The organism is Enterococcus sp. 9E7_DIV0242 (assembly GCF_002140975.2).
GTDB classification, from domain to species: domain Bacteria; phylum Bacillota; class Bacilli; order Lactobacillales; family Enterococcaceae; genus Enterococcus_L; species Enterococcus_L clewellii.
Window position 1 is genome coordinate 2427810 of the sequence record NZ_CP147247.1, and the last position, 115343, is coordinate 2543152.

The window sequence follows — 115343 nt, forward strand, 5'->3', positions numbered from 1 at the left end:
AGCATCCCATTCGCCTTGTTTGAAATTCTTCGTGGATTTTCCGTTGATAATCAAATCTCCACTGTCGTACTGATCCAATCCACCAACAATATTTAGTAATGTCGTTTTTCCTGAACCACTTTGTCCCAGAATCGCAACAAACTCATTTTCTCGAAAATTGATACTCACACCGTTCAATGCAACTTGTGTGAATTCACCGGTCGTATAGCTCTTTTTTATGTTCTTTACTTGAAGCATCGTACCCTCTCCTCCATCTTATCATTCGTATCCTATCAAGTCGGAGTAGCTCCCCATCCCCGATAAAATCAGTCCTGCCTGTCTTTTTCCCATAATTAGTGAGAAACAGAATAACTATGTAGGACTGTCTACATCTATCAGGCTATCACTGAATTATGTACTCAATATGAACAACAATTCTTTCTAAAAAAGAAAAAGCGTTTTCATTTCATTCTTAAAGAAAACTTAATAAGACATTTCTTGCAAATAGTTATAAAATTTTTCTTGTTTCTGCACAGATTCAGTTGTGATATAGTAAGACAAAGGAACGGAGGGATACAATGATTACAGTTCTTGTTGCCGAGGATGACCGAAACATTCGGACACTGATGACAAGCTTGTTGAAACAGGAAGGGTATCACACCGTTGAAGTCGATAACGGGATGGATGCTCTGATTGCTTTGGAAGAGCAAGCGATCGATCTGCTGATTGTAGATATCATGATGCCTAAGCTAGACGGCTATCAAGTGGTCACAGAAATCCGTAAAGAGAGTCTCCAGTTACCGATCATCATGGTTACTGCAAAAGAAACTGCCGAAGATAAGAAAAACGGTTTTTTGACTGGGGTTGATGATTATTTAGTAAAACCGATCGACTTTGATGAATTTCTACTGAGGATCAAAGCGCTGCTCCGTAGAGCTCGAATCAATCTGGAAGGCCGACTGACTGTGGGTGACACACTTCTTGATTTCAATAGTCTTTCTGTTTCTCAAGGAGACAATTACACTGAATTACCGAAAAAAGAATTTTTACTCCTTTATAAATTACTTTCTTTTCAAAATAAAATTTTTACCAGAGAACAGCTTTTAAATGACATCTGGGGAATCGATTCGCTGACAGATGAACGAACTGTAGATGTTCATATCAAAAGACTAAGAAAAAAATTCCCAGATTCCGGTGACTTTTCTATCGTTACGATCCGCGGGCTGGGGTACAAAGGAGTCGCCAATGAGACGAAATAGCCGTTCAATGTATGTCCATTTTTCACTTATTATTGCGATGATCCTACTGGTTGCTTCGATCGTTGCAGGTATCTTTCTGTTTCTCTTAATGCAGATCGGTGTCATCGATTCATTGAAGGGCTACCCAATCATTCGTCTCGTAATCACATTGCTCTCCTGTACAGTTGTTGGAACTGTGATCGCCGCTGTCTTCAGTAAGCGAATCCTGCGACCATTAAATGAAGTAGTTGAAGGAACTCGACAAATAGCTAATGGTAACTTTGACGTCCAGATTCAATCCACAGGTATGAACAACGACCTGGAAGATCTTGTTCAAAATTTCAACCTGATGTCCCGAGAGCTTAGCAATGTAGAGCTCGTTCATAAAAGCTTCATCAACGATTTTTCCCACGAGATGAAAACACCGTTAGTATCGATCAACGGCTTTGCAAAACAGCTTCAAAACCCAAACATCTCTGAAGAAGACCGTATCCACTATCTACAAATCATCGCGGAAGAAACCGAGCGATTGAGCTCATTAGCTTCTAACGTCCTCTTGCTTTCAAAAGTAGAAAATCAAGAAGGCATCACCTTAAAAAAGGAACCCTATTCGTTAGACGAGCAACTTCGTCATGCGCTGATTTTATTGCAAAAGCACTGGGAAGCGAAAAATTTGGACATTCAACTAAGCCTTCAGCCTATTACAATTACAGCAGATTCCGATTTATTTATGCAGGTCTGGCTGAACATTCTGGGCAACGCGATTCGCTACACAGAAACCGGCGGAACAATCGAAGTGAATTGCTATCAAATAGGCAAAGAGGTCAAGGTGAATATCAAAGATAACGGTATCGGTATGACCGATAAGGTGCGCCAGCACATTTTCAACAAATTTTACCAAGGAGACAGCTCCCATCAAGCCCAAGGAAATGGGTTGGGACTACCTATCGCCAAACGAATCATCAACCTCCACCAGGGTAAAATCACGGTCAAATCAAAGCTTGGCGAAGGTGCCAGCTTTGTCATTATCTTGCCACAATAAAAACTAGAAGAAAAGGCGCTCGTACGAAATGCCTTTTCTCCTAGTTTTCTATGTTTCAGTAATTATTTCTTCTAATTTCCTCAAATAATCGGCTACCTATGACATCCATGTCATTTACATTCGCAACAGGTTTCAATATAATAAACTCATCCACTCATGAGAATAAAAAATAGCCAGAAAGGACGTGAAAACCCAAGGTAAAATGGAGTAAAAATCAGTAAAATGAAAAGATAAAAATGTTGTTGAAAAGGTTGAATAGTAGAAAGCTTCAATAGATAAAAAACGAGTAGAAAAATAAACAGGCTACACATAAATAAAAGGGTCGAGCAAGCCGTGTCTTCTTGGGAGGGAAGTTACGGTTTGTTCTTTTTATTATGATTCTAACTAAAACTTTTCTAAATCCAACACCCACTCTGCCATGATTTTGTCGCTCAACACAAAATCACCAAATAACTGTGCACACTGGGCCCCATCTTCATATTTTTGTTGTGCCTTAATTTTATCCTTTTGGGCAAACAGCCAGTATTTGCCTTCAAGTAAATTAATCACAGGTTTCTTCTGAAAATCTTGACTTTTCTTCATGATATCATTAGATGCATTAACCACGCTTTTAAGTCTATCATAGTTATCATATTCCATAAAAACACTCGCTGCTAACAGTAATAATTTGTGAAGTAAAAGAAGCGTGGTATCAATAGAATGGGCTATTTGATCAATTACATGATCGAGCAGTGTCATAAATAGTGTGTCATCATAATTCTTAAAATGAATACAATGAAAATACAATTCGATAATCAATAAGTCATTATTTGTATATTCTGTCTTGTTAGTTATTTGAGAAAAATAATCGTGAAGTATCCCTTCACCAAAATCCGTCTCCTCTTTTAGATGAACCTCCATCGTTGCTTGCTGTCCATCAATTGCCAATTGCTCTTCTTCTGGTAAATCAGCATAGTAGTGCTCGTATATCTCATTAAAGTACCGTTTCCTTTTTAGTAATCGATCCTCTTCATTATATGTAACAAGTCGGTATAACTTATATTTTAGTTGTTGATATCTCTGCGGTAACTCCACATATTTCCTATCCACCAAAAACGAAACAGAAACCGATAAACGTTCCGCAATGAACTCTAACTTCGGCAAGGTTGGCAATGACTCGCCGACTTCTATTCGTGCCAGCTGTCGAACGGTTAATTCTTCTTCCCCCTCACAAAGTTCCCCTCTCGACAGCCCTCTTTCTTCTCTTAACTTCCTAATTTTCTTTCCCAACTCGACCTTGATGCTCATGTCCTATCTCCTTTAATTACTTGATGAATCCTGTTGTTTAAAAGTTGCTAAGTCCAGTTCCCACTCTTTTAGGATTTTTTGACTGATCACTGAATCTCCCTGTAGCTCCGCAAGCTTTGCGCCTTCTTCGAACTTCTGTTTTGCTGAAGTACTATCTTTTTGTGAAAAAAGATAGTACTTTCCTTCATACATATCCAAAATCGGTTTCTTTTGAAAATCTTGGTTTGATTTCATCACTCGGTCAGCAGCAGTCACCGCATCAATAATTTTATCGTAATTGCCGTATTCGATAAAAACACTAATCGACACTATCAGTACTCTAATTAGCAAAAATTGGTCAACATCTAGCGAACAGTCTATCTGCTTGACTAACTTGTTGAACAAACTTAGAAATACTACTTCATCGTATTCTCTAAGGTGTATGTAAAAAAGATATAGCTCAATAATCAGTAGGTCATTCACTGAAAATTCTTGTCTTTGCATAACTTGAGAAAAATAATCACCTAGGATTCCTTCGCCAAACTCGACATTATCTGTCATCGCTAAAACATTAGTTGCACTTTGCACATCAATGGACAGTTGCTCTTCTTCTGGCAAGTCATCATAATACGTTTCGTATATTTCTTTAAATAACTGGTTCTTTTTCGCTTTTCTTTCTTGCTCTTTATATGTATAAAATTTATATAACCTTCTTTTCAATTGTAAGTAACCCTTTGGCAGCTCCACATATTTTCTATCCACTAGCAATGACATAGAAACCGATAGGCGTCCCGCAATAAACTCCAACTTGGTGAGTGTCGGCAATGATTCACCTGCTTCTATCCGTGCCAGTTGCCGAACGGTTAATTCCTCTTCGCCTTCACAAAGCTCACCTCTCGACAACCCTCTTTCTTCCCTTAACTTCCTGATCTTCTTCCCCAACTCTGCCTTGATACTCATTTCTTATCTCCTTTGGTTACTTGATGAATCTTGTTGTTTAAAAATTGCAAAGTCCAGTTCCCACTCTTTTAGGATTTTTTGACTTATCACAGAATCTCCCTGTAGCTCCGCAAGCTTTGCGCCTTCTTCGAACTTCTGTTTTGCCGTAGGAACATCCTTCTGTGAAAACAGATAGTATTTCCCTTCATGCATATCAATAATCGGTTTTTTCTGAAAATCCTGGTTTACATTCATAATCTTATTCGCTGCAGTCACTGCATCAATAATTTTGTCATAATTTCCAAACTCAAGAAAAACACTGATTGATACTATTAATGCTTTGATAAGTAAAAATTGTTCAATATCAATAGAATAATCTATTTGATCCGTAACTCTACTAAATAAAGTTAAAAACAATGTCTCATCGTAATCCTTAAAGTGTATAGAACCAAAATATAGCTCAATAATTAACAGGTCATTAACAGAGTATTCTTTTTTTTGAAGAATTTGAGAAAAATACTCTCCTAAAATCCCCTCACTAAATGATAAGCTACCTGTTAAATACATTTCCAATGCTGCATATTGCACATCAATAGATAATTGTTCTTCTTCTGGTAATTCATCATAGTATTCTTCGTATACTTTAGTGAACAGTTGCTTTTTCTTAGCAATTCTCATTTCTTCTCTGTAAGTATAAAACTTATATATTCTTCTCTTTAATTGTAAGTAGCTCTTAGGTAACTCTACATATTTTTTATCTACCAACAGCGAAACAGAAACCGATAACCGCATCGCTATAAACTCTAGTTTTGTGATAGTTGGCAATGATTCACCTGCTTCTATCCGTGCCAGCTGGCGAACAGTTAATTCCTCTTCGCCTTCACACAACTCACTTCGGGATAACCCTCTTTCTTCCCTTAGCTTTCTGATTTTTTTCCCCAACTCAGCTTTGATGCTCATTTGCTTTCTCCTTTTGGCGGTTTCCTCTTCTATTGATTTACTTCTTCTGTACTTTCCTTCAATAAATATGTACGTTTCTGCTTGATAAGTATATCATAGGCAGAAATGAAAGCGATATACCTTTTTCGTATAAAAGTCCCTATCTAATAGGGTTTTACAAGCTAGACTTCTATAGTTCAGTTCGTAAAGCCCAAGAAAAAAACACTCGAATTGCTATGCAAACGAGTGTCTCATCATTCTTGTTTCCTTTTGTAAAATCCTTACTTAACAAAATACCTCAGGACAGTTTTCATTTTTTCTTTTTCGGTCTTTCTTGCATCCGTCAGGTAGATTTCTTTATGCGCCAATGTGCGACGAGTCAAGCCATTCTCCTCGCAGTATTGCTTCATCTGCTCAAAGGTTACGGGTTCATCATCATAAGACCCAAGATGAAGCATCTGCACACAGTGTCCATCTTCCAGCTCTTCAAACTGCACACGTTCATTCTCCGAATGTGGCTTTTTCTTGTTTACCTGCTCCTTATTCATCAACGCCAGTTCTTCTGTCACAAAATCCGGCTGTCTGATCATGATTTTATAAATCAGGTCATCTTTATTGAAGCTTCCATCTGAACGAACATCTTCTTTGTCCAAGGTCCAGATTCCTTCTAATGGATAAACAGTATATTCCATGTAGCCGTCTGGAGTAAATCCATTTTTCGGCATCATACGAATACCATAAGACATGGCATATAGCACAGCGATATGTTCGCCAAATTGTTCATCATTCGGATTTCCTTTCCCAGTAATCGTGTAAAACTTTTGTTTTGGAATTTTTAGCTCAGTTGGTGCTTGTTTAGGCAAGTAGATATCCTTTTCTTTTTTACGCCATTCATGTTTCATTTTATTCCCTCCAATACAGCTCATTTGTTTTCTTCAACCTTATTATAAACCATGACGTCAAGGAGAGAGTCAATGGGTTATCTGAAGATTATCACTAGTAAAAAAGTAGGAAAAAAGACCACCAAAAGCATCACTGCTCTTGATGATCCTCTTCTTAGAATAATGTCAGTACGATATAGGACAATATTGCCGTCAATACGGCTGCACCAACAGGATAAAGAATTCTTTGCTGCTTCAATTTTTTCTTTTCTGCTACTTTTTGCACGGGTGTCATTTCTTCATCCTGCATAAAATTCAAAATTTCTGTGTAGGTTTTGACATCATACTTCTTCTTTATTTTCTCTACCACTATAGCAGCAGCCATTGCCGCTCCCCAGCTTAAAGCAGGTGCGATGGCCCCCAACCAACCAAAGGCCTTTACTAACGGTAGAGTGGCAATCATTAGGATAAACCCTCCGATCATAATCCACGTCAAAACATTCATCTTTTTGATATCTACTGTCTTTTTCATCATTGGAACATCTCCTCTCACTAATTCGTCAAGAGAGACTTCAAAATAATCACTAAGCAGCAGCAGACTCTGCAAGTCCGGATAGCTTCTTCCTGTTTCCCAGTTTGAAACGGTTTGTCTCGAAACATGGACGACTTCGGCAAGACCTTCCTGAGAGATCTGTCTTATTTTTCGATGTTTTTTTAATTGCTCACTGATTTTCATAAAAGCTCCTTTCGACACACTCAGAATAGCTGAGGATAGTCCATCATTCTACCAAAGTCCTTTGACATTGGCAGAAAAATCGTGATAAAACATTTTGACAACCCTATTGTAACAGCCTTTTGAATCAATTGGGACAAAAATTTCTTTTTTTCTAAAATAAATAGAAGGAGGGATATTTTTTTCTGACTCTAAAAGCACCTAGCTAGTCAGTTTATAAAAATGTTATTTTATGATTCAAAAAAACTCTTACGGTTTCTCTGCAATTACCGCAATTGTTTCGCCTAACACATCATAGGTCTGTCCAACTACATCCTGATAAACAGACTGGACCGTAAAACCAGCCGCCTCCAGTTCACGGCTTAAGGTTTCTTTGGTGGAGAAATACTTCCAGATATTGTAACTCTTTTGACTATCTTCCTTCAAAATAATCGCCTGGTCAAGCACTGTATTTTTTTCATATTTTTTGGCACGATTCAATACAACATGCTCGCCCTCTGACCAAAAACTGTCTTTCTCATAAACTGTCCAAGAAGTCTCTTCTGTAAAATCAGCCATTTGTGTAACAGTAAAATTGTCCATAAGAAGTCGTCCACCACTATTCAATGCCGCATATATATTTTCCAATAAGATTTTCCGTTCATCTTCTGAAAGTGCGCCATAGTCACAATAAATCAACAAGGCTAAATCATAGGTGTCTCTTGGCTGCCACGCTAAGTAATCCCCCTGCACATAAGTAATCGATAAATCTTGTTTCACAGCAGAAGCCATAGCCGTTTTGATTGAGCGTGCTGAAAAATCGATCCCAGTTACTTCATATCCTTTTTTTGCCAAACGCTCCGTATATAGTCCCGGACCACAGCCATAGTCAATAACTTTAGCGAATTTGCTTTGTGGCAACTGTTGCTCGATCCATGATGCTGAAGCATCAATGAAGGGTTTCTTTCTACTCGCCCCATCAAACTCAGGATCAAGATGTGCCTGTAGCAATTGACTGGAAATATGCAGATCTGTCCAAATGTTATCTGTTCCCTTCTCATAAATTTTTGGTACTTGATAAAATGCAAATTCTGTCTTACTCATTTCTTTTCCTCCTATTAGACCGTTCGGTACATCGCTCACCCGTTCCTTAATGCGGACACCTTTATCGGTTGCTACTCGTTAATCTTGTGTACACAAAAAAGCCATAGAGTAATTTACTCTATGGCTTCGTTAAAAAAACGGAGTGACTAGAGTAAATAAAATCAATAAAAGTACACGTAAATAAACATTCGCATAGGAATGCCGTTGTACTTTTTCAAATTGATTTTATCTACTCGTTTCCAATTCCTCACACCCAGCTGACGAACACTGGATCGAAAGGCGTCGGATGATTCACCGTCCCTGTCTTTATTATATTGGCTTTCAGAATACCACAAATTTCCGCCAAAAAAAAGCTATTTTCGATTTGCCCTTTTTGCCCTTCGAAAACAATGAGGCAAATGATCATCCACTAATCCCATTGCTTGCATAAAGGCGTAAACAGTCGTCGTCCCTAAAAACTTGAAGCCTCTCTTTTTTAAATCTTTACTAATAGTATCAGATAACGCTGTTGATGCAGGGACTTCTGCCATTGATGACCACTGATTAACGATTGGTTTCCCATCAACAAAGGACCAAATGTAGGCATCAAAGCTGCCAAATTCCTTTTGAATTTCCATAAATTTCTTTGCATTCGTCACTGCTGCAGCTACCTTTAATCTGTTTCGAATAACTCCCGGATTCTGTAAAAGCTCAGCTTTCTTTTCGTCAGTGTATTCAGCAATCACTTTGTAGTCAAACTGGTCGTACGCTTCAGTTAAAGTCTCACGTTTTTTCAAGATTGTTGACCAGCTAAGCCCAGCCTGCATACTTTCCAAAATCAGAAATTCAAATAATTTTTGATCCTCATGAACGGGTGTCCCCCACTCCTCATCATGATAGATTTGATCAAGTTCATTGCTGTTGGCCCATTCACATCGTATTCTTTCCATTCTTAGTCTCCTTATGGCTTTTCATTAAGGATACCACGGGAACGTACGTTCGTAAAATAATTTCACTATTTTTTTATTCTTATACACCAAAGAGGAGGACAGAACACTCTTCAAAAATTGAAAGTTGTCCTCCCCTCTAATCTCAGCACACTAGAAAAACTGCCGTATTCTAGATAATTATCACTCATTAGAATTACATACGAATACTATCATTAGAAATTTCCATCTCAAATAGGTGAGTATTCTTATCGCTTTGCTTAGGCTTTCAACGTCTTGATTATTTGTAGATTGCCCAATAATTCATTGCATCAGATGTCAGTTCTTCCGCTGTATATTGTGTTCTTGAATGTCCTTTTTCTTCAGAATCGTTTGGATCATTCAACCAAAACTTACCATCACTCACACCTGTAAGAACCATGATATGACCAGTTTCAGTGAATTTTCCCGGCTGCACAGAAATAATGACCGGATGTCCTTCACTCAAATGAGCTTCGGCTGTTGTTATATCCGTCACTTCTTCAAACATATAACCCTTCACTGTTGCATAATCCCCAAAGATCGTCCAGTTGGTACCTTGCTCCTCAACGAAATAATTATTTTGTGCCCAATCCAACACAGCTTGAGGCAATACTTCCACGCCATCAAGATAAGAAGCGACCATTGCTAATGATACGATTGCACACCCATTTTTTTCAAGTGTGTTGTTTTCACCCGTTCCATAAGGCGTCGCCTTCCAGCGATCGTCCGTTTGAAGAATCAAGGGCACTTTTATCCGCCCGGCAAACTTATCTTGTTGAATGTCCTGATTAATTTGATCCACATAGCTTAACTGCGCGACCGGTTCAGGCTGTGAGGAAGACGCCGTCGTGTTTGTTGTTTGTTCAACTGGTTTATTTTCTTTAAACAGACTGGAAAAACCAGCATCCATAGGCGCAATTTTACCTAATAGCACACCTACTAGAGCCGCCGCTGCCAACAAGCCAATAATCAATTTCTTAGGGGTCGTTCCCTTAACTTGTTTCAATAGTTTCACACTCTCTTCTATAGAATAAATAGTCAGTAATTTTATCAATCAAATGTATCTCTTTTATTTTTACCTAAACATCGAAAAAAAGCAACTGTAAATATCCTTAAAAATGGGAACATATTTTCTTGAAATTTTAACGATATTTAGTTAAAATAGGGATAACTGTAGTAAATACTTGAATAAATTATCTTTACAATACTGGAGGTAGAAGAATGGATAAAGGTCATAAATCAACAATGAAAAGTATTTCGAAGCTTATTACTCAATCTTCCCACAACTTCTTCTCGTCTTTTTTAGAGGACAGTAAAGATAAAAAGACTCAGTCAAAAGACAGGGAAGAGCTTCTTAAGGAATTACAGCTAGCCGCAGCGCAGAAGGCATTAGTCGTTCTTCAATTGAAAGGAACTTCTCCAAACCAGAAATTCGAAACAATTTCCGGTTGGATCGTTTCAAAAAATATTGTTGATACAATCATGCTTCGTACTCAAAATGACACGCAACAAATTAAAATGATTCCTGTTGAACAAATCAAAAAAATGAGCATGCTTTCAATAGCCGACAAACGACATATCAAATAGATTAGTAACTACTTAGTTCGTATAAATAACAAGCGAATCTTCATCTATAAAAAGATGAAGATTCTTTTTTTGTACTAAACAAACGAGCGGTACATAGTAAAAAAATACCAAAAACCATCTCTTTTTTCCAAGTATCTATTCAAGTATAAGCTATACAACTGATCATATGGTTGACGGAAGCGCCATATCACTTCCTGTATCTCTCGATTCAAACAGTCAAGGACTTGGCAGCTGTTGTAAAAAGATACGCTATCACTGTTGAAAAAGAAAGCAAACTATTCCTGCTCATTTTTACTTGTCCCGATTACTTCAAAAATAGAAGCAGTGTATATTGAACTACCGACCAAAAACTAGAACAACTCTCCAGTTTGAGGTTCGCTCTCTATACACTGCTTGTTCACGAACTTATTTGTTTTTTATAGATCGAGTAATATATTGCGTACTTTTAGGGATAAACAGTCTTGGAGATACTTTCGCTACAATAACCAGAACAACGCTGATCATTACAGCATTAGCAACAGCACTGCCGCCATTAAAAATGAAAGAATACCAGTATGGACTCATGCCTTCCGGTGCATAGGCACCCCAGACAAAGACACCGGCCCAGTAATGCCAGAACCAACGAGAAAGAGCTGCCGTTACACTACCTAAAACAATATAACGCATCACCTTTCCAGTTTGCTCAGAGGAAATAGCTTGTTGAATTTTACCGGAAAAAAGACCACCCAATCCACCGAAAGCAAACGCAAACGGATATTCAAAAATGATCTGCGGCACTGAAACGAAATACCTCATTGCAGAACCTAATATGATACTCAGCAACCCCCAGATAAAGCCAGCTGCCAGTCCCGGAATTGCGCCTCTGCGAAATGAGTACAATACCAATGGGATCAGCCCCAACGATAGATCAAACGCTGCATTTCCAGACTCAATTGGGATAAAGGAAAGAGCCATCGCCATCGCTGCTATGACCGTCCCTTCTATCCACACACGTAAATCCATTTTTTTTGACATAAAAAATCCTCCTCTGTATTAGAACGAACCATTCAACAAAGGAGGAGTAATATCTATCTACTCCATCACAACTTCCTACGCACGTACTAACGCAACAGGTTCAAGGGTTTAGAGTGACCTCATTCTCAGCGAAAAGCTCCCCTATGTGATGGTGTTCTATTCAATTTTTGTGTCTTTTAAAGACAGGATTAGTGTAGCATAAAGAAAACATGCTGTAAATCGCCATGCTTCTTATTCAAAATAAAATCTATCTATGATAGACTTGAGGAAAAGCAGAGGAATGTCCTGACCGTATTCCCTATTGCAATACACCCTATGTCAATCTGAAAAATAATTTTACGAATCCTCCGATTCTATCAAACAATAAAGGAGCCTTACTATGAACTTAAAAATTCATGATGCAGTCGATTATTCTGTCATCAAATTTCCACCAGTAACACCGATTCCTAAAGATTTTACACAGCTGAAAACCTTCAAAAGCATCACGTATACTGAAGAGGAGTGCTCTGTGATTGTTCCCACGGATGCAATTGAACTGGCCGAGGCAACTGCTGTCGATCCAGGTTGGTTTATCATTCAAATCATTGGAGAACTAGATTTCTCTTTAGTTGGGATCCTGACACAGTTGGCCAATCCATTAGCTGAAAATGGTATTTCCATTTTTGCGTTATCGACCTACAATACGGACTACCTTCTAATAAAATCAACAGAAAAAGAAAAAACGATCCAGGTGCTAAAACAAGCGGGACATGTCTTTGACTAGCTATTTTTTCATTCGCTAAAAAGAGAATGTGGGTCAAAACTCAATTCCACGCTCTCTCTACACCGTAAGGTAAATAAACGGTGGGACGGAAGCAACTACCAGCGAGCGGTTAGCCGCTTGAAGCTTGATGCTTCTTCCCCAATCCCTTGACTGATTAGGAAGTGATATTTTGGACCATTTAGCAGAAAATATACTGAACACATTGATTCCTATTTTTGATCTCTTTATTCTCGGTTTGAATATTCTATCGATCGTCGTTTTACTTTGGGGCGTTGTCCTCGCTGCGTACGACTTTTTCAAGGCCAGCTTATCTAAAGGCAAGAAGCTAGTCACCGTAAGAAGTAACAATTTAATCAAAAATTTTTTAGGCAGCTACATCTTATTGAGTTTGGAAATTTTGATTGCTGCTGACATTATTGAATCGATCATCAAACCAACATTTCAAGATATATCAAAGCTGGCAGTACTTGTTGTGATTCGAACAGTGATTTCCTATTTTCTCCATCGAGAAATAGAAGATGCTGAGAGAGAATTAGAAAAGGATGAGGCGAACCACTAAATGGTTCACTTCATCCTTTTTTATTTACGCATGTTTCGGAAGCTGAATGCCTAATGGCTCCTCTATTTGTTCAAAATGCCACGTACGTTTCCCAGAATTATAGACTAGAGAAGCAATCACCGGGTCCTCTTTATAGGCCGCATTCTTCGTCTTCCACAAAGAGTCCTCGATTACATGAATCGGAATCCGCAGCTCTTTCCCCCGCTCTTCTACGTTATCAAAGCTGAAAACGACCCCTTCTTGCAGAATCGGCTTCATTTCTTTCAATAGCTCACCATTCATCTTATCTATAGAAATATTTCTTCGGAAAAAGCTTTTTTTATCATTCAATATTTCCAGAGTCACCGCTGAAATTTTGTCCGCTAATATACGATAAAATTCATCAATATAACGATAATATACTCTTGTCATCTGATCCGCGAACTCAAAAAAGACAAAGTTGTTTTGTAATTTATAGAAAAAAGGCGAATGAAGGCTAGTCTTTGTATGACCAAAATATAACAACTCTGAAATTTCTAATGGCGTCAACTCTTTAAGCATCGCAACATCTGAAAAATCCATCCACTTGATCTCTTCATTTTTTCTTCTGCGCGTTACACTGGAAAAAGTCTGATTCACACTCTCTTCTCCACGGATAATCTTCAATCCGCTATGGCGTTCGTATTCCCCATCTTCTGTATAAGGGTTCAGCAAAAGAAGGTTTTTAGGCTGATGCACAACTGATTTAACAAAGTCAGTATGAGCAATTCCTTTGGATAAAACAGCATTACTTGTTACATCCACATGTACATAAATTAAATCCAACAATTACCGATCACCTCTTTACAGATTTCTACTCCTTCCATTTTACATTATTTAATGTAAAAATGCTTATTTCTTTTTGTTTAAAATTCAATTACAAAATTTGGTGATTCAGTCATATTTGTTCTATTTCTCAGTTTTTTTTCTGTACCTTTTTTGTTTAAGAATCAGATAAAAATCTATAGTTTCAGATGGATATATGATAAACTATAAAAAAATAGGAGTGTGACGTATGAGTTCAAGAAAAAACACGAGGTCCAAACCTCAGAAAAAGAGAAGGAAGACCAATTGGTTCATCAATATTTTGTTATTCTTACTACTTGTTGTAGGACTAGCATTAATTTTTAATACACAAATCAGAAACTGGTTGATTCAGATGAACGGAAGATCTTATAACGTAGAATCGTTTACAAAAGATGATGTAGCCCAAAATCTGAACGCTGATACGACCTTTGACTTTGACTCAGTAGAATCCATCAGTACTGAGGCAGTCCTCAGAGCACAATTTGAGAATAAGGATTTGCCGGTCGTTGGAGCAATTGCGATTCCAAGTGTGGAAATCAACTTGCCTGTTTTCAAGGGATTGTCCAATGTTGCACTTCTAACTGGTGCAGGTACAATGAAAGAAGATCAAGTGCTGGGCGAACGAAATTACGCGTTGGCTAGCCATCGAACCTTGGATGGTGTTTCCCTGTTTTCTCCATTGGAATATGTAGAAATCGGAAAATTGATTTATGTTACTGATTTGACCAACATCTATACGTATAAAATCACCTACAAGGAAAAAGTCGATCCTAGTCGTGTCGAACTGATTGAAGATGTCGAAGGAAAGAAAATGATCACTCTGATCACCTGTGGAGACATTCAAGCAATCACTCGAATCGCTGTCCAAGGGGAGCTTGATTCAATCACACCGATCAATGAGGCCAATGACGACATGCTGAATGCCTTCCAAATGGAACAACGAACGGCTTAATAGAAAAGCTACACGGATTTCAAAGCTCTTGAGCAAAAATAAATCAAACGAAACGGACCGGAAAACAGTCATAGTTGCTGTTTTCCGGTCCGTTTCCTTTATATACGATCATTGTCTTTGATGTCCTCTTAATCTCTGGTAGCTATAGCGCAGCGCTGAAAACAATAATACAAGAGGATAAAGAAGAATACAGACCACTAACCAGTCTAACGAAAAAATCCCTGCTGCCGGCAAATGATAGGTCACTGCGTAAATCAACGGCAATCCCACTGAAAGTAACATGTAATAAAGCGTCAGTTCAAATACTATGGATTTAAATGGCTGCATTTTTCTACCCTCCGTACACAAATAGTTTTTGTTTTCTCTTCTACGAAAACTTACTCTTTTATTGTAAGGAGTTTCTTTCCTCAGCACATCATTCTTTAGTCTGAGATTCCGGAGGAAAAAAGTCTGATTTTATATTCCTTCTTGAAAAATACGAAGCCACGCGTCGGTTCCTTGATTCACCATGTCATAGGTTTGATCGAAGTCCCCTGTATAATAAGGATCGGGTACAGCCTCATCCTGATGCGCTTCAACAACTGACATGAACAAATGAATATCCCCTGTCCAATCTTGTGGTGCCATTCGTTTCAAATCAGCGACATTCGTATGATCCATGCCAATAATATAATCATAGGTATAAAAATCCTGCTCAGTAATCGGCGTAGAATACATCCCTTCAATCGAGATTTGATGCGCCTTTAATATTTTTTGTGTCCCACGATGTGGTGCATTTCCTTCTTCCCATCGGCTTGTTGCTGCCGAAGCAACAAGAATCTCTTGGTCAAGTCCTGCCTGACTGATTTTTTGCCGCATTACCGCTTCAGCCATAGGGGAACGGCAGATATTTCCTAAACATACAAAAAGAACGTTCTTCATATTTGTCTCCTCCATCCTTTTTAGTTCAGCATAGCAGATGCCCTACACCTTTGTAAAATCCAATCCCCAACGCACAGCTAGAATGAGAACGAATGATTCTTCTCTGTTAGTCTCTACCATCACTACAAAAGGAACAATTCGTTTAAAACAGAGAACCGTGAGACAAAGGCTTTGTCTCACAGTTCTCTTATTTCTTCTTTTATTTATATATTCTCAGTCTATCTAAGGAAAAATCTCCACTTACTCCACAGGTTGATTTTCTTCAAACCATTGCTTGAATTGCGGCAGATAGGCTTGATTCGCCCATAGCATATCTGTCAATACCGCCTGTGCTTTGTCACTATCATTGACTAACGGATTGATCGTCAATGCTTTCAGCGCTGCTAAATAATTCCCTGTAACCCCTGCTTCAATGACTAACTCTTCATAGGCCTTCATCAAGGAAATTTGGCCTCTGACACTCGTTTCCAGCTTACCAATAGTAACTGGTAATGCCCCCCGATGTGTGACTACACAATTGCATTCAATTGCTGTATTATCCGGCAGCTCTGGAAGTGTGCCATTGTTTCTAACATTTACATAATGAATTTTCCCGTCACCATTATAAATCGAATCGATCAAATTAACAGCTGCCTCGCTATAATGAGCACCCCCACGTTCTTCAAGCTGTTTAGGCTTCACTGCCAGCTCTTGATCCTTATATAATTCAAACAACTCTTTCTCTGTTTGAGTAACGACCTCCCCACGTGTTCCTTCTTCTGTCGCTGCACGTTTGCAATCTGCCAGCATTTTTTCTCGTGTATAGTAATACTTCAAGTAGCCTGCTGGAATCATGCCGACTGCATCCAGTATCTCATCTGGAAACGAAAAATTCGGAATATTTTTTGCTGAGATTTCCGTACCATCTTTGATTTTTTCAATGACCTCCCCGGTCACCTCTCTGCCATTGACATAGATGTTTTTCCCAAAAACAAAATGATTCAGCCCCGCAAATTCAACCGATACATTTGCTGCTTCTGTTTCATATAGCTTCGCGATTTTATTGACGATCCCAATTGGAATATTACATAATCCGACCACTTTGATCGTCGAATGCTTCAACACTGTCTCCGTGATTATACCGGACGGATTAGTAAAGTTGATCAGCCAAGCCTCCGGACACAGTTCTTCCATATCCTTACAAATATCTAAAATCACTGGGATCGTTCGTAAAGCTTTCATGGCACCTCCTGCACCATTTGTCTCTTGACCAATCAAATCGTATTTCAATGGAATTTTTTCATCTCGAATCCGCGCAGGAAGCAACCCAACCCGAAACTGTGTGGTCACAAAGTCAGCATCCTTCAATGCTGCTCTTCGATCTAACGTCAGATGGATCTGGATTTCTGCTCCTGCTTTTTCTACCATTCGCTTAGCTAAACCACCAACAATCTCTAGTTTTTCTTTTCCTTCTTCAATATCAACAAGATAGATTTCCTTAATTGGCAACAATCCATCGAGCTTCTTTTGAATAAACCCCTCAATAATTTCTGGCGTATAGCTTGAACCGCCGCCAATCGTTACAATTTTCAATGCATCTTTAGACATAGTATCTTTCTCCTTTTAAGTTTTCTCTATTCGTTAAACGAACTTACGCTTGTTGCTCCTGAACAAAAGCAATTGCTTCTGCTTGCTCCTGTTCCTGTTCTTGTTTTTCAGCTTTGACTGTCTGTTGGTCCAATACTCTAAAGAATGGATAGTAGATAGCCAGATTTAGAACAATCAAACCTAAAACAAAGATTCCAGCCCGGAAATCCATTGTTCCTAACGCTGCCCCAATAGGTGCCGGTGTCGTCCATGGTGTTTCTACGACCCCTTTGCCTATCCAGCCAAAATACATAAAGGTGTAGCCGGCAATCGCATTAATAACCGGGACAAAGATAAATGGCAGCATCATGATCGGATTCAAAACAAGCGGCGTTCCAAAAATCAGTGGTTCATTGATATTGAACAAAGAAGGAACAATCGACAATTTTCCAAGCTGTCTCATTTGAGCAGAACGTGCTCTCAGCATCAATATCGCTAAAGCTAGTGTTGAACCACCACCACCGATTGCAATAATGTATGACCAAAACGGTTGCGTGAAGTAGTGCTGCAACGGCTCACCATTTGAAAAGGCGGTAGCATTTGCAATGATATAGGCACTCATGAACGGCAGTCGAACAAACTGCGTGATGCTGGCTCCATGTAGACCAAAGAACCAAAACAGTTGAGCAAGAAATGTAATCAGACAGATGCCGGCTAACGAATCTAAGCCAGTCATAGCAGGAGCCAAAAGCTTCATAATTAGTGCGGGTATCAAATCCCCACCCGTCACATTCTGGATGGTCAGACTAATGCCATAAAATAATCCTGTACAAAGGAAGAGCGGTAGGATCGCATCAAATGATGCCGCAATTGCCGGAGGCACACCATCGGGCAATTTAAAGCGAATATTCTTTTCATTCAAAATTCTCATGATTTCTACACATACGATACTGACAATAATAGCGGTAAATATCCCTTTTGCATCCAAATACTGCATAGGCAAACTCAACAGTCCCAACTGCCCAAAGTCCTCAGCGGCCATGTTCTCCGTAAGCTTATCCAATGGTACACCTGAGAAAGCTGGGGAAGTAACAAGTAGAAAGGTAACTGTAGATACAATCGAGGCATCCAAGGCTGGAATACCATACTCCTCTGCCAAATTATGGGCAATAGAAAAGGCAATAAACAGACCCATCAAGCCCATACTCATCATAAACGGCAGCTTCAATGCCGATGCGTTTGCTTGAGCCCAGTCATACCACGCAGACAAGAATCCCGTAAAGATATTTTTCTGAGTCATCTGTTCCGGATTAAATGGTGGTGTCGCGATAATCAAGCTCATGCCTCCTAAAATCGACAAAGGGATCGACGATACCATTCCATTTCTCAATGCGGTCAAGTGACGTTGAGCGGCCAGTTTATTGGCAATTGGCAATAAACTTTTTTCGGCCAGCTGATTAAACTTATCCATGATACTCATTTTTTTCATCTCCTTCGTTTTTTGACAGAAACGAGCACCTGCTGATCAGGCTGGTACTCAATGCTTCGTTTTGTTTTTCACTACCCAGAGTATAGCGCTTCCAATACACCTGAAATCAAAATTTCCACGATTTGGAAATTTTTTCCAAATCATAAAAATCGACGTTATTTACCCACTGAAGTCCGTATATTGTAACTAACTGATTTAGAAAGGAGCAGAAAAATGAAATTAATTATCAATGCGGATGACTTTGGTCTCAGTTATGGGCAAAATTACGGCATCATCGATTGCTTTACGAATGGTGTAGTTGCTTCTACCACTCTTTTGAGTACAGGCCGTGCCTTTGACCATGCTTGTTTACTGGCAAAACAACACTCGGCTCTCGATATCGGTGTCCACCTGTCATTAGATCTTGGTACACCACTTTCTGATCCCCGCCTCATTCCTAGCCTGCTTGATGATACACATGTTTTCCGACGCTATAATCTGGAGGATTCCATCATCGACGTTTCCACGGAAGAAGTCTATATCGAATGGCGCACGCAGATAGAAAAAGTGATCGCTGCTGGATTAACACCCAGCCATATCGATTCCCATCATCATATTCATATGATGATGAATGTCTTTCCAGTTTATCTTCGTCTAGCTCGAGAATTCCAACTGGCTATTCGCTTCCATCCAAGAAAGTGGACAGAATATCAAATCCTAAAAGCGTGGCCCTTACTTGAAGGTTTGCCTCGTGCCAATCACTTTCTGAACTCCTTTTACGGTACAACGATTACGCCTGATTTTTTTGCTCACGTCGCATTAGAGCAAGGTCGTACCTATGAAATGATGTGTCATCCGGCTTATTTGGATCAATGGATCATGGAAAACAGCAGCTACAATATTCAGCGCTCTATCGAAGCCGAAACATTGCAGCTTGCCAAAACGCACCAATTGATTCAACAGCGTGGCATCGAGCTGATCAACTTTCAACAACTGTAATTCCCTTTTCTTCAATGAAAAAACACCTTAAGTTCTCAGCTTAAGGTGCTTTTTCACTAGTTCTTTTTCGTGTATAAACCTCTAAAGCAACAATTCCCTTGATTGCTTCAAATGCGTAAGGATACGCAGTAAATCCCTCTAACTCATCATAATAAATGAATTGATCGATATACTTGTTGGTACGAAAGTTTCGATTGGCTGTAATCATGACGATTTTCGGACGATTGGTTTTGCTTAGCTGAAGATCATGAATCAAAAAACGTTTCAAATGACTACCACCTCTTGAAAAGAGCAAGATCAACGTCTCATCATCAGCTTCTTCAATATACTCCAACTGCTCCTGAAAGCGTGTCCGAGTGTCCATAACGATCCCACTAGTCAAAAGATCTGTTTGCAGATTCAACACCACACTTTGAGAATGCAACGAACCAAAGGCTGCAACTTTTGGAAACGAAAGAATATCTTCAGCCAACTTCTGCAGCTCCTGTGCGTGTATACTCTGTTTCAAAAGCAAAAGATTTTCAATGATTCCATCAATATACGTATCTTTCAGCGCTTCTTCCTTACAACCGGGATAAGCAAATTTTGTACTGCCAATATCTGTCCACTGAAAAAACTGGTGCTTCAGTTCGTTAAAATCGCGAAACCCGATTTTCCGACAAAAGCGAGAAATGCTTGAATTGGAAACGTAACAAGCCTTTGCCAGCTGAGCAATGTTATACCCATGAATCTCTTTTAAATTACTCAAAATAAATCGAGAGATTCGATAATCATTCGTTCCTACCGGTTCGCTGTTCAATGTCGCCAACAAAATAATTACCATGTTAAACATTGGCTGTGCCCTCCTTCATAAATGGTTCATCGTGAGCGACTCATCTGCTCGCAGCACATATACACAGTCATTCTTTCTCTATCTCTCCACACTATTACCATATCATCTGTTCTCGTTCTGTCAAGACATATCCCAGTTACACGACTATTTTACAAAAAAATCACAAAAAACGACCTGCACTACACGCTGCATGTCGTTTTTCATAGTAGTTAACGCTAGATATATTTTATCGAAACATGGTGTGCGTCGCTTTTGCCAGTACCTTCGGATCTCTATTATGCGGAGTTACCGGCACGATATGTTTGTCCACAGCAAAGAGGGCGTATACAGCCATGCGAGCAGCACGTACGGAGTATTCTTCGGTAAAAACCATATCTTTCGGTATTTCAACGAACTGACTAATCAGCGCAAAATTAGTGCTGTTATCAGGGACCACCTTTGGACGATCCGACATTTTCCGAGGTTGAAACTGGGCATCAATGTAGGGCATATATACTGGTATCACATTGATGATATCTCTTTCGATTTCCTCCCAATCATCCTGCCAGCCCATCTGAGATACCCATTCATAAAGAATTTCTTCTCCTGTACATTCACGCATCGTCTTTTTGACATAGTCTCCGACCTTATCTGTGAAAATACCATAGCCCCAGAAAACCGTCGTATTTGCAGCCTGCTTTCCAAAATGCGGCTGTGCAGCAACCACCGTACTCATCAACCAACTAGAATCCTTCAAAGTCATCAACGCTCCTGAACCCGGAATGTTGCCCGAAAAGGCCTCGATACGCCTCAATAAGCTGTTCCCTCTGCACGTCACGGTAAAGCTTTGCCAATTTGTTTCTTGTTCATTTCCAAAAAAAGGCTCCGGATTACCCAAACCCGGCTTCTTCGCCACGATGTTTCGCCAAAGAGTTGCTGATCGAGGCTTTTCCTTGGTTTGAGGTGCCGGTCGTCCCCAGCTGCCCTCTGTTGAACAATCTGTCATCGTTCCATTGGTCATCATCACAACGTCCTGTTTCCCCAGCGGTACCTTTGTCCCGTCACCCAAAACCAGACCGGTCACAGTGATTTTTGACCCAGATTTAAAAATCAAGTCAACGACATCCACATTCAACGTAAAATCCACATTTTGCTTTTCCAGATAATCTTTCAGTGGAAGAATCAAGCTTTCATACTGATTCAACGGTGTCCTTGTTACCCCTTCAAGTGTGTTGAGCCGTGAAAATTCTAAGATCATTCGATTCATATACCGACGAAGCTCAAATAAGCTGCTCCATTTTTGAAAAGCAAACGTCGTTTGCCACATATACCAAAAATTGGTTTCAAAGAAAGCTGAACTAAACCACTCCTTAATTCGCATATTATCCAGCTTTTCTTCCGGCATCGCCAAAAGCCTCATCATGGCCAAGCGATCCTCCTTACTGAAGCCCATCGTATATGTATCGATGATTTCTTGATTTCTTGCTACCAATCGCGCCTGTGCATGTGTGGGATGTAAGTTATCAAAATTTAATATTTCTTCCGTCACACTATGGTTCGGCCAACGAAGTGAGGGAATACTACCAAAAAGCTCCCAGAAATTCTCAAACGTTTCTTCATTCAACATTCGTCCGCCACGGATAACAAACCCTTGCTCATTTGAACCAGCCCCATCATTGCTGCCACCAAGAATAGGACGTCCTTCAATCACATGAATGTTTTTTCCTTCCACGTGTGCGTCTCGAATAAGGTAAGCAGCGGCGGCAAGCATACCAATTCCTCCGCCAATCAAATAAACATGCTGCTCGTTTGACTCTTGCTGTTTATGAAAATACGATTCCTTTAATGCCCGTTTTTCTGTCTGCTCCGTCTGCATTTTCTTAGCAAGGTACATCGTTCCTAAAGCTCCCAGTATCGCCAGTGCGGTTCCTCTTTTTTTCATACAACACCGTCCTATCATTAAGATAGGTATATGTTACATCATTTCTTTATAAAAGTCTTCAATTTCATTCTAATTAATACGATAAACATCCATCAAATTGATCCATCTTCGTCCTGCTGATAGATTCGATAAGAGAAAAACTCGATATCCTTCGCCAATCGAAACAACTGTGTTGCAATCGTCAATGGGGTCTCCTGATACCCCTCCTGTATCCAGTTCAGCAGGACACCACTACACCCATAGGATAAGAAGCGAGCGTAAAATTCTTTGTCTTCCGGTAACAGCTCTTTGTCCGCATCTATTTGCTCAAAGAGCCCAAACAATAATTGTCTGGTCACTGCCGAAAAATCTTTCTGTAAAATATCCGGTCGCGCAATAACTGTATTATAGTAGAAATCCTTTTCCTCAATGATTGCTTTCAGCATCTTCAAGGCCTGTTCTTCCCAATTATCGATTTTGACATCTCTGGTACTCAAATAGATAAACGCATCCTGTTGATAGATCCAACGAAGTAAATCATATTTATCTGAGAAATGATAATAGAACGTCTGACGATTCAATCCAGCTTCCTTTGTCACATCCTGCACACTGATTTTATCGAATGACTTTATCTTGCATAATCTGATTAATGCTTCTGCTATGGTCCTTTTTGTAGCTGACGATCCGGCCATTTCTTTTCCTCCTCTGTCAGAGCCCTGTCTGGTATGCGAAATCAATCCATTTAAATTATTATACTATACGTCACACACTTCGAGGGTTTCATTTTAGCAGAGTGTTTTAAATTAGCCAATGATAGTGGAAACTATGACCCTGTCGAAAAAAAGACAACAGAAAAAGGACACCCTAGCTAAAAGTGTCCCTTCTCCCCCTATTATTTAACCAGACCCAATTAAGAACAATCTATCATTGCCCTAACTCTTTTATTATCGACAAATAGCACTTTAAAAATATTCACCGATAAGAAAAGAGGCATCCAACCACAACTAACACCATCTCCCCTTTCAAAATAAGTTGTTTATTAGAAAAATCGAATTACCATTGATTGCTACACAATCTCAGATATTTCAACTTTATCAACCATTTCACTACTTAAGGAAAGAATTTTTTTTTCCCATTTTTTTAACATGATGATCTTGAACAGCTCACCATTTAAAACGACCTTCAACAATTTTTCATTTTCCTCTTCATTATGAATGACAAGGTTTTGAACGGTTATTTGTTTAGTTTCTATAGAATAATCCACCTTATCCAAAAATTAGCCCTCCTTTTTACCCAGCTAACCAATGAGCTCCTAACTTAATAAGCATCAATAAACTAAGCAAGCTATATGAATTGAATGAGCTAAATAAATTACACATCTATACTTCCTCCTAATCAATTTTTTCTCACTTGTTGAGTACAGTATAGATAAATCTCGCCCACCTCAACAGGACATAAATGTCCTGTAAAAAGAAAATCTCCTTTAATCTTTAACATATTACATACCACATTGTTATGGATAAAAATCAAATTGACAAAAAAAGGCTTTTAGGGAATACGATACAGCTATTTTTACACTAAATTACCTAAATATAGACATACTAAAAAATTAATGGATAAGCTATTCGATGAAATAACTTACCCATTAATCTTAGTATATTGTTGTATTATTGTTTTTCATTAAATGTTTTTAAATCCATTTCCAATTCTTTTAGAATCTTTTCACTTAAAGTTACGTCACCAAATAATTTTGCACATTGTGCACCATCTAAATACTTCTGTTCAGCTCTATTAACATCCCCTTGAGAAAATAGCCAGTATTTCCCCTCGAACACATCTACTGCTGGCTTCTTTTGAAAATCTTGATTAGTCTGCATGATTAGATTTGCTACTTTAACAGCACCGATTAATCTATCGTAGTTATCATATTCAATGAAAACACTAATCGCTACTAACAATACCTTTATCAGCAAAAACAGTTCAACATCTACAGAATAATCTACTTGCTCAATCACTTTATCAGACAACGTCATAAATAATTGTTCATCGTAATCCTTAAAATGTATACAATGAAAATATAGCTCAATTATCAATAGATCATTGATAGAATACTCCTTTTTCTGCAATATTTGATAAAGATAATCATGAAGTATCCCATCACCAAAATCAGCATTTTCAGCCAAATGAACATCCATTGATGCTTGTTGTACGTCTATTGAAAGTTGTTCCTCTTCTGGCAACTGATCATAGTAATTTTCATAAATTTCATCAAATGTTTGTTCTTTCTTGGCAATCCGTTCCTCTTCTTTATAAGTATAAAGCTTATAAAGTCTCTGTTTCAATTGCAAATATCTTTTGGGCAATTCATAGTATTCTTCATCAATCAAATGATGGATCGGTATAGCCAGACGTTGAGAAATAAATGTCAGTTTAGGTAGTGTTGGAAGCGATTGACCTGCTTCGATTCTTGTTAATTGTCGTACGGTCAGTTCCAATTCATCATCACAAAAATCTTCTCTTGTCAGACCCTTCTTTTCTCTAAGCAATCGGATTTTCTTTCCTAGCTCAACCTTTATGTCCATAGCTATCCTCCCCTATCTCTTTTTCTTATATTGTAGCGCTATTCACAAACAATAAGCAACAGCAATACAGCGAAATATGACTAAAATTCCAAATCTTACGCAACCGCCATACAGCCATCATCATTTCTCAAAGTAGACTTAATTATTTTATAATAAACCCACTATTTTTCTATCATTCTACCGATGCAATTTACAAATTTTGATAGATTTATCTCTAATTGAAATAAGCCTATATGATTCTAGTAAAAGAAATAGGCTTATCATTATTATTTTTGTTCAAAATAAGGATAATCAAAATGCTCATATGCGCGGGCTGTCGCAATCCGCCCTCGTGGCGTTCGTTTGATAAAGCCGCGCTGAATCAGGTAAGGTTCATACATATCCTCAACGGTTTCGGTTTCTTCTCCGATGTTTACAGCTAGTGTGCTTAAGCCCACAGGTCCCCCACCATACAGTTCAATCAACGTACGCAGCAGCTTTTGATCCACATAATCCAGCCCTTGGTGATCTACCTGCAGTAGTGTGAGTGCCTGATCAGCAATAGGCTCATTGATCACACCATCTGATTGAACCTGGGCAAAGTCTCGGACTCGCTTTAACAGGCGATTGGCAATCCGCGGTGTCCCACGTGAACGGCGGGCAATTTCGAACGCACCTTCCTCCACGATTTCCGTCTGGAAAATATCTGCGGAGCGAAGAACGATTTCTTTTAAGTCCTTATCCTCATAATATTCCATATGAGAGACGATCCCAAAGCGGTCCCGTAAAGGGGCGGATAACATCCCTGCTCTTGTTGTTGCCCCAATCAATGTGAAGGGCGGCAACGGAAAATGAACGGGGTGGGCTGTCGTTCCTTGACCAACCATGATATCGACAAAGAAGTCCTCCATGGCAGAATATAGCATTTCTTCCACTACTCGAGGTAAACGATGGACCTCATCAATAAACAGCACATCGCCTGGTTCCAGCTCATTCAAAATCGCAACCAAATCACCAGGTCGCTCAATAGCCGGTCCGCTGGTCGTTCGAATATTAACAGCCATTTCATTGGCGATCACCATCGCCATTGTGGTTTTCCCAAGTCCCGGTGGTCCGTAAAGTAGCGTATGGTCTAACGATTCTTGTCTTCTTTTAGCAGCCTCAATATAGATACTCAACTCTTGTTTTACCTTATGCTGCCCGATGTATTGCTTCAATAATCTTGGGCGCAAAGAAACCTCCAGAATTTCTTCCTGTTCGTTTCCTTCCGCCGAAAGCAGGCGCTCTTCTTCGTTGCTCATCTCTTTGCCCCTCCCTTAACGCTTCATCATCAGCTTTAATGCTGTTCGTAAGTACTCATCTGTCTGAGCTTGCTCCAGCTCTTCCAGCGTCGGTGTGACCTTCTTGATTTCTTTGTCGCTATACCCTAATGCACCAAGAGCTTCCAGAGCCTCTGCCAGCGGTTGATTCCCGCTTGATGGTATTGCTTTTGCCATGGCCTCCACAGCCGATTCTGACCGTTCCAGATCGCCAAGCTTGCCTTTTAAGTCCAGAACCATTTGCTGCGCTGTTTTCTTACCCACTCCCGGGAATTTCGTCAGATACTTCGCATCTTCACTTTCGATGGCATTGATTAATCCGCCGTGGTCTTCTGATGCCATGATTGCCAAGGCACTTTTAGGCCCAATCCCGGAAACACTGATCAGTTTCAAAAATAATTGTTTCTCTTCCAGGTCACCAAAACCATAGAGTGTATGGGCATCTTCGCGTATCACCTGATGTAGATACACCTGTACTGCTTCTGTCTTTCCGGAATAACGATATGGATTCCCCACAGATACTTGATACCCAATACCATTCGCCTCTACGACAATGTAATACGGGCTGATATATGTAATTGTGCCAATGATGTATTCGTACATAATGTCTCCCTGTCTTTATAAGCAAAAAATTCAATGTTCACGTTTTTCTCGCTTTTATTTTTAGTTGTCAAAGGAAGTTTTTATTCTCATTAATAAGTAAGAAATATTTTCTCCTTTTCACACTAGAATTGTCTTTAGTTTATCACAAAGAAGAGCAAAGCAATAGCTTCTACAGTACGAACACTCGTTTTCTTAGCAATTCTTTAGAGTATCAAAAAAAGAAGCTGAGGCATCCGCCGCTTTGGCGATGTCCCCAGCTTCAAATTTTCGGAGTAGCCTATTTTTTCGTCTGAATACTTGTTCGCCCAGACTAGAAATCTCTTAATTATTCTTCAATATAGGTCCACTTGTAATCATATTGTGCGCCGGCTGCATGAGCAACGACACCCTTCACTTTTGCACTACGCATATGTGCTTCTGATTTTTGATACATCGGGATCACGCCCATGTCATCCATCAATACTTTTTCAGCAGCAACCATATCATCCCAACGTGCCTCTGGATCAGCTGCATGTGTTGTATTTGAAGCTGCTACTAATTTGTCATACTCTTTGTTAGAGTATCGTCCTCTGTTATACGAGTTGCCTGTAACAAACAGGTCTAGGAAGCTACTTGGGTCTGCATAATCTGCACCCCAACCGCCCATGATTGCTTCAAAGTTTCCGCTGTTCCCTCTATCCAGACGAACAGAGAATGGTACAGGGGTTACTGTTACATTGATACCATCTAAGGTGTCATTCAACGCACCTTGGATGTATTCTGTCAATTTCTTCGTTGAGTCGGTATCGTCATGAACGATATCCATATCAAATTTTTCGATGCCCAATTCTTTTTTCGCTTTTTCCCAATGTTCCTTTGCCTTATCCGCATCGTAAGAAAGGACGCTTTCATTCTCTCCTGCGAAATCTTTATTATCCGCTGGTGAGAAGGACAGATCTGAAGGAACCAAGCCTTCTGAAACAATCGAACCATCGCCTAAAATACTGTTAACTAATGCATCTCTATCGATTGCGTAAGAGATTGCTTTACGCAAGTTTTCATTGTGGTATGGAGAATCTGCATCACGTTGATTCAATTCCATATAAACGGTACGACCATCTTTTTGACTGACAAATTCAGGATCGTTGGCCATTTGCTGTGCTAGCTCTCCGTTCAGGATCACGTCATCCGCTTGTCCATCCTGGAATAGATTCAATGATGTAGGTGCTTCTTTTACTACATCAACACTGATTTTATCAAGCTTCACAGTGTCTTTGTCCCAGTATTCCTCATTCTTTGTGTAAGACCATTTTGTATCTGTTCCTGGTCCATCAAAATCAGTTAAAGTGAATGGGCCATTGTAAATCGCATTATCACTTGAGGTAGCATATTCCTTGCCATGTTCTTCTACCACTGATTGTTTTTGTGGGAAGAATGACGGGAATGCCAGTAAGTAATCAAAGTACGGTGTTGGTTTTTCCAACGTAATTTCCAACTCATGATCACTAATTGCTTTAACGCCTAATTCAGAAGCTTCTTTTTCCCCTGCACTGACTGCTGCCCCGTTTTTAACTAATTCAAACAAATAAGCATATTCTGCTGCTGTCTCAGGATTTGCGGTACGTTGCCAACCATAAACGTAATCATCCGCAACAACAGGGTCACCATTCGACCATTTTGCATCTTCACGCAGTTTGATTGTATACGTTAGGTTATCGTCACTGATTTCAGCCATTTCAGCTGCACCTGCTGGTTGAGGTTTACTGTTTTCATCTAAACGATACAGTCCTTCATATACATTGTTCAATGCTGAAAAACTGATTGTGACTGTTGCTAAGGATAAATCTGCACTCGGCATCTCTTGTTGAACAACAACTCTAAACAGCTGTTCCCCAGAAGCCTTGCTTGAGTCAGTTCCTCCACTTTTATCCGTCGAATCCGTCCCGCCACCTGTCGATCCGCAAGCTGCTAAAACCAAGGTGGACAGTAAAACGATACTGGTAAATTTCTTCACGCTATTCCTTTTCATCTTTCTCTCTCCAATACATCATATTTTTCTTACCGTTTTTTAATTTTTAGAATATTCTTATAATACTAAAAATTAGATAGCAGTGCAATCATTTTTTCTCAACTATCAAAAAAAAGTTTGTTTTTCTTAGAATAAAATGGATGGCCGCGGCCCTATTAGCTGTGATTAAATAATTATTAAAATGCGATGAACACAAATAGTACAGAGGATTTTGTTCCTGTTTTTTTATTATCTTTCATAAGCAATTACAACAAAAAAAAATAAATGGATAAAAGTTGCTTGCGCTACTCTTATCCATTTTATTTAGAGGGGATTACACTATTTTTCTATTTTTTAACCACTGTCTGATTTGGAGCTGATTCATATTCACTGATCGGCCCCATCATTTATTAGAAATCAGTGTCCATTTTTTAATAAACTCAAGCTGTCTTTTAACACAGCTTCGCCATCCAATGTTTCGTAATCTTCTTTCGAAATCAGCTTATAAGGGACTGCCTTGTAATTCAAAAAGTCCTTTAGTCGCGCAACCTCGTACTTCGATTGGGGACCAATCAATAACGCATCCACTGCCTGTGTTTGGATGGTTTGCTCGGCAACAATGGCTGGTGCGGAATACACATGAACATTGACCCCTTGCTCATCTGCCGCTTGCTGAACATTTCTCACGAGAAGCCCTGTTGTGATTCCCGCAGTACAAATCAATAAAATCGTCTTTTGCTCGTTCTCATTAGCCATAGCTTCTATCCTTTCACCTGCTCTTAAGAGATTTTTTTCTTCTTATTATAAATATCCAATACAACTGCTAACAGCAAAATCAAGCCTTTGATCGCTTGCTGCCAGTCAACCCCGACCCCTAAGATCGACATCCCATTGTTCAGCACACCCATAACCAAGCCACCGACAATTGCACCCATGATCGTTCCGATCCCACCGGAAGTAGAAGCGCCACCAAAGTAAACAGCAGCCATCGCATCCAGCTCCATTGACGTACCTGCCTGTGGTGTTGCTGCGTTCAGACGAGCGGCCAAAATCAATCCAGCCAATGCGGCCATCGCACCCATATTGACAAATACCCAGAACGTGATTTTTTTCGTCTTGATCCCGGATAATTCAGCGGCCTTTTTGTTTCCACCTGTTGCGTAAATTTGGCGACCTGCCACAGTTTTATTGGTCAGGAAACCATATGCTGCAACAATAATACCTAAGATGATCAAAATGATTGGATACCCTTGATACGCCGCAAAAATATACGTCACGCCAACCACGATCAATCCAGTGAAAATAGCTTTGATAAAGAAAGCATTCATTGATTCTACTTCAAACAGGTTTTTCTTCCGACGTTCTCTCGTGCGCCATTGCCCTAGAATCAATACGGCTGCAATGATCACACCAATGATCATTGAAAGAAAATGTAAATGATCACCACCGGCAATATCCGGTAAGTACCCTGTCGAAATTTTTTGAAAGGCACTCGGAAACGGTGCCAGTGACTGTCCGCCTAACACAACTTGCGTTAATCCACGGAACATCAATAATCCTGCCAGTGTTACGATAAATGCCGGAATACCGACATAAGCTACCCAAAATCCTTGCCACGCACCAATTAATGCACCGATCCCAATACAAAGCGGAACAGCCAGCCATGGACTGATGCCATTATTCACCATTAACATACCGGCAATCGCACCGACAAATGCCATGACCGATCCGACCGACAGATCCACATGTCCTAGCAATACAACCAGCAGCATGCCTGCCGATAGTACTAAAATATGGCTGTTTTGCAATACTAAGTTCGTGATATTCAAAGGTCTCCAGAATATTCCGTCCGTCATCAGCTGAAAAGCTATCAGCAGTGCAACCAGAATGATTACCATGCTGTATCGGCTGAAGATGTCCATTGCCTTATCCTTCAAGTTGAAGCTTTTCTTCTCTTTATCCAGTTTATCTGTATTTTCCATCTTAACTCACACCCTCTTCTTCCATGGTCATCAGGTTCATCAATATTTCTTGATTGGCGTCTTCTCTCATCACTTCTCCTGTGATCCGCCCTTCGTTCATCGTGTAGATTCGATCACACATCCCCAGAATTTCCGGAAGCTCCGAAGAAATAATGCAGATGCTTTTTCCAGAAGCAGCCATCTCTTCAATAATTGTGTAAATTTCATATTTTGCGCCTACATCGATCCCGCGGGTCGGCTCATCCAAAAAGAGGATATCCGGCTCCGTCATCAGCCATTTCGCTAAAACGACCTTCTGCTGGTTACCACCACTCAGGCTACCGACATTTTGAAAGACCGAATTGGTTTTCGTTCGCATCTTCTTGCGGTATTCTTCCGCTGCAAGGACTTCTTTTTCTTTATCAATCACGCCGCCTTGACTGATTTTCCCAAGACTGGCAACCGTTGTATTCTCGCAAATATCCATTAACAGATTCAGTCCCAATGCTTTTCTATCCTCTGACACATACGCCAAGCCGTTTCGAATCGCTGTTGGTACGTCCTTAACAGATATTTCCTTCCCTTCTTTATAGACCTTACCGCTGATGTTGCTGCCGTAAGAATGACCAAAAACACTCATGGCAAATTCTGTTCGACCGGCACCCATCAGCCCCGCAATGCCAATAATCTCACCACGCCGTATGGATACATTGATATTGCTGTTCATTGTCCGTGATCCATCGATTGGATGATGCACTGTCCAATCTTTCACCTCGAAATAGACATCACCAATGTTTGGATGACGATCTGGGTAACGGTTAGTCAAATCACGTCCAACCATCCCTTTGATGATCCGTTCTTCATTGATATCTTCTTTCTCAAGCGTTTCAATCGTCTGACCGTCACGTAGGATCGTGATACGATCTGCAACAGTTACGATTTCATTTAACTTATGAGAAATAATGATCGAAGTGATTCCCTGTACTTTAAATTCCTTGATAAGCTCCAACAAATTGGCGCTTTCCTCTTCATTTAGTGCTGCAGTCGGTTCATCTAAAATCAATAGACGAACAGATTTAGAAAATGCTTTGGCAATTTCTACAAGCTGCTGATGCCCCACACCGATTTGTGAAACTAAAGTGTTCGGATCGATTTTCAGTCCAACGGTTTTCAATAAATTATCTGTCTTTTTCTCTGTGATATCCCAATCAATAATGCCATGCTTTGCTTGCTCATTGCCTAAAAATATATTTTCTTTTATCGATAAATAGGGGCTCAATGCCAACTCTTGGTGAATAATGACAATTCCTTTATTTTCACTGTCACGTAAGTCTTTAAATTTGCAGGTTTCTCCGTCATAAACGATTTCACCCTCGTAGCTTCCGTAGGGGTATAGTCCACTGAGAACATTCATCAACGTCGACTTTCCAGCACCATTTTCGCCGCACAATGCATGGATTTCTCCACGTTCAATGCTTAGATTCACATTATCAAGCGCGCGAACGCCGGAAAATTTCTTGACGATGTTCTTCATCTCCAGAATATGATCTGACATCTTTCCCATCCTTTCTTCTTCACTTCGGTCATTTCTTAAAGCCGAATAAACGGTGTTCCAAAGGCTCTCCATGCCTCGGCTCGCAATCTATGCGAGCGCGGAGGCACAGAGAAGCTTTGTTACAACCTCTATCCATTCAAATCTGATTCTTTATAGTAGTCTGTGTCGATTAACTCTTCTTTGTAATTGTCTTTATCTACAGAAACCGGATTCGCTAGGTACGTAGGAACAACTTTTACTCCGTTGTCATACGTTTCTGTATCGTTGACTGGTACTTCTTCATCTTTACTGATTGCTTCGATCATCTCGATCGTATTTTTCGCCAAAATACGTGTATCTTTAAAGATTGTTTGGGTCTGCTCGCCAGCAATGATTGACTTCACTCCGGCAACCGTTGCATCTTGTCCGGTGATGACCGGTAATGGTTTGTCTGTCGAACCGTAGCCAACACCTTTCAAGGAAGAAATGATACCCAAACTGATTGGATCATACGGGGAAAGCACAGCATCCAATGTTTTGTCTGTATAGTTTGCACTTAGCAAGTTATCCATACGTGCCTGTGCAGTCGAACCATCCCAACGCAAAGTGGCAATCTGGTTGAAGCTGGTTTGACCGGAAGGTACTTTCAGCTGATCGCTATCCAAATAGGGTTGGAACACAGACATCACGCCATTGAAATTAATCAACGCATTGTTGTCATCCGGAGAACCACCGAATAGTTCAATGTTGTATGGCCCTTCGCCATCCTTCAAGCCAAGCTTATCTTCAATATAAGAAGCCTGTAGAACCCCTACACCAAAATTATCAAAGGTTGCATAATAATCGACATACTCAGAGTTCATCAGCAAACGATCATACGCAATGACCTTGATATCTTCCTTGTGTGCTTTTTCTAAAACATCTGTTAACGCCGAACCATCAATGGAGGCAATAACTAATGTATCAACACCTTTTGTAATCATGTTTTCGATTTGAGCGACTTGGTTTTCTACCTTATCCTCTCCATATTGCAGGTCTGTCTTATACCCAAGCTTTTCAAGCTCATCTACCATATTGTTCCCATCAGCAATCCAACGCTCTGCAGATTTTGTCGGCATAGCGATTCCAACATACCCTTTATCCCCACTGCCCCCAGAATCAGAGCCGCCACATGCAGCCAAGGTCATTCCTCCGACCAATAGTAACGCGGTAAATGCTACGGCTTTCTTAAATCCAACTTTCATCTTTATCCCTCCAGAATTTATAATTGCTTTACACTCAGAAGTATACCGCCCAAAGACACCGCTTACATTAAATGTTTTTCATCTTTTCTGGGAATTCTTTTTGCTCGACTTTGCACAAATACTTTTTTCTAGGAATTTTTTTGATTTTCTTGATTTTTTTTCGTTTCCAATAGTAGAGCACCTTAAAGAGACAATAATTTGGTAGAATAAAGATAAGAAAACGCTTCATATTATATTCTGCAAAGGATTATCTTCATGAAAAAGTATCCCTTCGACTTTTCCGATTCTACTTGCAGAAAAATAATTATCATCTGTTCGTTCTTTAGCAGGAGTGATGGATAGAAAGAGTGAGGTCTATGAAAAAACTAGTGCTGTTTCTTTTTCCGTTGTTGTTTCTTTTAAGTGCTTGTACAGCTGCGGATGATGTAGAGGAAGAAAAAAGTTTGGTGATCGGTTTCTCTCAGTCAGGGACAGAAAGTAAATGGCGCAAGCGACATACAGATTCTATCAAAACTGAGTTGGAAAAAGAAAATCAAGTATTGTATCGAAATGGCTATATGAGTCAGGAACGACAGATTCAAGATATTCGTACCTTTATCGCTTACAAAGTCGATTTGATCGTCTTTACTCCTTTGCAGGAAGATGGCTGGGAGCTCATATTGAAGGAAGCGAAGCAGGCGGAAATTCCAGTGATCGTTGTCGATCGCCATATCACCGTCAGTGATCAAAGTCTCTATATCACACATATCGGTCCCAGCTTCAAAGCAGAAGGGAATCGCGGTGGGCTCTACGTGACCAATTATTTTTCCGACAGTCCAAAAGAAGAAATCAATATTTTGGAGCTCGCCGGATTAACAGAGACATCCCCTACCACCTTAAGGACTGAAGGCTTTCAGGAAACCATTTCCCGTGACCCACGAATGAAGGTCGTCGATACACTTTCCGGCGATTATGTTCGGATGAAGGGGAAAGAACAAATGGAGGCATACATCAAAACAAAAGATATAAGCAAGATCGATGTCCTTTACAGTCATAACGATGAGATGACACATGGCGCCCTTGAAGCTCTTGAGGAGACAGACATCATCCCTGGAAAAGACCTCGTGATCGTCACGATCGATGCACAAGAGGATATGATAAAAAAACTGCGAGCCGGTATAGTCAACTGTGTCGTAGAATGCAATCCCAATGCAGGATGGTTCGTCGCTAATGCCATCAATCGCTACTTTGACGGCAAAGAGCTTTCCCATGAAATTTACATGCCCGAAACGGTCTTCTCCGAAACCAATCTTGATACGATCCCTACTAGAAATTATTGAAGGAGGCCATTATGAAGAAGAAAGCACCCAGTATCCAGCAAATTTTTTCTCAGGCAAACAAGCTGATGTTTGCCTTGGCCTTTATCCCTTTACTTATCAGTATTCTTCTTTATTCCAGACAATTGTTTATTTATCAGCGAACCGTCGCCAATATCCAAGAAGCAAACGCAATTGCTGCTAAAGTGGACGATACCGTTCTGGAGGAAATGTGGGATGTTGTAACTGGTCAGGTGCCACTGCAGCAGTACTCAAAAAACAGTATCGTGGATGAACTGCGGGGCGATATCGCTCATATCCAAGACAACATCAACACGAAAGGAGAGCGCAGTATTCTGGAGGTCTCGCTGAGAATCATTGATTCTCTCGAAGGGTATCAGGAAGATATCCTTACAAATCTTTCGAAGGAAAACTCCTACGAAAAAAACAAAGAGGTCATGGTTCAGGTCGAGTCTGTTACTCAGCTGCTTTCAGATATGCTGCAAGAGTTCGTCCGTATTGAAATCAATCTAGCCAGTCAAAAAAATAACGAAATGGTTCAGTCATTGGTAGTGCTTACTGCTATAGAGCTTTTGATCGTACTGGGAATCATCTACTTCGTTCGCAAAAATCGTCGTTTTTTAAACGAGCGCATCCAAGAACCGCTGAACGATTTGATCCATATGTCTAACGAGCTGGCTAAAGGACATCTAGGGTATCGACTAGCCCTTCCAGAAACACCAGAGCTTTCTTCTCTAACAGAGAGCCTTAATAAAATGGCCGATGATTTAACACAGTTACTAGAAGAAAATGCCTTGAAGCAATACCATCTGGCGCAAAGTGAAGTACGAGTTCTTCAAGCTCAGATCACCCCACACTTTGTCTATAACAGCTTAGATGCCATTGTTTCCTTGATCGAACAGAAACACTACGAAAAGGCGAAGGAAATGACCTTTGCCCTATCAGATTTTTTCCGTATCTCCTTAAGCAAAGGCAAGGACTGGATCAGCGTTGATACAGAGATAAAGCACATTCAAGATTACTTGGTCATTTTACAGATTCGTTATGGCGAGATGTTACAGTTCCATATTGATGTCCCCGAGACATTACGGGACTACCAGATAGTGAAAATGATTTTACAACCATTAATTGAAAATGCCGTTTACCATGGAATCAAATTCATTCGAAGGGCTGGTTTTGTACAAGTTACTTTAGAAGAACAAGGAGACAGCTTGATTTTTACTGTCTCAGATAACGGGATCGGGATTTTGCCGGAACGGCTGGTAGAGATTCAAAAAGAGCTGGCAAAAGGCGTCGATTCTGATTTCAGTACCGGCTACGGTCTTTACAATGTCAATAAACGCCTACTGCTGTATTATGGCAGTCAGGCTGGGATCACACTTGAAAGTCACTACCGAAAAGGAACAACGATTCGGGTCACTGTTCCGAAACGACAGGAGGGGCAAAAAGATGTATAAGGTTTTTATCGTGGAAGATGAGCACCTGATTCGAGATAGCTTGCGCAAGCAAATCCTACAGCTTAGCGAAAAATACCCAATCGCTTTCAGCGGAGAAGCCGGCGATGGTGAAATGGCTCTGGCTTCGATCTTGGATTTACAGCCGGATATTATTTTGACTGATATAAAAATGCCATTCATGGACGGGCTGACCTTCGCCAAGGAAGCCCGAAAGTTGCTGCCATGGACACGCATCATTTTTATAAGCGGCTTCGATGACTTCGAATATACCAAGGGAGCCATCCAAGTACAGGCGGATGAATATTTACTGAAGCCATTCAAAAACATTGAATTGGCGCACACGATCGCAAAAGTAGTAAAGCTGCTCGATCAACAGAAACAGACGGTTGAGCCTAAAGCAAACTCTGATTTCTTGTTTTCAGAGATGAAGAAAAATCACTTTCTAAATGGGCTATTTAAAGGCGAATTACCGATTGCTTCGGCTATCAAAGAAGCCGACAGTTTTCAACGGTCGATCATCGGCAAAAAATTTACGGTTCTTTTAGCAACCAATCAGTTCAACAGTGATTTTGATGACTATGCTCATTTCAGTGAATACTTGAATTTTCTTTTTGGCGAAGATGACACGCTTCTATTTTCCAGTGTTTCCTCTCGCTTCATCAAGTTTTTGATTTTTGATAATCGAAGAGATGCTGTATTGGAGAAAAGCTATCAAATCGCTCATGCGCTGATTCACGAATTGGAACAGGATTCTCAAGATGATCTTGCTGTAGCAATCGGTCCTATTGTCGATCGTCTGAGTGAAATCCCGGATTCCTTCGAAAAATCCAGGGAAATGTTAGGTACTTACGGCTATTTTCGAACGGAAAAAATCATAAGTTACGAAGACGATATGAAGGAAGGCGAATTATCTCCAACACATCCGTTCAAAATGGATCTAGCGAAAGAAATTTCTGCACTAACACAAGAGAATATCGAACCATTTATTCAAAAGCTAACACAGGAACAAGGAAACTTTGAACGTACACGTATGATCCGCTTCTTTATTTTGACCGAATTAAATGGGTTGGTGAAGAAGAAGCAACAGACTGCGGCAATTGCTTTTCCCTCACAGGATTCGTTGACAGATCTAATGGCCGTCTCCTCTGATAGCAAAAAATATGAGTCTCTGCTACAGCAGATGATCCAATACCTGATTGAAGTGAATATCCACCCGTCCATGTCAAAATATCAAAGTGTGATCCATCATGCCATTGCTTTTATTACTAACAATTATACAGATCCTGATATTTCTCTAAACATGGTTGCCGATGAACTTTCCTTGAGTCCTGCCCACTTCAGCACTATTTTTTCGCAATCTATGGGCAAAACCTTTATTGAATATCTGACGGATCAGCGAGTAAACTTGGCTAAAAACTTATTGAAGGAAACCAATCAAAAGTTGGCAGAGATTGCTTTTGAGATTGGGTACAATGACCCCAATTATTTCAGTTTCCTTTTTAAAAAGAAGCAAGGAATCTCTCCGAAAGAATACCGGCAGACCCATTGATCCTGCTTGCTTTGACTACAAAAAGAATCTGAGGCACCAGCATAGACTGTGCCTCAGATTCTTTTTATGGACTAATTAATAGATTTTACTTATGGATTTATTTATCAAAAGCAGATAAATTCCCGTATTCTTTATCTAATAGATAACTGAACCAGCGCCCATTCATCACTTTAGATAGCAATGTTTTCTTTTGATCTTCGGTAATAGAATCATCCTTCTTGATTGCGTCTAGCACTTGTTCATAGTCAAAATCTTTTTTACCCATTTCAGCAGTTGCCGTCTCTTTATCAGCATCAAGGAATAAAATATTCTCATCTGCCCCTTTTTCCCACGCTGTCCATTCAGGCAAGTCTTCGCCATTTGGCTCACCATTACTGATAAAGGCATATAAATACTTCTGGAACATCGCACTAAGCTGTTTTGCTCCTTTAGATGTATAAGAATCAGTGACTAACCCTGCGTAATTTTGGCTATCTGTATCAAGTAACGGGACAAACACACCATGGAACGAACCCAGCTTGGCCATTTCTTCACTGACTGCATCCGCATTTTCTCCAAACAGAATCTCCATACCGTAAATAGGTGCTGAATAATTCGCACTCATTTTTTGTGCAGAATCCTCCAGATTAAACAGGCTATACAATTGTCCGCCGTATTTATTCACAAAGTCATATTGGCTGGAAATATCCTTGTTTGTATCGATCGAACCATCCCCAACATACTCGCCAAAGTACGGATCAAATCGACCAAACAAGGAGAATTCCTGTTCACCTGTCAGCATCAACAAAGGGACTGAATTATAATTGATTGTATCGAAGCCTTCTTTTGGAAGTACTGTTCCGTCATTGTAAAGATGAGGAAAGACACTCATTCGAATCCCCGCATTGCCCATCAAACCTACCAAACGATCACCATCTAGCTCGTAAAGATAGTCTTTAACCTCTTCTGCCGAGGTCAACAGCCAGCTTCTTGCCTCCTCTTCATTTTTCTTCACCTTATCCTCTACTACTAACGGCGCAATCGCTTCTGCAAAAACTTCCTGGCTCTTCTCTTCGTCCGCGATCGTCATCCCACCGCTGAAAGAAACTGCTTTATCAAATTTCCCTTCAAAAATGGGAGAAATGAGCATAGCCATCACATCTCGACCACCTGCAGAAAACCCTGCAATTGTCACATTGTCGCTATCTCCGCCAAAATTACTGATATTTTCACGTACCCAGTCCAATGACTTCGCTAAGTCCAGCATCGTATAGTTCCCTGAATTTTCTTCATCACTTCCTGTTTTCAACGCTGGCAGTGGATTAAAGCCTAACGCACCTAAACGGTAATTCACAGAAACCACCACCGCGTCCTGACCAGCAACAAATGATCGGCCAGAAATTTCCTGTGCATTTCCAGTTTGATTGTTCCCTCCATGCACATAAACAAGGACAGGCAATTTTTCTTTCTCGTTATTAGGACGATAAATGTCCAAATTCAGCGCATCCTCTGAGCCTGTAACACCATCAGCACCTGCCTGTAACGCTAGGCTACCAGCTTCCGATACATCCAGCTCATCTGTCCAAGGCTCCGGATCCGTTGGCGCCTTCCAACGATTTTCACCCGAGGTATCACCGCCATAGGGAACACCTAGCCAAACCAGTGCATTCTCTTCCTCAAGTCCCTTCACCTTCCCAAATGCGGTTTCCCGAACGACGGACACGGCCTCTTCTTTAGACGTTTCAGCTGCGGTTGTCGATGACTCACTTCCTGTTTTCCCTCGCTGACTACAGCCCCCAATAAGCACTACCGTTCCTACCAAAGCTACCCACTTCATTTGCTTTAATTTCTTCATTCTAACCTCCATCTCGACTCGCTCCGCTCATCGAGTCAAATAGTAATGAAAACTGATGCGGATTTCAGTTTATAATGGAACTAGGAGAGGCACACTACAAAGCACGGTGAGGTAAGTTGTAGGAAACCTCCGGTTTAAACCAGTATTCTAACCAGTGTAAGGCCAGGGCATTCAAGCACAAATGAGTGGAACGTTAGAGTCCGCACACTAATCATTGTTTTAACAACTTCTGTTAAATGCTGCCCCGGCCAGTCACTGCCTCTCCGCTACTTATAGAAAGGGGCGAAGAATCATGAAAGTCGTTTATCCCGTTTGTTGTGGTATTGATGTGCACAAAAGCTTTTTAATAGCTACCGTCATCACCACGAAAGCTGGCGAATTAACGCCGCATTATCAGAAAAAACGATTTTCAACTTTTAACAACCAGATTCTGGCATTGAAAGACTGGCTGTTAGAATGCAAGTGCTACGATGTTTGTATGGAAAGTACCGGTAAGTACTGGGTCCCCGTTTCCAATTTGCTTGAAGACGTGATGAACGTCACGATTGCGAACCCCAAATGGGTTCGTGCAGTAAAAGGAAACAAAGATGATAAGAAGGACTCCAAATGGATTGCCGAACTATTCCGTATGGGATTGGTAAGAGGCAGTTTTATCCCTGAAAAAGATGTTCGAGTCTTGCGTGAGTTTACTCGTTATCGGACCCGATTAGTCAGTCATCGTTCTAGCGAGAAAAATCGACTTCAAAATGCCTTTACCGTTGGTAATGTTGCCATGGACTCTGTAGTTTCTGACATGTTTGGTGTCAGCTCTAAGAGAGTCCGAGATTATTTGATTTCAAGTAAAGCGTTTGATCCGAATCATGTGCTCGACTTGCTTCATGGAAGCATGAAGCCTAAAGGACAGGAGCTCATCCAATCAATTGAAGGTTACTCTTTTACAAATGAACAGATTATTCGAATTCAACTGATTGAAGAACACAAAACTTACCTTGATCACTCGATTAGCTTCCTTGATTACCTATTGGACCAAATGGTTGAACCCTACGAACCAGCTATTCAACTACTAGAGACGATTCCAGGGATTCGTCGCCAATCAGCTATCCAAATTATTTCTGAAATTGGCATTGATATGTCTCAGTTCTCACAGTCAAAAAGATTATGTTGCTGGGCAGGACTTTCTCCTAGTAGTAATGAATCTGCTGGTAAAAAGAAATCTGTCCGCATCTCTCGAGCTGGCGTTTATTTAAAACCAACACTTGTCCAGTGTGCTCACGCTGCGGTAAAAGCGAAAGAGAAGCATCCCTATTACCGTTTAAAATATGAGCGTATTTATAAACGACGAGGTAAAAAGCGCGCGATCATCGCAATCGCTCGGATGATGCTTACAGCTATTTACCATATGCTTTCGACTGGAGAAGTTTGGAATCCGACTGACTTGTATAAGATTGACATGCCAGACAATCTTATTCAAAAGCAGAAAGATAAAGCTCTTAAACAAGCAACCAAACTACTCATTTCAGAAGGTTTATTACCAGATGATTTTGTTAGAAAAGACTTAGCACCACTCATCTAAATAACTTTTTTATCGTCGGACCTGTCGTTTTTGACGTTTATTTGGTGTGCGCTTTATTTATTGGACTGCTTCTTATCCTAGATGGATTAGTTTTCACACTATTCCTCCTTAAAAAATAAAAACCTAAACACCTCCTGAAAATAATTTTCAAGAGATCTTTAGGTTATGCCCAAATGGTTACATTCCATCATATTATCATTTGTTTTCCATATTATATATCAAATTGAAAACGAATTCAATTCAAATAAAATGTATTTCAAATCAAACGCAATGTGTATTACTCAAAAAAGTCTCTCAATCATAAAAAAATGATGATGAGAGACTCGTTTTATTGCTCTATAGCTTATTTAAAACGATCCTTCAAGCCACCAGATAAATCTTTAAACTGTTTTCCGACTTCTTTCCCTTTTTCCTTGTACTCATTGCCGATATTCTTTCCTTCTTCAGCATATTTATCCCCTAAGGCTTTTCCTTTGTCCTTTGTTTGCTGAAAGGTTTCTTTTAGTTGCTCGATTTCTTCTTTAAAAGACATATTATTTCCTCCTATTGTCATCAATAACTGATTTCCAATCGATCTGTAAATACTTGCCATTGTCGTCTTTCGGCAGGATTTCTATAAGCTTATACCCTGCCAACGCATCTCTGTAGGCTTGCTCCGCAGCCAAATGAATGTGTATCACATCGATTGATTTTTCTTTTACTAACTCTTGATCGATAAACATCGTTTGGATTGGATCAAGGTTGATGTTATGAAGAAAGGGATTTTCTCCCTCAATAGCTTCAAAAACATCTAGAAAAGTGATTGTTTCCAATTCCTTTTTCAGCCTGTACCCACCTTGCTTCGATGCCTGTGATTCAATCAACTGCTGCTTCCTTAATTTAGTGGCGATCTTCTGTAAGTAAGAGTGTGAAACATTCATTCGCTCACTGATTTCTACTGATTTCAACGATTCTTGTTCAGGTAATTCCGCCAACATGACCATTAACCCTATAGCTTGAACATATGCTGATGATAGCTTCAGTAATCCCACCTCCTTGTATATCTATAGATATTATACATCCGCGGATATAGTTTGTCTATAGATTGATAAAATAATGGCTCTATAATAAATGGGACTGATGAAAGTAGAAATACTTTTTTCAGTCCCATGTTTATTTTTATCTAAAAAAACATATCGTTCTCTGATAGGATTAAGTCACCACAACCAAATCTAATCGGAAGGAACGATATGCTATGACTAATACTATCAAAAAAATGCTACGAATAATAGACAAAAACCTAACTATTTCAGAAGTCTCAGAACAAAAAATCAAAGGAACGCAGACACTTATCGTTCACGCCAAGCTTTCTCCCTGTATGGCTCATTGTCCCTACTGCTCTTCTTCAAAAGTTCCCCTCACGGGGAAACAAGCAGTGGTTAAAAATGGAACAAAAGCGACAATGATTCGTTTTGATTCCTATCAATACTTGCCCCTAGCCATGAAATTAGCGAAACAACGCTACTTTTGTCGTTCCTGTTCTCGCCACTGGACGGCTCAGTCTTATTTCGTTGCACCACATTGCTTTATTGCCAAACAGTTACAGATTAAAATTCTTGCACTACTAAAAGAGAAGATATCTCTTCGCCTGATTGCCTCTCTGTGCCATGTCTCTATTACGACAGTCATTCGTGTACTTAAGACAACAGAAGCCTATCTTCCTACACGAAAACGAACCTATCTGCCTTCTGTTTTAATGGTTGATGAATTCCGTTCTCATACGTCTATTGAAGATAAGATGAGTTTTATTTGTGCTGATGGAGAAACAGGTGAACTGATTGATATTCTTCCTTCTAGAAAATTGAACCATTTGGTTCATTACTTTCAAAAATGTTCAAATCCGGAGAAGGTACAATTTCTAGTCACAGATATGAATGCCGCTTATTTTCAATTGATTCCCCGTGTATTCCCTCAAGCAAAGTTGGTCGTTGACCGATTTCATGTTGTTCAACACCTTAATCGGGCCTTTAATGCCTTTCGTATCAAAGAGGTTGCGCGATTGAGACAGGAAAATAAACATCCTTTAGCGAATAAATTAAAAAGTAATTGGCGCTTTTTATTGAAAAATCGAGCCCATGTTAATCATTCGACCTACAAAACTTGGCGCAGCTTTAGAGCCCCTAAGTTTCCTTATCTGACAGAAGCCATGATGATTGATCGACTCCTTGAGTTTTCTCCGGCACTGCGTTTTACGTATCAAGTATTTCATGAATTAACCGAGGCTTTCCGAAGGAAAGATCATGAACAATTCTTTGAACAACTACGGACCCTTCCAGAAGAATTAGATGAAGTATTTCGTCAATCAATCACCAACTTATTAACCTATGAAGAAGGAATCCGAAACGCCATGATTTATCCTTATTCGAATGGAAAAATAGAAGCAATGAATACTCATATAAAAGCACTAAAGCGTGTCTCTTATGGGTTTAAATCCTTTCAAAATATGAAAACACGAATTTTTCTTATGAACGATCTGATAAAAATGACATAACAAAGAAGTTGGTTATCAAAAGATTTTCTCTTTCAATAACCAACCTCCTTATTTCTACTCATCAGTCCAATTTGACAATGAGCCAAAATAATTTGAAAATACAAAAAAAGAGTGGGGACATAACTTGATCCCGCACTCCTCTATACATATAAAACTGAATAAACGGTGTTCCCAAAGCAACTACTAGCAGCGAGCTGCGTCGATGTCCGCTCAACATCAGTGGTAAACCACTGTGTTTCAAGGCTCTTCGACAATACGTCGAAAATTCACAAAAATTTGTGGAACACCAAGTAGGAATCAATCAACATCGGAATGGTACATTCCGTGTTTCTTGTCATTTTCGGAATTTCCGCCTTATTGCTTAGAATCACTGTGAGTGCTCTTTTGAGCAGAACAGATGATGAAAAGTACCTACTTGGTAACATCGTCAACTTAAGAGAAACTCTGAAAAATAGCAGAGTTTCTCTTTTCTTTTTCCTCAGAACCTTTTATAGTAAAAGAAAAGAGGTGATTCGAATGGCTGCTCCTTATCACAAACGATTCGATCTGATTTCTAACTCACTCACTTCTTCTCATTTCCATTCAATTGCTCGATTCCCAGATTCTCCTAACAGTTTTACTCGTACTCGTAAATTCCCCTTAAATGAAGTCATTTATTCGTTTCTTTTCAAACGTGGCCTTACGGCCACCATGGAAGTCTATCACTACTTAAAGCGAAAGGGGTCCTCTGTAATGACATTATCCAAACAAGCATTTCTTTCACAACGAAAGAAAGTAAACCCTGAAGCGTTTCGATTTTTAAACTTACAGTATCTTTCTCATTTTTACACACAAGATACACCAAAAACTTGGCATAATTATCTTGTTTTCGCCATTGACGGTAGTCGAATGGAAGTGCCAAATTCGAAAGAAAATCGCCTGTTTTTCAGTCAAAATGGCAATCGATTTGGTGAAACATCTGTACGAGCACAAACGAGTGGCTTAATGGATGTGTTCAATGCCTTCCTGATTGATCTCCAGATTGATTCGCTTCATGTCGGTGAAAAAAATTTAGCGAAAAAGAATCTTCTTTCCTCAGAGTCAATTCCTTTTCAAGCTCCGCGGCTCGTACTTTTTGATCGCGGATACCCCTCACTGGATCTCATTCATTTTATTGAGAAACAGAAACTTAGCTACTTGATTCGAATCCCTTCGACGATTTATCAAAAGGAACGGGCACAACTGACCTCTCTTGATTCATCCGTTTTTTTGTCCTGTACGTATTCACGTTTAAGAACAATGAAACGAGTAGAGCCTGAACTCGCAAAAGACTTTGAGGCGAATAAGGGGATAATGACCCGTATGATTCAACTACCATTGGAAAATGGTCAAATGAATGTATTTATGACGAATCTCCCAGCAACAATTACGAGAGAAGAAATTCTTGAACTTTATAAAAAACGTTGGGCAATCGAAAAACTCTGGCAGACAGTAAAAAACAAATTGAAAATTGAACAGGTTTCAGGTAAAAGTCCAGTTTGTGTCTATCAAGATTTTTTAGCTCAAAGTCTTGTTTATAACATGGTTCAAGATGTGATGAGTCATTTAAATCAGAAAGAAACAAAGAAAAAGATCAATGAGAATATAGCAATTGGCTTGTGGAAAGACCAGTTGATTGATATTGTCCTTGAAAAGGACGATAAGGAAAAGCTACTTCGGTTCAAAAAGTTGGAAGAAGACATACTACGAGCGGTTTATCTTCCTCGAGATCTCCAAAGGAACAAACGAAAATACAAACACCACAATAAATATAAACAAAATCAAAAACCTAGTTTTTAAAAAAGCAGTCTTCATTTTATTCAGAGAGAAGCTTTTTTTTGCTTTTTTTCTTAGTTACTCCTTCAATTATCTAGTCAAGTACGCAATACGTGATTTTATACTCTCTTTACTAACAGATAGCTACGCTTTCTTTTTTCTCTATTCTTTAAGTTGACGATGTTACCTACTTGGTGTTTCTCAAATTTTTGTGAATTATCGACTTATTCCATAGGCACTACTTACTAAGTCGTCGTTTATTCGTGAAATAGAAGCTGATCCAAAAGTCTAACAGATTTTTTGGGTCAGCTTCCTTATTCTTTCTATCAATGAATCCGCTCGCTTTTAATTCTGATAATACAAGTGACAACTGACCTGTGAAATTGGATTATTCTCCTAACAAATTTGTTTCTCAAGCAAGAATATTATTCTTTTGAAAACGACTCTTTGCTTATTTATAATCCCTCTGGGAAATATTGCTTCAATGATTCTTTGGCCATTGCTTTCTCAGCTTTATCTGAAGCTGTGTTTCTCATTTTACGAAGAACTTTTGCGGCACCAGCATTAACACGCTTCTTGTTTTGTTCCATCCCTTTGATTGCAGCACTTACTAGATCATCCAAAGCCATGTCTCCAAAGGCTCCTGACAGATTCCCGCTTTCTAAATTGGTTTGGGAAACGAGCGGCGGAACAAGTTCCATTACATGAACGTTTTGTTTACCTCCATAGGCCAATTGATCCCGCAGTGCAGATGTAAACATTTGAACACCTGCCTTTGATGCTGAATAAGTTGGATGCGGTGCTGAGCTGAGATATGCGAGTCCTGATGAAATATTTACGATCATTGCTTCGTTTTGTTTCAGTAATTGTGGAAGAAAAAGCTTATCGACGGTGATTGTTCCTACTAAATTAATTTCGATTTCCGATAATAATGCGTCTAAATTTAGATCTGGATCTAACATGTTATGGGCCTTCATAATACCTGCTGAATTAATCACGATATTCAAATTCGGTAAGTGGTTCGACAACCATTTTTGCAAAGCAACCAGCGATTGGCGATCCGCCACATCTGCTTGAAAGGTCAAAATTTCTGGATATTCTCTCTGAACGGCTGAAAGCCTATCCTTACTGCGCCCTAAAACAACTACCTTGTTTCCTCTTTTTGATAATTCTTTAGCAAGTGCCAAACCAATGCCAGATGTTCCACCAGTGATTAATATTTCATTATTTTTAAGTTCCATTGTAAGGATCCTCTCTTAGTTACATTTTTATGTTTTTGTAACAAGGCAATCTTAACGGAACAAGTTACATAAGTCAAATATAGTATCTTGTGTGTTATACTCCTCTTATGAAGATAATTAATCGTACACTCATATTAGAAACAGCTGAATTCTTAATCGAGCAGCAGGGAATGAGGAAGACCTCGCTTTCACAAGTAGCAAAAGAACTAGGTGTCAGCCATGCTGCCCTTTATAAATATTTCGCAAATAAAGAGGATTTGTGGACTTCCTTGGCCTTCGGCTGGTTAAATAAGGAACTTGCGGATGTTTTTCACTTTGATCCTCGTCCTTACGATTCAAAAGTTATGTTATTGCATGATTGGCTGTGGACTTTGACCGAAAGTAAGAAAAAAGCCTACGATGCAAATCAAAAAATGTTCAAGCTATATACGACCTACATTGATAACAATCCAGTTGTTTTGAACAAACACCTACATGAGTTGAAAGAAAAAATTTCGGAGCTTCTCCACTATTCAAATGACATTGATCTTAGTACTGTTTTAGAGGCTTTTGCTGTTTTTTCAGCACCGTCCTTTGCGCATACTTGGGATTCTCATTTGCAGGAAAGATTTGAGGATGTTTGGAAGCTAATGTTGCCGGGATTAACAAGGCTGTTAGGCGAAGAAAGAGGCTAACTCAAAAGTCGCCTCGTAAACAATAACGGGCAATAAAATCTGATCAACGAGTGGATTTTATTGCCTCTTCTTTGGTGTGATGAAAGCCAATCAAGAGTTTCTCCGCTTCCATATACAGGGGAAGAAAAAGTTCATTGAGAGATGGGACTTGTCTTTCTTGCACATAATTTTAGGAAATTGTGCGAGAGGATTAAGAGCTATGAAGGAAAGCTAGTGATTCAGTACCTCTTAAAATGATAAGTGACGCTGAACTTTCTAGATTCTACCAAAATAAGAGCCTTCCAAATTTTTTTGAGATTTGGAAGGCTCTTTTATCTTAATTAAGAAGCTTTTGGGACAGCCTCTGTTTCCTATTTTCTTTATGGTGTTACGATCGTTCCGTCCGGCGTGCGGCTTTGCGTCCATTCATGAGGTCTGTAAACAACCGGATATTCTCGGGCTGCCTCTTCATCAAAGGTCACACCGATCCCGGCTTCCTCTATTGGATAAAAATAACCATTCTTCGGCTTTGGTATATTACCAAAAACCTTCTCTGCGTTTTCCTGAACCGGGATATTTTCCTGAATCGCAGCATTATGCAGGTGAATATTCAAGTGCGTATTGACCGCTAAACCAACAGGAGTAATATCAGAAGGTGTGTGCCAAGCCATTCGAATACCCATCGTGTCGCAAAAATGAGCCAGTTTCACTGCCGGTGTGATGCCTCCGATTTGAGAGACATGGGCACGCATGAAATCAATCTGACGGTTGATGACCAGCTCTTTCCATTCCATCGGATTATTAAACAGTTCTCCTGTAGCGATCGGCGTAGTCGATTGACTGCGTAGCTGTTTCAACCATTCATTTTGATCCGGTGGTAAAATATCTTCTAAAAAGAACAGCTGATACTGCTCTGCTGACTTGGCGAACTGTAACGCCTGATTTGGATACAACCGTTCATGAACATCGTGGAGAATCTGGAAAGCATCCCCATATTTTGCCCGAATAGCTTCAAACATTTTCAATGTAGTACGCATATATTCCTGCTGATCGAAATAAGAACCTTCAAGCGGTGTCTCCGGTGTTTGCAGATTCGTAGGACTTCCTCCATAAAAGCCCAGTTGACAACGGATATACTGATACCCTTCTGCACGAATCTGATCGATTTCTTTATATAAAGAGGCTAAATCCTCTGCTACTGCATGGGTATAGGCCGGAATCGCAGTACGAGCTTTTCCTCCAAGAAGCTGATACAAGGGCATATCAGACAACTTCCCTTTGATATCCCACAACGCCATATCTACTCCGGAAATCGCATTATTGGTCACAGGACCATTACGCCAGTAGGAATTTACATTCATCAGCTGCCAGAGATCCTCAATTGCATTCGCGTCTCGCCCAACCAAGAGGGGCTTCAAGTACTCATCCACCACAGTCTTTACTGCCAGTGGTCGAAACTGGAAGGTAGCACAGCCTAAGCCGTGTACGCCTTTATTGGTTTCTACTTTTACAACGACCAAATTGTGACGATCCGGTTTGATCGCAAAGCTCTTCACATCTGTAATTATTGTCGGTGTCATTTATCATCATCCTCAGTATCATGTTTGTCTTACACAGGCTATTGAAACACGCCAACATGATCCTTGTCAATTTGGACTGAACATCCGCTCTCTACGCACATAAAACCAGTCCAATTAACTAAAGAAAACAATAAAAACACTTATACAAAAGCATTTATAATGAAATCACATCATTTTAGGACTGGTTTCCAAACAAGAGAATTCATGCTATTATCAATCTTGTAAACGGAATCAATCGGCCGAATGAAATAAAGAAAAAAGGATGATTAGATGAAACATGAACAAGCTGTCAATCAAATGATTCAGGCGATCGGCGGGAAAAGCAACATCAATAACGCGTGGCACTGCATGACCCGCCTCCGCTTCAACTTAAAAGATAAGGAACAAATCGATTACCAAACACTGGAAAAAATTCCAGGTGTTGTAGGAACGAAATACCAAAGCGATCAGTTGCAAATTGTCATTGGAACAACCGTAGCAGACTATTACGGTACCTTGGCAAAGCTGCTTGATTTAGACCAACAAGAGGTGGTTGATACCCAAAAGAAAGGCTTAGTTTCCCTATTTATGGATACTGTCTCTGGTGTCTTTGGTCCAATCGTTCCGGCAATTGCAGGAGCAGGAATGATCAAAGGACTGACAGCTGGTCTAGTCGCATTGAACCTAATCTCTGCTGAATCACCTACTTATGTGGTCATCAACATGCTGGCTAGTGGTGTCTTTACCTTCTTACCATTTTTCGTTGCTGCCTCTGCTGCCAAAATTTTCAAAACCAATCAATATCTGGCAATTGCTATTGCTGCAACCTTGCAATTTCCGACAATGACAGAAGCACTGGCCTCTGGAGATATTTCTCAGTTTTTAGTTTTTAACTTTTTACCAGTACCTGTCTTTAACTATGCCGGTACCGTTATTCCAATCATTTTTGCTGTCCTATGCTTAAGCTATATTTATCGTTGGGTGGATAAGATTCTTCCAGAAGTACTAAGAACAGTCTTTACCCCTACAATTTCATTGTTTTTATCCGGACTGTTGACGCTAGTTGTGATTGGTCCAATCGGTATTCATTTAGGCAATCTACTGGCGGCTGGTGTCAGCTGGCTGTTTTCTATTTCTCCTGTACTTGCCGGTATCATAGTTGGTGCGATCCGTCCAATTGCCATTTTAACAGGACTCCACCATGCGATGACGCCTATCGCGCTGCAAAACTTTGCCAATCAAGGTTATGACATGTTGATGCCGATGATGTTCATGGCAAACATGGCAATCACCGGTGCAACTGCTGCAATGTACACAAAGGTAAAATCGAAAGAAGAAAAATCAATCATTCTTTCTTCTGCGGTTTCCGGTCTGCTGGGTATCACGGAGCCTGCATTATTCGGTGTCCTGACTCGTTATAAAAAAGCTTTCCTAGCAGCAACGATCGGTAGCTCTGTTGCTTCGGCTTTTATTAGCTTTTTCGGGGTTCGTATCTATGGCTATATTTTATCCAGTATCTTCAGCTTACCGGCATATATCGGTGAATATTTCATCTTTGCCGTGTTGGGAATCATTTTGGCTTTAGGTTCTTCCTTTGCTATTGCTTACTTCCTTGTTCCTAAAGAGCAAGTCGACGGTGAAACCTTTACCAATGAGCTGGAACTGACTGCGGTTACCGAAGGGACTTATCTCCCATTAGAAGATGTAAAAGATTCTGTTTTTTCAAGTAAAATGGTCGGCGATGGCTTTGCTATGAAGTCTCTTTCAGGCGATGTTTTCTCTCCAATTTCTGGAAAAATAACGACTATTTTCCCAACAAAACATGCTATCGGTATCACTGCGGACAATGGTCTTGAACTCCTGATCCACATGGGGATCGATACAGTCAGCTTAAACGGCAGCGGCTTCGAATTATTTGTAGAGGAAGGTCAGTCTGTCAACCCACAAACCAAATTGGCCCATATTGATTTGCAATTACTGGCAGATGCACAAAAAGACGACACGATCATTGTTGTCGTGACCAATATGGATAAAGTGGCCCGCTTCAGCGGCGCTTATTCCCTAGAAGGCAGCCATCGTCCCGGTACTCCAATGGAGAAGGTTGTACTTATTTAAACAAATACAAAAAAACTCGCTGTATTCAAATTGTTATTGTGTCAAATCAATTTTCTTTCCGACAAAGTAAATGATGAGCCCACCTACTGTCATAGACGCCAATTCCCCTAACCCAATCGTCAGCCAGTTAAAGAAAAATGGAGCTTGATACAAAAAGGTCAGCTGTCCGGCAATTGTACACATCGATAAAGCAAAAAGGATTCCTGTGATCGCCATCTTTATCTTTTGATTTTTGATAGGCTTTGTTACTAGCCGACAAATCAGTAAGACAAGAAAGGTACAAACACTTCCAAATACCACATCGATCCAGCCAAGCGGTGAGGCCATATTGGCAATCGCAACGCCCAAGGTTACTGCCAGGATATAACGCTTATTATACAGCGCCAAGTAATTAAACATTTCAGACAGACGTATCTGTAGCCAGCCATAGCCAAACGGGGCCAATACAATCGTCAGGGCAACATAAAGACTCGTCACAAGCGCCATCTTGGTCAGCTCGGACACACTCCATGCCGTAGTACGGGTTTTCTCATTATTCATTTGTCATTCTCCTTTAGGCTGCTCGCCTTGATGAACTGCGGCCAAAGGAAAGGCATAAGGCCATTGAAGTGCCGCAGTGCGATAAATCGCTAGTGTCTATCTTACAATAAAACAAGTCCCTATTTCAAGAGCCAACCGCCATCAATAGGTACGATGGCTCCCTGTAAATAAGCTGAAGCTTCGCTTGCCAAAAACAAGGTCAGATCTGCGACCTCTTTTGGCTGCGCCCACCGCTTAAGCGGGGTCTCCTCCGCTACCCATTTTGCCATCTGAGCGTCTCCCGCAAAATCAGCCGCATTCATGGGTGTCTGGATTGCACCAGGTGCAATCGCGTTCACATGAATCCCATCCTTGGCATAATCCAAAGCTAGCTGCTTTGTATAGCCTGCCAGTGCGTGCTTGGCGGCTGTATAAGCAGCACCGCCGCCACCTGCCACTAAGCTGGCAATCGATGCAGTATTGATGATCGTCCCACATTTATTTTCCAGCATGTGTGGCAACAGCAAATTCGTCAGATGAAACACAGCGGTCACATTAGTTGCCATGACCTTTTGCCACAGTTCTTCTGAGGTTTCCAAGGTCGGTAAATAATCATCTAAAATCCCCGCGGTATTGATCAAGTACTCAACACGAGTGCTCTTCATCAGTATTTCTGCAACGATAGCTTTCATTTTTTCATGATCGGTCACATCTAATTGGTAAAATGAAAATGCCGAATAAGCTTCTGCCAGCTGTTCCATCGCAGCTACCTGTTTATCCAGTCCAATCACTACTGCTCCCTGTACTAAGAATGCCTCTGCTTGCGCATGACCGATGCCGGAATTGGCACCGGTCAGTAAAACGACCTTGTCCTTGAATTCGGTGTACTGAATCATTCCACGATTTTCCAATCATTAGCAAGGATATCACAAACCGTCGGCGCAAAGCTGGAAAAGCCTTCATCTGCCGTTTTGATCAGAAAATAAGGTGTTACAGGAGAACCGTCATATACTTCTCCTTCTACCAACGTCACATACAGCTCAAAACCGCCCCAGCCTTCACGAATAATTTTCGCTCCTGCTTTTAATTCCGGTAAAATCTCTTCAAATGTCATCTTGTCAACTTCCTTTCCTAGTAAAAATTGCTCTGATGCGACTATAGCATACCTCCGAAAGAAATGAAAACTGTTGTTTAATCCTACCAACAGCATCGTCTACGAAAAAACGATTGGACTGAATCCATCCATTCTATAGGCTGCTCAATCTAAATGCGTATGCTTAAAATCATCGGCGTATTTCAAGCCATAACCCAACAAGCGATCCATAAATATATGAATAAACAGAATCAGCCCTATATAAACCAATAGACTGTTATCTAGTGCCAGACCAAGAAATATTGCCGTGCTTGGCACCACAAGATTATGTACGCTGTTATACGTCATTGCTCCAATCTTGCTATCTACGAGATAGCCAACCATGGAAAGATCCGGAAGAAACAGACAGAGAATCAAAACAAGCCACGATAAGTGAAAAACAGCAAAGTATAAATAAACTGTCAGTAGTAATAACGCACCATTTTCCAGTTTTAAAATTATTTTCATGTGTAAGTCCCCATTCCATATAATGTTCCTTCAACTGCGCAACCACTCATTCATTACATGATTTATACTACCTGTTTCCCGAAAAAAAGAAACGATTATGTCTCAACAGAAGCATAACCGTTTCAGTATAATCATTTTTGTTTTTAACGCTTATTTTGCTAAACGATACATCGCATCCGCATAAATTGCTGCTGCACGGAATAGGTCATCCAATTCCATGAACTCGTTCGCTTGGTGCATAGTGTCTGTATAGCCTGGGAACATTGCACCATAAGCAACACCACGTTTCAGCAAGCGGCCATAAGTTCCGCCACCGATAACTTTTTCTTCCCCTTTTTCGCCAGTGTGGTCTTCATAAACACTCAACAAAGTTGCTACCAAAGGATCATCCACAGGAACATAATGCGGCTCTTGATTACGATCGTCCTGAACAATCGTTACACCTTCTGTTCCAATGACTGCACGTACGCCTTCTGTTAACTGATCTGCCGTTGTTCCTTTTGGATAACGGAAATTCAAGCTGATCATGTTGCCTTCTTGCACATCTTTTTCAAATTTGAATAGTCCGGCATTCATTGTCAGACGACCCATTTTTTCGTCTTCGTGTGCTACCGCTAATTTTTCACCATAAAAGTCTTCATGGATAAATGCTGCTGTATGGATGAAATCTTTTGCCGCACCACCAAAGGAATAACGATCCAAGAAGGTCGCAAGGAAGGTCGCTGCGTTGATCCCAGATTGTGGGCTTGCACCATGCGCACCTTTACCGGTAACTGTGATCGCTACCGCATTTTCATCAGAAACAAAGGTTCCTTCGATCGGATGTGCTTCCACAAATGCCTCAAAATGCTCTTTCATTTCAGCAATCGTTACGGTATCCTTCACTAAAATCGCTGCTTCAGCCGTTCCTGGAACCATGTTCACACGTAACCCTGAATGGAAGCTGACTAACTCATCTTCCCCTTCACTTGATCCGCCGAATTGCGCATACAAGGTCACATTTCCTTTTTCCCCATTGATTATTGGAAACTCTGCATCTGGAGAAAAACCGAAGTCCGGTGCTTCTTCATGTTGGAAGTAATAATCCATATCCGCCCAGCCGCTTTCTTCATCGCTTCCGATAACAAAACGGATTTTTTTAGATAATGGCAGACCTAAATCTTTGATGATTTTTAAGCCATAATAAGCGGCCATTGTTGGTCCCTTATCATCACTTGAACCACGGGCATAGATTTTGCCATCTTTGATTACTGGCTCATAAGGATCAGTATCCCAGCCATCACCGGCAGGAACAACGTCCATATGTCCGAAAACACCCAATGTTTCATCGCCCTCGCCATACTCGATATGACCTGCATAGTTATCAACATTTTTCACAGTAAAGCCATCTCTCTCGCCATAAGCCAGCATGTGCTTTAACGCAGCTTTCGGACCAGGCCCAAACGGTGCATCCGCCGTCATTTTATCGTCTTCTCGCTCACTGTTGATACGTAGTATGTTTTTCAAATCTTCCAGAAGCGCTTCTTTGCGGTCTTCTACTTCTTTTTGCCAATTGATTGTCATTCTATTCGTCACTCCTATTCATTAATCTACCTTCCCATCATACCATTATCTCGTCTAAAAATAAAAAAAGTTCTGCTGAATCATCAAAACAGCTGAGGGAGTTTGCTACCGCCCTCAGCTGCTCTATCATTTTCTTTCCTTGTGCCTCAAAGAAGCTCTTGGTAACGTCTCATATAAACATTTTTGATCACAGTTACTAATGCCATATAGCAAGCGATCGTTCCGATCAGCCATGGCCAGTAATTTGCAGGGAGTGCTACTAGCCCCAGATTTTGACCAAATGTAGTGAATGGTAGGATAGAGCCCACCCCTATGCCCAGAGTCGTGATTACCGTTAATACAAAAGAAGCACGACTTTGTAAAAATGGGATCTTCGGTGTTCTTAATGCATGAAGTACCAACGTCTGTGTCCAAAGCGACTCTACAAACCAACCAGCATGGAACAACGCCATGAACGCAATCTGCTGTTCTGGTGTTAAGGTATGGTAACTACCGCCGAGTACTGCCGGGCAGATAACGAAATACATCAATAAGTAGGTCGTAATGTCAAAAACTGAACTGGTTGGTCCCAGCCATACCATGAATTTCCCAATACTAGAAGCGTTCCATTTTTTCGGCTTCTCCAAATATTCTTTATCCATATGATCCCATGGTATAGACATGCAGGAAATATCATAAATCAAATTCAGGAAAAGCAGCTGTAATGGCAGCATCGGTAAAAATGGCAAAAATGTGCTTGCTACGAGTACGGAAAACATATTTCCAAAGTTTGAACTGGCTGTTGCCTTGATATATTTCATGATATTACCAAATGTTTCCCGACCCGAAAGGATTCCCTGTTCCAGAATCATCAAATCTTTGTCTAATAAGATGACATCTGCGGATTCCTTCGCTATATCTACAGCAGTATCCACTGAAATCCCTACATCAGATGCTTTCATTGCAGGCGCATCATTGATTCCGTCACCCAGAAAGCCAACGGTGTGCCCATTCGCACGTAGCAGCTTGGTGATCCGAGCCTTTTGTTGGGGATTCAGTTTCACAAAAACATTGTGCTGCTCGATAACTTTTGATAGCTCATCATCATCTAGTTTAGCAATCTGTTGACCACTGATCAGCTCCTCAGCCCCTAATCCGACTTGTTTACAGACAGATTCAGTCACCAAAGCATTATCGCCAGTCAACACCTTAACACCTACACCATGGGAATGCAGTGCCTTCAGCGCTTGTTTAGTTGTCTCTTTCGGTGGATCTAGGAAAGCCAGATAACCAATCAAGACCATCTCTTGCTCATCCTTCACTGAAAATTCTCCAACAACGCTTGGATTGGTCTTTTGTGCTACACCAATCACACGCAGACCGTCACTATTCAACTCCTCAACCTTTTCTAAAATACCTTGTTTTACTTCTTCTGTCAGTTCAACGACCGTTCCTTCAAAGTCAACATAGCTGGAAATTGCCAACATTTCTTCCACAGCACCTTTAGTGATCATCTGTGTTTTACCTGTAGGATCTTCAACAACTACACTCATTCGACGGCGCTCAAAGTCAAAAGGAATCTCGTCTACTTTTTGGTAATGGATCGAAGCTGTATCCAACTCATCATTACTAGCATCAATAATCGCAACATCCAGCAGATTCTTCAAGCCAGTTTGATAATAGCTGTTTAGATAGGCATGACGTAAAACCCGTTCATCTTCTTGCCCATCGCAATTCATGTGGTATTCCAAAATAATCTTATCCTGCGTCAACGTTCCCGTCTTATCCGTACATAATATATCGATTGCACCAAAATTTTGAATCGAGTTCAAATTTTTGATTACTGTTCCCTTTTTGGCCATCGTCGTAGCACCTTTGACTAAATTTGTCGTTACGATCATTGGTAGCATCTCTGGAGTCAGACCAACAGCAACGGACAAACCAAAGAGAAACGCCTCCATCCAATCCCCTTTTGTAAACCCATTGATCACGATTACCGTTGGTGCCATCAAGGCCATAAATTTGATTAGCAGAAACGAAGTTTTTTGAATACCGAGATCAAAACTGCTTTTGATTGGTTTCGTAGCAAGCTCTTTTGCCACGTTGCCAAACAAGGTCCTATTTCCAGTCGAAACAACGATACCTTCTGCACTGCCACTGATTACATTACTTCCCATAAACACCAGATTCTCATAGCTTGTTTCTGTGTCATAATGCTGACTGGTATTTTCTGCACACTTTTCTACCGGGTAGCTTTCTCCGGTCAATGCGGACTGTGAAATAAACAAATCCTTTGTCTTTATCAAACGAATATCCGCCGGAATCATGTCCCCGGCAGATAGCTTGATTAAATCACCACAAACGACCTCTTCCATAGGAATCTCTTGAAATTCATTGTTACGTTTTACGGCAGTCGTAACCTTGACCATTGATTTTAGTTTTTCAGCTGCCTGATTTGATTTCACTGACTGAAAGAGTGTCATTGTCCCGCTCATGATAACCATCGTAAAAATGATGATAACGCCAAATAAATCCTTTTCTTCCGGTGGTACGATCACATATTCTGTCACAAAGGAAATCACACCTAAACTGATCAATACCAATGTGAATGGCGTAATATATGCTTTTATTACCTCTACTAGCCATGGTGTTTTTTTCCCATAAACGATTTTGTTGTCCCCAAATTTTTCCCGTGCTGCGCTCACCTGTGCTTCTGATAAGCCCTTTGCTGAGGTCTTGAACCAGTCAAAAACACTTGTTGCCGTCTTTCTTGCAAAAATTTCATAATTTGTATAGGGTGTTTGTTTCATTTTCTTTTCCAATTTTCTTACCTTCTCTCCTAAAGTGAAGCAGTGGCAAAATGGATAGACTTTTCAAACAAAGAAAAACGGTTGAAACAGTTGAACGATCGTCGCTCGCCAACTATTTTTCCTTTAAAAGAAATTCATGCGCAAAGCAATCTATTTTCAAAGCCTTCAATTATTTAAGGTCTTTGCTCTGCAGCAGCTCAATTGCTGCAATGATCCCAATTTTCGGATGGCTACAGCTGTTTCCTTTCTCTATAAAAACTATCCTCTGCTCTCTGCCGTAAAAGCACTGTTTTATCTGTTTATAAACAGGCCTTTTTGATCAGGGAGCAAGAAAAAAAGAGTCATCTATCAAGGGAGTACGCTGAAAACAAATAGACAATAATGTTCTCCGCACGCTTCTGATTCTTCTTTCCAAGATCCCTTTTTTCTCGAACTACTGTCGTCCATTTGTTTTCATCTCCCTTACCTCGTTTGTGATAAATCCGTTCTCTACATTCAGTTCTTTTTTGAATAATTTCAATTCAATCTGTCCATCTACATAGCTATCTAATACGCTCATATAATCAAGTTTTTCATAGAAGGACCAGGCCTGTTTTCTTCCTGTCAGAAAAATAATCTTATAGTTCATCACCGCAGCTAGCTTCTCTGCATAGCGCAACAGCTGTTTGCCAATACCTAAACCTTGACAACAAGAAGCAATCGCTACCTGCTTTACTTGGATCATCTTCTGATCGATCGGATGCATCAATAATGTTCCTACAACCTTTCCATCTCTGCGAACAGTCAAATGCAGATCGTTCTGTTCGTCTAAAGGAGCGGAAGTCAGCTGCTTTTGCCCCGAGTTTTTTTTCAACAGATCATTACGCAACTCGATGCCTGCCCAATAATCCCGACTATTCCATTGCACTACCGTAAACACTGTTTTACCATGATGTTTCCTCCTCTGCTAATTGATAGACCTCTATAACCTCTGGTATGTTGAATAAGTGAGTAATGATTTCTGTAATCGCCAGCTCACTATTTACTGCCGGCTCGATTTCAACAACTAACTGGGTACGTTTCCCCGTGAGATCCGAGCAGGAAAAACGACAGAATTTAAGAAAATAATGATCCAGCAGATGGACAATTTCTGTCCGAAGCATGACCTCGGCAGATCCCTTGCCAACGACCGATAGAAAAATTGGTGCGCCTTGTTCTCCTTCTTCTGATTGATTCTTTTTTGACCAGCAGTCCAATTTATACGAAAAAAACCGAATCAGCGTATTGACTAGCGTGATCATTCCTGCGGCACATCCACCTTCTACAAGATATCCCGAGCCAATCAAGGTTCCTACTGCTGCCGAACACCAAAGCGTTGCCGCTGTATTAAGACCTGTCACACTGAAACCATCTCTCAGAATCACTCCTCCGGCGAGAAAACCAACACCGCTAACAATTTGTGCCGCAATCCGACTAGGACTTCCATCCTCTGTGATCAACGTAGACAATACGGCAAATAATGTCGCCCCTAATGAAACCAGGACCATCGTTCTGATACCCGCAATCTTTTTCCGCCATTGCCGCTCCATACCAATAACTGCTCCTGCCAAGATACTGACGAGCATCGTTACCAAAAATGCATCATACCTCACCTCCTATACACTTTTGAAAATCAATACATGTCATCAATAACAAAAAGACCTCTCGCAAAAAAACTCAGCGAAAGGTCTGAAACTGCACAAAAAAAATGCTTATTGATCTAATCGTTGAGTTTTAGCACTATACAACGTAAAAAGCATTGCTTTTAGCTGCCTTATGAAAAGCCTTGTATTCGACAATTCCTGTTCTACCCATTGGCGTCTCTCGACATTTTTGGGCAGCAGCCTGTGTTTGTATAGGAGCCTCACCTAACAAATCGTATTTAATTTTCGAGTTGATAATAACAAAGGAAAAATAATCTGTCAACCGACTTCTTCCAGAAAAGAATTAGAATAACCCCCGTAAAAAAGAAAATCCTCTGTTTTACCAAACAAAGAAACCCTTTAAAAGAAAGACATTGCTCATTTCTAATAGATTCATTCATTCCATTTAAAAATTTTTTTATTTTTTTTGATTCTATTCCATCGATGTTAGAAATTCACAACAAGAAAAGAAGAAGAAAAAATCGCCCCTGCTTCCTTCTTGATGCTGTTCATTCAATCGCTCTTTGCAGTATACTTGTGTTACTAGAACAAAAAAGAAAGGAGAAATTATGCAGTGCTTATCAGAAAATATTTTAACTAAGGTCATAAAAAAACGACCCGAAAATAGCCATAAAGGAACATTCGGCAGGGCCGTACTAATTGGTGGAAACGCACAATATGGTGGAGCAATCATCATGAGTGCCCAAGCCGCAAGTCTCGCCGGTACTGGGTTAGTCACCGTGATTACTGACAAAAAAAATCATCCTGCTTTACATGCTCGACTACCTGAAGCGATGGTCGTTGATTGGCTCGATCAGCAACTGATCGATGAAGTAAGTCAGCAAGCCGATGTCTTGTTGATTGGCCCAGGTCTAGGGTTATCTCAACACAGCAAACTTTTGATTCAATCGGTCTTAGACAAGCAAACAGCGAAGCAGTGGCTCGTTATAGACGGTTCAGCAATCACGTTATTTGCAGAACAAAGACCGCAATTAAACTATCCTGAACAAGTAATTTTTACACCCCATCAGAAAGAGTGGGAACGTTTAAGTGGACTACCGATAGAAAAGCAAAGCACTGACAATAATCAGCTTGCACAACAAGCGTTGCTTGCTTCTGTCGTAGTTAAAAGTCATCGAACAGAAATCTATACAAAGCACGCAGTTTACACTAATCCACTTGGCACACCCGCCATGGCTACAGGTGGAATGGGGGATACTCTCGCGGGTATGATCACTGCATTTGTTGCTCAATTTCCAGACAAGGAAGACGCACTTTGCGCCGCTGTTTATCTCCACAGTTTGATAGGTGAAGCGTTGGGGAAAGAACGATATGTTGTTCTCCCGACAGAACTGGCTAATCAGCTTCCCTATTATATGAAACGCTTTGAGCAATAGGATTTTCACACCTGCTCCTTTCAAAAAAAGCAAATCTAGACAACAAAAAAGAGCGTGGGACATAACTCAAGTCCTACGCTTGTTCTGTATCTAAACCCGAATAAACGGTGGGCCAGAAGCAACTACTAGTAGCGAGCTGCGTCGATGTCCGCTCAACACTCGTAGGCCCTAAACTGCGACGAGCCACAAGCGAGAATGCATCAGTGGTAAACCATTGTGTTTCAAGGCTCTTCGACAATAAGCTGAAATTCAGCAAAAATTTGTCATGAAGCAATTTTCGTGAATTCCATCTTATTGCTTAGAATCACTGTGATTGCTCTTTTGAGCAGAACAGATGATGAAAAGTACCTACTTGGTAACATCGTCAACTTAAAGAATAGAGAAAAAAGAAAGCGTAGCTATCTGTTAGTAAAGAGAGTATAAAATCACGTATTGCGTACTTGACTAGATAATTGAAGGAGTAACTAAGAAAAAAAGCAAAAAAAAGCTTCTCTCTGAATAAAATGAAGACTGCTTTTTTAAAAACTAGGTTTTTGATTTTGTTTATATTTATTGTGGTGTTTGTATTTTCGTTTGTTCCTTTGGAGATCTCGAGGAAGATAAACCGCTCGTAGTATGTCTTCTTCCAACTTTTTGAACCGAAGTAGCTTTTCCTTATCGTCCTTTTCAAGGACAATATCAATCAACTGGTCTTTCCACAAGCCAATTGCTATATTCTCATTGATCTTTTTCTTTGTTTCTTTCTGATTTAAATGACTCATCACATCTTGAACCATGTTATAAACAAGACTTTGAGCTAAAAAATCTTGATAGACACAAACTGGACTTTTACCTGAAACCTGTTCAATTTTCAATTTGTTTTTTACTGTCTGCCAGAGTTTTTCGATTGCCCAACGTTTTTTATAAAGTTCAAGAATTTCTTCTCTCGTAATTGTTGCTGGGAGATTCGTCATAAATACATTCATTTGACCATTTTCCAATGGTAGTTGAATCATACGGGTCATTATCCCCTTATTCGCCTCAAAGTCTTTTGCGAGTTCAGGCTCTACTCGTTTCATTGTTCTTAAACGTGAATACGTACAGGACAAAAAAACGGATGAATCAAGAGAGGTCAGTTGTGCCCGTTCCTTTTGATAAATCGTCGAAGGGATTCGAATCAAGTAGCTAAGTTTCTGTTTCTCAATAAAATGAATGAGATCCAGTGAGGGGTATCCGCGATCAAAAAGTACGAGCCGCGGAGCTTGAAAAGGAATTGACTCTGAGGAAAGAAGATTCTTTTTCGCTAAATTTTTTTCACCGACATGAAGCGAATCAATCTGGAGATCAATCAGGAAGGCATTGAACACATCCATTAAGCCACTCGTTTGTGCTCGTACAGATGTTTCACCAAATCGATTGCCATTTTGACTGAAAAACAGGCGATTTTCTTTCGAATTTGGCACTTCCATTCGACTACCGTCAATGGCAAAAACAAGATAATTATGCCAAGTTTTTGGTGTATCTTGTGTGTAAAAATGAGAAAGATACTGTAAGTTTAAAAATCGAAACGCTTCAGGGTTTACTTTCTTTCGTTGTGAAAGAAATGCTTGTTTGGATAATGTCATTACAGAGGACCCCTTTCGCTTTAAGTAGTGATAGACTTCCATGGTGGCCGTAAGGCCACGTTTGAAAAGAAACGAATAAATGACTTCATTTAAGGGGAATTTACGAGTACGAGTAAAACTGTTAGGAGAATCTGGGAATCGAGCAATTGAATGGAAATGAGAAGAAGTGAGTGAGTTAGAAATCAGATCGAATCGTTTGTGATAAGGAGCAGCCATTCGAATCACCTCTTTTCTTTTACTATAAAAGGTTCTGAGGAAAAAGAAAAGAGAAACTCTGCTATTTTTCAGAGTTTCTCTTAAGTTGACGATGTTACCTACTTGGTGCTTGAAGTTTGACGCTTCTGGTCCAGCCACTTTTCTATCCAATCCCCTTAGTCTCCACCAATGCCAACTCAGCCTCTGTCAAAGGGCGGTACGCACCCAATTCAAGCTGTTCATCCAAATACAACGCGCCCATTCGAAGTCGTTTCAGATAAATAACTTGTTTATCAACAGCTTCAAACATCCGCTTCACTTGATGAAATTTCCCCTCTTGAATAACTAAACGAATTTCTGATTCCCCAACAGCTTCATCCACAGAATCAATAACCAGTTGTCCGGGTTTCACAGCCTCCCCGTTTTTCAAGGTGAGCCCCTCCGCAAATAATGCGATATCCTCTTTTGTCACAATTCCGGCAATACGAGCAAAATACTCTTTGTCCACATGCTTTTTTGGTGAAAGTAAGCGATGGGCCAATTGGCCGTCATTGGTTAAAATCAATAGCCCTTCTGTATCCTTATCCAATCTCCCCACAGGAAACAGATCCTCCCGAAAATCTTCATCTGAAAGTAAATCAATCACCGTTTCATCGTATTTGTCCTCTGTCGCTGAAATCACATCTTGGGGCTTGTGCAGCATATAATAAAAATTTTTTTGATAGCTCAAAGGCTCTTCATCATAAGCCACTCGATCCGTCCATTCATTGACTTGGTATTTGGCATCCTTGATTACCTGATCGTTAACAGTAATGATTCCCTGCTTCAATAATTTTTTCACTTCTTTACGGCTGCCACAGCCTGTCTCTGCTAAAAATTTATCTATACGCATCGTTTTTTCCTTTCATTGATAAATAGACTGCGGGACAGAAGTCCCTTTAAAGCTAAGTCCCTCTGTCCCGTTTATGAGTTATTATTTGATTCGAACCTTTTTGCGTAGCGCATTTACATTTTTACCAAGCAAACGATCTGCTAAACGAAGCTTCAAGGTCATATAGCCGTAAACTCCGGCTCCTACTGCCGCAACCAGTAAAATAATCAGGAAAGCCTGAATTTTTCGGTCCGGCGTTAAAAATAGATACAAGAATTGTCTGGTTACAAAGGCAAAGACAACCATGATCAAGGTAATAATCAGAACCAGCAAGCTACGACGCAAGGTCAAGCTCAGATTGAATTTCGCAATTTCTTTGATTTTACGGATCATTAGATAGCTGGCAACACTGAAACCAATCACAGTGGCAATCAGCGGACCATACACTTCAAACATCCGTATACTTGGGTACTGAACGATTAGTTTGACGACTAAGCCAATCCCAAAATAACGCATAGCAGCACGATTGCCGTACATCCCCATCAACATATTCGATACCAACATGTATAATGCAAGGAATATCCCTGCATAACAGGCTTGAATCAGAACATTTGTCCCTAAGGCATCTGGGCGATAGAACAAGGTATACAGCGGCTTCGCCAATACGATCATCCCAAAGGTTGAGGGCAGCATCACAAAGGCAAACAGCTGTAGATTATTGCTGATTAGTTTTGACAATCCACGGTAATTTTTCAACGTCACTGCCTCAGTAATCAATGGTAAGCCTGTGGAAGCAATAGATGTCGCAAGAGCAATTATGACCATCGTCAGCTTATCTGGGTTCGCATTAAAAATCCCGAACAGCTCACGTAACTGACTGTCAGAATAGGTCGTAAAGGTTCGCATAAAATTAGAAAAAGTAAATTGATCGACGAGCTTGAAAACTGTCACACCTGAACCTACGATGATAAAAGGAATCGCTTCTCTAAATGTCTCGATCAATAGCTCCTGAGCAGAAATCTTATGCTTGTTGGCGCTATGTTCTTCTAGGTAATCGAACATCGGGCGCTGCTTGTGCATATAGAAATACAGCACCACAAAGCTGACGATCATCCCAATAAACGCCGCAAATGTTGATTGTGTCACTGCATCTACATAATTTCCATCCAGCACCTTCATGATAATAAATGCCGTCAAAAGCATATAAAACACGCGAGCGACCTGCTCAGCTATTTGTGATAAGGCAAATGGCATCATATCTTGATTTCCTTGGAAATATCCTCTGATAACACTCATACAAGGAAAAATCAACACAGCCAAACTCAATGCTTGCATGGTAGGTATCAGCTCTTCTCCGCCACCGGACCAACTGGCTAGCGCAGGAGCAGCTAAATACATGATCACAGCGAAAACCAATCCCAGAATAGCCATCATTTGCAAGGCTTTACGGAATAGCTGGCGACTGATTTTGTATTCATTCATCGAATTGTAATGTGCCGTCTGCTTGGCAATAGCCGCAGGTATTCCTGCAGTTGAAATCAATAGAAATAATGAGTAAATAGTGTACCCCATAGAAAGTAGACTATTCGCCTCGTCGCCATGCTCACCCATCCAGGCATACCATGGAATAATATAAACCGCTCCTAATAAGCGGGAAATGATGTTACTGGCTGTCATCCACGCTGATCCCTTGACCATTTTTTCTTGATTGGATAACATTGTTTGTCCATCGGACACTGGTTGATTGATCATTAACTCCTCCAACTTTCTCTTAAACATACTCTTCTTATTTTAATTGTAAAATCGAGGATATGCAATGGATTTATAAAATAATTATTCGTTGTTCGTGAAATTGCGCAAAGAAACGATGAATGCCCGTCATTTCAGGAAATCACGAGTCTTTTTTTTATGTACTTCGCTTATTCTTTCACAAACCTGAAGCTTAAGCAGCTCTTTATTTTATATCTAAGTCAAACGCTTTCGGATGAAATCGTCAAGAGAACGTCCCCATCTTTAACGTTTCTTTTACTTATCGTTCGGATAGCTGTGACTCATGCAAAGCAATCTCATAAACCATATTCAGTCGATTGGCATAATCAGTATGGTGGACGGTTTGATGAAAAAAGGTAATGATTTGTTGGCAACACTCGATCCCCGCCGGCTCATTTTTCTTGATCAGAAGTAGTCCCCGCAAAAACTCCGCGTAAGCATCAAAAGGTAAGGAGTATAGATCCTTCCTTGCCGAGTCACTGTCTCTGTACATGATTAAAATATTTTCCGCATGAGTCAATTGATTCAACCGGATAAAATGAGCTGCGACATGCAGAAGAAAATCAATCACCTGGTGTTGAAGCACCATGTGTTTGTCTATCTTCCGACGAAATACTTGCTCTGTGCGCAAAAGCAATTCGTCTGCTTCAAAGGGCATTTGCGCATAGGTCGCCAAAAAGAACTCATAGCGTCCCCACTCCTCTACTTCTCTCAAATAATTCGTGATAACGCCCATATCCACATCAAAGGAAGCCGTAAAAATCGTGTTGTATATATTTTTACTGACTATTGCCACATGATAGAATCGCTCTTCCTTCGTTTCCCTATATTTTTCTTCATAGCTGTTGATGAGCTTCTTAAATGCTAAAGAATTACTGGAATGACCGATAATATCCAGCTCATGTTCTACGTTTCGCAGCCAACTGTCTACCATGTCTCCCTGCCATTCATGGATAAACTCTTCGGTTGATGCGTTCATTCGGTTCATTAATAAAAAGTAATTTGACAGACTGATGTTGCTGTCACCCCGTTCAAATTTCCTTAAAAACTGCGGAGAGACAATTCCCTCAGCTGTTTCTGTCACTTTTAAGCCCTTTCTCTCTCTAATCTCTTTAAACACTTGCCCTAATTGTTCCATCTATGCTCTCCCGATTGATTATATTCTGAAGGAAACTATAGTTTCCTTTTAAATAACCTATGTCTCTCCCGCTCTTTCTTTTGAAAGAATAGGTTCTATATTCATTATTTTCATTTCACTATGTGTATAATCACTTTACCACTAAAGAAAGGGCTTTGTCATACAAAAGTTAGGGTTGCCACTCATGCATCTACCCATTTTATCTGTCGTTTTCAGCTTTCTTCTTAGCTACTCGAGCTTGTTGCTTTTCCCATTCCTGATGTCTCTGGTTCGGAAAAATATTCTTCTCGTGCTTTTTCTCAGCCTAGCCCTGCTAATCAGCCTCTTTGTGCTCAGTGCCAGAAGAAAAAAAGGGTTGCCTTCTCCCATATCCAGTCATCACTAAGCCTGTTAAAACGTGAACTACAAGAATATCCTGATACAATAATACAGAGATTTTCGATACGCTTTCGAGAGTCTCTTTTTGTTTGCTCATTTTCATCTCTGTCTGACTCGAATGATTCCTACATTCCTTAATTTAATCGACAATTCGATGCCTCCTCGTCTTCTAAAAAATGATTTTTATGAAAATTAATAAAAAGTAAGAAAACAACTTGTATTTCATTATAAAGATTTGTATGATGGAAATGCTGAATTAAATTAACGGAGGCGGGAAGAAACATGGGAAGAAAAGAAGACAGACAGGCAATGAAAACACCTATAACAAAAAAAAGATGGTTTTGGTTCCTGATTCTGCTGGTGCTCGCCGGAGGCGGTTTTGCCGCAGTGAAGTTGATTCCAATTCCACTTGATTTTACTTTTGGTAAAACGGCGACAGAAGAGTCGAGTACACCACCAAAAGAATCTTCAGAAAACAATATCACGGCAGAAGATGCTGGCGAAATTATAGCAACCTATAAATCAATTGCTTTAGGCGATCCCTTGGTAGAAGACACAAAAGGAGCTACGTACGATGAAGTAGTGGCAATTCTAGGTGAACCGAGCTCAAATGTCGATTCTGAAATCGGCGGCACCACATCAAAAATGGTCATCTGGAACAGCTTTAACGGTGCTGCAACGATTAGTGTAACCTTCAAGGATAACCAGGCGACTGGAAAAAGCATGTCAAAAATTCCTGTAGAAGAAAAGAAAACAAAAATCACGACGGCGCAGGTCGATGCGATTCCGTTTGACGGAACGTATACCTATGACCAAGCCAGCCAATATTTTGGTACACCAGATTCACTCAGTGATTCGTTAATCGATGGTGTACAAGCTGTTACAGCTATTTGGACGACCAATATGGAACAAGGCGTGACCTTCCACTTTGACAATGATATTGCTGTCTCTAAGGAAGCTGTGGAATAGAATAATACAAGACTAAAGCTCCTCCTTACATGTATTGCGTAGGGAGGAGCTTTAAAGCATCTCTTGACTCTCAGTACAAAGAATACTATTTGAAAAAGTGACTTATATTATCGCATCCTCTGAAACCAAGGCAATGATTCTACCCATGTAGTTCCACTATCATCATTTTAGGGGTGCTAGGACCGATCTTGGCTATTGATGCTTCGGAATAGTCGACGTGGTACTCCTCTCTTCAACTGGCAGAACAAATAAAGCCGATCCAACAACTACAATTTTTTAAACTTTCTTATAATCTAGTAGTCTGATAATTTTATTTGGCTGTTTCCTTAAGAACTGATTGTTTTTTCATAAACGCTGTTGTTATAATATTTAGAGCACTATAAACTGATAGTTGAGTCGATTTTTAGTCCGTTCAACTACTCGCTGATTGTGTATTTGAATCCAAGGAGGCTATACTTGTGATAGAAATTGGAACGAAAATAAAAGAACTAAGAATCTCAAAAAAATTGTCTCAAAAAGAGCTAGCTGAATTTTTAAATGTTACTCCTCAAGCAGTTTCAAAGTGGGAACTGAATAAAAGTTATCCTGATATTGATACTTTGGTAAAACTCAGTCGGCTTTTCGACGTTTCAACAGCTGTTATTCTAGGGGAAGCAAAACAATCTTTTTTTGATTCTTTTTTCAAAAATAAAGGATGGATTAAAATGAATCAATCAGACAAAAAAACACACAACCGAACAACCAGTTAGATACAGTTGATCAGACAAAAGAGGGCTCTAGAAAAAAGATAGCTTTTGTACTCTATGCAAATAATGCTTTGCTAGGTACAGGTTATTTATCCGGTGTGCCTAATAAGAAGAAATTGGAAGAAACAATTTATAAAGCCCTCGAAAAGGACTACTTAGTGACGTTTAAATGGGAAGCTGCAAAAGAGCTTGGCGTAGAAGCGCTAATTATCCCGAAACCCTTTTATCCAATTTTTAATAAGGATAAAATTGAAGAAATCAATGTACCTGCAACCCTTTTTATTAACGAAAACGTAGAAGAAATAAAACAACTCATTGATGATCATTTCAAGAATAAACTAAAATAGCTTGATTGATAAATTGAAAGAATAAGAGTGTGCTGATGACCAGTTTCTTCTGGAAAATCTTCCACTCTTTTTTGTATTCTTTGCGTTTTAGAGCATCAGCTAAGGGGTATTCTTAATCATAAAAAGTCTTACCTGATAAATTATTTTTCGTTTTGAATGAAACGATTTTTATTTTGGCAGATAAGCAGTCGGCTAAAAAAGTAGGATATTTACTTTCTGCATTATCCCACTACTTTGCAATCGTTCGCTAAATCAGCTATTCATCCTTTTTAGAAAGCTATATTTTATTACTTACTATTTTTACAATATATTGGATGTGTTTCCCCAAAATTCAGCTTTTTTAGGTCACTACATATAACTCAATTCCCACACTTTTGATTTGCGGTTTTATTAATAAGACTATTCATAATTTGCTATTTTTCCGGTGTGATATACGAGACCATTGGTACGGTTACACCAATAGAGCTTCCTCTAACGAAGGGTTTGTCTTTTAGCGCTGTTAAATTCTTTACTTGTCCTGTGACCATCACTCCTAAAACTTCTAGGTCATCTACCTTTTTATTTTGATTATCCTGTATAAAAGCCGCCATTTCTTTATTGAGCGTGGGGGAAATGTATGTTTCAAATGAGCTGAAAAAATAATCTTTATCTGCTTCTGCATCAAAGATACGATTTTCTTCATCAACACTTAATTGAAAACCATAGACTGGCATACCGGCAGGACCTTGGCTTTCGTCTCTCTCCTCAGAAAACAAATACAACCAAACAACATTGACGTTTTCAGGAAACATTTTCTTCACTTCACTATAGAGATAGGGCTGATCAAAAGAAATGGCTACCTCTGCAAGAGAATCATCCATGTTTTTTAACTCCTCTAATTCATTTTTCACCCCATCATAATAGTTTTCGATCGCCGGATTGTAGAATGTGGCGACTTTTTGCTTGGTTTGACGATTGTATTCATACGAGTTTTTAGAGGAATGGTACCAGGAAGGAAGTAGTTCATTATAGTCTATCTCGTTTCCCAAAACACTGTACTTGCTACGTAAACTACTCCATGGCACCATATAGCCGTCTATATTTTTCGATTGGTTCGTGACTACTTCTCCGCCTAAAATTGAACTGTTAGCAATCACCTGCGAATCAATTTGTGTGTTTGGTGACGCAATTGTTTGATAGGTAAACAACGACTGGTCCAGCTCATGGTAATTGTTCGTAGCGACCTTATCTAATATGAAAACCAACATACCCGACATCGTCAGAAAAATTATGATCGAAACACAACTAATCGTCACTAACTGCTTTCTTTTAGCTTTTTTGATACTCTTATTTAAATCCATCATTGATCCTCCCAATTTGCTTTTAATTTTTTTCGTGCTCTGTATAATTGCTTCTTCACGGTTTCTACTTTTTGATCTAACATAGCTGCAATATCCTCATACGATAGTCGATAATAATACTTAAGTATCAGCAATTCCTGTTCTTGACTTTTTAGCGAGTCGATAGTCATCCATAAATTTTCTGACTCATTCGTTGGATTCGACTGAGCGTCGATATAGCGAAAGATCAGCTCTTTTTCACGTTTCTTTTTCCTGAATAGATCGATATAATTATTGAAAGAAACTCTAAAAAACCAAGGACGTAAATTATCCTGTGTCACATGGATAAGAGAAGAAAATATCGTATCATATGTTTTAGAAACAGCATCCTCTGCGTCTTCCAGGGTACTTCCCTTTTTTATCAGCACATTAATTACTTCTTGTCCCAATAAAAGCAATGCTTCTTCAAATGTCATTTCCTGTTTCATTTTATTTTCTCCTTTCATCTATACAACGTTTGAATAGCTAAAAAAGTGGACAAGAATAGTCATTTTATTTATTGTTTCTTTTCATTTTAGAATAGATAATCATTTCAACACATCGTATCGCAAGTAATACACCCATCGCAATACAAAAACATAGCTACAACCTAGACCTGCCTAAAAGCTAAAAAATAGACGGTAGAGTATAGGGATTAAGCTCGTCATCTGAAGCTTAACACTTATACACCACCGCCTTAAGTAGCAACTAAAACAATAGCTTTTATTCGCTGTTAAAGCTATATGCCGTTGTATCATTTTTATATCCGATCCCTCATCACACGATAATTCTATATATTTCCATTACTTGGCTTTCTTTTTGTATTCTATCAATTGATAGACATCAGGTAAGTCGCGTTCGCTATAAATATCGATTTTGAGCGTCGTTAGCTTGCCTCCATTGGTCATAGCCGTTGCAAAAATTTGCTTTAATTCATCTGCTATATCTAAGTCCAAAACACCTTGTCTGCTTCTTTCGTTAAAATGAAGTCCAATAGTGAAATACCCGTCTTTCGCTTCTCCCCAAAACAATGTTTTTTTCTTCCGAGTGACCTTCATAAGCCAACCACCATCTTTGTAAAAACGCCATTCCAGAACAGCTTCAAAATCTGGTAGCTTGTCTACTAATAATTTATACGCAGAAAAACTATTACCTAAAAAAATGCGTAAATTTTCATTTGTTGGCTCTATATTTTTATCCTTTTTAAAATCTATCATAGTACTCCCCTTCACTGTTACCTCTTTTTTTGATTGGTAACCAATATTCAAGAATGACTCGCTCTACCCCATCTTTAACATGGACCGAAATATCAGGACCGTTATCATATTCATAGCCGCTTGTTGGCAGCCATTCTGAAATCACACGCTTTCCCAACACCTGTGTCTCTTCAATCGTTTTGCCCTCATAAGAAAAAATTGCCCAAGTATAAGCATCAATCCTATATTCTTCTAGAGGCTCTTCTATAGGTGCATTGGTTTCAACCGAAATCAAATAGTGCCAGCTTTCAGTCTTATCATCCGGCATCATTACTTCAAGTAATCCCTCTGACTCCTTTTCCATTAATCCCTCTAGCAGCTTGATTGTACCGTTCTCCTCAGCAAGCTGCCACATCTGCTCAACCGGCTCATTCATCTCTTCAAAATCACCAAAAAGTGGAATAGACGTGCCGACAACTCGGAAGGCTTCCTTTGCCTCGATCCTGAAATCCAGACTTTCCACTCCTTTCACCACTAATTGAAAGCTAAGCGGTGCATAGGATTTAACCGAAGCACCATCTAATTTAACAAGCGAAGGCGCTATCCCATGAACACTTTGAAAGGCACGATTAAAGGCAGTCGGTGAATTATACCCGTATTTTAGAGCCACATCGATGATTTTCATATCGGCATTTTTTAAGTCGACCACCGCCAAAGACATCCTTCTGCGCCGGATATATTCCGATAATGGAACACCTGTCATATAAGCAAACATTCTCTGAAAATGATAGGAAGAGCAGCCAGCTATTTCAGCAATATCATCGGTATGCAGAGCCTCTGTAATATGTTGTTCAATGTAGGTAATTGCCGCATTCATTTTTTCTATCCAATCCATTTTTATCATCTCCAATAGCATTTATATCGTTTATTATAAGGTAGGATAAAAATTTCGTCCTCTCTTCTCACATAATAATTAGCGAGCAAGCGTATTATCAAATAGCTCTATCCAAAATTTTTTATAACAAATGCACGCAATGGATCGAAGTTGTATTCCCCAAGCAACCTCAACAATCAGCAAGTTCCGACACGTTGTCTTGATGTTTTCGACTTGAAATTGTATGATAAACAAGAACGTCGCAAAGCAAGCGACCGTAAGATAGGCAACTGCTCATCACATGGAGGTTGATAAAATGAGTATCACACTGACAGAAATCCGAACGTGTTTACTGAAAGAACAGCTTTTAAAAGAAATCGTGACCGCATCTGACTGGTCATTGGCTCTTCCCGATAAATCGTCCACTACACAAATTCACGCACTCTCCTATGATTCAAGAAAGGTTTCTGAAACGACCCTTTTTTTCTGTAAAGGATTGGGCTTCAAAGAAGACTATTTGAAAAACGCCGTTGCAGACGGCTTGAAATTCTATGTCTCTGAAACACCGTATGAGACGGAGGCGGAGTTAGGTTTTATCGTAACAGATATTCGTAAAGCTATGGCCGTCTTGAGTATGCTGTTTTACGATTACCCGCAAAACAAAATGACCCTAATTGCTTTCACCGGAACAAAAGGAAAAACCACGGCGGCTTATTTCACAAAATTCATTCTGGATCATTCGACCAATAACAAAACAGCGATGCTGTCCACTATGAATTCTACGCTAGACGGAAAAACCTTCTTCAAATCACAGCTGACCACACCTGAATCAATGGACCTGTATCAAATGATGGCAGAAGCTGTTGAAAATGGCATGACTCACTTTGTCATGGAGGTCTCCTCACAGGCGTACAAGGTACAACGTGTTTATGGATTATTTTTCGATGTAGGTATTTTCCTGAACATTTCGCCGGATCATATAAGTCCGATCGAGCATCCAACCTTTGATGATTATTTCTTCTGTAAGCGACAGCTAATTGCTCACTCCAAGAAAATCATCATCAATCAAGAATCTGACTACTTCCATTTGCTGAAAGAAACGGCGGCTATGACCGAGACACCGATGATCACTTATGGCAGTGAGGCTGGCGAGGAAACAGATTACGTTTATACAAAAGATTCAGAAGATTCACTGGCATTCTCTGTGACTTCTAAAAAGGATGAACTCCACCTTTCAGGCGCCTATCAGTTGCGACTTGGCGGAGAGTTCAATATGGGGAATGCACTAAGTGCGGCAATTGCGGCGGCACTGGCAGGGGCTTCAGGTGAGGACTGCAAGATAGGAATTGCTGATACAGTCGTTCCCGGACGGATGGAGCAACTGACAAACACGAATGGTGCGAAGGTATATGTCGATTACGCCCATAATTATGTCAGCTTGCAAAGTCTGTTGCAGTTTGTTAAAGAGGAGCATCCGGACGGACGGATCATCGTCGTCTTGGGCAGCCCAGGTGATAAGGCGATCTCACGTCGGAAAGACTTTGGTGAGGTGCTGTCACAACTGGCTGATGTTGCCCTACTGACGACTGATGATCCAGCAACAGAGGACCCGCAAGCTATTTCTGAACAAATCGCCGAGCACATTGAAGCCGGCGTTGATTTTAAGATTATTATCGATCGAGAGATAGCGATCCAGACAGCGCTGACTGTTAGCCAGCCTGAAGATGCTGTTGTTCTTGCCGGAAAAGGTGCTGACCTCTTCCAAAAGGTTGGTAAAGAAGATGTCCCTTATGAAGGAGACTACGCATTAGCTGAGCGCTTGATTGCCTCACAGGATTGATGCCTTATAATTCAAATAAAACAAGCAACACACGAGCCATTTCTGCTAGATCAAACTAGTAAGAACGGCTTGTGTGTTGCTCTTTTTGGTGTATGCATTGGATATCACATACGCGCTGTTTCATAATATAATGGTTTTGATAACTACCCGATCTCTGTTGTTACATACTTTTACTCACAAGCCCATTTGCCATCCTCTAACTGGCAAGCTGCCTTGTTATCTCCCATAACTTCTAATTGAATCGTCGTCTGCTCTTTTTCCGCAATTTTCTTTAAGTTATCTAGAATGACCTCAGCTGGTTGAGCCCCACTGATCAAGTATTTCTCATTCACAATCAACGCCGGAACACCTTGGAGATTATAGGTCTGAGCCAGTCGGAAATCTTCTTCTACAGCTTGCACTGTTTCAGGCGCAGCAAATTGACTCTGCCACTCATCAAAATCTATGGACGTCTGTTTGACCAATGACTCAATGACTGAAGGATCTTCAATATTCTTATTTTGTACAAACAAGCCTTCCTGCAGCTTGTCAAAAACTTCCCAATACATCATTTGACCACCAACTAACCCAGCCGCTTTCGCCGCTAAAAGTCCATTTCTCGATGTCGGAAAGTCAAAGCTTTCCGCACGCATTCCCTCAATATTGAAGCGATGCTGTTCATCATTTTCATTCGCATGTGCCCAATGCGTCAACACTTCCGGTTTGACCTGTTTTCGACTGCCAAACATTTGGATAAAGTCCTCTTCCGTCCAGCCTAACGCAAAGGATTTGTGAACGACCTCCACATTCGAAAGCTCCCTGACGATTGCTCTCAAGCGAGCAGACATCGGAAAACAAAAACTACAGATAACATCATGAAAAAATTCTATCCTTAACATCCTACTACCTCCATTTTTTCCCAGTATAGCACAATTAACTTACTATTAGTTAGTTAACTGCTCATGGTATCCTTTCAGCTTATCTAAGAAAAAATCTACTGCAACCAGCTTTAATAGCACTTAAGCACTGCCAGTTGCTGATAACCGACAGTGCTTGAGTGCTGGTGTCATTTTTAGTATTTTATCTGTTGTACCAATCTGTCTAACAATGGAACATAGTCCACTTGATCATAATCTGTTACATCAAATTCATAGAGTGTGCCTAAGACAAACTCGTCGTATTTTCTATCTGTAATGATTTTTTTGAACGCTTCTTTCGTGATATGGTTGGTTGCCAATGTTCGATCCTCTAAAACATCGCCATAATGATAGTGGTCCATGATATAGCTCAAATGACGCTCGTGCTCCCGATCTCGGTTGTAACGACGTTCCCAAAGTACCTCGAAATCAGCAGTTAATCTAATCGTGATGACCTCATATTCATACGTCTCAGCTAGCTCTCGCAATCGATCTTTTTGCTTGTCGCTAAAAGGATATTCCGAAACAACGACTTGCTTTCCAGCCTCCATGTAAAGTTCCAATGCTTTGTAATAGAAAGGATAGACCTTGATTCGTTCCTGCTTTGCACGCTCCTCCAGATTGTCAAATCCGATAGAATCGGCATAATATTCCTTGATTTCATCCAATGTTAGTGCATACATATCCGGAAATCGTTCTCGAAGCTTATTCATGAGATATGTTTTACCTGTACCGGGACTTCCTGCCAAAAGAATAAAATACTTTTTCATCTTGCTTACTTCCCCAAGTTGGTCGGACTCTCCAAATTCATAAATAAACCAATCTTATGAGAAACGATATCTTTGACCACGACATTCGCCGGAATCACGTTATGACGAAGAGATTTATTCACTTCGGTCTCACCAAAAGATTTCTTCGCTGTTTTTGTCCAATTAACTAAAAGCTCTGTGCCGACATTGAATTTGCGGATACCATTGTTGATCAGCTCCGGATAATCCTCCTCCTTCACACCTGTCCCACCATGGATGACCAATGGCACATCCACGACTGCATCGATTTCTTTCAACAAAGGGATATTTACCTCTGTTTTTGATTTGAACTGCCCATGATTCGTCCCGATCGCAATCGCCAACGCATCGACACCCGTCGCTTTCACAAACTCTATCGCGTCCTCGGGCTTTGTATATACCTTGTCATCTTCTGCGACATGAATCCCTTCTTCTGTACCGCCAATCGTTCCAAGCTCACCTTCAACAGAAACACCTCTTGCATGGGCATAGTCAACAACAGCTTTCGTTTTCAAAATATTTTCTTTGAAGGGCAAATGAGAGCCATCATACATGACAGAAGTATAACCGCTGTCGATTGCTTCTTTGATATCATCGAAATCACGTGCATGATCCAAGTGCAGAACCGCATCCACCATCTCTTCCTCTGCGATCGACTTCATCACATTGACCAATACCTTCATACCAATGTATTTCGCCGTATCCACACTTGTTTGAATAATGATCGGTGCACCCATCTCTTTTGCTGCTCTCAGCATATCCGGCAGCATCTCCAAATTATGCGTGTTGAACGCGCCGACTGTAAAATTCAATTCCTCTGCTGTTTTCGTTACTTCCTTTAACGTTGTATACATAATCAAATCCGTCCTATCTCATTTTTAGTATTCGTTATTTCCACCAATCGTCACTTGCTTCGCTATCTGACGCATCTCATCCATTTTTCCCATATAATAGTCGATTCCTTGGTCATCACCAGCTCGAGCGGCCTCTGCTCGTTTTTCGTTATAGAGGCTCATCAGCTTTTTATAGCCGTCGCCTATACTCTTTTTCTTTTCCAAGCTTTTTTCCAGCTTTTCGATAGCTTGCTCCTTTTCATTCAATTCGGATAGTTTAAGTCCTACTTGCTCAAAAAGTTCTGCCAGTTTATTATTATCTTGGGTAGTTAAAATTTCCTGATTCAATTGATCGATTGCTGATTGTAGATTTTCTACTGCCTCCGGAGACAGAACTGCTACTTCTTTCTCCGGTTCTTTTTCTTTTTTCTTAAAAAGTCCAAACATAGACGTCTCCTACTTTCAGATTAGAATGCTTTCAAAATAGGGCTTAACAGCCACGCATATAGTAATGCAGCTACAACCGTATCTACATCTGTTGCCGTTGCGTTAACAAAGCCCATTGAATTGAAAATCGTTACCAACAAAGCCGGTAGCAAGGTGATAAAGAAACCATGTGCGATCCCGCCAATGATTGCTCCCCGTCTGCCACCTACGGCATTCCCAAAGATACCCGCCGTACCACCGGCAAAGAAGTTCGTCAGCATTCCCGGAAGAATCATCGCAAGACCAAACATCGGCAGTGTAAACATTGCAATAATTGTTCCAATCGTTGTCGTGATGAATCCCAGTATTACTGCGTTCGGGCTATACGGAAAGAACACCGGACAATCTAACGCTGGAATCGCATCTGGCACGAGCTTCATTGCAATACCTCGGAAGGCCGGTACAATTTCCCCTAACAACAGACGAACACCTGCTAATAGTACATACACACCAACGACAAATTGGATCGCTTGAAGAAACGCAAACATGATATAGTTTTGATTGCCGGATAATTCAGAAGCAAAGGACTCACCCGCAAACAATACTGTAATGATATATAGTGGCACCATTACCACCATAACTGATAAATACGTATCCTGTAGAAACTCAAAATGTGAGGGTAATTTGATATCTTCAATTGATTTTTTATTTTCGCCTTTCTCACCAAAAATCTTGGCAATCCCCGCTTCAAATAAATACCCGATTGTACAAAAATGACCTAATGCAATATCGTCGGAGCCTGTAACTTTTCGAATGATCGGCTGAGCAATCGCAGGCATCGCAATAGCGAAAACACCGCCGATAAACCCACCTACCAGAATCAATACAATGCCACGCAAACCAGCAAAATAACCAAATACTGTCGTCATTGTTGCCATCCACAAAATCGCCTGACCTGTTAAAAAGATATATTTCCATTTGGTAAAACGAGCCAGTAAAATATTAAAGATAAAAATTGCCAGGAAGGTTAAAGCAATGTCTCTGCCTAGCCCCAGTTCGTTCATGGCTTGACCATTGATTGCCTCGATCGAAGGAATAATCCCCTGCATCTGGAAACCTTCTGTAAAAATCTGTCCAAAGTAGGTCAAGCTACCAACAATGATACTTGAACCGGCGCTTAATACTTGAAAGCCCAGCAATGTCTTCAACGTTCCGGAAATGACCTGTCCCGTTGATTTCTTTTGTAAAACCAAGCCCAGCATCGCAATCAGTGCAATAGTAATAGATGCCTGTGTCAAAATGTTCTCAATAATAAAATTGATAATGCCCATTTTTTCCCCTCTTTTCTATTTTTTAAATAACTCCTTTGTCCCGTAAGACAGGAGTAATTTTCTCCTCAATCTCAACTTTTGAAACAATATTTTTCAAGTAAATCATGGCTGTATCAGGATCGATCGTAAATTTTTCGAACTGAGAACGGAAATTTTCAGCTGTAATAATCACATCTGGCCGCATAGATACGGCTGATGAAATATCACAATGATCCAGCTTCGCCTCTACACCTAGCTTGTTCAATACATCCTCTGCCGACATCTGTGCCGCAAAGCTGCTGCCTAGCCCTGCTCCGCATACGAATAAAATGTTTAATTTGTTCATGATTTCGTTCTCCTTTTATTTTTTTGTAGAAACTGATTAAGTAATTTCACAGTTTCTCTATTCTGATGGTCCGATAGCTAGTTCCCTAGCTTTCTTGGTAAAAGGGAAATAGTCCTCCTTTTGCTTTTTGTAGAAACTGATTAAGTAATTTCACAGTTTCTCTATTCTGATGGTCCGATAGCTAGTTCCCTAGCTTTCTTGGCAAAAGGGAAATAGTCCTCCTTTTATTTTTTGTAGAAACTGATCAAGTAATTTCACAGTTTCTCTATTTTGATGGTCCGATAGCTAGTTCCCTAGCTTTCTTGGTAAAAGGGAAATAGTCCTCCTTTTATTTTTTGTAGAAACTGATCAAGTAATTTCACAGTTTCTCTATTCTGATGGTCCGATAGCTAGTTCCCTAGCTTTCTTGGCAAAAGGGAAATAGTCCTCCTTTTGTTTTTTGTAGAAACTAATCAGATAACTGTCTTGTTTCTTCTTTTCGGTGGTCTGATGCCTCGTTCTCTGCATATCTTTGATAAAAAAGGGATGTTCTTTTTTTCGTCATCGTTCTATTTCTCATCCATTGTTCTCTCGTTCTATTCACCCCTCCTCTTTTTTTGAAAAAAGCAGTTGTTTGAAGCTGGCAATCGTTGTGCAATCAATCAGCTGATTCAGCTTTGACTCATCGTTGATCAGCTCGATCAATTCTTTCATGATCGTCAGGTGTGAGTACGAATCGACCGCGGCCAAGCAGAAGATGATTTTTACCGGGTCCATCTCCGGATTCCCAAAATGAATAGGCTGGTCTATCGTAGCTACACTGAGCCCTAATTTATTGGCACCGTCTTCTGGCCTAGCGTGCGCTAAAGCCAAATGTTTCCCTATCACAATGTATGGCCCATACTCCTCTACTGCATGAATCATGGCATCAACATATCGCTTTTCAATAATATTTTCTTTAACTAGCGGCTTTGCGGTACGCTCAATTGCTTCGTTCCATGTTGCTGCTTTTTCTTTAATCATGATGTGGTTATCTGTCAAAATATCTTTTAACATTGGCTGGATCTCCCTTTTATTGATTTCTAAATTCTTTTTCTCAAACAGTGTTTCCAGTTTGGAATAGATTGTTCGATCGACCCGACCGCCGCTTTCTTCTACTATGCTTAAAATTTTAGTAAACAGCTCCGTGGACTCATTCCCATTCGCCTCCAATCGTTGCAGCTCATCATTTCTTCGCAAAAAATCTTCGACTATTGGACTATTCGCCTCCGTAAGAATTGGATCGATTACCAGAACAGGTTTGTTGCTGTATGCCAGTTTGAAGGTACTAAAAATCAAATCGACATCTAGTTTATCTACCAGCTCGACTTCCTTCGAGCTCAATACCGCAACGATTTCAATTTGCGGAAATTTTTCTTTCAAATTCTCTGCCAGTAAATTCCCTGTGGCCAGACCGTGGTTGCACACAACCACCGATTTATAAATATAGGTTAGGTCACGATTGATTGCGCTGGCTACTGTGGAAAAATGAATGACCAGAAAAGCTCGCTCATCTTCAATGACTTTGCCTCCAACAACCTCTTCAAGTGTCGGGATAAATTGGGACACCGCACGATAGATTGGGAAGTAGTTTATTCGAATATTCTCTTTTAGTGGATTAAAGACTTGGACATCATTTTTTATCCGAATAATCAAGGCTGCCATATGCTTATATAGGCTTTCCCATAGCATTTCTTCTTTTAAATGAAAGGGAATATGTGTCTCGTTCTCTACAAATTGAATCATCTGAATCGTCAGCAGCTGCGCCTGTACCCACTCTAGTGTGTTTGAAATATCCCTTGTATTGAACGTTTCGATCGTAAAACAGATATAGTTGCGTTCTACCTGAGGCACATCTTCCAGTTGAAATTCCTTGATGATCTTATCAATAAAATCAGAAAAGCTATTGTCTTCAAACTCCCCGTTTTTCCAGCTTACTGCTGAAATCAGCTCATGCCTTTTCACTCGCTGTAGCCAAATCAACGTAAACAGTAGGATCTGATTTTTGTAAATATCATTTTCCTGTTTGGACCGCTTACTCGAATAAATTTCATCCAGCTTTTTGATATCATTTAAATCAATGTACTTGTTAAAAATTTTTTGTACCGGTGTCACCTGTGGGTCTTTCCCCATGGAAAACCCAATCATATCCAAATTTTGATTGATTAAATCGTAGATCATCGTGCGAATCGATCGCTCAGATCCTTTATACGACAACCCTTGCCTCCCATAACTAACGATTTCTATCCCATATTTCAGTAAATCTGCCCTCAGTCTCCGCATGTCCTCATCCATCGTACTTTTAGAGATTTGGAACTCTTCTTCTTTGCGATTTAGATACACCGGATTTTTTCCATAAGCAATAGCTAAGACAATATCAAAGGTTCTTTCCTTTCGATTTAGTAAATCACCTTTTAAATTCAGTAGGGCCATTTTCAATGTTTTCTCATCAACAGCAGTTAGCTTTAGAAAAAAACCTTTGTTTCGAATCGTCAGAATTTCCGGCAGACCTTTACTGATCAACCACTCATTTGCCTCAAGAATTTCTGTTCGAATCGTACGCTGACTCACATTAAAATCAGTTGCCAGTGTCTCTGCTTTGATTGGATACTCTGATACGCTAATTCGTTGAAGCAATTCAACCGTTCTTGTTTTCATAGAGGTATTTTCCTTTCTGACACTAGTATATGTTTCCGCTTACAAATTAAAAAGTAGAAATTTCTTCCGCTTCATTTGGAAGAAATACACACGCCAAGCATTTAAAACTATTTCATCAGTAATTCTACCAATCTTGGAAGCAACCAATCAGCAAGCTTTTTTGACCTTAATAACTCACGCAGTATGAGGACCAGTCTTTTTTTATATTCCCACACACCCTCAATTGATTCCTCATGATAGTTTAGTTATACTAAATCTTTGTCTAACAAAAAAGACTATTCTGACACCTTGTTCAGTATCAGATCAGTCTTTTTTTAAATTATAAAGTTGTTCACTGTCAAACGCGAATGTGGCTGTAGAATGGTCAAAGGACTATCCATCAGAACTCATTTTAATACCTATAAGAGTTAAGCCAATCTAAAATACGCCTTTAAATAAAAATTCCTTTTTGATTCAAGTTTAAAATACACTCGGATAAGTAGGCATTGTTATGTTCAGGATAAATAGGCACTTCTAACTTTTCTTCTTTTAGTTGTTTGTACGCAAGACAATTCGTTCCTCGATAGAAAGGATCTCTCCACTGTATCGAAGGCGTGTAGCCTCTAAAAATCATTTCATCCATAACAAGTGTATGGTATTGAAATAATTTATAAGGTGAATAATTAAATACATAGTTTACCGTAGCATGATTTTTCCCCCAACCATTCCCCCGTAACGCACAGCATTCTCTATGTTGTCCTAAGAGCTGTTGTCTAGGTAGAACCGAAATCAGCTGTTCATGCCATAGTCGCATATCGTTTCCTCCTATTATGTAATGATTTAAATTCCTAAGACTACTTGATTGCCGAATTTTTGATCCGTTTCTTTTTTAAACGTGAACATAAAAATTTATTTTAATAGTAAGCTTTGCCTGAATAAATTTCAAGAATAAAAACCAATGCTCGAAATTTTAAAAATCATGCTGTAGTCTCATTCTTTTTCTTGCCAGACATGGTATACTCGCTGTACTTATAGGTCAAGGAGGTAAAAAAATGATGCGTTGGGTGTTTCTTTTTTTTAATTTATTGATGGGATTTGGTGCCGGCTCTGGTAGTTTTCTAGCACTAAATGCTGGTGCGAGGGAAGCTGTAGGTATCAATTCAAGTATGCTAGTTCATTCACCGTTCACCAGTTTTTTGATTCCGGGACTTTTTCTATTACTTGTGCTTAGCTGTGGAAATTTTTTAGTTGGCTTTCTAACGTTAAAAAAACTACCTGATTTTCCTTATTACCAATGTTTAGTTGGGGCAATCCTCTTTTTATGGATCATGATTCAGTGCGTGATGATTTGGGATATTGTCGCACTGCATGTCATCTTCTTTTCTGTAGGTGTTATTCAGTTTGCACTGGGGTTATGGACCATCAGAAAACAACAAGTCCCCTTCCCTTTTTCCGCCCATCAAAATTAGTTTTTCATAGCCAACAAACTACATAGGAGGACTACTTATGTCATTGACACATACTGGAACACAGACGATTACCACTTCCAGACTGATACTTCGCCCTTTTCATAAAGAGGACAATGCTTCCATGAGAAAGTATTGGGTCAGTAATCCAGCTATTCAAAAAATGTATTCTGAACCCATCTATACTACTGAAGCAGAAACAGCAGCTCTTTTGGATAAATGGATCACATCTTATGCCAATCAGAACTATTACCGATGGGCCATCAGGCTAAAAGAAAAGGATGACTGTATCGGGCAAATCGCTTATTTCTTGGTAGATGATACCAATCATTTTGGAGAAATCGAATATTGTATAGGGGAAGAATTTCAAAATCAGGGGCTGATGACTGAAGCGGTCACCGCCATTCTACACTACGGATTCGAGCAAATTCACTTAAACAAAGTACAAGTCTGCCACAAATCCACAAATATGCCTTCTCAGCGAGTAATTGAAAAAAGCGGCTTCGTTTACGAGGGGACATTACGAGACTATTTTTATATGGACGGTGAGTATGTCGATCGGTTGTATTACTCGATACTACAGCACGAATGGACGGAATTACAGGAAGCGGCTGAAATATAACATAGAAAAAATCGAACGATCCATTCATGGGCTCGTCCGATTTTTTCTATTTTTTAACCAATAAATGTTTCAACATCTGTGTAAGGTAAATCCAAATCAGCAGCTACTGCCGGATTGGTCATAGCGCCGTCAATTGTGTTGACCCCTTTTTTCAATGCCGGATTTTGTTTGATACTTTCTTCAAAGCCTTTGTTGGCCAGCTCCATTACATAAGGTAATGTTGCATTTGCTAGAGCATACGCAGAGGTTTGCGGTACAGCTCCCGGCATATTGGCAACAGCATAGTGAATCACGCCATGCTTCGTATAAGTCGGTTGGTCATGTGTTGTTACCTTATCAATTGTTTCAAAAATACCGCCTTGATCGATTGCGATATCAACGATTACTGAATGCTCAGGCATGGATTGCACCATTTCTTCTGTTACCAATACAGGGGCTTTATGACCTGGTAATAAAACAGCTCCAATTACCAAGTCTGCATCTTTTACAGAGCCTTGGATATTGAATTGATTCGACATCAGCGTTTTCACAGAACCACCAAATTGATCATCCAGCTCCTGTAGACGTTTGGTGCTTACATCCAAAATCGTCACATCTGCGCCCATTCCTAAAGCAACCTTTGCTGCATTGGTTCCTGAAATACCGCCACCGATAATCGTCACATTTCCTTTTCGCACCCCTGGAACACCACCTAATAAGATTCCTTTCCCGTTAGGAACCTTCTCTAAGCATTTTGCTCCAATCTGTGTTGCCAATTTACCGGCAACCTCACTCATTGGCGATAGTAGCGGCAATGCACCTGTCTCAAGCTGTACACTTTCATAAGCGATTGTTTTGATCTTGCTCTTCATCAGCTCTTCTGCTAACGGTTTATTCGCTGCCAAGTGAAGATATGTGAACAGAACCAGATCTTCTCTCAAAAATTTATACTCTTCTTCTAAAGGCTCTTTAACCTTTAGCACCATTTCTTGAGCCCATGCTTCATCCGCTGTAGCTACTATTACCGCACCAACAGCTGTATACTCTTCATCTTTGATCGAAGCCCCTGCTCCAGCGTTTGTTTCTACAAATACTTCATGTCCAGCATTGACCAAATCCAACACACCTGCTGCGGGCAATGCCACACGATTCTCACCGACCTTTATTTCCTTCGGGATACCAATTTTCATACACTTTACCTTCTTTTCTGTTCGATTTTTTTACATTCTTACATAGTCATGTAAAAATTATAAAGTAAGAAAAAGCGATGTGCAAGGCGATTTCCAATATTTGTGACCGAATGAGCAAACAAACGTTATTGTTTTTACTGGATTTTCTCAACTTGAATCTGATGAAATAGCTCGTTGATCCCTTGCGGATCGATACACCCCGTCTTCTCTTCCATAGCATTCAACATTCCTGTTGTCATCCCCCATTTCAGGATGTCTTCATCTGAACAGCCTGCATAGATTCCGGCTGCCAGACCCGCTAATGTCGCATCGCCCGAACCTACAGGATTAACCACTTCTATTTTCGGAATTGTCACACGATACAGGACATCCCCGTGCTTAGCCACAGCACCCGCTGCCCCCATAGACACGACAATCCATTCAATGCCCTGAAATATTGAGTGCTGCAACTGCTCAATCAAGCTTTCCTTTTCCGCTCTATCGACAGACAACAGCTCTGCAACTTCCGTCTCATTAGGTTTGATCAAAAAAGGTGGAGTGCCAGAAATCACTGCACCTCGCAGTGCCCCTCCCGACGTATCCAGTAAAACCGGAATATTTTTTTCTTTTGCCAAAGCAATCAATTGCTCATACAAATCAGCAGATAATCCGGCTGCCAAACTGCCGGAAATGGTCACTAAGGAACTGCTTTCCAACAGCTTTTGGTAGTGTTGAATAAATCGTTCTTCCTCTTCTTGTGTAACTGTAGGTCCCTTTTCCAAAAGCTCTGTTTGCTGCCCATGATCATGCAGAATAGCAATCGAATTGCGCGATTCTTCCTTTATCTCAGTGAAATCATGCGAAATCCCAGCCTCAGATAGCTTATCTTTAATGAACGCACCTAGATGTCCACCAATAACTCCTGTTGCCAAGAGCTCCTTATCCAGCTGATGCAAGACACGTGAAACATTCAAGCCCTTTCCCCCAGCCGTTTTTGACACCTGCTCCACCCGATTAACAGCATCCAGCTGTAAATTCGGCAGTGGATAGGACATATCCACAGAAGGGTTCATTGTTATCGTCAAAATCATCGTATTGCCTCCTTCTTTTCAATCAAAAAGCGGCTGATATCTAGCTATTCAGCCGCCTATAGTTCTCCTGTTTCTCACTCAACCTTTTTATTCGTTCATCTACTCTACTTCCACTTTATCGTGCCAAGAAGACGCTGTCCGATTGACTACTTCATTCAAGGTTTCAATGTTGGATTTCCCTTCCGAAAGCAGCCAGTCATGGGCTGATGTTTCGCCGTCTTTCACAAAAGGCTCTACACCGTTCTTCCAAGTTGCTCTCCCGCAAAGAACACCATTGAAGGTCGAACCGGCTTCCTTGGCAAACTCCAGTGTTTGTTGGAATAGACTAGCCGATACACCGGCACTCAGGAAAATAAATGGCAAATGTGTAGCTTCACTTTGTTCCTTAAAGTATGCCAAGCCTTCTTCTCTTGAATAAATAGGAGCCACACCTTCTTCTGAAAAGCCAGCCACATAATTCATGTTGACGGGTACTTCGACTTTCAACACATCCACTTTATATTTATCCTTAGAAAACTCCTTCATCATTTCAATGACTTTATGCGGTTTGATTTTTGCATACTCAGTAGATGCAGCATCAGAAATCTCCGCATCATAGGAAACCAATTCTAAATAGAACGGGATATCCTCACCTATACACTCGCTACCCAAACGTTCAATAAAGACATGCTTCAAATGATTGATCTCCGGTGCTTCATCTACGTCATAATACAATAGAAATTTAATTGCATCCGCTCCCTTTTCTTTCAATCGAAGAACGGACCAATCCTCTAAAAGATCTGGCAGACGACCAGGTGTAGACGCATCGTAGCCAGTTTTTTCGTAGGCTAATAATAAGCCTGCTTGTTCGTCCCGTGCTTGTGCTGCCGCCAAGCCGTATTCAGGATCAAGTAAGATCGATGAAGCAAATGGTGTCAGGTCTTTCGATACAACTTCTTTAAAATCACTGATTTGTTCTCCGCTCGCTTCTTTTCCAAGCGCGGTGATCATTTTTTTCAACGCCCCACGCTGATCGATTGCCAACGCCTCGATCAGCCCATCTTTTGTTGACAAGCGGTCCATTGCCGCTTTTTTCTCTTTACTTAATTTCAACATATATCTTCCTCTTTCCCTGCTTACTTCTTCTCATTATTTTTATACACTGAACAGCCATCCAGATAGGTTTCCAATAAGGTCATATCTGGTCGGATCACCAGAAAATCAGCGGGCAAGCCAGCCTGAATACTGCCACATCGATCGTCAATGTTCACACTTTGTGCCGGAACAAAAGAAGCCATTTTGATTGCTTCTTCTACTGTCGCAATATCCCATGCAATAACATTTTTCACCCCATCAAACAGTTGCAGAATACTACCGGCCAGACTACCATTAGAAGTCAGCCTTGCCGCACCTTCTTTCACATCAACAGGAAATTCACCCAAGGTATATTCCCCTTCTGGCATACCCCCGGCGCGCATGCAATCTGTAATTAAGGCTGTCTTTTCCGGTGTTTTGGTTCGAATCAGGATCTCAGCTGCCGCAGGATGAACATGATGACCATCGCAAATCAGCTCGGCAACAGCTTCTTTTGTATGCATTGCCGCACCGACCATCCCCGGTTCCCGATGATTCAATCCGCTCATGCCATTATAGGTATGGACAAAAATAGACGCACCAGCATGAATAGCATCTTTCGCCTGTTGGTAAGAAGCAGAACTATGCCCCAAAGCCACAGCTACACCTTGCGCTGTTACAGCTTGGATAAACTCCGAAGCGCCTTGCCTTTCCGGTGCCAAAGCAATTTTTTTGATCAGCCCATTCGCTAACTTCTGCCAATGATTGAATACCTCTATATCCGGATCGGAGAAATAACCAGGATTTTGAGCGCCCTTATGCTCTTCTGTAAAAAATGGTCCTTCGAAGAAGATCCCTTGAATTTTCGCCCCTTCTACTTCCTGATATCGCTTACCAATTGAAGCAGTCACTTCGTTCAGAGTCTCAACTCCGGCTGTCAAAGTTGTTGGTAAGAAGGAGGTCACCCCACAGCTAAGTAATCCTTTTGACATTTCCTTGATTCCATCAAAATTATTATCCATGACATCATGCCCCATAAAGCCGTGGATATGCGTATCTACTAGTCCCGGAGCAATCCAACAACCACTGTAGTCAACAATTTTTCCGGATGGTTTCTCTTTCACAAACGCACCAAACTGTCCATCAACGACCGTTAAATAGCCACTCGTTTCCACACCACCTTTTAAAAAGAAACGGTCTGCATAAATAAAGTACTTACTCATTCATTCTTCCTTCTTTCTCTTGCTGAAGATCAATAACTCATACCTGCTGTTTTAGCGTATAGCTCATCTTTTACTCAAACCTCTTTCAAAAACCTTCTGTAAAACCCGCCTAGTTTCAAGTAAAAAGGGTACACCAAAAACAGTGACAGAGATATTAGCTCATCCACTAATATCCCGGCCCCTTAAAATTTATAATGAAGGTGTGGTGCTACTCCTGTTGCCTGCAAGTACTACAGTACGTACTATGAATGGTAACAACCTTTTAACAACTACTTCTTGCATAAACAACAGTTGCTGTTGTCACTTCTTCCACGATCCATCTTCTCTTAGTCACTGTTTTTAAAGCTCGTGGATTGTCACACCCTGAACCACACGATTGACAGTACCTGTAGGTGAAGGTGTATCCGGTGTATTTCCGACCTTGATCGAGCTGTGCAGTGCCACGGTTTGAGCAAACAAAATATCCGGGAATGCCAGATAGGCTTCCGGCAATAGAACTTCTTTGTTTGAATAGACAAACGGTGTCCCTATGAGGGAGTCTTCTACTTGTTGACCAATGCCGACAACAGCAGCGGCAATCCCATCGCCTTGAACTTCAGATAAAATATCCAAATCATATTTTCTTGTATAACCATCATTATTAACAAATACAAACAACAATGTCTGCTTATCCACAAATGATTTTGGTCCATGTCTGAAGCCTAAGGAGGAATCAAATACCGTTGCAATCTGTCCAGCTGTCAGCTCTAATACTTTCAGCTGCGCCTCTCTCGTCAATCCGCTCAGCGAGCCGGAGCCTAGATAAACGATTCGATGGTAATCGCGAGCCAAAACTGTTTGAATTTCAGCCTCACGTTGAATGACCTCACGTCCCATTTCCTGCATTGCCTGTATGTATGCTTCTTTTTGAGCAAGCACCTCCTGATCAAAAATCAACAACGCACTTAATGTCATACAGGTAAAGCTGCCTGTCATTGCAAATCCTTTGTCATTTGATTTTGGCGGCATTAACAGCAACAAAATGTTCTCTTTCCCTTCAGCAGCCAATGCCAGTTGCCCGTCCGCTGCACAGGTGATCGTGATATGGTAAAGCTGTTTGACCAATTTATCCGCTACCGCAACTGCGGCTAAGCTCTCTGGCGAATTCCCGCTTCGTGCAAATGAAACCAGAATAGTTGGTTCCTCAGGCAGTAAATAGTCATACGGTGCTCCCACAATATCTGTTGTTCCGATACTTTCAAATGAAAAGTTACGGGTGTCTCCTTGTCTCGTTAGATAAGGGACTAAGGTATCTCCAACATACTGAGAGGTGCCGGCACCCGTGAAAATCACTCGGATTTTCCGCTGGGTCTCCCTTTTTATCTTCTCAAGAAAAGCATAAATTGCTTCCTCATTCTTTTTGTAAATTTCCAGTGTTTCCTGCCATAATTCAGGCTGTTGTTTGATTTCACCTGTTGTGATATCCGCACCCATTTCTTTTAAAATGTCTGCCGTTTTTTCAAACATTCAGCATGCGCCTCCTCGTTTTAATCAGCGAACATGGCGTACCTTATAGCGGAACTTGTCTGCCCGTGCCACACTTAATGTAAATTCGATCACTTCGTTTTTTATGTTATACGTCGTTCGAACCAAATTAAGGCTTGGCGCACTATAAGGCACATCCAATTGTTTCGCATCATTATCACTTACAATACTTGCATAAAATTCTTCTTCCGCTAACTTGATTGTTTCCCCATAGTCCTCAGCAAACAAATCATACAGCGGCTTGATCTCTAAATCTTCTCGTTTCATCATCATGAATTTCTTATACGGCAAATACGAACGCTCGACCATCATAGGCAGATCATCGGCACTTCTCAAGCGCTTGAACTTGATGATTTTTTCCCCAAGCGAAAGATTTAGGTGTTCTGCAAAAAATTTGTTTGCTTCAACGATTCGATAGTCCAAAATCGTCGTCACCGGCTCTTTCCCTAAAGAACGCATCTGTTCTGTAAAGCTATAGCCCCCGGTCAAATTCGTGACCTCTTGACTGATTGAAGAAACGAACGTTCCTTTGCCATGCTGACGATAGATATAGCCCATTTTTTCCAATTCCTGCAATGCCAAACGAACCGTCGTACGGCTTAACCCATACTTTTCAGATAACTCTCGCTCTGACGGCAGCATCGCGTGCGGTTTCAGTTCATTTTCAATTTGTTCTTTCAATAGATCGACCAATTGATCGTATAATGGTTGTCTTCTCTTTCTTTCCAAAGTCTTCCCCTCCCGAATAAGTAGCACATCAAACTACCAGTCGTTCTCCTTTTAACTAGCTAGCTCAGATAAATCACTGAGCTCTTGAACCCAAAGCTATTTTTCATTTTTACTCAACTATCCAATCGCAGTGACTAGAGACTTGATAATAAAAATAATGCTCATCAGTTCCTTTCAATCGACTGTTTTCATTCTGCTACTGACAAGTGGTAATTACCACATGATAAGTCTACCTATTCTTTCGCTGAAATTCAATGGTTTGAACAAAGGTTGGGACAAACATTCTCTCTTAAGAGGGTGTTGGGATAGAAGGTGTTTCGATCCCAACACCAACTCATTTTAAATCCACCATTCATCCAAGAGCTTCGCTACACTCAAAGTGTTACAGTCAATTTAGCGCTATCTTCTTCCCGTATTATTTTTCTACGGCCAAATTGTTGGCCACAAGCCAAATCCGGAGCCAACTAAACCAATGACTAACACTAGACCGATACATTTTAATGGAGTCCAGCCGCGTTTAGCTAGGAAGAAATACAGCATCATGGTCAATGCTAATGGAATCATCTGAGGCAGAATACCATCCAATATTTCCTGAATATTGATCGTGACATCTCTTGTCTCATTTTGATTGTAGGTTACTTCAAAATCGCCTGTAGACAATTTCTTCACACCCAATGCTTTTTCATCTGTACCAGCATCTTGAATGTCCTCTGTCAGCTTGCCATTGTCATCCTTTTTATAGATGTACTCATCAAACTTATGAACATCCGCAGCAGGTACAACCTCTGTCACTGAGTACAATGCACTAGTCGTACCATTTGGAATCTTGACGTCTACTTTGGTTGCACCGTACACACAGGTCAACGCACCTACAACGAAAATCCCCAGAATACTTGCTGCCCGCGTGAACTCTTTGGCATTTTCGGTCAGTACACCGATCGCATCTGTTCCCAGTTTATAGGACCAATTCATTAAGAAGAAACGCAACGCGAATTGAGCAAGGTTGAATACCAGTAAGAAAATAAATGGTGCAGCAATGTTTCCGTCAATCGCCATATTCGAAGTAATCCCAGCAGTAATCGGAACCAATGTAAACCAGAACAACGCATCACCGATACCACCCAAAGGCCCCATCGCTGCCACACGTACGGCACGAATCGTAGGAATATCTGCTTTGTTTTGTTCTAACGACAAGACGATCCCCATTACGAACGTCACTAAAAATGGATGGGTATTGAAAAATTCAAGGTTATGGCTCATAGATGCGGACAAATCATCTTTGTTGTCTCCATGGATTTTTTTCAATCCGGGAAGAATAGAGTACAGCCAACCACCCGCCTGCATCCGCTCATAGTTGAAGGACGCTTGAAGAAATAATGAACGCCAAACCATTTTGTTTAGTGTTTTTTTATCCAGCTGATTGGCTGGTGTGGTGTTTTGATAGTTATCAGGAATGTTATATGCCATCTTCGTCACCTCCAACATTAGTAGCTGCAGACTGTTTGAATTTTGTTTGAACTTGGTAATCCCAGAAAGCCAGTGCAAAACCGATGAACGCTAGAATAATCAAGGCCGGACCACTTAGACTTGGTGCTGCCATTACGATGACTGCCATAGCAAAACCGAAGAAGTAGAAGCCCCACATATCTCTTGAAACCATTACCTTAAGCAAAATGGCAAACCCGACATAACGCATCATCCCACCAGCAGCACTTAAGCCGCCCATCAACCACTCAGGAATGGCATCAACTACGGTTTGACCAAATGTCTGTCCACCGATAAAGAATAAAACAACAATAATACCAAAAATACTACCCAAAGCGAGCATTGCTAAATAGTTAATCTTGTCGATCCCTTTTGTATTTCCCTCATGTGCATAATTGTCTGCGACAGCCATCACTGGAGACATCAATGAGAAGATCAGGGTCACTCCATATTGACCTAATAATGAAAATGGAATCGCTGTTGCTACAGCTACGGTTGGTTCAAGCTTCAAGGTAATAGCCAGAACAGCAGCCATGATTCCACCAATCACCGCGTTAGGCGGTTGAGCCCCACCGACCGGCATATTTCCGATCGTCATCAGCTGATACGTTCCGCCAACAATCAATCCTGTCTGCAAATCCCCTAAAATCAGCCCGATAACCATTCCGGTAACGATCGGTTGATAAAGTGATTCCAGAAAACTGAATTGGTCGATAGCAGCAATGAAGGTTACTAAAAACACCAATAATATTTGTAAAATACTATAATCCATTTTTTATCTCCTTTCCTGCTTTAACTAAAAAGTTTCTTTGTGTCTTCCACAGGAGTTGTCGGTACACGACGAATTTCCAGCTCAACACCGTCTTCCTGCAGCTTTCTAAAGGCCGCTACATCCTGATCATCCACTGCAACTGTCGTAGCAACTTGTCTTTTTCCTTCTGCCATGTGCATGTTTCCAATGTTTACCTTTTTGATTGGCACGCCGCCTTCTACCAGTGTCAGAACATCCTGCGGATTTTCTACAATGATAAAGATTTTTTGATTAGCCGAAGCCTTATGAATAATATCAATGGTTTTTTGCAATGTGAAGTACCTTGTTGCAACACCATTTGGTGCAGCCATATCCATCAAGCCTTGTCTGACCTTATCCCCTGCTACTTTGTCATTTGCCACTAAAATCAAATTGGATCCCAGTGATCCATTCCATTGCGTTGCCACTTGCCCATGAATCAAACGATTGTCAATACGTGTCAATAAAATATTCGGCATTCTTTTCTTCTCCTTTCCAAAACTATTTATTAAGAAGTGTTGGCTATTGCGCAACAACCTCTGTAATAGCAAATCTTGATACTTCCATCACTGCATTAGATTTCACCTTTACATCGACCGTTTCATTTCCTACTCGAGTCAAGGTTCCGTAGACACCATTTAAGAAAATGACCTGCTGACCAACAGCCAATTCTTGATGTAGCTTTCTGTAATGCTCCTTCTGTTTTTTTACATTTTTAAAGTTAAGAAAATAATAAACAAGTGCCATCACTAGTAGAAAAACAATCATTACAACGGACGAAGCCAGTATATTCTGCCACATAACTAGATCCCTTCTTCCTGCTCTTCTTCTGCTGAAGTAGCGGACAAATCAAGTGTTGCATGCATCAGTCCCTCTTTCCCGATAACCAAAATCGCGTCGATAAACGCATCAACGGAATCAAATCCATGGCGCAAACCGCTGCCCTCGATCAAGATCGGTAGATTTGTTCCAGCAATCACCTGAATCTGCTCCTTATCAGCGGCAGTCAGCATCGCTGTCCGAAACGGTGTCCCTCCGAGAAGATCCGTAAATATCACGACTCCATCCGCTGATGACAGCTTTTCCACAGCTTGTGCCAGCTTTTCTTCAAATACCTCTAGCGCCTCCTCTTCTTGAAATGGAACCACTTCAAACGCTTCTTGAGGTCCGGCAATCATTTCCACCGCGCCCATCATCCCCGGGGCAAAGCTGCCATGACCTGTCAAAATACAACCGATCATTCCTTCACATCCTTTCACTGGTATTAAAAAACCAACTGGTAGTAACCACAATATGAGTATACGGTAAAAACGCTTGCAAAGTCAACTGATAATACGTAATTCAGCTTATTTTTACGTAAAACCATCCTTTTACACAAGAAAAAAGGTATCTAAAAAGATACCAGTCGAGAATGAAAATCTAAAAAAAAAGACAGAGCACCGCTTCTCTCACGATGTTCTGTCAGTATTTTCACTATTCACTCTATTCTCATTCCACTTTATTACGCCACGAGCTGGCGCTTTGCTCAACAACCTCATTCAAGGTTTCGATATTTTTTCTTCCTTGCGTTTGGAACCATTCTTTCCCAGCTTCCTCGCCATTCATTACATATGGTTTTACCCCGTCACGCCAGGTTGCCCGACCACAAAGAACACCATTGAAAGTCGAGCCTGCCTCTTTTGCGAACTTAATCGTTTCTTGAAACAGCGCCATTGTTACCCCGGCACTGAGAAAAATAAACGGCATATCCGCTGCATCACTTTGCTCTTTGAAATAACTCAAAGCTTCTTCCCTTGTATAAACAGGCTCACTGTCAGAGAAGCCCTCTACATAATTCATATCTACAGGGACCTCCAGCTTCAAGACATCTACGTGGTATTGGGGCTTCGCAAATTCCATTGTCGATTCGATAACCTTTCTAGGCTTGATTCGTGCAAAGTCTGCCGAATGGACATCCTCGATTTCAGTATCATAGGTCACGATTTCAAGGAAAAATGGAATATCCTCTCCTTCACATTCGCTGCCTAAACGTTCGACAAACACATGCTTCAAGTGATTGATTTTTCGGTCATCATCCGGATTGTAATATAGTAAAAATTTAATAGCGTCGGCGCCTTCTTCCTTCAGTCTGGTCACAGACCAATCTTCCAAAATATCCGGCATCCGCCCTGGTGTAGAGACATCATAGCCTGTTTTTTCATAAGCTAAAAGCAGCCCGGCAGTTGCTGCACGATGCTTTGCAGCGGGCAAGCCATACTCAGGATCAAGTAAAATCGCTGAGGCGTATTTGGTTAACTCTTCAGAAGCCGCCTGTTTAAAATGGATGATCTCTTCTTCTGCATTGTTTTCCCCAAAGCCCGCCATCATTTTTTTCAGAGAGCCTCGTTGATCGATCGCAAGTGCCTCAATGATGCCATTTTTTGAAGACAAACGATCCAACGCCGCTTTCTTTCCTTCACTTATTTTCAACATATTCGATAGTCTCCTCTCAATTCTCTTACTCGCTTTGAGTATATGCCCGACCAAAAAAAATTACAAAAGAGACGCCTTTTTATAATTTCACCCTTGACCTGTTACGCGTTTCAGAAAGTATAGTAGAGAAAAAGAAGGGGGAATCACTTATGATTCAAGCAATTGTAGAATACAGCGATACACTAGGAAGCGATTTTTATTTCGTTACTGCCCACATTAATAATGGGATAATGGAGCTGAGTGGCTTAAACGATTATTGTAAAACCTTCAACAAAACGATAGACTTAACACAACTCACTAAGCCAATGATTCAAAAGGACGACTGCCCAAGACTCAGCTTTTTCTATAACAAAGAAGAATATCGCTTTGTTGACTATGGCAATCACATCGTTCATTATATAGAGAGCCACTTGCCTGTCGCTACCTATTGTTAAATGCTTCGTCTGGCTAACAGCTATGGCTGAAATCCTGACCTCTGGCGGCATACATTACAAAATACAAGGAGATCACTATGACGACAATTCGTGATATCGCTCGACTGGCTGATTGTTCTGTCACAACAGTTTCTCGTGTCTTGAACCGTCACCCCTATGTATCTGAAGAAAAAAGAAACCTTATCCTCCAACTCATTGATGAGCTAGACTATGTGCCCAGTGCACAAGCCAGAGATTTGAGTTATGGCTTATCAAAAAATATTGGTGTACTGATTCCTTATGCCAATGTCGCTTACTACGATAAAATCATCAGTGGCATTTTGAAGGCAGCCTTTAAGAAGGACTATAAAATCACTCTTTTACCAACGAACTACGATTTGGAAAAGGAACATCACTATCTGAAACAGCTCGCTGCAAAAGCTTTTGACGGACTGATCATCACATCAAAGCGGACCTCGTTTGACACGATTCAGCAGCATGTAAAATATGGACCTATCGTTTGCTGTGAAGATACCGGTAATTACCCGATTTCCGCTGTTTCTTTCAGCAGAGAAGAATCTTATGTAGAGGTTTTTGATTATTTTAAGCAAAAAGGCTTTTCTCATATTGGCCTTGCTGTCGGACGACCTCAATCGATCAGCCCAAGCACTGCTTTGATGATGAAAGCACATAAAACAGTCTTCGGGCGCTTTCCAGATGAAGACTTGATTATTCCTGATTGCCGAAACTATGCGAGTGGCATAACTGCTGGAAACCGATTTGCTCAGCTCCCTCAGCTAGATGCCGTCTTTGCCAATAGTGATGAAGTAGCGGCAGGGATTCTTCAATCTATCGATGCCACTTCTGTAGAAATCATCGGTGAGGAAAATCTGCTTGCCAGTCATTTGCTGAATTTTTCCACCGTCGATCACCATTTGGATCGTTGCGGAGAAGAAGCATTCCGTCTGCTATTCGAGCAAACAAATACTCGAATCGCCATCCCTTATCGATTTATCAAACGTTAAAAGACAACGGCAGATCACTCCGCCGTTGTCTTTTCTGTTTTATTCTGTTTTCTCTTTTTTCTTTTATAGATATAAACTAGTAGAAGAACCAGCCCAATCAAGAAATACAGCACATTGCTTGCCACAAAAACAAGAATATTTTCTGCTGCTTTTATCCAAAACAGCTTCTGTTCCTCAAAATTCCCTGAAATCCGCGTGAAAACAGAAGGACTTCCCTGTTTCTTCTCTACTTTATTCACTTCATCGATCGATAGCTCTACAGTCACATAGTCCACTTGATTATCAATGCCTTTATTTGAACGAACGAGAGTTTCTCGCTCTGCTCGAATCGTAGATAGCCGCTCCTGAATCTTCAACATATCCTCCAGCTTTTCACTTTTTCCTAGCATATCCAACAAGGCGTTTTCTTCTGTTTCCAAAGCTTTGATCCGGCTCTCATTATCTGTATACTGTGAAGAATAGTTCTCCGTTCGAGCATTTTCATCGACCGTATCGCCAATTCCACGAAGCTTCTCCAGCGTTTCTTTACCGCCGTTTCCTTCTTCCGGAATTCGAATTTTATAATACGCCGATTGCAAATCACCCGACCAGTTGCTACGACTCGATGTCTCGATATAGCTGCCGCTCTCCTCGATCAACTTTTCTATCTTATTGATATCGCCGGAAAAATCTGTTGTTTGCTTTGAGTAGTCATAGAAGTGTGCAATCTTACCAGAAACAGCAGTTGGAGTCCCATCCGCTTTTGCTTTAGTTGCTTCGCCGTCCCCAGTAACGGCTGTCTCTGAATCCGGAGCGGTTGCTTCCTCCATCTTCATCATACCTTCTTCTGTGGGCGCAACCTCTTGGGTAGCCTTATCATAAGAATATTCGACGGTTTGCTGCTGTGACCAGATAATGCTCGTGCTAACAAGTAAAAATAGTGCAACCGCCCCTACTAGGTATAGTGTTCGTCTACGGAATTTCTTTTTCATTCGTTTTATCGCTGTCTTCATTCTCTCCCACAGTGTGACCTTTTCTGGTACAGCCGTTACCTTTTCAATAATTCGTGTAAGCTCTGTTTCCGGAACGTCTATTGCGTCCCATTGCTGTTTCCACTCTTGATTCAGTTTCATTGCGCTCCCTCCTCAAGATAGCCTTTTAATTTCGCTCTCGCCTCATGCAGCTTATATTTCGTTGTTCCCAAGGGCTCATCCAGAACTGCACTGATCTCTTTCACTTTTCTGCCATAGAAATAATGAAGAATCGTTACCTCCTGCAGATGCTGAGGCAACCTTCGTATTCCTTCATAAATGTCCAAATGCTCTTCCTTTGATAGCCCTTTTTCAGGATCACAAACCTGCTCGTCCACTTCTTCCATAAACGAAGTTTTTTTCAAATGATCCAGAGACGTAAAAATCACAACACGCACTGCCCAAGTCGTGAAATACTCAGGGAATTGAAGGGTATCTATTTTCTTCATGATTTTAATCACCGCGTCCTGCACAATATCCAGTGCATCCGCTTCATTCTTTACATAGAGAAATGCCGTTTTGTATAATTGCTGATAATGTTCCTTTAAAAGTACCTCTAATGCCTCACGACTTCCGGCAATTGCTTTTTCAACCAGCACATTCTTCATTTTTTCACCTTCTTTGCTTATTAGACGATCCCGCGATCAAAAAGGTTGGAAACTTTTTTATTTTCTTCATCACATTGATTATACAGAACTTCTACCCAAAGAATCGCCTTATCCTCAAAAAATGAACAATAGGTGTTCACTAAATTTGCCCCTTCCTTTTTGAAAGGAATCGTTTCACATAAGATATATTTCTTATTTTTACTTCACACACCATTCCATTATCTGCTCTTATCAAGTAAAGCTGGTTTAGCGATATGCTTCACCTTGAGTTCCTTAAGCGGAAAAGGCTGCCTCGTGATGTCAACGCTATTTTTTAAATGCTACTTACCATTGATAGTCTTGGCTTCCCCCTCTCGATTGTTCCTTGATCAACAAAAAAACAGCAAGCTTCTTTTCGAAACCTGCTGCTTCTACCTTCCATCACTACGTTATCAAGTTACCATAATTCTTTAGACTATGTTTCTGATTCTCTTCCCTGATGTTTCACTTACAAATCAGCCGAAGTGAATACCTCAGAAACATCGTCGTCATCCTCTAGCTTATCGATCAAGCCCTGCAGCTTTTCGTTCTGTTCATCCGTTAATGTCACAAGTGTTTGAGGAAGCATCGTCAGCTCCGCTTGAGCAAATGTATATCCCTGCTCCTGCAGTTGATCTCTAACATCCGCAAAATCTTCAGGAGCCGTATAAATCTCAAATACCTCCTCCGAAGTTTCCAAATCCTCAGCTCCGGCTTCAAGTACTTGCTCCAACAGCGTATCCTCATCCACCGCGAGTCCTGCTCTTTCAATAACAAAATAGCCCTTACGGTCAAACATATAGCTGACTGAGCCGCTTTCTCCTAACGTGCCGCCGTTTCTATTGAACGCCGTCCGAACATTCGTCCCCGTCCGATTCCGGTTATCTGTCAATGCGTATACAAGAATCGCTGAACCACCGGGACCATATCCTTCATAAGTGATTTCATCATAATGCTCATTATCACCTGAACTGCTCGCTTTTTTCAACGCACGATCAATATTGTCGTTTGGCATATTCGCTGCCTTCGCCTTATCAATGACCATACGTAACGAGGGATTCGTTGCTGCATCCGTTCCACCAGCCTTCGCAGCCATGTATATTTCTCTGGAAAGCTTCTGAAATATTTTGCCTCTTTTCGCATCTTGTGCATTTTTTCGCCCTTGAATATTTTTCCACTTACTATGTCCAGCCATGTCACGTCCTCCTTCAACTATGCTTCTCTATCATTGTACTATCTTTTCTTTTATGTGCAAGCACATGGGAAAAACAAAGAAGGTTATAAACGAAGGCTTCTCTCCATTCATAACCTTACCTATTTTACTTTTTCCGGCTTTTCAAGCCAACAATCAACAAACATAACACTACCGCTGTCAATGCACCAATCGAATCTAGCGCAATGTCTTGAAACAAAGGTGAGCGTCCACCTGTAAACATCTGATGCAGCTCATCCAGCGCAGCATATCCCGTAGCCGCCAGCCATGAAACCACCGCTGTCAGCCCCAATTGATTGATACGCGGCTTCAACCCCAGAAACCAACTTCCTGCTAAAAGAAAGTAGGTACCGAAGTGAGCACCCTTACGAATAAAAAATTCGATGAAGCTAAAATAGCCACTTGCCTGAATACTTACTTCCTGAGAAGCATAGACAAACGAGACCCCACTTAAACGATCCTTAAATGGCTCATCCACTAATAAACGCCGTAATAAATCGATTTGAGACTGTTCTTCATAGGTCTGTGAAGAGCTATAAAATAGAATTCCCATGATAATAAATGCTATGACTAAATATAAATTGCTGTTTTTTAGTAAACCTTTCATTTTATCACCCCACCTCATTAATAGTAGCCTTTTTCTCTGTAAGAAACAATGGGTTTTGCTATAATAGACAAATAACAATGAAAAAGAAAGAAGGGTGTTTTATGAGTTATTCCCTTATTTGGGATTTAGACAGTATCTTTTCCGGAGGCAGCTCCTCACCAGCGTTAAAAAATCGCATGGAAAAGCTAAAGGAAGAAACCGACCAGTATCAAACAAGCATACGTAGTTGGAAACCAACCGAGTCTGGAATGGAAGAGCCGCTAAAAGAAATCATCGCCTTACAAAGTACGCTAACGAACGGTTTTAGTCAATGTAGCAGTTATATCAATGCCTTGTTGGCTGCCAATACAAATGACAGCGCAGCAAAAGTATTACTAGGCTCTCTCAACGATCTGTACCCCGGCCTACAGCTGGGCGATACGTTACTAAAAAAGAAATTAACCGAAATCCAGCCGGAGCAATGGCAGAAGCTCACCCATCAACAAGCATTTCAACCCATCGCCTTTCGACTAAATGAACTACGTAAAGAAGGACAACGCCTACTCTCAGAAAAAGAGGAGAATATTATCAACACGCTTTCTCTAAATGGATTGATTGCTTGGAGCGGTCATTATGACACCATCGTATCTACTCTTTCGATTCCACATACTGAAAAAGACGGTACGGTCGTTCAGCTGTCAGCAGGACAAGCGTTCAATCGAATGACCAGCGATCCTGATGCAGCTGTTCGCCAAGAATTATTTGATAAATGGGAAGCAGCTTGGACTGAAAAAGCCCCAATACTAGCAGATACACTTAACCATTTAGATGGCTTTCGCCTCAGTGAATATCAGCTTCACGGAATGGATGATTTTCTGGAAAATCCATTGACCTATAACCGTATGAGTGAAAAAACCTTACAAACCATGTGGCAGGTCATTACTAAAAATAAACAGCATTTTATCGATTACTTAACTCGAAAAGCCCAGCTATTCGGAAAAGAAAAAATGGATTGGCAGGATCAGGATGCTCCTGTGATCTTGGGCGAGCTAGAGGAAAAGACCTTCTCCTTTGACGAAGCGGCATCATTCATTTTGAAAAACTTCGAAAAATTCAGCCCAAAGATGGAACAGTTCGCAAAAGAAGTCTTTGAAAAAAGCTGGATAGAAGCAGAAGATCGCCCTGGGAAACGCCCTGGCGGCTACTGTACTGAATTACCGGAAACTCAGGAATCCCGTATCTTCATGACTTTCGGGGGCTCCATAAATGAAGTGGCTACTCTAGCTCATGAGCTTGGCCATGCCTTTCACAGCAGTGTGATGTGGGATCTACCTACATTGAATCGTGATTACGCAATGAATGTCGCAGAAACAGCCAGCACTTTCGCTGAATTAATCGTTGCAGACGCTTCCTTGAAGACAGCAAAAACGACTGAAGAAAAAATCAACCTACTGGATGCCAAGCTGCAAAATGCTAACGCTATGTTTATGAATATCCATGCCCGGTTTATCTTTGAAACAAACTACTATCAAGCGAGAAAAGAAGGGCTATTGACTGAAGAACAGATAACTGAGTTGATGCTCTCTGCTCAAAAGGAAAGCTATCAGGAATCCCTGAATCAATACCATCCGCATTTCTGGGCAAGCAAGCTGCATTTCTTTATTGATGATGTGCCGTTCTATAACTTCCCATATACCTTTGGCTATCTATTCAGTATGGGTATCTATGCCATCGCTCAACAAAGCGGAGCTGATTTTGAAGATAAATACATTGATTTGTTGCGTGATACAGCTTCCATGACTTCGGAAGAATTAGCGCAAAAGCACTTGCAGATTGATTTGACCAAACCAGACTTCTGGCAGCATGCAGTTGATCTAGTCATCGCAGATATCAATGAATTCTTAGCATTAACTGAAAATTATAAATAGAATATACAACTGACTAAAAGCTCCCCATTCAAAAAGCTTTTAGTCAGTTTTTCTATATCGCTTCCTCACTGCTCCTTATTAAAAAAATGATTTTATGTTAGACACAAAAAAAAGATCTGGAAAATTCCAGATCTTTTTGATTATTCATTTGAATTACATACGTACAGCAAAGCTTGGCATGTATGAACCAGTGTTACCGTAACATACGCCATCGCTTGGATTAGCAGCATGAATGAAGCCGCCTCCGCCAGTAGCAATTGCTACGTGCCAAGAAGCTCCCGGTGAACCCCAGAAGTATAAGTCTCCCGCCTGTGCCTCAGATACAGAAATACGAGTTCCCGCACCTTCTTGAGCAACAGTATAGCCACCCACATTACGACCTTGAGAAGTCATATATGCGTAGTAAACCAATCCTGAACAGTCAAAGCTATTCGGACCTTTTGCACCCCAAACATATGATTTACCAACCTGTGCCGCTGCTATAGAAACAGCTGACCCACCAGTTGCAGGTGGTGCTGGTGTTGGCTCCGGAGTTGGTGTTGGCTCTGGAGTTGGTGTCGGTGTTGGCGTCGGATCCGGAGTTGGTGTAGGTGTCGGATCTGGCGTTGGCGCCGGCGTTGGTTCTGGGTTAGGCGTTGGTGCAGGTGTTTCGTTTCCACCATTATTACCTGTATTTGTTGGTGTTTCATTATTTGTTGAATTAGTCGTATCTTCTGTTGCTTGTGTTTGATTTTCAGCCACAGCTGGTGCTGCAACTGCTGCTGCAAGAGCTTGCTCTGCTGCTACTTTAGCCGCTTGTTCTTGTTGTGCCACTAAAGCTCGTTGCGCTTCTGCTTCTGCTTTTTGCTGAACCAATGATGCTTTTTGATCTTCAGCAGTTGCACGTTCAGCCGCAAGACCCGTTTGTAGAATTTCTAAGTCAAGCTGTGATTTGATAATATCGCCCTTTTGAGCTTCCAAAGCAATTTGATTTTCTTCAATTTGTTTTGATTTTTCATCATTTTCAGCTTTTTTCGCTTCTACAGCCTGTTGATCTGCTCTTTGTTGTTGAACCAAATCATTGTTCGCACCGATGATTGTTGACATGGCTTGAACACGTGTAATTGCATCTGAGAATGAATCAGCGGATAAAATCGCATCCATGTAGCTTAGGTTCCCATTTACTTGAACGTCGCGTGCTTGACCTTGAATAGCCTCTTCACGTTTTTCGATACGTTTTGTTAAATCAGCAATTTCTGTTTCAAGAGTCGCTGTTTGCTCTCTCAATTCAGTTTGCTGTCCTTGTAGCTCATCTGATTGTACAGCAATTGCTGCAATTTCATTTTGTAAAGAAGCGATCTGTGTTTGAACAGTTGCTTCCTGTGATTTCAACCCACTAATTTTTTGGTCCTGTTGTTGAATATTCGAATCAACATCATCCGCGAATACAGTTGTAGAAGGTCCAATTGTTGAAAGTACTAATGTGCTTAGCATTAGCATCGGTATTACACTTTTCTTCACTATTCATTCCTCCGACAAATTATTTAAAATTAACTTTAACAGTAAAAAATTCTTTTTTCAATTAATGACTCCATCAGTTTAACATATTCCCATGTCATACAGATAATAGAAATATTACAAAAATGTTTCAAATAGGAGAAAAATTGGAAAATTCTCTTCTAGTAATCCATCTTCCGTGTTTGCAATAAAAATAAGCATTCTCATTTAGCCAATCCATCTCCGTATGGATTACAGAGTATACAAAGAAAACGGAACAATTACATTGCTCCGTTCTCCATTATTTGTCTATTTAATCTAGCCTGGGAAACGCCAAACCACTGCTCTGAAATTAGCCGGTGGTGCCGGAGTCCATCCTTTTGTTGTAGAGACATAACCAGATCCTCCTGGATTATTCGCTTCTACAATGTGCAGTGTCCCATTGCTGACACCAACGATCAATACTGTATGAACGCCGCCAATCCAGCCTTCCGGAGTATAGATATTTTCATACTGAATAACATCTCCTGGTTTTATCTCAGATAATGAGACCTGAGTTGCTCCAGAAGCTGAATAACCACTATGAGGTCCGCCCACAGCAAAATTGATGCCGCCCGCATTCAGCCAACGACGAACGGAAACCAAACATTCTCCCTGTGCGCCCCATCCAGTCGGATAGCTATTTCCTACATCAGCCAAGGCTGCACTGATTGCTGCTTGCTTAGCAGAAGAAACCTCGCCTGCACTCTCAGGTATAGAAACATCCATCCCATTACTGCCGCCTGTAGAAGGGGACTGTTCAGGCGTAACGATTGTCGTTGTTCTTCCATCCTCTTCGATAGCGTTTGTTGTTTTGTTTGCGGCTAATATTTCTTGGGCAATTCGTTCTGCTTCTTCTTGTTTTTTCTTTTGCGCCGCTTGTTCATCTGCTAACTTCTTCTCAGCCGCTTCTTTTTGTGAGATATATTCAGATTTCTTGCCTTCTTCTGTTGCACGCTGTGCCTCTAAATCATTTTTAGCAATTTCTTGCTGAATCTTCAATGTATCTAAAGAATCTTGCTTTTCCTTCAAGTCATCTTCTGCTTTTTCCAAAGCTGAAATCTGACCTTCAACAACCTTCGTCTTTTCTTCTACTGTTGTTTTATCGTCTGTTTGCTGCTCCAACAAATCGTTGTTCGCATTCACCAAAGTTGTAAGTCCCTGTACTTTTGTCAGGGCATCAGAAATAGACTCAGAATTCAACAACACTTCAAGATAGCTCGTCCCATTCCCACTCACCTGAACATCTCGTGCCTGTTTCTGCATCTGAACATCTCTTTTTTGAATCCGAACATTCAAATCGGATATTTCATTATAAAGAGCTTTGATTTCTTCTGTTAAAACTTCTTTTGTTTCGGATAACTCTTCGATCTTATCGGCAGTTGTTTCCAATTCCGCTTCGATTTTCGCTAATTCAGCTTCTGCTTCCGCTTCTTTTGATTTTAATTCATCGATTTTCTGATCCTGCTCTTTAATTTGAGTATCGTAATCCGTTGCATTCACAGTCACTGGTAAGCTTACTGCTGTCAGTACCATCGAGCAAACCATCAAGGTAGATAAAAGATTCTTTTTCACTAAATTATTCCTCCGAATTTATGCATAAATGCGTATATAATTTCACTGTTCATTATTTTTCTAGTTTCGCAACATTCAAATTGTAACATAGATTTGTGTCATCTATATAAAGATAATGTTACAAAACTGTTTCACGAGAACTGATAAAATAACGTATATTATAATAAATTAATAAAAAACATAACAAAAAAAGAGACTATTTTGTAGAAAAAAGTCTCTTCAGTGGATAGAAAAATAACACAAATATTAACATGTTAAACAGCAGTGTCGGTCCCAACACACGTGTTACGAATATGATTGGTCCAACTTTGGATAAGTGGAAAATCACCTGTAACGCAACAGCAATCAACTCATAACTGGTAACAAATATGACCATTCCGAAAAAAGCAGTAGGGATATTTGTCTCTACGATCCCTTGAAATGTATACATCAATACTACCGTACTAACCAGAGCGACTGTATAAATACCCAATACACCTAAATAGTAACTATCACAAATCAATCCAATAACAAGAGCGCTAATAATAACATAACTTTTGGATAAATTTGGAATCAGCAACAAATAGACTAAAAGTAAAAGATGGGCACTCGGATAGTATGCATTATCCAATAAATTTTCTGCTCCCATTGATAACTGACCATCAATCAACAACAAGAGAAAGAGCAGGGCAGGTGCAAAGTATTTTACTTTTTCCTTTGGAATCATTCATTTCCCCCTGCCGATCTTTGAATAATTGTCACAACAGAAATCCCGTTACCATATAGGCTTGCATAAGGCTTAACATACACTTCACGATCCAAGCCATATTGATCTGGCTCTACCTTTTCGACTGTTCCTATCGGAAGATTAGCGGGTGAATTGCCACCTAATCCAGATGTCTGTACAACAGAACCTACAGTGATTTCAGCATCACCAGTTAGCTGTGTTGCGACCAAGGCCTGTTCTTTATCATTAAATTCCTTCAACAATCCGTAGGAATCCCCTGCTTCCGAACTGATACGTATTGGAAAATGATTGGAATTTTGATTTTTTGACGTAAGTAATTCGACCTTCGACGACAAGGTATTCACTTCAATTACACGACCAATCAGACCTTTTTGTGCCAGAACGGCCATGTTTACTTCAATACCATCTGCACTGCCCTTATCAACAATCATGATATCTTGCCATGTATCCGGTGAACGACTCACAACATTGGCTGTTACCTTTTCATAGTCTGTCAAGGTTTCATTTAAGGCTAGTTCGCCTTTTAATTCTTCAATTTCTTTCTTGTAATTATCATTTTGAATCGCCAACTCATTATAACTGTCGATTTTGGTTTTCAAGCGCTGGTTTTCATCATATGTATTAAATAAATCTGTTAATGAACCCAGACTTCCCGCAACTGCTTTTGCAGGTGCTGAGATCATCTTATCGATAAGGCCTACACCATCATTTACGGCAGACTGAACAATATTGTTCTTCCCTCCTGCTCGCTGAGCGGCAGTTAGACTAATCACAATAACAACGATAATTACTAATATTAAAGTAATGATTATATTTTTATTTGGGTTGAATTTTTTCACTACGACACCTCAGATAGTCTTCAAACTGATAGCCTTAATTTTACCACTATTTCCATACAAACAAAAGAGGCGCAAGCGCTCTTTAACTTTTTTTATCATTTTTTACAATAAGGAAAAACGAACGGGTTGTTTGCTTCTACGCCCCATTCGTTTTTCAGATAATCAGATTTTATTCATCTATCATTTATTTTTCTTTGTTTTCTTCGTTCAACATCGCTTTTCTTGAGATATTGACACGGCCTTGTTTATCGATTTCTGTTACTTTCACAAGTATTTCATCACCAAGCTTCACAACATCTTCCACATTGTTTACACGCTCATTAGCAAGCTGAGAAATATGAACCAAGCCATCTTTGCCTTTGATCAGGTTAACAAACGCGCCGAATTTTTCGATTCGAACAACTTTCCCTAAGTAGACTTGACCAACTTCCACTTCTTTTGTCAACTCTTCAATGATCTTGATTGCTTTTTGAATCATCTCAGCATCGGCAGAAGCAATACTTACATTTCCTTCTTGATCGATGTCGATTTTCACGCCTGTTTCATCGATGATTCCGTTGATTGTTTCGCCGCCTTTACCAATAACATCTTTGATCTTGGCAGGTTTGATTTGAATCATTTCGATCTTCGGTGCGTACTGGCTAAGCTCTTCACGAGGTGCGCTCAATGTTGATGTAAGCTCTGCAAGGATTTCCATGCGGGCTTTCTTCGCTTGAGTCAATGCCTCAGTTAAGATTTGTTCGGTAATCCCTTGAATCTTGATATCCATTTGCAATGCAGTGATACCATCTTTTGTACCAGCAACTTTGAAGTCCATGTCGCCTAAATGATCTTCCAACCCTTGAATATCTGTCAAGATTGTGTAGTTTTCACCATCGCTGACCAAGCCCATTGCAATACCGGCAACAGGTGCTTTAATCGGCACACCTGCATCCATTAATGCCAGGATACCGGCACAGATGCTTGCCTGTGAAGAAGAGCCATTTGATTCTAATACTTCAGAAACAACACGGATTGTGTAAGGGAAATCTGCTTCACTCGGAATAACCTGCGCCATCGCACGCTCTCCTAATGCACCATGTCCGATTTCACGACGACCTGGTGATCCGGCACGTCCTGTTGAACCAACAGAGAATTGTGGGAAATTATAATGGTGGATAAATCGTTTGCTATCTTCCAGACCCAGACCATCAATGATTTGGTGTTCACCTAATGGCGCCAATGTACAAATAGACAAGGCTTGAGTTTGTCCACGAGTAAACAGACCGGAACCATGCACACGAGGTAGGACACCTACTTCTGATGCAAGTGGACGGATTTCATCCAGTTTACGACCATCAGGACGAATTTTATCGATCGTGATCAGCTCGCGCACAACATCTTTTTCAAGATCTTCTGCAATTTGTTTTACTTCTTTTTTGATTTGATCCAAGTCTTCTGACTCAGCAAATTTTTCAGCATAAACTTCTTTTACTTGATCTTTGACAGCCTCGATATTGTCCTCACGAGCAAGCTTCTCTTCTGTCATTACAGCTTCTTTCATTGTGCCATAATATGCCGCAAAAATTTCTTTTTTCAGGTCAGCATCCACTTGTAGAAGTTTTACTTCCATCTTAGGTTTACCAACAGCTGCTACAATTTCCTCTTGGAAAGCAACAAGTTCTTTGATTGCATCAAACCCGAATAGTAATGCGCCCAACATATCTTCTTCAGAAACTTCTTTTGCGCCACTTTCAACCATGTTGATTGCTTTTTTTGTACCGGCAACGGTTAATTCAATGTCCGTTTTTTCTGCCTGCTCAGTCGTTGGATTCAATACGTATTCGCCGTCTACACGACCAACGTTTACACCAGCGATCGGTCCTGCAAATGGGATATCTGAAATTGCCAACGCTAATGAAGAACCAAACATCGCTGCCATTTCAGGCGTACAATCCTGTTCCACACTCATTACAACGTTGGTAATCTGTACTTCATTACGGAACCCTTCCGCAAACATGGGACGAATCGGGCGGTCGATCAGACGAGCCGTTAATGTCGCACGTTCACTTGGACGTCCTTCACGTTTGATAAATCCTCCTGGGATTTTACCGACAGCGTACATTTTTTCTTCGTAGTTCACTGTTAGTGGAAAGAAATCAAAATCTCTTGCATCTTTAGAAGCAACAGCTGCACTCAGTACAACGGTATCGCCATAACGAACCAATACTGCACCATTTGCCTGCTTTGCCATTTGACCAATTTCAACTTGCAGAGGGCGTCCGCCCCAAGTGGTTTTAAATACTTGTTTCTCTGACATAAAAAATCTCCTTCTCTCTATTGAAAGTAACTTCGTTATTATCCCAAAAAACGAATTCCTTTCATTTTATACTTTTGTGTCCTTTGTCCTTTTATCAACCATTACGATTGACTGACAACCGGATAAGCTGTTTCTAGTAGTCTAATTCTTCTCTTCACACTAATAGAAACCACGATTTTTCTGCCCTCTGAAAAGCGAGACGCTACTAAACAAATGGAAAAATCCGAGTACGGTTAGATTCTTTCATTTGATTAGTAGAGCTCTGACCAGCTTTCCAAAATGCAGCTACCACCAATTCTTTTCGTTTCTATTCCTTTATCTGCGCCTAGAGGTTCTCATAGCAAAAGGAAGCTGTTTCACCAATGTAAACTTCCCTTCAAAGAAATCCAGTACAAAATCAATGCTATGAAACATGATCAACTGCCATGTCTCATAGCAAAAAAGTGAGATTCCGGTGAATCCCACTTTCACATGTTTGATTAACGACGCAAACCTAAGCGTTGGATCAGTTCACGGTAACGTTGGATGTCAGTTTTACGTAAGTAAGCTAACAAGTTACGGCGATGACCGATTTTTTTCATTAGTCCACGGTAAGAATGGTGATCTTTTTTGTGAACGCGTGCATGTTCGTTCAGGTGATTGATATCAGCAGTTAATACAGCGATCTGTACTTCTGGCGAACCAGTATCTCCTTCGTGACGAGCATATTCGCTAATGATTTGGTTTTTTTGTTCTTTTGACATTGCCATGTTTTCCACCTCTTTCTAAAGTATCATCTGCTTACTGAGTAGTACGTTGGTGACTCGTACAACCAAGTAAAAGACGGTGTGTTTCCACACAGATTATACTTTACAGGATAGCCCTTTAAAAAGCAAGATAAACCGTAGGGAAACACCCGTTTTTCTATAGAAAACTCCCCATTTCAGCTTGTTTTGTGATACACTTAATTACGCTAAGCAATCAAGTACTGGTAAGAGCTTCTGCTTTTACTGTTTCGCTACTATAAAAGGAGGAATTATCCTAGTGATTACAATGAAAGATATTATCCGAGAAGGACACCCTACATTGCGTCAGGTTGCAAAAGAGGTGACTTTCCCATTATCTGAGGAAAATATTGAATTAGGAAAAGATATGATGACGTTTCTAAAAAACAGTCAGGACCCTGAAAAGGCAGCCGAACTAGAATTAAGAGGGGGTGTCGGACTGGCAGCCCCACAGTTGGACATATCCAAACGAATCATCGCTGTTCACGTACCGAGCAGTGATCTGGAAAAGCCCGATCCTGAGTTTAGTGCCGTGATGTATAATCCTAAAATCATTAGTCACTCTGTCCAAGATGCCTGTCTTGCAGAAGGCGAGGGGTGCTTGTCTGTCGACCGCGAGGTACCTGGGTATGTCGTTCGTCATAACAAAATCACCCTTTCCTATTTCGATGCCGAGGGCGAAAAACACAAGAAACGCTTAAAAAACTATGAAGCGATTGTTGTACAGCATGAAATCGACCATTTGAACGGTGTGATGTTCTATGATCATATCAATGCAGAAAATCCTTTTGCATTGAAGGATGGCGTATTGGTGATCGAATAATTGTCTTCTTTCGTAAGACATTTTACCTGAGACAAAATTTCCGCTTTTTTCCAGCATACGCGCTATACTGTCGTTGTAACAAACAAAAGGATGAGGACGATGTTGGAAATTCATTATCTTGTTACAAGCAGTGACACAACAGCGAGCATAAAAAAATATGAAAAAGCGGCCGATTTCGTTGCTGCTCAACAGCGGGAAGTTCCCGATTTAGAGGACTACTACCCTGTGACAGAGGCGCTAGTTGACGGAGAAAAATTGGCATTGGATGAGCCTACTATATATGGACTGTTCAACAAATTGAATCAGTAAAAAGTAAAACAAAAAAGATGGATTTGCCGCTCGGCGAATCCATCTTTTTTGTTAATGAACAGTTCTTCTTAAAATACTGTCCGATTGTTTAAACAAAATTCAGTTCTTTCAGTGCCTTCCAGATGCCATCCTGATCATTCGTGTCTGTGACCATCGCAGCTTCCTTCTGTACATGGGACTCTGCGTTCCCCATTGCAACACCAATCCCAGCTTCCCGCAGCATTTCCCGATCGTTGTCCCCATCACCAAAAGTAATGATATCTTCACGGCTGATCCCAACTCGATCAGCCAGATTCATGATCGTTGCTGCCTTTGAGCCGCCCTGAGGAAGAATATCCACACTTTCCGGGTGCCAACGAACAAAACGGAATTTCGAAAATTGCTGATCGAATTTCCCTTCACAAGAGCCATCATAGAACGCCAATGCCTGATAAATATCTGCAGATTTAGCGAAATCTTCATCAAAAGCCAGATCATGAAAATCAATGGACTTCATAGCCGTTACAACCTGTTCTGCGCGGTGACTATTCGTTTTCTTGACATCATCCAAGCCAACATACGCAAGCCCTAACTCCTGTTTTTCCAACTCTGAAGAAAAACGCAGCAGCTCTTCTTCATCCAGAAGATTCTGGTAATACTGTTCATGACCCAAAAAACCCGCGGCTCCATTACACAGGATATAATTTGAAAATTCCAAATCTAAAATGACTTTCTGAGCCATGTAACGGCTTCTCCCCGTAGCGATCGTCACCAAATGTCCTTGCCGTCTAAGCTTTTGCAGCGCTTCTCTCGTACTGTCCAATGCTTGCTTATCTGTCCCCAGTAGCGTACCGTCGATGTCGAATGCAAAAAGTTTTCTTTTCATGGAATATCACTTTGCCTGCCTTTATTTTATATTTTTTGATCGTTTCTACCATTATTCTTTTATTATTAGATAGACGACTAACATTTTCCAACATTTACCGCCTATCCATATACTCATCTATTTTACATACTTTAACTAAAAAAGCCAATTGTTGAGATGCCTTAATCAATTCCGAAGGTCCTCTTCCCCTTGGATTCTCGCCTTTAGAGTCAAACTGTAGAAGAATTATCAGAACTGAAAATTTCAAGTGATTTTTCAGAAAAATACTTATTGTAAATTGAATAGGCACACCAAGATTTGGCATACTAGATGACTTACATCTTTTAAATATGAGCCCAAAGCAAAAAGCTACGAATAGACCTATAGAGGCACTCGTAGCTTCATTTATCTTATTAATCTAAATAGTTTGTATCGGCATTATTCAACCAAGCATAACCTAGCCCCATGACCAATCCGCCACCAATGAAGTTTCCAATCAGCGCAAAGAAAAGGTTGTGGATCACATTACCTACTGTCAACGCAGCCATAGTTCCGTGCGAAGCAAAATATGCAAGCGTAAATGCTGGGAAGTTTGCAATAACGTGTTCGTAGCCCAAGAATGCGAAGATAAAGATAATAAAGATGATTGCTGCCACTTTACCAGCGTCATCTTTCATACGCATGCTTACTAATACAGCCGTATTTACAACAATATTAGCAAACATACCTTCAACAAGGATCTGAACCGTACTCTTCGTTAATTTCCCTGAAATCGAGGTAAACATAAAATTGTCTGGAGCTAAATCTTGAAATGGAACAGTCTGAGAAATAAGAAAACCAAAAAGCACGCCTCCGACTAAGTTGAATAAAATACAGGTAAACAAAATTTTTGCTGCAAACGGTAATGAAATCTTTTTGCGATAGACACCGACCGTCATGTAAAGCATGTTCGATGTACCCAATTCGGCATTCATATAAAGAATCATGACTAAAGACCAACTGAACATAAATGCATAAAGCATTTTTCCTAAACCGTGAGCAATGTCCTCACCTTTCATAGCGATAGCGAAAGCTATTGCAGTACCTAAGGTTAAAAACATACACGCCAGCATTGCACGAAAAGCATAACGAACAACACTATTTTGAAACAAACTCATTTTCTTATTGATCGACTTGTCGATCTGTTCAAAGAGAGGAGATACTGGTTTCATCATTACTGCTCCTTTTCAATTGATTTTCACTATGTGTTTTCAAAATATCCTTTTTTATTCTAATGACCTTGACGCCATTTGTCCAGTGATTTTTTTATACTTATTCTCTCATTTAACCATTTTTTTGTCGCTTTCTCCAGTAAAAGCACTGAAAGAACTTGACTTTACAGCTGTTTTCAAGGTACAATACTCTTTGTGTAAAATAATGCAGCAGAAGAATAATAACTCGTCAACAGTTCATTGCCTCATGATGGTTCAACTGCGTAACCGCGGCTGCAAAGGTGAAGGTTGAAGAATGAACTGCACGAATATGAATTTTTCAGAAGATTATTTTACTCCAAAAAAACTTATTTATTGGAGGAATTTTTAATGTCTCGTTATACAGGACCATCTTGGAAAATCTCTCGTCGTCTAGGTATCTCTCTATCAGGAACTGGTAAAGAACTAGCACGTCGTCCTTACAAACCAGGTCAGCACGGACCAAACAGCCGTGGTAAATTATCTGAATACGGTTTGCAATTAACTGAAAAACAAAAATTACGTCATATGTACGGTATGAATGAACGTCAATTCGTTAACTTGTTCGTAAAAGCAAGCAAAATCAAAGAAGGTAAACACGGTGTTAACTTCATGATCTTGCTGGAACAACGTTTAGACAACGTCGTTTACCGTTTAGGTCTTGCAACTACTCGTCGTCAAGCACGCCAATTGGTTAACCATGGTCACGTGACTGTTGATGGCAAACGCGTAGATATCCCTTCATACCACGTTGAAGTTGGTCAAGTGATTTCTATCCGTGAAAAATCTAAAAATGTTGTAACTATCAAAGAAGCAGTTGAATCAACTCTTGGTCGCCCTGCTTTCATCAGCTTCGACGCTGAAAAATTAGAAGGAAGCCTAACTCGCTTACCAGAGCGTGAAGAGCTTTATGCAGAAATCGACGAAGCACTTATCGTTGAATACTACAACCAAAAAATGTAACAACGAATCAAAAACCTTGTCGAATTTTTTCGACAAGGTTTTTTTCTACTTATTATGAATGAGCTCATTCAGCTCTTTACTACTTCTTTTAGCCTCCAGCTTAGCATATACATAGAATGCCAGTGAATGCAGCAACACAGATAACACAAGCATCCCCGGCAACCATGGAAGAATCACCGCGAACATTTCTGTTGAAAATAGATAAACAGCTAGTAGACCAAACGCAATATTCAATCCAGAAGAAATCAGTACATTCCAGATTGGTTTCAATGTCAGATAATTCCACAATCCACTATAAACCACACCAAACATCACACCAAAGCTAGTCGAAATCCCAATCAAATGCCAAAGATAACTGATTGAAATTAGTTGATCCCTAAAAAATACTGTCAGTAAAAACGTAACCCACACAAATGTAACCGTAAATACCTGAAAAAATGATTGTTTTAATTGATTGATCATGAAAATAGCCTCCTAAATGTTTTAATATAATGTCTACTGATAAAGTATGTAGCACCGTTCTTCATCAATAATTCGATTCTTGCATTCGTTGTAGCTGAAAATCGTTCAATCTCTTTGTGATTAATCACCACTTGGTTATTTACTCTTATAACCCATAAGGCGCAAACTCCTGCTCTACATATTTCAATCGCTTAGTGTAAAGGAACATTTCTCCGCTTGCCATAGTTAAATTGCATGATCGATCTTCTGACTCAATACTGATAACGGCGCTGATAGGAATCTGGCAGTTGCGATTATTTTTACCATCAATAACAGTTAACACCTTCTCTGTTTGCTCTATTGCCTGTCGGAGCTGCTGCCACTCTTTCTCCTTATCAGGATGCGTGACGACCATAACATCCTCCAATGCGAGCTGCTCCTTTGCTTTAAATATGACGTTCATTCTTTTCCCTCCTACAAACACTATACTAAAGTAACACAATTCTGAATTCGAGCTTTTTGCGGCTTGTTGCACTTTTTCTTCACTTTGTTTCATTGATCAAGAAATATCCCTGTAAAAATGCGTGTAGGACAATAATGTGTGCCCTATCCAGTCGCTTAAAACCAAATAAATAGTATTTTCCAAATTACAAGGCAATGCCTTTCGCTCTAAGCACATCTTTCGATTTTACTAAAAAATAAACAGAGATCACCCCAAAAAATAAATTGGCATTTAGATATGTATAAATTACTATAAATAACGTAACAACCAACAACTTTTTTATTTTTCATTTACTCTTAATTGAGTAATACTCCTTTTAGCTGCCTATTTCCAAGGGCAGCTTTTTTCTTCAAACTGTATATTTCAAGACATTCATACTGTATATAGCGTGAAAAACCACCCCATGCATCGTTATTCTCAATAAAATACACAAACAATAAAAACAACATTCCTTTTTAAAATAACGATTGTCATTAAATTATATATACTAGAGCTACAGTCTGCTTTCCAGACGAACGCCATTTTCTACTAAGTACAAAAAATAGAAAACCGTTCGATTTCTTCTTTACAAAAGGAACATATGTTCTTATAATGGTAATTGACTCTCATTAGATCATAATAAATAAACAGGAGGGAAAGAAATGAAATTAGTTGTTACTGAACGCCATTTAGGAGAAGGGATTTTCCCTGTATTTTCAGCTGGATCAAAGGTTACCGAACTCAACCCCTGTAAAAAATATAAGAATTGGACCGCTGGAACCATCGACGGCTATCCAA

General features: G+C 40.4%; 112 protein-coding genes and 1 riboswitch (2 of these 113 cut by a window edge). Of the genes, 29 read left to right on the top strand and 83 right to left on the bottom strand.

Annotation, left to right across the window (positions count from 1 at the left end):
- Positions 1-237, bottom strand: partial view of an ATP-binding cassette domain-containing protein gene (locus A5888_RS11600; RefSeq protein ID WP_086349573.1) — the start only. It extends 2109 nt beyond the left edge of the window; the window shows 237 of its 2346 coding nt (coding positions 1-237); the start codon lies at positions 235-237; its stop codon lies beyond the left edge, outside the window.
- Positions 238-557: 320 nt separating this feature from the next.
- Between A5888_RS11600 and A5888_RS11605 the strand changes: the two genes are divergently transcribed.
- Positions 558-1238, top strand: a complete 681-nt coding sequence (locus A5888_RS11605) for a response regulator transcription factor (protein ID WP_086349572.1) — start codon at positions 558-560, stop codon at positions 1236-1238.
- Positions 1225-2259, top strand: a complete 1035-nt coding sequence (locus A5888_RS11610) for a HAMP domain-containing sensor histidine kinase (protein ID WP_086349571.1) — start codon at positions 1225-1227, stop codon at positions 2257-2259. The genes A5888_RS11605 and A5888_RS11610 overlap by 14 nt, the downstream gene beginning before the upstream one ends.
- A gap of 384 nt (positions 2260-2643) precedes the next feature.
- On the opposite strand, the gene A5888_RS11615 is transcribed toward A5888_RS11610, so the two are convergent.
- The 8 genes from A5888_RS11615 to A5888_RS11650 all read right to left on the bottom strand — a co-directional run bounded on the left by A5888_RS11615 (position 2644) and on the right by A5888_RS11650 (position 10101).
- The gene (locus A5888_RS11615; protein WP_086349570.1) at positions 2644-3546 is read right to left on the bottom strand and encodes a helix-turn-helix domain-containing protein; all 903 of its coding nucleotides are present in this window, start codon (positions 3544-3546) and stop codon (positions 2644-2646) included.
- Between the two features lie 12 nt (positions 3547-3558).
- A complete protein-coding gene (locus tag A5888_RS11620; RefSeq protein WP_086349569.1) occupies positions 3559-4485 on the bottom strand; it encodes a helix-turn-helix domain-containing protein in 927 nt (308 codons plus the stop codon).
- Positions 4486-4488: 3 nt separating this feature from the next.
- The gene (locus A5888_RS11625; protein WP_339101626.1) at positions 4489-5424 is read right to left on the bottom strand and encodes a helix-turn-helix domain-containing protein; all 936 of its coding nucleotides are present in this window, start codon (positions 5422-5424) and stop codon (positions 4489-4491) included.
- Between the two features lie 260 nt (positions 5425-5684).
- Entirely contained in the window at positions 5685-6305 is a 621-nt protein-coding gene (locus tag A5888_RS11630) for a GyrI-like domain-containing protein (RefSeq protein WP_086349568.1), read from the bottom strand.
- Between the two features lie 154 nt (positions 6306-6459).
- Complete coding sequence (locus A5888_RS11635) at positions 6460-7020, bottom strand: helix-turn-helix transcriptional regulator (protein ID WP_086349567.1); 561 nt, start codon at positions 7018-7020, stop codon at positions 6460-6462.
- A gap of 246 nt (positions 7021-7266) precedes the next feature.
- Positions 7267-8100 (bottom strand): class I SAM-dependent methyltransferase, encoded by an 834-nt coding sequence (locus A5888_RS11640; protein ID WP_086349566.1) that lies wholly within the window; start codon positions 8098-8100, stop codon positions 7267-7269.
- Positions 8101-8453: 353 nt separating this feature from the next.
- Positions 8454-9029: a DNA-3-methyladenine glycosylase I gene (locus A5888_RS11645; protein ID WP_086349565.1), complete on the bottom strand. Its 576-nt coding sequence runs from the start codon at positions 9027-9029 to the stop codon at positions 8454-8456.
- A gap of 277 nt (positions 9030-9306) precedes the next feature.
- Positions 9307-10101: a C39 family peptidase gene (locus A5888_RS11650; protein WP_339101627.1), complete on the bottom strand. Its 795-nt coding sequence runs from the start codon at positions 10099-10101 to the stop codon at positions 9307-9309.
- A gap of 167 nt (positions 10102-10268) precedes the next feature.
- Here A5888_RS11650 and A5888_RS11655 point away from each other — a divergent pair, with 167 nt between their 5' ends.
- On the top strand, positions 10269-10634 hold the full coding sequence (locus A5888_RS11655; RefSeq protein ID WP_086349564.1) for a hypothetical protein: 366 nt from the start codon (positions 10269-10271) through the stop codon (positions 10632-10634).
- Between the two features lie 405 nt (positions 10635-11039).
- On the opposite strand, the gene thiT is transcribed toward A5888_RS11655, so the two are convergent.
- Positions 11040-11648 carry an energy-coupled thiamine transporter ThiT gene (gene thiT, locus A5888_RS11660; RefSeq protein ID WP_086349563.1) on the bottom strand — a complete coding sequence of 203 codons (609 nt, stop codon included), beginning with the start codon at positions 11646-11648 and terminating at the stop codon, positions 11040-11042.
- Between the two features lie 379 nt (positions 11649-12027).
- Here thiT and A5888_RS11665 point away from each other — a divergent pair, with 379 nt between their 5' ends.
- Positions 12028-12411: an ACT domain-containing protein gene (locus A5888_RS11665; RefSeq protein WP_086349562.1), complete on the top strand. Its 384-nt coding sequence runs from the start codon at positions 12028-12030 to the stop codon at positions 12409-12411.
- Positions 12412-12580: 169 nt separating this feature from the next.
- Positions 12581-12970: a DUF1622 domain-containing protein gene (locus A5888_RS11670; protein ID WP_086349561.1), complete on the top strand. Its 390-nt coding sequence runs from the start codon at positions 12581-12583 to the stop codon at positions 12968-12970.
- Between the two features lie 24 nt (positions 12971-12994).
- On the opposite strand, the gene A5888_RS11675 is transcribed toward A5888_RS11670, so the two are convergent.
- A complete protein-coding gene (locus tag A5888_RS11675) occupies positions 12995-13777 on the bottom strand; it encodes a hypothetical protein (protein ID WP_086349560.1) in 783 nt (260 codons plus the stop codon).
- Positions 13778-14003: 226 nt separating this feature from the next.
- On the opposite strand from A5888_RS11675, the gene A5888_RS11680 reads away from it, so the two are divergent.
- On the top strand, positions 14004-14747 hold the full coding sequence (locus A5888_RS11680; RefSeq protein WP_086349559.1) for a class A sortase: 744 nt from the start codon (positions 14004-14006) through the stop codon (positions 14745-14747).
- Positions 14748-14855: 108 nt separating this feature from the next.
- Here the strand turns inward: A5888_RS11680 and A5888_RS11685 are convergent, their stop codons facing one another.
- The 4 genes from A5888_RS11685 to A5888_RS11700 all read right to left on the bottom strand — a co-directional run bounded on the left by A5888_RS11685 (position 14856) and on the right by A5888_RS11700 (position 18714).
- Positions 14856-15074, bottom strand: a complete 219-nt coding sequence (locus A5888_RS11685; RefSeq protein ID WP_086349558.1) for a hypothetical protein — start codon at positions 15072-15074, stop codon at positions 14856-14858.
- A 129-nt stretch (positions 15075-15203) separates the two neighbouring features.
- The gene (locus A5888_RS11690) at positions 15204-15668 is read right to left on the bottom strand and encodes a low molecular weight protein-tyrosine-phosphatase (protein WP_086349557.1); all 465 of its coding nucleotides are present in this window, start codon (positions 15666-15668) and stop codon (positions 15204-15206) included.
- 240 nt (positions 15669-15908) lie between these two features.
- On the bottom strand, positions 15909-17255 hold the full coding sequence (locus A5888_RS11695; protein WP_086349556.1) for a 6-phospho-beta-glucosidase: 1347 nt from the start codon (positions 17253-17255) through the stop codon (positions 15909-15911).
- A gap of 43 nt (positions 17256-17298) precedes the next feature.
- Positions 17299-18714, bottom strand: coding sequence for a PTS sugar transporter subunit IIC (locus tag A5888_RS11700; RefSeq protein ID WP_249274496.1), 1416 nt, complete (start codon positions 18712-18714; stop codon positions 17299-17301).
- A gap of 222 nt (positions 18715-18936) precedes the next feature.
- Between A5888_RS11700 and chbG the strand changes: the two genes are divergently transcribed.
- Positions 18937-19701 (top strand): chitin disaccharide deacetylase, encoded by a 765-nt coding sequence (chbG, locus tag A5888_RS11705; RefSeq protein ID WP_086349555.1) that lies wholly within the window; start codon positions 18937-18939, stop codon positions 19699-19701.
- Positions 19702-19741: 40 nt separating this feature from the next.
- Here the strand turns inward: chbG and A5888_RS11710 are convergent, their stop codons facing one another.
- The 12 genes from A5888_RS11710 to chvE form a co-directional block, all read right to left on the bottom strand.
- A complete protein-coding gene (locus A5888_RS11710) occupies positions 19742-20533 on the bottom strand; it encodes a MurR/RpiR family transcriptional regulator (protein ID WP_086349554.1) in 792 nt (263 codons plus the stop codon).
- A gap of 226 nt (positions 20534-20759) precedes the next feature.
- Entirely contained in the window at positions 20760-22454 is a 1695-nt protein-coding gene (locus A5888_RS11715) for an oleate hydratase (protein ID WP_086349553.1), read from the bottom strand.
- Positions 22455-22546: 92 nt separating this feature from the next.
- Positions 22547-23125 carry a TetR/AcrR family transcriptional regulator gene (locus tag A5888_RS11720; RefSeq protein WP_086349552.1) on the bottom strand — a complete coding sequence of 193 codons (579 nt, stop codon included), beginning with the start codon at positions 23123-23125 and terminating at the stop codon, positions 22547-22549.
- Between the two features lie 374 nt (positions 23126-23499).
- The gene (locus A5888_RS11725; RefSeq protein ID WP_086349551.1) at positions 23500-23706 is read right to left on the bottom strand and encodes a hypothetical protein; all 207 of its coding nucleotides are present in this window, start codon (positions 23704-23706) and stop codon (positions 23500-23502) included.
- 394 nt (positions 23707-24100) lie between these two features.
- Positions 24101-25015, bottom strand: a complete 915-nt coding sequence (locus A5888_RS11730) for a helix-turn-helix domain-containing protein (protein ID WP_339101628.1) — start codon at positions 25013-25015, stop codon at positions 24101-24103.
- A gap of 266 nt (positions 25016-25281) precedes the next feature.
- Entirely contained in the window at positions 25282-26295 is a 1014-nt protein-coding gene (ruvB, locus tag A5888_RS11735) for a Holliday junction branch migration DNA helicase RuvB (RefSeq protein ID WP_086349550.1), read from the bottom strand.
- Between the two features lie 15 nt (positions 26296-26310).
- The gene (ruvA, locus tag A5888_RS11740; protein WP_086349549.1) at positions 26311-26916 is read right to left on the bottom strand and encodes a Holliday junction branch migration protein RuvA; all 606 of its coding nucleotides are present in this window, start codon (positions 26914-26916) and stop codon (positions 26311-26313) included.
- Positions 26917-27241: 325 nt separating this feature from the next.
- On the bottom strand, positions 27242-28924 hold the full coding sequence (locus tag A5888_RS11745; protein ID WP_086349548.1) for a peptide ABC transporter substrate-binding protein: 1683 nt from the start codon (positions 28922-28924) through the stop codon (positions 27242-27244).
- Between the two features lie 396 nt (positions 28925-29320).
- Entirely contained in the window at positions 29321-29659 is a 339-nt protein-coding gene (locus A5888_RS11750) for a PTS sugar transporter subunit IIB (RefSeq protein ID WP_086349547.1), read from the bottom strand.
- A gap of 23 nt (positions 29660-29682) precedes the next feature.
- Positions 29683-30885: a multiple monosaccharide ABC transporter permease gene (gene mmsB / locus A5888_RS11755; protein ID WP_086349546.1), complete on the bottom strand. Its 1203-nt coding sequence runs from the start codon at positions 30883-30885 to the stop codon at positions 29683-29685.
- 1 nt (position 30886) lies between these two features.
- Entirely contained in the window at positions 30887-32419 is a 1533-nt protein-coding gene (gene mmsA, locus A5888_RS11760) for a multiple monosaccharide ABC transporter ATP-binding protein (RefSeq protein ID WP_086349545.1), read from the bottom strand.
- Between the two features lie 128 nt (positions 32420-32547).
- Positions 32548-33642 (bottom strand): multiple monosaccharide ABC transporter substrate-binding protein, encoded by a 1095-nt coding sequence (gene chvE / locus A5888_RS11765; RefSeq protein ID WP_086349544.1) that lies wholly within the window; start codon positions 33640-33642, stop codon positions 32548-32550.
- Between the two features lie 356 nt (positions 33643-33998).
- Here chvE and A5888_RS11770 point away from each other — a divergent pair, with 356 nt between their 5' ends.
- Genes A5888_RS11770 through A5888_RS11780 form a run of 3 tightly spaced genes read left to right on the top strand, consistent with a single transcriptional unit; the run spans position 33999 to position 37964 of the window.
- Positions 33999-34961, top strand: coding sequence for an ABC transporter substrate-binding protein (locus A5888_RS11770; RefSeq protein WP_086349543.1), 963 nt, complete (start codon positions 33999-34001; stop codon positions 34959-34961).
- Positions 34962-34972: 11 nt separating this feature from the next.
- Positions 34973-36415, top strand: coding sequence for a sensor histidine kinase (locus A5888_RS11775; protein WP_086349542.1), 1443 nt, complete (start codon positions 34973-34975; stop codon positions 36413-36415).
- On the top strand, positions 36408-37964 hold the full coding sequence (locus tag A5888_RS11780) for a response regulator transcription factor (protein ID WP_086349541.1): 1557 nt from the start codon (positions 36408-36410) through the stop codon (positions 37962-37964). The genes A5888_RS11775 and A5888_RS11780 overlap by 8 nt, the downstream gene beginning before the upstream one ends.
- A gap of 97 nt (positions 37965-38061) precedes the next feature.
- Here the strand turns inward: A5888_RS11780 and A5888_RS11785 are convergent, their stop codons facing one another.
- Positions 38062-39798: a carboxylesterase family protein gene (locus tag A5888_RS11785; RefSeq protein ID WP_339101629.1), complete on the bottom strand. Its 1737-nt coding sequence runs from the start codon at positions 39796-39798 to the stop codon at positions 38062-38064.
- 292 nt (positions 39799-40090) lie between these two features.
- On the opposite strand from A5888_RS11785, the gene A5888_RS11790 reads away from it, so the two are divergent.
- A complete protein-coding gene (locus A5888_RS11790) occupies positions 40091-41371 on the top strand; it encodes an IS110 family transposase (RefSeq protein WP_086349540.1) in 1281 nt (426 codons plus the stop codon).
- Between the two features lie 343 nt (positions 41372-41714).
- Here the strand turns inward: A5888_RS11790 and A5888_RS11795 are convergent, their stop codons facing one another.
- Positions 41715-41903: a hypothetical protein gene (locus tag A5888_RS11795; RefSeq protein ID WP_339101630.1), complete on the bottom strand. Its 189-nt coding sequence runs from the start codon at positions 41901-41903 to the stop codon at positions 41715-41717.
- A gap of 1 nt (position 41904) precedes the next feature.
- Complete coding sequence (locus tag A5888_RS11800) at positions 41905-42348, bottom strand: Rrf2 family transcriptional regulator (protein ID WP_249274494.1); 444 nt, start codon at positions 42346-42348, stop codon at positions 41905-41907.
- 257 nt (positions 42349-42605) lie between these two features.
- Here A5888_RS11800 and A5888_RS11805 point away from each other — a divergent pair, with 257 nt between their 5' ends.
- Both A5888_RS11805 and A5888_RS11810 read left to right on the top strand, forming a co-directional pair.
- Entirely contained in the window at positions 42606-43901 is a 1296-nt protein-coding gene (locus A5888_RS11805; RefSeq protein WP_339101632.1) for an ISL3 family transposase, read from the top strand.
- A gap of 516 nt (positions 43902-44417) precedes the next feature.
- Positions 44418-45719: an IS4 family transposase gene (locus tag A5888_RS11810; protein WP_086348706.1), complete on the top strand. Its 1302-nt coding sequence runs from the start codon at positions 44418-44420 to the stop codon at positions 45717-45719.
- Between the two features lie 431 nt (positions 45720-46150).
- Here A5888_RS11810 and A5888_RS11815 read toward each other — a convergent pair whose 3' ends face one another.
- On the bottom strand, positions 46151-46936 hold the full coding sequence (locus A5888_RS11815; RefSeq protein WP_086349539.1) for an SDR family oxidoreductase: 786 nt from the start codon (positions 46934-46936) through the stop codon (positions 46151-46153).
- 107 nt (positions 46937-47043) lie between these two features.
- Here A5888_RS11815 and A5888_RS11820 point away from each other — a divergent pair, with 107 nt between their 5' ends.
- The gene (locus tag A5888_RS11820) at positions 47044-47610 is read left to right on the top strand and encodes a TetR/AcrR family transcriptional regulator (protein WP_086349538.1); all 567 of its coding nucleotides are present in this window, start codon (positions 47044-47046) and stop codon (positions 47608-47610) included.
- Positions 47611-47969: 359 nt separating this feature from the next.
- Here A5888_RS11820 and A5888_RS11825 read toward each other — a convergent pair whose 3' ends face one another.
- Positions 47970-49169: an enolase C-terminal domain-like protein gene (locus A5888_RS11825; protein ID WP_086349537.1), complete on the bottom strand. Its 1200-nt coding sequence runs from the start codon at positions 49167-49169 to the stop codon at positions 47970-47972.
- Between the two features lie 270 nt (positions 49170-49439).
- Between A5888_RS11825 and A5888_RS11830 the strand changes: the two genes are divergently transcribed.
- Positions 49440-51263, top strand: coding sequence for a glucose PTS transporter subunit IIA (locus A5888_RS11830; RefSeq protein ID WP_086349536.1), 1824 nt, complete (start codon positions 49440-49442; stop codon positions 51261-51263).
- Positions 51264-51296: 33 nt separating this feature from the next.
- Here the strand turns inward: A5888_RS11830 and A5888_RS11835 are convergent, their stop codons facing one another.
- The 8 genes from A5888_RS11835 to A5888_RS11870 all read right to left on the bottom strand — a co-directional run bounded on the left by A5888_RS11835 (position 51297) and on the right by A5888_RS11870 (position 59365).
- Positions 51297-51803 carry a QueT transporter family protein gene (locus tag A5888_RS11835; protein WP_086349535.1) on the bottom strand — a complete coding sequence of 169 codons (507 nt, stop codon included), beginning with the start codon at positions 51801-51803 and terminating at the stop codon, positions 51297-51299.
- 119 nt (positions 51804-51922) lie between these two features.
- Positions 51923-52693, bottom strand: a complete 771-nt coding sequence (locus A5888_RS11840) for a 3-oxoacyl-ACP reductase (RefSeq protein WP_422389722.1) — start codon at positions 52691-52693, stop codon at positions 51923-51925.
- The gene (locus A5888_RS11845; protein ID WP_086349533.1) at positions 52675-52896 is read right to left on the bottom strand and encodes a DUF2829 domain-containing protein; all 222 of its coding nucleotides are present in this window, start codon (positions 52894-52896) and stop codon (positions 52675-52677) included. The genes A5888_RS11840 and A5888_RS11845 overlap by 19 nt, the downstream gene beginning before the upstream one ends.
- Positions 52897-53040: 144 nt before the next feature.
- A complete protein-coding gene (locus A5888_RS11850) occupies positions 53041-53382 on the bottom strand; it encodes a DUF4260 domain-containing protein (protein WP_086349532.1) in 342 nt (113 codons plus the stop codon).
- Between the two features lie 150 nt (positions 53383-53532).
- Complete coding sequence (pepV, locus tag A5888_RS11855) at positions 53533-54945, bottom strand: dipeptidase PepV (protein ID WP_086349531.1); 1413 nt, start codon at positions 54943-54945, stop codon at positions 53533-53535.
- Between the two features lie 146 nt (positions 54946-55091).
- The gene (mgtA, locus tag A5888_RS11860) at positions 55092-57734 is read right to left on the bottom strand and encodes a magnesium-translocating P-type ATPase (RefSeq protein ID WP_086349856.1); all 2643 of its coding nucleotides are present in this window, start codon (positions 57732-57734) and stop codon (positions 55092-55094) included.
- A gap of 433 nt (positions 57735-58167) precedes the next feature.
- Positions 58168-58653: a GNAT family N-acetyltransferase gene (locus tag A5888_RS11865; protein ID WP_339101633.1), complete on the bottom strand. Its 486-nt coding sequence runs from the start codon at positions 58651-58653 to the stop codon at positions 58168-58170.
- Positions 58654-58657: 4 nt separating this feature from the next.
- A complete protein-coding gene (locus tag A5888_RS11870) occupies positions 58658-59365 on the bottom strand; it encodes an MgtC/SapB family protein (RefSeq protein WP_249274491.1) in 708 nt (235 codons plus the stop codon).
- A gap of 99 nt (positions 59366-59464) precedes the next feature.
- Positions 59465-59635: riboswitch (M-box (ykoK) riboswitch) on the bottom strand.
- 329 nt (positions 59636-59964) lie between these two features.
- Here A5888_RS11870 and A5888_RS11875 point away from each other — a divergent pair.
- On the top strand, positions 59965-60792 hold the full coding sequence (locus tag A5888_RS11875) for an NAD(P)H-hydrate dehydratase (protein ID WP_086349529.1): 828 nt from the start codon (positions 59965-59967) through the stop codon (positions 60790-60792).
- A gap of 518 nt (positions 60793-61310) precedes the next feature.
- Here A5888_RS11875 and A5888_RS11880 read toward each other — a convergent pair.
- From A5888_RS11880 to A5888_RS11895, 4 genes are all read right to left on the bottom strand, one after another.
- Positions 61311-62762, bottom strand: a complete 1452-nt coding sequence (locus tag A5888_RS11880; protein ID WP_086349528.1) for an IS4 family transposase — start codon at positions 62760-62762, stop codon at positions 61311-61313.
- On the bottom strand, positions 62755-63483 hold the full coding sequence (locus tag A5888_RS11885) for a pseudouridine synthase (RefSeq protein ID WP_086349527.1): 729 nt from the start codon (positions 63481-63483) through the stop codon (positions 62755-62757). Before A5888_RS11885 ends, A5888_RS11880 begins: the two co-directional genes overlap by 8 nt.
- Before the next feature lie 81 nt (positions 63484-63564).
- Positions 63565-65214, bottom strand: coding sequence for a putative polysaccharide biosynthesis protein (locus A5888_RS11890; protein WP_086349526.1), 1650 nt, complete (start codon positions 65212-65214; stop codon positions 63565-63567).
- Positions 65215-65491: 277 nt separating this feature from the next.
- Positions 65492-66370, bottom strand: a complete 879-nt coding sequence (locus tag A5888_RS11895) for a helix-turn-helix domain-containing protein (protein ID WP_086349525.1) — start codon at positions 66368-66370, stop codon at positions 65492-65494.
- A gap of 660 nt (positions 66371-67030) precedes the next feature.
- On the opposite strand from A5888_RS11895, the gene A5888_RS11900 reads away from it, so the two are divergent.
- The 3 genes from A5888_RS11900 to A5888_RS11910 all read left to right on the top strand — a co-directional run bounded on the left by A5888_RS11900 (position 67031) and on the right by A5888_RS11910 (position 68810).
- A complete protein-coding gene (locus tag A5888_RS11900; protein ID WP_086349524.1) occupies positions 67031-67717 on the top strand; it encodes a DUF3862 domain-containing protein in 687 nt (228 codons plus the stop codon).
- Positions 67718-68175: 458 nt separating this feature from the next.
- A complete protein-coding gene (locus A5888_RS11905; RefSeq protein WP_086349523.1) occupies positions 68176-68466 on the top strand; it encodes a helix-turn-helix domain-containing protein in 291 nt (96 codons plus the stop codon).
- Positions 68467-68561: 95 nt separating this feature from the next.
- A complete protein-coding gene (locus tag A5888_RS11910) occupies positions 68562-68810 on the top strand; it encodes a hypothetical protein (protein WP_086349522.1) in 249 nt (82 codons plus the stop codon).
- A 413-nt stretch (positions 68811-69223) separates the two neighbouring features.
- Here A5888_RS11910 and A5888_RS11915 read toward each other — a convergent pair whose 3' ends face one another.
- The 4 genes from A5888_RS11915 to A5888_RS11930 form a co-directional block, all read right to left on the bottom strand.
- On the bottom strand, positions 69224-70150 hold the full coding sequence (locus A5888_RS11915) for an anti sigma factor C-terminal domain-containing protein (protein ID WP_086349521.1): 927 nt from the start codon (positions 70148-70150) through the stop codon (positions 69224-69226).
- Complete coding sequence (locus A5888_RS11920) at positions 70150-70617, bottom strand: RNA polymerase sigma factor (RefSeq protein WP_086349520.1); 468 nt, start codon at positions 70615-70617, stop codon at positions 70150-70152. Before A5888_RS11920 ends, A5888_RS11915 begins: the two co-directional genes overlap by 1 nt.
- A 354-nt stretch (positions 70618-70971) precedes the next feature.
- On the bottom strand, positions 70972-71385 hold the full coding sequence (locus A5888_RS11925; RefSeq protein WP_086349519.1) for a DUF3788 family protein: 414 nt from the start codon (positions 71383-71385) through the stop codon (positions 70972-70974).
- A complete protein-coding gene (locus tag A5888_RS11930; RefSeq protein WP_086349518.1) occupies positions 71372-72259 on the bottom strand; it encodes an AraC family transcriptional regulator in 888 nt (295 codons plus the stop codon). Before A5888_RS11930 ends, A5888_RS11925 begins: the two co-directional genes overlap by 14 nt.
- Before the next feature lie 295 nt (positions 72260-72554).
- Between A5888_RS11930 and A5888_RS11935 the strand changes: the two genes are divergently transcribed.
- Positions 72555-74078 carry a UDP-N-acetylmuramoyl-L-alanyl-D-glutamate--L-lysine ligase gene (locus A5888_RS11935; protein ID WP_086349517.1) on the top strand — a complete coding sequence of 508 codons (1524 nt, stop codon included), beginning with the start codon at positions 72555-72557 and terminating at the stop codon, positions 74076-74078.
- Positions 74079-74248: 170 nt separating this feature from the next.
- Here A5888_RS11935 and A5888_RS11940 read toward each other — a convergent pair whose 3' ends face one another.
- The 8 genes from A5888_RS11940 to A5888_RS11975 all read right to left on the bottom strand — a co-directional run bounded on the left by A5888_RS11940 (position 74249) and on the right by A5888_RS11975 (position 82146).
- Positions 74249-74956, bottom strand: a complete 708-nt coding sequence (locus A5888_RS11940) for a DsbA family oxidoreductase (RefSeq protein ID WP_086349516.1) — start codon at positions 74954-74956, stop codon at positions 74249-74251.
- Positions 74957-75129: 173 nt separating this feature from the next.
- On the bottom strand, positions 75130-75744 hold the full coding sequence (locus A5888_RS11945; protein WP_086349515.1) for an AAA family ATPase: 615 nt from the start codon (positions 75742-75744) through the stop codon (positions 75130-75132).
- Positions 75745-75749: 5 nt separating this feature from the next.
- Entirely contained in the window at positions 75750-76616 is an 867-nt protein-coding gene (locus A5888_RS11950; protein WP_086349514.1) for a class II fructose-bisphosphate aldolase, read from the bottom strand.
- A 24-nt stretch (positions 76617-76640) separates the two neighbouring features.
- A complete protein-coding gene (locus A5888_RS11955; protein ID WP_086349513.1) occupies positions 76641-77042 on the bottom strand; it encodes a hypothetical protein in 402 nt (133 codons plus the stop codon).
- Positions 77043-77062: 20 nt separating this feature from the next.
- The gene (locus A5888_RS11960; protein WP_086349512.1) at positions 77063-78352 is read right to left on the bottom strand and encodes a PTS sugar transporter subunit IIC; all 1290 of its coding nucleotides are present in this window, start codon (positions 78350-78352) and stop codon (positions 77063-77065) included.
- 22 nt (positions 78353-78374) lie between these two features.
- A complete protein-coding gene (locus A5888_RS11965) occupies positions 78375-78677 on the bottom strand; it encodes a PTS sugar transporter subunit IIB (protein WP_086349511.1) in 303 nt (100 codons plus the stop codon).
- A 579-nt stretch (positions 78678-79256) separates the two neighbouring features.
- A complete protein-coding gene (locus A5888_RS11970; RefSeq protein ID WP_086349510.1) occupies positions 79257-81353 on the bottom strand; it encodes a BglG family transcription antiterminator in 2097 nt (698 codons plus the stop codon).
- Between the two features lie 430 nt (positions 81354-81783).
- Positions 81784-82146: a TIGR02328 family protein gene (locus A5888_RS11975; RefSeq protein ID WP_339101634.1), complete on the bottom strand. Its 363-nt coding sequence runs from the start codon at positions 82144-82146 to the stop codon at positions 81784-81786.
- 238 nt (positions 82147-82384) lie between these two features.
- Here A5888_RS11975 and A5888_RS11980 point away from each other — a divergent pair, with 238 nt between their 5' ends.
- Together A5888_RS11980 and A5888_RS11985 are read left to right on the top strand one after the other, a co-directional pair.
- Positions 82385-82801, top strand: a complete 417-nt coding sequence (locus A5888_RS11980) for a hypothetical protein (protein WP_249274490.1) — start codon at positions 82385-82387, stop codon at positions 82799-82801.
- Positions 82802-82838: 37 nt separating this feature from the next.
- Complete coding sequence (locus A5888_RS11985) at positions 82839-83420, top strand: GNAT family N-acetyltransferase (protein WP_086349508.1); 582 nt, start codon at positions 82839-82841, stop codon at positions 83418-83420.
- A gap of 53 nt (positions 83421-83473) precedes the next feature.
- Here A5888_RS11985 and ald read toward each other — a convergent pair whose 3' ends face one another.
- From ald to lacD (A5888_RS12045), 12 genes are all read right to left on the bottom strand, one after another.
- Positions 83474-84589 (bottom strand): alanine dehydrogenase, encoded by a 1116-nt coding sequence (gene ald, locus A5888_RS11990; protein WP_086349507.1) that lies wholly within the window; start codon positions 84587-84589, stop codon positions 83474-83476.
- A 134-nt stretch (positions 84590-84723) separates the two neighbouring features.
- Entirely contained in the window at positions 84724-85659 is a 936-nt protein-coding gene (locus A5888_RS11995; protein ID WP_086349506.1) for a hexose kinase, read from the bottom strand.
- A gap of 99 nt (positions 85660-85758) precedes the next feature.
- Entirely contained in the window at positions 85759-86754 is a 996-nt protein-coding gene (lacD, locus tag A5888_RS12000) for a tagatose-bisphosphate aldolase (protein ID WP_086349505.1), read from the bottom strand.
- Positions 86755-86774: 20 nt separating this feature from the next.
- The gene (gene nagA, locus A5888_RS12005) at positions 86775-87935 is read right to left on the bottom strand and encodes an N-acetylglucosamine-6-phosphate deacetylase (RefSeq protein WP_086349504.1); all 1161 of its coding nucleotides are present in this window, start codon (positions 87933-87935) and stop codon (positions 86775-86777) included.
- A gap of 339 nt (positions 87936-88274) precedes the next feature.
- A complete protein-coding gene (locus A5888_RS12010; protein WP_086349503.1) occupies positions 88275-89441 on the bottom strand; it encodes an SIS domain-containing protein in 1167 nt (388 codons plus the stop codon).
- A 24-nt stretch (positions 89442-89465) separates the two neighbouring features.
- Positions 89466-90188: a GntR family transcriptional regulator gene (locus A5888_RS12015; protein WP_086349502.1), complete on the bottom strand. Its 723-nt coding sequence runs from the start codon at positions 90186-90188 to the stop codon at positions 89466-89468.
- A gap of 423 nt (positions 90189-90611) precedes the next feature.
- The gene (locus A5888_RS12020; RefSeq protein ID WP_086349500.1) at positions 90612-91655 is read right to left on the bottom strand and encodes a PTS system mannose/fructose/sorbose family transporter subunit IID; all 1044 of its coding nucleotides are present in this window, start codon (positions 91653-91655) and stop codon (positions 90612-90614) included.
- Positions 91645-92445 (bottom strand): PTS mannose/fructose/sorbose/N-acetylgalactosamine transporter subunit IIC, encoded by an 801-nt coding sequence (locus A5888_RS12025; RefSeq protein ID WP_086349499.1) that lies wholly within the window; start codon positions 92443-92445, stop codon positions 91645-91647. The genes A5888_RS12020 and A5888_RS12025 overlap by 11 nt, the downstream gene beginning before the upstream one ends.
- Positions 92446-92465: 20 nt before the next feature.
- Positions 92466-92942: a PTS N-acetylgalactosamine transporter subunit IIB gene (agaV, locus tag A5888_RS12030; RefSeq protein WP_086349497.1), complete on the bottom strand. Its 477-nt coding sequence runs from the start codon at positions 92940-92942 to the stop codon at positions 92466-92468.
- 43 nt (positions 92943-92985) lie between these two features.
- Positions 92986-93264, bottom strand: coding sequence for a preprotein translocase subunit YajC (gene yajC / locus A5888_RS12035; protein WP_086349496.1), 279 nt, complete (start codon positions 93262-93264; stop codon positions 92986-92988).
- Positions 93265-93266: 2 nt separating this feature from the next.
- On the bottom strand, positions 93267-93704 hold the full coding sequence (gene agaF, locus A5888_RS12040; protein WP_086349495.1) for a PTS galactosamine/N-acetylgalactosamine transporter subunit IIA: 438 nt from the start codon (positions 93702-93704) through the stop codon (positions 93267-93269).
- 247 nt (positions 93705-93951) lie between these two features.
- A complete protein-coding gene (lacD, locus tag A5888_RS12045) occupies positions 93952-94935 on the bottom strand; it encodes a tagatose-bisphosphate aldolase (protein ID WP_086349494.1) in 984 nt (327 codons plus the stop codon).
- Between the two features lie 149 nt (positions 94936-95084).
- Here lacD (A5888_RS12045) and A5888_RS12050 point away from each other — a divergent pair, with 149 nt between their 5' ends.
- Together A5888_RS12050 and A5888_RS12055 are read left to right on the top strand one after the other, a co-directional pair.
- Positions 95085-95369, top strand: coding sequence for a hypothetical protein (locus A5888_RS12050; RefSeq protein ID WP_086349492.1), 285 nt, complete (start codon positions 95085-95087; stop codon positions 95367-95369).
- A 77-nt stretch (positions 95370-95446) separates the two neighbouring features.
- Positions 95447-96373, top strand: coding sequence for a LacI family DNA-binding transcriptional regulator (locus tag A5888_RS12055; protein WP_086349491.1), 927 nt, complete (start codon positions 95447-95449; stop codon positions 96371-96373).
- Positions 96374-96387: 14 nt separating this feature from the next.
- On the opposite strand, the gene A5888_RS12060 is transcribed toward A5888_RS12055, so the two are convergent.
- The 4 genes from A5888_RS12060 to A5888_RS12075 all read right to left on the bottom strand — a co-directional run bounded on the left by A5888_RS12060 (position 96388) and on the right by A5888_RS12075 (position 99829).
- Positions 96388-97485, bottom strand: coding sequence for a DUF4349 domain-containing protein (locus A5888_RS12060; RefSeq protein ID WP_086349490.1), 1098 nt, complete (start codon positions 97483-97485; stop codon positions 96388-96390).
- Positions 97482-97991 carry a sigma-70 family RNA polymerase sigma factor gene (locus A5888_RS12065; protein ID WP_086349489.1) on the bottom strand — a complete coding sequence of 170 codons (510 nt, stop codon included), beginning with the start codon at positions 97989-97991 and terminating at the stop codon, positions 97482-97484. Before A5888_RS12065 ends, A5888_RS12060 begins: the two co-directional genes overlap by 4 nt.
- A 487-nt stretch (positions 97992-98478) precedes the next feature.
- Positions 98479-99204, bottom strand: coding sequence for a YebC/PmpR family DNA-binding transcriptional regulator (locus A5888_RS12070; RefSeq protein ID WP_086349488.1), 726 nt, complete (start codon positions 99202-99204; stop codon positions 98479-98481).
- Positions 99205-99328: 124 nt separating this feature from the next.
- Positions 99329-99829 carry a VanZ family protein gene (locus A5888_RS12075; RefSeq protein WP_339101635.1) on the bottom strand — a complete coding sequence of 167 codons (501 nt, stop codon included), beginning with the start codon at positions 99827-99829 and terminating at the stop codon, positions 99329-99331.
- 101 nt (positions 99830-99930) lie between these two features.
- Here A5888_RS12075 and A5888_RS12080 point away from each other — a divergent pair, with 101 nt between their 5' ends.
- Positions 99931-101736 (top strand): M3 family oligoendopeptidase, encoded by a 1806-nt coding sequence (locus tag A5888_RS12080; RefSeq protein ID WP_086349484.1) that lies wholly within the window; start codon positions 99931-99933, stop codon positions 101734-101736.
- Positions 101737-101889: 153 nt separating this feature from the next.
- Here the strand turns inward: A5888_RS12080 and A5888_RS12085 are convergent, their stop codons facing one another.
- The 6 genes from A5888_RS12085 to rpsO all read right to left on the bottom strand — a co-directional run bounded on the left by A5888_RS12085 (position 101890) and on the right by rpsO (position 109440).
- A complete protein-coding gene (locus A5888_RS12085; protein ID WP_339101636.1) occupies positions 101890-103236 on the bottom strand; it encodes a PcsB-like coiled-coil domain-containing protein in 1347 nt (448 codons plus the stop codon).
- A gap of 294 nt (positions 103237-103530) precedes the next feature.
- A complete protein-coding gene (locus tag A5888_RS12090; protein WP_170924822.1) occupies positions 103531-104799 on the bottom strand; it encodes a coiled-coil domain-containing protein in 1269 nt (422 codons plus the stop codon).
- 223 nt (positions 104800-105022) lie between these two features.
- A complete protein-coding gene (mreD, locus tag A5888_RS12095) occupies positions 105023-105532 on the bottom strand; it encodes a rod shape-determining protein MreD (protein ID WP_086349482.1) in 510 nt (169 codons plus the stop codon).
- The gene (gene mreC, locus A5888_RS12100) at positions 105529-106392 is read right to left on the bottom strand and encodes a rod shape-determining protein MreC (RefSeq protein WP_086349481.1); all 864 of its coding nucleotides are present in this window, start codon (positions 106390-106392) and stop codon (positions 105529-105531) included. Before mreC ends, mreD begins: the two co-directional genes overlap by 4 nt.
- Positions 106393-106576: 184 nt before the next feature.
- Positions 106577-108691: a polyribonucleotide nucleotidyltransferase gene (gene pnp / locus A5888_RS12105; protein ID WP_086349480.1), complete on the bottom strand. Its 2115-nt coding sequence runs from the start codon at positions 108689-108691 to the stop codon at positions 106577-106579.
- A gap of 479 nt (positions 108692-109170) precedes the next feature.
- Entirely contained in the window at positions 109171-109440 is a 270-nt protein-coding gene (gene rpsO / locus A5888_RS12110) for a 30S ribosomal protein S15 (RefSeq protein WP_086349479.1), read from the bottom strand.
- A gap of 274 nt (positions 109441-109714) precedes the next feature.
- Between rpsO and def the strand changes: the two genes are divergently transcribed.
- Positions 109715-110278 (top strand): peptide deformylase, encoded by a 564-nt coding sequence (gene def / locus A5888_RS12115; RefSeq protein WP_086349478.1) that lies wholly within the window; start codon positions 109715-109717, stop codon positions 110276-110278.
- Positions 110279-110377: 99 nt separating this feature from the next.
- The gene (locus tag A5888_RS12120; RefSeq protein ID WP_086349477.1) at positions 110378-110587 is read left to right on the top strand and encodes a hypothetical protein; all 210 of its coding nucleotides are present in this window, start codon (positions 110378-110380) and stop codon (positions 110585-110587) included.
- Positions 110588-110675: 88 nt separating this feature from the next.
- On the opposite strand, the gene A5888_RS12125 is transcribed toward A5888_RS12120, so the two are convergent.
- Both A5888_RS12125 and A5888_RS12130 read right to left on the bottom strand, forming a co-directional pair.
- On the bottom strand, positions 110676-111452 hold the full coding sequence (locus tag A5888_RS12125) for a Cof-type HAD-IIB family hydrolase (protein ID WP_086349476.1): 777 nt from the start codon (positions 111450-111452) through the stop codon (positions 110676-110678).
- Positions 111453-111844: 392 nt separating this feature from the next.
- Positions 111845-112642 carry a formate/nitrite transporter family protein gene (locus tag A5888_RS12130; RefSeq protein WP_086349474.1) on the bottom strand — a complete coding sequence of 266 codons (798 nt, stop codon included), beginning with the start codon at positions 112640-112642 and terminating at the stop codon, positions 111845-111847.
- A gap of 369 nt (positions 112643-113011) precedes the next feature.
- On the opposite strand from A5888_RS12130, the gene rpsD reads away from it, so the two are divergent.
- Positions 113012-113623, top strand: coding sequence for a 30S ribosomal protein S4 (rpsD, locus tag A5888_RS12135; RefSeq protein ID WP_086349473.1), 612 nt, complete (start codon positions 113012-113014; stop codon positions 113621-113623).
- A 45-nt stretch (positions 113624-113668) separates the two neighbouring features.
- On the opposite strand, the gene A5888_RS12140 is transcribed toward rpsD, so the two are convergent.
- Genes A5888_RS12140 through A5888_RS12145 form a run of 3 tightly spaced genes read right to left on the bottom strand, consistent with a single transcriptional unit; the run spans position 113669 to position 114527 of the window.
- A complete protein-coding gene (locus tag A5888_RS12140; RefSeq protein WP_086349472.1) occupies positions 113669-114085 on the bottom strand; it encodes a hypothetical protein in 417 nt (138 codons plus the stop codon).
- Positions 114082-114216, bottom strand: coding sequence for a LytTR family transcriptional regulator DNA-binding domain-containing protein (locus tag A5888_RS21490; RefSeq protein WP_170924798.1), 135 nt, complete (start codon positions 114214-114216; stop codon positions 114082-114084). Before A5888_RS21490 ends, A5888_RS12140 begins: the two co-directional genes overlap by 4 nt.
- A 14-nt stretch (positions 114217-114230) precedes the next feature.
- Complete coding sequence (locus A5888_RS12145) at positions 114231-114527, bottom strand: hypothetical protein (RefSeq protein ID WP_086349470.1); 297 nt, start codon at positions 114525-114527, stop codon at positions 114231-114233.
- A gap of 680 nt (positions 114528-115207) precedes the next feature.
- Here A5888_RS12145 and A5888_RS12150 point away from each other — a divergent pair.
- Positions 115208-115343, top strand: the start of a protein-coding gene (locus A5888_RS12150) for a hypothetical protein (protein ID WP_086351118.1). 191 nt of this gene lie beyond the right edge of the window; only the first 136 of its 327 coding nucleotides appear in the window; its start codon is at positions 115208-115210; its stop codon lies beyond the right edge, outside the window.

Bases quoted from the DNA above. Each gene is read 5' to 3' on its own strand.
- A5888_RS12145 (WP_086349470.1), bottom strand. From the start codon at position 114,527: ATGAACGTCATATTTAAAGCAAAGGAGCAGCTCGCATTGGAGGATGTT.
- A5888_RS11970 (WP_086349510.1), bottom strand. From the start codon at position 81,353: ATGAAAACAAGAACGGTTGAATTGCTTCAACGAATTAGCGTATCAGAG.
- A5888_RS11915 (WP_086349521.1), bottom strand. From the start codon at position 70,150: ATGGATTTAAATAAGAGTATCAAAAAAGCTAAAAGAAAGCAGTTAGTG.
- A5888_RS11655 (WP_086349564.1), top strand. From the start codon at position 10,269: ATGGATAAAGGTCATAAATCAACAATGAAAAGTATTTCGAAGCTTATT.
- A5888_RS11730 (WP_339101628.1), bottom strand. From the start codon at position 25,015: ATGGACATAAAGGTTGAGCTAGGAAAGAAAATCCGATTGCTTAGAGAA.
- chvE (WP_086349544.1), bottom strand. From the start codon at position 33,642: ATGAAAGTTGGATTTAAGAAAGCCGTAGCATTTACCGCGTTACTATTG.
- A5888_RS11720 (WP_086349552.1), bottom strand. From the start codon at position 23,125: ATGGCCGGATCGTCAGCTACAAAAAGGACCATAGCAGAAGCATTAATC.
- A5888_RS11750 (WP_086349547.1), bottom strand. From the start codon at position 29,659: ATGGCTAATGAGAACGAGCAAAAGACGATTTTATTGATTTGTACTGCG.
- A5888_RS11695 (WP_086349556.1), bottom strand. From the start codon at position 17,255: ATGTCTAAAGATGCATTGAAAATTGTAACGATTGGCGGCGGTTCAAGC.
- pnp (WP_086349480.1), bottom strand. From the start codon at position 108,691: ATGTCAGAGAAACAAGTATTTAAAACCACTTGGGGCGGACGCCCTCTG.
- A5888_RS11825 (WP_086349537.1), bottom strand. From the start codon at position 49,169: ATGACACCGACAATAATTACAGATGTGAAGAGCTTTGCGATCAAACCG.
- yajC (WP_086349496.1), bottom strand. From the start codon at position 93,264: ATGTGGCAGAATATACTGGCTTCGTCCGTTGTAATGATTGTTTTTCTA.
- A5888_RS11610 (WP_086349571.1), top strand. From the start codon at position 1,225: ATGAGACGAAATAGCCGTTCAATGTATGTCCATTTTTCACTTATTATT.
- A5888_RS12025 (WP_086349499.1), bottom strand. From the start codon at position 92,445: ATGGATTATAGTATTTTACAAATATTATTGGTGTTTTTAGTAACCTTC.
- agaF (WP_086349495.1), bottom strand. From the start codon at position 93,704: ATGATCGGTTGTATTTTGACAGGTCATGGCAGCTTTGCCCCGGGGATG.
- A5888_RS11845 (WP_086349533.1), bottom strand. From the start codon at position 52,896: ATGACATTTGAAGAGATTTTACCGGAATTAAAAGCAGGAGCGAAAATT.
- ruvA (WP_086349549.1), bottom strand. From the start codon at position 26,916: ATGTACGAATACATCATTGGCACAATTACATATATCAGCCCGTATTAC.
- A5888_RS11630 (WP_086349568.1), bottom strand. From the start codon at position 6,305: ATGAAACATGAATGGCGTAAAAAAGAAAAGGATATCTACTTGCCTAAA.
- ald (WP_086349507.1), bottom strand. From the start codon at position 84,589: ATGAAAATTGGTATCCCGAAGGAAATAAAGGTCGGTGAGAATCGTGTG.
- A5888_RS11900 (WP_086349524.1), top strand. From the start codon at position 67,031: ATGGGAAGAAAAGAAGACAGACAGGCAATGAAAACACCTATAACAAAA.
- A5888_RS12050 (WP_086349492.1), top strand. From the start codon at position 95,085: ATGATTCAAGCAATTGTAGAATACAGCGATACACTAGGAAGCGATTTT.
- A5888_RS11890 (WP_086349526.1), bottom strand. From the start codon at position 65,214: ATGATCAATCAACCAGTGTCCGATGGACAAACAATGTTATCCAATCAA.
- A5888_RS11795 (WP_339101630.1), bottom strand. From the start codon at position 41,903: ATGTCTTTTAAAGAAGAAATCGAGCAACTAAAAGAAACCTTTCAGCAA.
- A5888_RS11745 (WP_086349548.1), bottom strand. From the start codon at position 28,924: ATGAAAAGGAATAGCGTGAAGAAATTTACCAGTATCGTTTTACTGTCC.
- A5888_RS12140 (WP_086349472.1), bottom strand. From the start codon at position 114,085: ATGATCAATCAATTAAAACAATCATTTTTTCAGGTATTTACGGTTACA.
- mgtA (WP_086349856.1), bottom strand. From the start codon at position 57,734: ATGAAACAAACACCCTATACAAATTATGAAATTTTTGCAAGAAAGACG.
- A5888_RS11995 (WP_086349506.1), bottom strand. From the start codon at position 85,659: ATGATTTTGACGATAACAATGAACCCTTCTGTGGATATGTCCTATCCA.
- A5888_RS11925 (WP_086349519.1), bottom strand. From the start codon at position 71,385: ATGATAGATTTTAAAAAGGATAAAAATATAGAGCCAACAAATGAAAAT.
- A5888_RS11985 (WP_086349508.1), top strand. From the start codon at position 82,839: ATGTCATTGACACATACTGGAACACAGACGATTACCACTTCCAGACTG.
- A5888_RS11780 (WP_086349541.1), top strand. From the start codon at position 36,408: ATGTATAAGGTTTTTATCGTGGAAGATGAGCACCTGATTCGAGATAGC.
- mreD (WP_086349482.1), bottom strand. From the start codon at position 105,532: ATGATTCCAAAGGAAAAAGTAAAATACTTTGCACCTGCCCTGCTCTTT.
- A5888_RS11950 (WP_086349514.1), bottom strand. From the start codon at position 76,616: ATGTATACAACGTTAAAGGAAGTAACGAAAACAGCAGAGGAATTGAAT.
- A5888_RS12075 (WP_339101635.1), bottom strand. From the start codon at position 99,829: ATGAAAGGTTTACTAAAAAACAGCAATTTATATTTAGTCATAGCATTT.
- rpsO (WP_086349479.1), bottom strand. From the start codon at position 109,440: ATGGCAATGTCAAAAGAACAAAAAAACCAAATCATTAGCGAATATGCT.
- A5888_RS12120 (WP_086349477.1), top strand. From the start codon at position 110,378: ATGTTGGAAATTCATTATCTTGTTACAAGCAGTGACACAACAGCGAGC.
- A5888_RS11815 (WP_086349539.1), bottom strand. From the start codon at position 46,936: ATGGAACTTAAAAATAATGAAATATTAATCACTGGTGGAACATCTGGC.
- A5888_RS11895 (WP_086349525.1), bottom strand. From the start codon at position 66,370: ATGGAACAATTAGGGCAAGTGTTTAAAGAGATTAGAGAGAGAAAGGGC.
- A5888_RS11785 (WP_339101629.1), bottom strand. From the start codon at position 39,798: ATGAAGAAATTAAAGCAAATGAAGTGGGTAGCTTTGGTAGGAACGGTA.
- A5888_RS12080 (WP_086349484.1), top strand. From the start codon at position 99,931: ATGAGTTATTCCCTTATTTGGGATTTAGACAGTATCTTTTCCGGAGGC.
- A5888_RS11885 (WP_086349527.1), bottom strand. From the start codon at position 63,483: ATGCGTATAGATAAATTTTTAGCAGAGACAGGCTGTGGCAGCCGTAAA.
- A5888_RS11685 (WP_086349558.1), bottom strand. From the start codon at position 15,074: ATGCAGCCATTTAAATCCATAGTATTTGAACTGACGCTTTATTACATG.
- A5888_RS11710 (WP_086349554.1), bottom strand. From the start codon at position 20,533: ATGTTTAACATGGTAATTATTTTGTTGGCGACATTGAACAGCGAACCG.
- A5888_RS11975 (WP_339101634.1), bottom strand. From the start codon at position 82,146: ATGCGACTATGGCATGAACAGCTGATTTCGGTTCTACCTAGACAACAG.
- A5888_RS11930 (WP_086349518.1), bottom strand. From the start codon at position 72,259: ATGGATTGGATAGAAAAAATGAATGCGGCAATTACCTACATTGAACAA.
- A5888_RS11615 (WP_086349570.1), bottom strand. From the start codon at position 3,546: ATGAGCATCAAGGTCGAGTTGGGAAAGAAAATTAGGAAGTTAAGAGAA.
- A5888_RS11800 (WP_249274494.1), bottom strand. From the start codon at position 42,348: ATGTTGGCGGAATTACCTGAACAAGAATCGTTGAAATCAGTAGAAATC.
- ruvB (WP_086349550.1), bottom strand. From the start codon at position 26,295: ATGAGCAACGAAGAAGAGCGCCTGCTTTCGGCGGAAGGAAACGAACAG.
- chbG (WP_086349555.1), top strand. From the start codon at position 18,937: ATGAAATTAATTATCAATGCGGATGACTTTGGTCTCAGTTATGGGCAA.
- A5888_RS11605 (WP_086349572.1), top strand. From the start codon at position 558: ATGATTACAGTTCTTGTTGCCGAGGATGACCGAAACATTCGGACACTG.
- A5888_RS11875 (WP_086349529.1), top strand. From the start codon at position 59,965: ATGCAGTGCTTATCAGAAAATATTTTAACTAAGGTCATAAAAAAACGA.
- rpsD (WP_086349473.1), top strand. From the start codon at position 113,012: ATGTCTCGTTATACAGGACCATCTTGGAAAATCTCTCGTCGTCTAGGT.
- A5888_RS12020 (WP_086349500.1), bottom strand. From the start codon at position 91,655: ATGGCATATAACATTCCTGATAACTATCAAAACACCACACCAGCCAAT.
- pepV (WP_086349531.1), bottom strand. From the start codon at position 54,945: ATGACAATCAATTGGCAAAAAGAAGTAGAAGACCGCAAAGAAGCGCTT.
- lacD (WP_086349494.1), bottom strand. From the start codon at position 94,935: ATGTTGAAAATAAGTGAAGGAAAGAAAGCGGCGTTGGATCGTTTGTCT.
- A5888_RS11960 (WP_086349512.1), bottom strand. From the start codon at position 78,352: ATGGGCATTATCAATTTTATTATTGAGAACATTTTGACACAGGCATCT.
- A5888_RS12090 (WP_170924822.1), bottom strand. From the start codon at position 104,799: ATGGTTTGCTCGATGGTACTGACAGCAGTAAGCTTACCAGTGACTGTG.
- A5888_RS11625 (WP_339101626.1), bottom strand. From the start codon at position 5,424: ATGAGCATCAAAGCTGAGTTGGGGAAAAAAATCAGAAAGCTAAGGGAA.
- nagA (WP_086349504.1), bottom strand. From the start codon at position 87,935: ATGAGTAAGTACTTTATTTATGCAGACCGTTTCTTTTTAAAAGGTGGT.
- A5888_RS11645 (WP_086349565.1), bottom strand. From the start codon at position 9,029: ATGGAAAGAATACGATGTGAATGGGCCAACAGCAATGAACTTGATCAA.
- A5888_RS11805 (WP_339101632.1), top strand. From the start codon at position 42,606: ATGACTAATACTATCAAAAAAATGCTACGAATAATAGACAAAAACCTA.
- A5888_RS11700 (WP_249274496.1), bottom strand. From the start codon at position 18,714: ATGAGTATCATGGATAAGTTTAATCAGCTGGCCGAAAAAAGTTTATTG.
- A5888_RS12010 (WP_086349503.1), bottom strand. From the start codon at position 89,441: ATGTTTGAAAAAACGGCAGACATTTTAAAAGAAATGGGTGCGGATATC.
- agaV (WP_086349497.1), bottom strand. From the start codon at position 92,942: ATGCCGAATATTTTATTGACACGTATTGACAATCGTTTGATTCATGGG.
- A5888_RS12130 (WP_086349474.1), bottom strand. From the start codon at position 112,642: ATGAAACCAGTATCTCCTCTCTTTGAACAGATCGACAAGTCGATCAAT.
- A5888_RS11945 (WP_086349515.1), bottom strand. From the start codon at position 75,744: ATGAAAAAGTATTTTATTCTTTTGGCAGGAAGTCCCGGTACAGGTAAA.
- mmsB (WP_086349546.1), bottom strand. From the start codon at position 30,885: ATGGAAAATACAGATAAACTGGATAAAGAGAAGAAAAGCTTCAACTTG.
- A5888_RS11680 (WP_086349559.1), top strand. From the start codon at position 14,004: ATGAGTTCAAGAAAAAACACGAGGTCCAAACCTCAGAAAAAGAGAAGG.
- A5888_RS11620 (WP_086349569.1), bottom strand. From the start codon at position 4,485: ATGAGTATCAAGGCAGAGTTGGGGAAGAAGATCAGGAAGTTAAGGGAA.
- lacD (WP_086349505.1), bottom strand. From the start codon at position 86,754: ATGTTGAAATTAAGTAAAGAGAAAAAAGCGGCAATGGACCGCTTGTCA.
- A5888_RS11830 (WP_086349536.1), top strand. From the start codon at position 49,440: ATGAAACATGAACAAGCTGTCAATCAAATGATTCAGGCGATCGGCGGG.
- A5888_RS11715 (WP_086349553.1), bottom strand. From the start codon at position 22,454: ATGAAAAAAAGAGGAACCGCACTGGCGATACTGGGAGCTTTAGGAACG.
- A5888_RS11835 (WP_086349535.1), bottom strand. From the start codon at position 51,803: ATGAATAATGAGAAAACCCGTACTACGGCATGGAGTGTGTCCGAGCTG.
- A5888_RS11850 (WP_086349532.1), bottom strand. From the start codon at position 53,382: ATGAAAATAATTTTAAAACTGGAAAATGGTGCGTTATTACTACTGACA.
- thiT (WP_086349563.1), bottom strand. From the start codon at position 11,648: ATGTCAAAAAAAATGGATTTACGTGTGTGGATAGAAGGGACGGTCATA.
- A5888_RS11690 (WP_086349557.1), bottom strand. From the start codon at position 15,668: ATGAAGAACGTTCTTTTTGTATGTTTAGGAAATATCTGCCGTTCCCCT.
- A5888_RS11770 (WP_086349543.1), top strand. From the start codon at position 33,999: ATGAAAAAACTAGTGCTGTTTCTTTTTCCGTTGTTGTTTCTTTTAAGT.
- A5888_RS12125 (WP_086349476.1), bottom strand. From the start codon at position 111,452: ATGAAAAGAAAACTTTTTGCATTCGACATCGACGGTACGCTACTGGGG.
- A5888_RS11980 (WP_249274490.1), top strand. From the start codon at position 82,385: ATGATGCGTTGGGTGTTTCTTTTTTTTAATTTATTGATGGGATTTGGT.
- A5888_RS11635 (WP_086349567.1), bottom strand. From the start codon at position 7,020: ATGAAAATCAGTGAGCAATTAAAAAAACATCGAAAAATAAGACAGATC.
- A5888_RS11920 (WP_086349520.1), bottom strand. From the start codon at position 70,617: ATGAAACAGGAAATGACATTTGAAGAAGCATTGCTTTTATTGGGACAA.
- A5888_RS11775 (WP_086349542.1), top strand. From the start codon at position 34,973: ATGAAGAAGAAAGCACCCAGTATCCAGCAAATTTTTTCTCAGGCAAAC.
- A5888_RS11965 (WP_086349511.1), bottom strand. From the start codon at position 78,677: ATGAACAAATTAAACATTTTATTCGTATGCGGAGCAGGGCTAGGCAGC.
- A5888_RS11790 (WP_086349540.1), top strand. From the start codon at position 40,091: ATGAAAGTCGTTTATCCCGTTTGTTGTGGTATTGATGTGCACAAAAGC.
- A5888_RS11820 (WP_086349538.1), top strand. From the start codon at position 47,044: ATGAAGATAATTAATCGTACACTCATATTAGAAACAGCTGAATTCTTA.
- mmsA (WP_086349545.1), bottom strand. From the start codon at position 32,419: ATGTCAGATCATATTCTGGAGATGAAGAACATCGTCAAGAAATTTTCC.
- A5888_RS11640 (WP_086349566.1), bottom strand. From the start codon at position 8,100: ATGAGTAAGACAGAATTTGCATTTTATCAAGTACCAAAAATTTATGAG.
- A5888_RS11810 (WP_086348706.1), top strand. From the start codon at position 44,418: ATGGCTGCTCCTTATCACAAACGATTCGATCTGATTTCTAACTCACTC.
- A5888_RS12065 (WP_086349489.1), bottom strand. From the start codon at position 97,991: ATGAAGAATGTGCTGGTTGAAAAAGCAATTGCCGGAAGTCGTGAGGCA.
- A5888_RS12060 (WP_086349490.1), bottom strand. From the start codon at position 97,485: ATGAAACTGAATCAAGAGTGGAAACAGCAATGGGACGCAATAGACGTT.
- A5888_RS12055 (WP_086349491.1), top strand. From the start codon at position 95,447: ATGACGACAATTCGTGATATCGCTCGACTGGCTGATTGTTCTGTCACA.
- A5888_RS12070 (WP_086349488.1), bottom strand. From the start codon at position 99,204: ATGGCTGGACATAGTAAGTGGAAAAATATTCAAGGGCGAAAAAATGCA.
- A5888_RS11935 (WP_086349517.1), top strand. From the start codon at position 72,555: ATGAGTATCACACTGACAGAAATCCGAACGTGTTTACTGAAAGAACAG.
- A5888_RS11665 (WP_086349562.1), top strand. From the start codon at position 12,028: ATGAACTTAAAAATTCATGATGCAGTCGATTATTCTGTCATCAAATTT.
- A5888_RS11955 (WP_086349513.1), bottom strand. From the start codon at position 77,042: ATGTTTGGACTTTTTAAGAAAAAAGAAAAAGAACCGGAGAAAGAAGTA.
- A5888_RS11940 (WP_086349516.1), bottom strand. From the start codon at position 74,956: ATGTTAAGGATAGAATTTTTTCATGATGTTATCTGTAGTTTTTGTTTT.